The following is a 92,742-nucleotide window of genomic DNA, read 5'->3' on the forward strand; positions in this document are numbered from 1 at the left end:
GGTCATGGACTCGCCACGCAAATGCTTGGCGGACGATTCCCCCATGACCCAGCGAACCGCATCAATAATATTCGATTTGCCACAACCGTTGGGGCCTACCACCCCACACATATTGGAGGGAAAGTGCACCGTTGTGGGATCCACAAACGATTTGAATCCGGCCAGTTTGATGGACTTTAAACGCATCGTTTCCTTTAGCTCTTCACTGTCGGGGCCCGGCTCGGTATACGTATGAGCCTGAATACTGACCAATAGTTCACGCTATGGGGCTTTATGCTCCGGCAAAACCACCATTCATAGCATGTTGCTTTGGGCTCCGGTTCCTTGTCATAGCGAATCGTTTGTTTGAAAGAGTTGATACTTCTTTCAATCCAGATCTTACACATTAACACAGTCAATAGAAAAGTCGCCCTTTCCGAAATGAAAAAGGCGACTTCCAGTATTTTTGATAATTGCAGACTGTTTTGTGGTTCTTTAGTTCAAATGCTTAACCCGCTGGCGTAAATGTCAGCCTGACAGGCTCAGTTGCTGTGGTTTTCACCCCTTTTGCCTGCACCTGATAATCAGGGGACATTACATTGCCAGTGAGGCTGATCCGTGCGGTGATATCAAGACTCTCGATGGATGACAGCAGCTGTCCACCCATCATCATGGCGCTGTTATCATCAAGCAAGACTTCCCTGGGGAGATCTCCAACACTCAGAGGCACAGCCACCAGCGGAGGCTGTTTGGCATCACCGGCTGGCCGGGCAAAGACCACCACCCGCGCATCATCTGGCAACTCACCCAGCTCAGGGGCCAGATCGATCATGACCCGAAGGGCAACCACGGTATCACCGAGCATTGAACGCGCCTGATTAATACCCGCACTCAATGACTGCCGGGCTGCGGGATCCACTTCATGGGTCAACGCCAGCTGCCAGGCGGCAATGGCGTCCTGATAGTTCCCCCTGGTAAAGGCATCAATCCCCTTCAATCCCAGTGCCGTGGTATTCTGGCTATCTTTCAGCAGTGTCTGCAGATAGAGTTCGCGAATTTCAGGTGTTACCACATTATTACTGCTTAAAAACAGCACCTGCGCCAATTCCGCAGTGACCTGGGGATGGCCATTACTGATACTGGCAAGGTGCCGGTAGGTTTTAACTGCTTCCTCCAGCTTGCCTGTTCTCAGGTAATGGCTGCCCAGCATGAACAGCGCCTGATTATTCTCAGGCCGCTTGGCCACCCACTCTTTAAGTACCGTTTCCACCTGCCCACCATTGAGGTTGCCATTGTTCATGGCGTTGACCACAGCAATCTCAGTGGTGGCACCCAGCTTAAAATAGAGGAGCACGGTGGACACAGGTACTATCAGAGCAATCAGCAGTGCAAACCCCGGCTTCTTCAACAGAGAGCATGGGCTTGCTGGCTGCCCATCACCCAACTCATCTGCCAGTTTCTGCCTTAACTCCAGTTTCAACCTTTCCGCTTCTCCCGCTGACACCAGCCCCTGTTGCAGCTGCCAGTCCAGATCGGCCATCTGGTCACGGAAACTGGCAACGTTTACAGACTCTTCAGACTCATCCTCACCGGGTGCTGAAACGACTGGCTTTACCAATGGCCAGACCGAAACCAGTACGGCAATGGCAATCAGCAAGGCGGCTACCAACCAGAACTCCATCATTACTCTTTACCGTCCGTTTTATTATCTTCTGATGAGTGTGTGGTCAAATAGTCTGTCAGAAATCTGTTCAGCTTTTTGTCCAGTAACTCTTTATCTGCGTTATGTTCATCGGGAGCCGCTGATGCCGATTCCGAAGCAGTCGCCTTATGGTTGCGAACCACCACAATAAGTACTTTCAAACCCGCCAATAGCAGAAGCAGAGGCCCAAGCCAGAGCACCAGATTGACACCAGCAAGACGGGGTTTGTAAAGCACAAAGTCTCCGTAGCGGGCCAGCATAAACTCGATAACTGCCTGGTTATCTGCGCCTTCATTTAACAGTCGGTGCACTTCCCGCCGAAGATCCTGGGCAATGGGCGCATTAGAATCGCCTATGGACTGGTTTTGACACTTTGGACAACGCAGCTCATTGGTCAGCTCGAAAAAACGCTGCTCCAGTTCCGGTGTCGAAAACTCATAGGAGTCGATCACACCATAGGCTGCACCCATAAACAGTACGGTCAATAGCAGAACGATCAATCGGGAGGTTATGCGCTGTATCATTTGGCCTCCCCTTCACGGTTATTTGCCTGTGCCAGTAGCATTTGTTTTTGCAAGTGCCTGAACCTGGGCTCAAGGTCATTCTTCCAGACATTGGCATCAACAATGCCGACATGCTTATAACGGATGACGCCCTGATGATCGATCAAATAGGTTTCCGGTGCCCCGTAAACACCCAGATCAATGCCCAGTGAACCACTTTTATCATTGATGCTGAAACGATAAGGGTCGTGCAGCGTCTTCAACCACTTTCTGGCTTCAGGCTGATCATCCTTGTAGTTCACACCGTAAATGGGTACGCCTTTATTGGCCAGATCCACCAGATAGGGGTGCTCGACACGACAGGCAGGACACCAGGTAGCCCAGACATTGATCAGGGCGACGACTTCACCCAGCAGGCTCTCTCTGGTCACAGTCCTGTCTGGATTTTTCACCGTTGGCAGTTCGAATGTTGGCAAAGGCTGATCCAGCAGGGCAGAGGGCAGCTCGCCCGGGTTCTCCCGGAACAGTGCCACATAAAACATCAGGCAAAGACCGAGAAAAATCGCCAGTGGTAAAAACAGTTGCAATCGCCGCTTCATGCGCTGGCTACTCCCTCATTACCCAGTGGTCTCAATGCATTCACTTTCTGACGAACTTTCATTCTGTAGCGCGGGTCTGAGATCGCCAGCACACCACCCAGTCCCATAAACAGGGAACCCAGCCAGATCCAGCGGACAAAGGGCTTGATATGAAGTCGCAATGCCCAGCTGCCGTCATCCCCCAATGGTTCACCCAGGGCAACGTAAATATCGCGGGTTAATCCGGGGTCGATAGAAGCCTCGCTCATAGGCATTTGCTGTGCGGTATAGACTCGCTTCTCAGGATGCAACACCGCTATTTGACGACCATTTTTGTAGACTGTGACAGATCCATAGTTAGAGGTGAAGTTAGGGCCGGGCTGTAAACTGACACCATCAAAACGGAACTGATACCCACCAAGCGTTACCCGGTCACCGGGAGCCATGCGTAAATCACGCTGGCTGCTGTAGCCACTGGTGATGGCCACACCAACAATGGTGACTGCCAGCCCCAGATGCGCCAGATGCATTCCGTAATACGCTGGTTTTAACCGTTTTAGCGCATCAATCAGCCCCGCTTTTGCCCGGGTGTTTCGGGTTTTATTCAGAATATCCCGGACCATGGTCAGCACGATCCACAGCACCAGGGCCATGGCCAGCACTTCACTGATCAGGAAATTTTTGGCCAAAGCGTCACCGTAGAACAGGCTGAACCCTAAACCACCCAGAATGGATACCAGAAAAATCCATCGAGTCTGGCTGATCAGCCATTTGACCGAACCGTTCTTCCAGTTGAGCAGAACCCCAAACCCCAGGGCAAACGCCAGCAACATGGCCATTGGCACAAAGACAAAATTGAAGTAAGGAGGCCCTACCGAAATCATGCCCATATCGAGGGATTCCAGCAGCAGCGGGAATAATGTTCCAAGCAGCACGGTGGCGGCACTGGCGGTCAGCAAAATATTATTGACCAGCAGCAGCGTTTCCCTGGATGCCATGGAAAAACTGATACGACTGCGTACCTCAGGTGCCCTGAGGGCAAACAGCGTCAGTGATGCACCGACGACAATCATCAGATAAAAGAGGATAAAAACGCCTCGCTCCGGATCATTGGCAAAGGCGTGGACCGAGGTAAGCACGCCGGAGCGAACCAGGAACGTGCCCAACAAACTTAATGAGAAGGTAAAAATGGCCAGCAGTAACGTCCAGCTCTTAAACAGACCACGTTTTTCTGTCACTGCCAGGGAGTGCATCAGTGCCGTTCCCACCAGCCAGGGCATCAGAGAAGCATTTTCCACCGGATCCCAGAACCACCAGCCACCCCAGCCAAGCTCATAATAGGCCCACCAGCTTCCCAGAGAAATCCCCAGGGTCAGGAACACCCAGGCCACGGTTGTCCATGGTCTTGCCCATCGGGCCCAGGCGGTATCCAGCTGACCTCCCAGCAGAGCAGCAATGGCAAAGGCAAAGGCAACGGCAAAACCCACGTAACCCATGTACAGCATGGGAGGGTGAACGATAAGGCCAAAGTCCTGAAGCAGAGGGTTCAGGTCAGCACCATCTTCCGGGGGAAAAGGCAGAATCCGGTTAAACGGGTTGGACGTCAGCAAGGTAAACAGCAAAAAGCCAACGGTAATCATCCCCATGACCGAGAGCACCCGGGCGGACAACTCAGGGGGCAGGCGGTCGCTCTTGACAGCCACCATCGCCATCCAGCCAACCAGAATCAGCACCCACATCAGCAGCGACCCTTCGTGTCCGCCCCAGGTGGCACTGACTTTATACTGTACCGGCAACAGGCTGTTTGAATGCCTGGCGACATAATCCACCGAAAAGTCGTCGGTAACAAATGCCCAGACCAGACACAAGAACGAAAAGCCCACAAAGGCAAACAGTCCCCAGGACAGGGAACGAGCCTGATTCATCAACCGGAGATTACCGGTGTAACTGCCCACCAGCGGAAAAATGCTGAGTAACAGACTCAGGCACAGGGCAATAATCAGAGCCAGCAGGCCAGCTTCAGCTACCATCTTGCAGACTCCTCAGCTCACTTTGAGCAGTGGTTTGTACCGTCGGCCTGGTGTAACCGGGATGTGCCTCATCAATGGCTTTCTGAACTTCCGGCGGCATATAGTTTTCATCATGTTTGGCCAGGACTTCCGTTGCCGCGAAAACACCGTCATCGCCAAGCGTTCCCAGGGCAACTACACCAGAGCCTTCAACAAACAGGTCGGGCAGAATACCTTCATAGTGCACCGTTACCTCTCCGGCACCATCCGTGATGCGAAAACTGACTTTCAGGCTTTCGGTATCACGCTCAACGGAACCCGGAACAACCAGGCCACCACCGCGCATCCGCTGACCTAACGGAGCTTCACCGGCAGCCATCTGAGCGGGTGAAAAGTAGTGATTAATGTTCTCGCGCAGCGCAAACAACATCAGAGCCACTGCCACCCCAACGCCTGCCAGCAGCAGTAATACGAGTATTAATCTCTGTTTGCGAACTGCATTCATTGAGCACTCCTCTCTACAGACTCAGAGCCTTCTTCCTGTCGCCCGGGGCGATGTTTTGGTTGTGTGTTTTCAGGGTTGGCAGAGCGATTCTCATTGTTATCACCTCTACCTGTAGTGACCTCATTCACGATCACTTTTCTTTGCACCAATTGCTCTTGTCTTCTCACTTGTGCAGCTAACTGTGCGAGTATCCGCCGCCTTGCCATAAACGGTGCAATCAGATTGTAACCAATCACGGCCAAAGCCATCGCATAGGCACTCCAGACGTAGAGACCGTGCCCCTCCATGACCAGAAAACCGCTCCAACTGTCAAAATACATAGACATCAACTCACCAGCTCTTTAACCCAGCGGGTCTTTCTTTCACGACTGATAATTTCTATACGTAGACGAAGCACCGTGACCATCGTAAAAAACAGATAAAATCCGAGAATGGCCAATAACAGGGGCCATAGCATTTCCGGGGCCATGGAAGGTTTTTCAGTCAGTTTCAATGTGGCACCCTGATGAAGGGTATTCCACCAATCCACCGAAAACTTGATGATCGGGATGTTGACCACCCCCACCAGGCTGAGAATGGCGCAGGCTTTTGCGGCAGCCTCTGTGGTGTGGATGGCACCGCGCAGGGCAATAATACCGATATAGAGAAAGAGCAGAATCAGCATGGAGGTCAGGCGGGCATCCCATACCCACCAGGTCCCCCAGGTCGGTTGCCCCCAGATGGCTCCGGTAATCAGAGAGAGTATGCAGAAGGAAGCCCCGACAGGTGCCATGACTTTCAGCGCCATATCTGCCAGTTTGATTCGCCAGATCAGGGTCACAGCAGCGGCTGTTGCCATCATCATATAGATCGACTGGGCAAGGAACGAAGCAGGCACATGGATAAAGATGATGCGGTAACTGTTGCCCTGCAGGTAATCCGGAGGGGTAAACGCCAGCCCCCAGACCAGCGCCACCAATATCAGCACCAGGGAGGACACCTGAAGCCAGGGCAACCACTTACCGCTGATATCATAAAACCACTTGGGAGAACCCAACTTATGAAAAAACGTCCAGTTCATACTCTTGTTCTACTTACTGAGGCCGCCACCAATGCGGCCTGATTTTGCAGGGATTCTCTGCAGGCAGAGAGTGCTGGAAATCTCTTCACTTTTCAAGAAATTGCCTGAATAAAGGCACGTCTTTTTACCGTATACTGAAATATATTCATTACTCATTAATTACCCTTAATGCCCCTGCAATCGCCAGTGGTGCCAGACATATCCCAAGTATCAGGAACACAGACAACCAGAGAATATGACCTGTATACGGCATGTTTTGCATTGCAGCACTAACGGCCCCTGTGGCAAAAATCAGTACCGGTATGTAAAGCGGTAACGAAAGCAGGGTCAGCAACACGCCTCCGCGTTGTACTTTTACCGTTAAGGCAGCACCGATGGCCCCTGCCAGACTGAGTACTGGTGTTCCCAATAACAGCGTCATCATAAGAGGAGAAAAAGCTTCTGATGGCAGATGCAACATAATGGCCAGCAATGGTGCCATTAGTGTTAAACAAAAACCGCTGGTTAACCAGTGACTGAACACCTTGGCCAATACCAGTAAGGGCAGCGGATGTGGCGACATCAGTAATTGGTCCAACGCCCCGTCCTCCTGGTCACTTTTGAACAATGAGTCCAGCGACAGCAAAACAGCCAGCAGAGCACCAATCCAGATAATGCCTGCTGCCAGTTCTGACAACACCTCCCGATCCGGCGCAATCCCAAGGGGAAACAAAGTAGCCACCATCAGAAAGAACGCCATGGGATTAATGGCCTGACCGGGTGACCGGAACGTGAGCGTCAGGTCCCGGCGAATCAGGGCCAGGCAGGCTGAGAACCCCCGCATGGATGGCTGGTCAACCCTGGACATCTTGCCCCCTCTCACCATCAGCACTCCTTTCTTCGCCAAAGTGCTCCACATTCAACTTACGCAGATTTCCCTGACGATCATTCAATGGTTGATGGCTGGTAACCAGCACCATACCTCCCTGATGGGTGTGCTCATCAAAAAGTCTCTCCAGCCAGGAAACACCTTCAATATCAATCGCGGTGAATGGTTCATCGAGAATCCAGAGCCGTGCCGGGCTGGCAATCAACCCGGCAAACGCCACCCGCCTTAACTGCCCAGCGGATAGATGGCTACAGGGAATATCTTCATAACCGGCAAGCTGGACCCGATCAAGGGCAGCGAGCAATACTTCCCGATTGATGATGGTATTGGCCAGCCTGGCTCGCCAGACAAGGTTTTCAAGAGGCGTCAGATCCAGTTTCAGTCCTGGTTTGTGGCCAAGAAAAAAACAGTCAAGACGAAAATCAGCATACACTGTCGATAAAGGCTGGTCGTTCCAGAAAATATCGCCACTCAAACTGGATGAAAAGCCAGCAATGATGCGAAGCAGCGATGTTTTACCAGCACCGTTTCGCCCCTCAATCTGGAGTATTTCTCCACTACCAAGCTGAAAGGACAGGTTACTGAACAGCAGCCTGTCGTCCCGCTCACAGCTCAACTGAACCACATTAAGCAAAGCGAACTCCTGAATCCAAAAGCGTGTATCGCCGAGACCCTGATTCGCAAAGCAGCACAGCCATGAGCAATGAAAAGCCCTGCTTTCCAAGATGTCCCTATATAGCGTTGGTTGGCGATTATATCAGGAAATTTTACTGACTGCGGAGGTAAATAGTGTTCATTAACAGTATTGAAGAAGCCTTGGAAGGGCTCAGGGCATACCGATCTTCACTCCCAATAGAGAAAGTGAAGATAAAAGGCATTTGGAAACGGGTACAGAAGGAAAGGAAAGTATTTGCAAGGATCAAGGCGTTGTTACTGCGCCATAACCCCTGTGGTGTAGGACTCACCCACAACATCAGACTTCAATGTCACCGGATAATCCAAGGCTAACCAGGAATAGTAACCGTCCCTGAGGAAGAACACCCGTTCATAACCCCATAATGCGGCCAGATAACTGCCAATAGCCCCTCTCATATGGTATGTGCTGTTTCCGTAGATCACGATAGGAGTCTCTTTTTCCAGAACCCCCGGCACCAGCAGCTGACGAAACCCACCCCTTAGATCAAGACTGTGAGATCCGTCTACGTGTCCATATTGCCACTGTTGATAGGGACGCACATCGATAAAGAGTGCGCCAATATCATGAAGGCGTTTTGCCTGGTGGGTATTGATGGTAATCACACCATTAATTTCTTCTGGTGCTTCTTCCTGAGCCGGAAGAGTAAAGGAGAGTGCCGACAACAGAATGGCGGCCGAGATAGAAATCCATTTCATATTATGCAGGTCCGTTATTAAACAACTTAATAAAAGAAGTATATGGAGCTAAGACCCACTCACTTGGAACAATAAGAAACTAAAAATAAAATGTTCAAAGCTATGCAGCATATAACCGGCATATATTTCTGAAAATAGATCAACTCAACTGAACGCTGTCAAAATCAAAAAAGAAAACGCCCCGATTCCCGACGCTTGACCATATTTTGTCACTGCCCTGTAAAAACGGTGTGGCTGAGACGTTAACTCAGCCAGTTTTGCAACCGTGACCTTAAACGCAGTGCAGCCTGAGAATGAATTTGGCTGACTCTTGATTCACTGACCCCTAACACTTTACCGATCTCTTTCAGATTCATCTCTTCATCGTAATAAAGCATCAATACCAGCTTTTCTCTTTCAGGCAGTTTATCAATAGCTTCAATCAGTGCTGTTTTAAATTTTTCTTCCTGAATATCTGCTGAAGGGCCCCTGTCTCCTGAGCGAGCCTGCATTCTTGATTCTTCACTGTCAAATAACTCTTCATAACTAAAAAGACGACACCCTCTTAAATCACTCAGAATGGTGTAATACTCATCAATTTTCACATCAAGTTCTTTGGCGACTTCAGAATCCCGGGCATCTCTTCCCAGTTTCGCTTCAACAACCTGAACCGCTTCAGTAATACGACGACTGTTGCGATATACTGATCTTGGTCCCCAGTCCCCTTTTCGAATTTCATCCAGCATTGCGCCACGAATTCGAATACCGGCAAACGTTTCAAAACTGGCACCTTTGGATGCATCATATTTTGAAGCTGCTTCAAGCAACCCAATCATTCCTGACTGGACCAGATCATCAATCTGAACACTGGCGGGCATTCTTGCGGCGAGATGATTGGCAATTCTTTTTACCAATGAGCGATGTTTTATCACCATCTCTTCCATGTTCAGTGTCGTTTTTTGTGCCGACTTGGTTTGCACGTCCTGTGCTGTCTCTGTCATGATTAGATCCTCTCCTTGATCCTACCAGGCAAAAAGAATTCTATACGACCTTTTGGCTCAGGCACCGGTAATTTTGCTAGCTGATGTCCAATTCTGTGAAACGCTCTTGCAGCCCGACAATCGTTACTGACAGTCAACAGTGCCGACTGCTGTAATACCGCTTCACTTACAGCCTTATCATGTGGAATTGCACCCAGAAAGCTTAAAACTATCTGTTTGTCGTCTTTCAGATACTCCTGTAATTTCTCAAACTGTTTAGCACCGCCTCTTCTGCTGCTCACCTGATTAACAACAATATAAAACTGGTGAACATTGAAAACCCGGTACAGAAGCCTTATCTGTCGAACAGCATCAATAACAGACACGTCTTCCTGACTGACGACAACGACCACCTCTGTTGCCGCCTGAATGAGAGTTACATTATCCGGGGCCAGGCCCGGAGCCGTATCAATAATCAAAGTATCCAGATCTGACGCAAGATCATCCATGTCCTGAATCAACTCTACTGCCTGAATAATTTGAATACTGTCTTTCCAGTCTCCCTGAGCAGCCGGTGTAAATACCCTTACACCCGATGGACCATCCAACAGTCCTTTCTGCTGATGGCCCGAGCTCTCAGTAACGAACCCACCTTCAGCAGGTGATGAAAAAATAAAATCAGACGACAATTGTTCTTTTAAACCTTCTTCATTCATCCCGAGGGTGAACTCAACATCTGGTACAGAAAGATTACCATCCATCAAAACGACACGCTGACCCAGCTTTGCCATCGCCAGGGCAAGGTTTACTGCAACTACGGTTTTACCGACACCTCCTTTACATCCTGAAACCGCAATCACTCTTTTCTTTACTTGCGCCATCGTTCTCACTTTAATTTTTCAATTGCTCAGAAAATGCATATAGAAAAACGACACAATATACATATCAATGAACATGCCAACTTTAATTTGAAAAATAAAAACAGCTACCAAACCCCAAAAAAATACATAAAGAAAAATAAAAAAACACAACCACCTGTTTTTTCACAACTTTCTAAAACAACACCGATTTCATTTCGCTATTTTTTTGACATAGATTAATTTTCGGTTGCTTTGAAAATATCTTGAACACTTTTTTGAACTATCCAAAAAGATAGTTATTTGACAGTGTCACTTTATAGTGACGCAAAAATGGCAGCATTTGACCGACAAAACAGGGAAGAAAAAAACCAGATCGTGACATGATGTCGATTAGCGCATTCATTAAATATGCAAATAAAGGATTACCTGCAAACCAATCAGCAACAATTATCGAACAGTGGATCAGCAAGAAGAAGGGAGTCGAAGCACAACAGAACAATACAGAAACAAAAACCGGAACGCATTGATTAACGCAGTAAATCTGAGAATGAATCTGTTAGCAAAAAAAATGGCTACAAAAATGTAGTCATTTTTTCTGCATCACTGAATATCAGTTTTTCACAGAATCCTCATATCTCTGCAAACCATACTTGCGCATTTTTTCCACCAGGGTCGTTCGCCGTATCTGCAACTTGTCTGCTGCCCTGGCAACAACACTATTGCAGTCACTCAGCGCCTGCTGAATCAAACTCTTTTCCAGTCGGGTCAGATATTCCTTAAGGTTCAACCCTCCTACCGGCAGTACTGCAAGGTCTTCCGAAGTAGCAGCACCGGCAGGCTGGATACTGTCCGGAAATAAATCCGCCACACCATCATCTTCCTGACTGATCAAATCGAAATGACAGAAACTTTCTGGCAGATCCTGAACCCCGATAACCCCATAGGGATACATAATCGCCAGGCGCTCCAGAAGATTGGCCATTTCCCGGACGTTACCCGGCCAGTCATGCCGACAAAGCGATAATATTGCCGCTGAACTGAGTCGAATTGATCCCCTGGCCTGCTTCTCCATATTGTGGGTCAGCTCATTAATCATCAGCGGAATATCTTCAGGCCGCTCTTTCAGCGAGGGCATCTCAATGGGAAATACATTCAAACGGTAATAAAGATCTTCTCTGAAGCTTCCCTCAGTGATCATACTTTCAAGATTCTTATGGGTTGCAGCAATAATTCGAACATCCACCTCAATAGGCTCTGTTCCACCAACCCGTTCGAAGGTCCTCTCCTGCAAAACCCTGAGCAACTTGACCTGCATGTGCAGAGGCATATCGCCTATTTCGTCAAGAAACAGTGTTCCGCCCTGGGCCATCTCAAACCGCCCCTTGCGACTGGTCACAGCACCAGTGAAAGCCCCCTTTTCATGGCCAAAGAGCTCACTTTCTAACAGATCAGTGGGGATAGCACCGCAATTGACCGGAACAAATGGCGCACTTCTGCGATAGGAATGCTCATGAAGATTGCGGGCAACCACTTCTTTGCCGGTGCCGGACTCACCGGTGATCAAAACATTGACGTCCCGATCCGCCACCTGGGCCATGGCGGCCCGAACTTTACGAATACGCTCGCTCTTGCCAACCAGCCCACGGAACAGTTGTACCTGCTGGTTGTAGCCAGTCTGGTGTGCCTGACGCCACTGCTCACGGTAGACCTGACCATAATGCAAACTGGATAAAAGTTGCGGCTTGCTACATGGCCAGTCAACCCGTGCAATGATTTGCCTGGCCAGTGCTAACGACAGATTGTCTGGCAGTGACTCCGCAATCCGGATAACCGGAACGCCACCACACCAGCCCTGGACTCGGGAAAGCATTCCCTGCAGGGAGCTTTCTGCCTGTAAAAAATCACCTAGAAATAAGGCACTGAAGTTTTCCGGGGGATAAGCACTAACAGCATCTTCCCAGTAGGCTGCACCGATAGCCACTGTGTGATAGCCCATAAACTGCAAAATAGTGCTGAAGTCATGCCGACGCTGCTCCGCGTCTTCAATGATGAGTACCTGCTCAGCTGTTTCCATAAGACGACGATCCTTGTCATCCGATTAATTTTTACAGCGTAGATACAAATTTTCGAAATTAAATTACAGCTTATTATTTCAGTAAATAACCAAAAAGTGGATTCGTCAAATTTTTGTTTGTTTTTTATTTCAAAAAATCATAAAAGAAAATTATTTAAACCATATCCTTTATGCATGGGAGCCTCACCTATAGATAGTTAGAAGCTAGATAGTTAGAAGCCCCCAAACCAGCTTAAATCCCGCTGGCTTTCAGATACGCCTCCACATTCTGTCGCAAATGGGCAGGATTGATGGTGCCAACAATAGCTGAAGAAACCGCCGGGTGTGAAAACACCAGTTTCATACTTTCCAGAACGGGGTCCTGTCCTGACAGGCAGGCATGACCACTGGCCAGGGCCTTCTTGATAAAGATGCCTTTGCCATGTTCCAGCGCATAGTCCAACACCGGCTTTTCGCCCTGTTCGTTCAGGTTATAGGTCACCATGGCAACGTCGGAATGTTCCAGCGCCAGGATGCCACCGGCAACCGTTTTGGTGGACATACCCGAAGCGAGGATTTTCCCCTCTTTTTTCAGATCAGCCAGCACTTCCAGGCAACCTGTCTGCTCAATGATATTGACATCATCACCATTGGAATGCACCAGCAGCAATTCAATCACATCGGTATTCAGGCGCTGCAGGCTTCGCTCCACACTGAAGCGGATATGCTGCTCCGAAAAATCAAAACAGGACTCTCCCCGACCATTTTCAACAGTGACAAACTCTTCACCAACCTTACTGCAGATGACCCACTGTTCACGCAGCCCTTTATGTTTGGCAAACAACTGTCCAAGGCGTTCCTCGCTGGTGCCATAGGCCGGAGCCGTATCCAGCAGGTTCATGCCCAGGGTATGGGCCAGGGTAAGCAGATCCAGCATTTCACGGTCATCAGGAATCGTAAACTGTTCCGGGTACTTTACGCCCTGATCCCGGCCAAACTTAACGGTGCCGAAACCCAGCGGCGACACTTCAAGATCAGTACCGGCGATCTGCTTGTTAACAAGACACTGACTCATAATGTCTTCCCTTGCACAAAATGCCCCTGCCAGAAATTTGGACAGATCTCCGGCCGGGAAAATCCTTCCGGCATAACGAAACTGTCATCCGTCGCTGGACGAATATTATCCTCCTGCAGCAAACGAACCACTTCATCAGAGAGATTAGGAGCCAGTGCCAATTTCGTCGGCCAGGTGACAATACCGTTGGCCACCGGCTGACAGAAAGCCGCATCCGGACGAAGCAGGCGGCTCTGTTTTGGCTCGGCACGATTGACCCGCAAGGTGTCCCACTCAGCCAGACTCAGGTCTACCCAGGGCAACAGCACTTTCAGCTCTTTTTTCGCCGTAGCAATCAATTCTTCAGCAGACTGTTTGACACCATCTTCCGCAATGCCTCCGCCGAGATACCAGACCCACTTGCCATCGGCATCCGGATGGCTGGTAATGGTCATTCTCGGCAGTGGTGTTGTGCCAAGACAATGGGCGTAGATAGGTTCAGGATGGGAATGACGAACCATGACCATCTGCAAGGGACGTACCTGCATTTTTGGATGACTGACACCCCAGGTATTCAATAGCGCCTCAGCGCCTTCACCCGCGGCCAGCACAAACCGTTTGGCTTGCAACAGGGTGGTCTGACCATCGCTATCCGCCAAGGCAACAGCATCAATCTCACCGTTGGCATTGGTTAACAACCGGGCATTACCCTGCTCGCTCCAGTCTACTTTCAGCGTTTTATCTTCCAGGCCACTGACCAGGGCCCGGGTAACGGTGGCAATATCCAGAACGATTTCATTGAGCTGATATACCTTTCCGCGAAAACCATCATGTTTGAAAATGGCTGGAAACTGCTCACTGGTCAGTGCATCAACCCGTCCACGAAGCGCTTTGCTGGCAAAGAAAGAGGTCATTCGTGAGCCAATATCACCTGGCGACCAGAGATAGTGGTATTCAGACAATATGCGGGCCGAACGGAGATCCGGATCCACCTCCCCACCCTTGCCAGCCAGGGCATTACGCCAGCGCTCCGGCATACCGGCAATGGCCTGGGAAGCATTGGTTAACTGACCAGTTAACGTGTATTTTGTACCGCCATGAACAATGCCCTGGGATTTTATGGTCTGACCACCGCCCAGAGCATTCTGCTCCAGCAACAGGGTTCGATAGCCCAGGGTATTCAAGGTGCGAAATAACCAGAGACCGGCGATACCACCACCAATCACCACCACATCGGCTTCTACAGTTTGAGACATAAGAGAGTTCAACTATTTGGGATGACCTGAAATGGGCGGCATTATAACACTGCCGGACTCATCCCTGAATGACAGTCTTTGATCGAATGAGGTTGACACCCTGCCTGTGTTAAAGGATAGGGAGGGTGTCTAATGGACCTGAAAAATATAACTTTGAAATAGCCTCCTAGTTTACCCGATCAATATCATGAGCAGCTTTTTCAGCCATCAGGTAAATGGCAAGTATCGGAAAAGTCCCCACATGTCTAGGGAATACTGATGCATCCACAACCCGTAAGTTTTCAATGCCCCGTACACGAAAGTCACTATCCAGCACCGAAAAAGTATCATCAGCTCTGCCGATGGCCACAGTACTGAACGCATGATGAGCCCAGGCACCATCTCTGATTGCCTGTTTGAGTTCCTCATCTGATTGCAACGATCTCCCCGGCCAAACTTCCTGGTATTGCGTTCCATAAGTGGTTTCTGCATTCTGAACAATATCACGCACCAACTTTACGCCCTTGAGAACACCTTCCAGATCAGTCTCACCAGAATTCGGATTTCCACCCAGCTTCAGTGTGTTCTCATTACCATCTTCAAAGTAATGGTAATTAATTGAAGGCCGGTCAAAAGGGCTATCCGTCTTCAGCGTCACAATTCCACCACGATTTTCATTATGGCCCTTCAATACCACCCAGGTGAATCGTTGTGGTTGAAGCCCCACCGCACTGTAGCCATCAAAATAACCAGTAAACTGATTCACCAGGCCAAAGATATGCAGGTCCTCCTCAGGCTTATCCGGTGAAGACTTTGTCAGTATTGACGCAAAGCTCAGATTGGTTGACAACACCGATTTCTCACTCTGTGCATTCAGCGTGGCTGCACCCTTCAAATACGCTACACAGCCTTGACCAAGAAGGTTATTAAAGAAGGACAAACAACGCTCAAACCACCCCAGCCTGGTTGGGGCTTCATATACCATGCCTACTTCATACCGATCCTGAAGATTTCTTCCTACACCCGGTAATGCATGACGCAGGGGAATATTGATATCAGCACGATTAAATACTTCAGGATCACCAATACCGGACAACATCAGCAGTTGCGGTGTATTGTACGCACCGGCTGCCAGAATCACCTCTTTGGCCGCATAGGCTTGATTACGAGTCTGGCCTGAAGCATCCTGATGAGTCTGGTCTGCGGTGTACGCGCCTTCAGCCACTACATACTCAACCCCCGTCGCCTGTTTACTGTCCTGACTATCAAACAGCACCTCTGTCACCAGAGAATTGTACTGAATAACCAGCAACGGACTATCATTGTCATAGTCCCAGAGACCATCATTTTTACACCTGTTTTCGCGCTGACTATCCGACAACCCGTCCGGGTTTAAGGGATCCGCCAAACAGGCGCTTGCCAGGATTCGCTCACGAACACTCGCCCGGAAGCCATCTTTTTGAGCCACAGGCAACACCCACATGCCCTCTTCCTCGTTAGCCAGCGATGCATCTAAAAGGTTATTGTCATTCAGGTTTTCAACAATGGATTTATTACTGTCAAAATTGGGAGGGTTCACAACTGATACTGCAGACTCAACCATCTCTTGAACATATTGACCATGTATATCGTTAACCAGCCAGTCCGCTTCATATTTTTCAATAGAGGCCCAATCATTAAGAATAGGCAGACAGGTACTGTTTATATAGCTGGCCGACCAGGAGTAATCCCCCGTCAATTCAGCTAACGAATCCCAGTCTGAATTTTTTGGCAGCACATTTATCATGGCGTTGTTAGTTGAGGAGCCACCTATCCCGGTGCCTCGAGGATAGAAAATGCCTTCTCGAGAAGTTCCGTCGGGACAATCACAGTTGCCATTGCCTTGAACAATACAGCTGACGCGCCTCTCAGGATTATCATTGATACGACACATCGCATTAGTGTTGCGTGCAGCCTTCGCAGGGTCACTGTAGTGCTCTACATAATAGGACCAACTTTTCCTGGCTTTTCACTGGCAAAAGGATGTGCAGCAGGAATAGTATAGGTTGGATTATTGTCAGCAGGATCGCCACCCACATCGATGAGTAATACTGAATGCCCCAGATGTGCAAGTCGTGATGCCACAGTTCCTCCACCTGAACCCGCACCTACAACAACAAAGTCATACTCTGGCTCTGGCACTTGTTCTGGTAATGGTTCTGGCTCTGATCCACAATAGAAAAATATGCAGTACCATTTGGAAAAAGAAATTGCTTCAGCAGCGCCGGACCAGCTTGAAGTTATAATGGCTAGCAAAAATATACTCAATCTTGTCAGCTTCATCTAAACAGCCCTTTTATTATTTTTATTTTTTTCAATTGTAAGAGCCTGAGCTACTTTTTGACCGAAGAAGGCTGAGCTCAATACTCTGGCTTTGCTCTTCATTCCAATAAGAACAACTCAATCCATGACCGGGTATTATTGAAGAGCAAGTTAAGGATGATACAAAATAATCACAGATAAATCTTCGTCCCGATATGAAAAGACTCTCATCGAAACAAGTGTTTCTCCTTGTAGAAAAAATCGGCATTCGCGTGAACTTTCTATCAACTCCCGGGTCAATATATTCAGTTTCTGCGTTTATCAGGTTGTATCCATGCCCCCTATTCATCCAATGACCTTTACCCCTACAATTCCTCAAATTACATCCGCAGCAGGGGCGCAACCATCCGAATCATCCTCCCAAACTGATCAACCATTGGCAGTAGCCATGGATATACCACAGCCCCCCCATGAGACAACCCCTGATATTGATTATGGTCATATTATTCAGCAAATTATCAGCACATCAAACCTGTCAGGAACCTGGTCACATCAAAGCATTGAACATCTCACTCAATGTTTTGATTTAAAGATCCAGGCCAAAGTTATTACCCTTCTTGAAGACGCATCAGCATTCAGGCAGCTTCAACCATTGCGACAGCAAATTGCCGGGCATCTGGAGTACCTTCGGAATTTTTTCCATGAACATGGCGGGGATGCCAATAGTATTGAAACAGCCATTGCCAACCATGCTGATCAACTGGCGGAGAAAAAAGCTGCCATTGAGAAAAGAAAGCTGATCAGTCACTGGCTTCATTGGGACCAACACGAAGTCGATCAGTTAGCCGCAAGCACTCTGGCAGACACCTATCGGGAGTGCAAAAGTGATAAGCACCTGGGCGATAGCGTCAGGGCCAGGCTCTCTCATCTAATAGAACTTGCTGAAGTACAACCGGAGTTCAGGGAGATGTATACGGTAGACATTGGCTACCAACAGACTCCCTATGAAACCGAGGGGCATTTCCTGATCAAAATCCCCGATGGCAATCATGCACTTGGCTATAGCTTTTTCGACCTGCTCTTCAGCCAGAACCTACTGCATGATATGGAAGCAAATTATGATGGAGAAACCGGATTTTCATTAACTAAAGATCAAATGATCAAACTAAGTGAGCACCTGGAAGAATTAAACAAATGGTATGACGACTTTTTATGTATTGTGGGTGATTTGCTGGGGGTGGATGACAGGATTTCAGAGGATAGCGCTGATCATTTTGTCAGCATCGGAAAAAAATCAATGGCCGAAATTCTCAGAAATCCAATACGTATGACGACAGCGTGTCAACGTTTGATTAGCCCTTTACCACAGGCGCAACCCTGTCTGCTGTTCAATACCCTTTCCATTAATCTTGAGAATCATGATGACAGGGACTTCCTGAAGGACAAGTTTGAATCAATTTACGCAGAACTTGCGATGTATGGTGCTAACGGAGAACCCAAGCAGTTTCTGCGCGGAACCTACAGCACCAATCTGAATGTTGCACAGTTACGTCTCATTTGTCCGCACCTCAATAAATTATTAAAGCTTCAACAATTGCTGAAAGAGGTGACAAGTACCAAAAGCCTGCGCACTGCCATTGACGTATTGAAGGAACTGGGAATAAGCGAACTGGACTCCATAAAAAGTTATAAATCCGCTTTACTCTATGAGATTTACCAACAAATAAAAGGCACCAACAGCCATCCCGCATTACTTTCAATTCAAAACCACTTGACGAATATCCAACACATTTCAGGGATTGAGGAGAAATCGCTGAAACTTTGTCATGACCTTTTACGGCATCACGCAGTGTGCTATTTCAGGAAACCGGCGGATCAACCGGTCATTGACGAGGAGCAACTCTTCGCCATCTATGGCGATAGCGAGAGGGATGTCATGTACGCGGGGAGGCAGCTGCACAGGAATATCCAGGCTCTGTGCCAGACACTCCGGGATTGCCATGCGTATCAGCAATACAAATCCAGCAACCCGGGGGTTGATGGAGCGTTAGCCGCATTGGAAAGAAACTTTATCCAGCGGCTTAATCGCTATTCAGGCATGAGGGATCATGGCTACAGCGGTCGCAGGATGGTTGACGAGTCTGTTGGGTATTTTGAAATGTTTGTCAGCCAGTTATTCTATGCAGAAGTTTATAACCTGACAGACAACTCAATCAGCCATGCCTTGAATAATCTTGTCGCTATAGTTGGCAATGATTTAGAAGGCTGCAACGAAGGTTTTTCAGGCCGGATACAATCGCTGTTACTTCCGTTGATTTCTGGCAGTAACAGCCACATAAAGGATTGTATTCAGCAATTTTTGCAAGACAGCGTTACAGCATCTCTTGCCAGTGCCATCGGACACAGTAGTGAATCCTCCATGGCGGCTCGCTGTCAGGAACAAGTCAATCACTTTACAGGGCTGTCCATCGTCTCCGGGTCGGCTCAGGCTGATGCCTATGAAAACCTCACGCCTGAAAGCCAGCAAACCATTAGCCATCTTTTGCACTCCCACTACACCCCCGTTTCGCTTTACCAACATGTTTATCGTTTTGTATCCGATGAGTTCTGGCGTCTTAATCACGAGAGAAATGATGATGACATTTATCAACTGATGCACTTGCTCGGTTTTGGGGCTGATCAATCATCAGGTGCTGATAATGAGACATTCCGAGAACAGATTGATCGACAATACCGGGTAAGGGGTAATGCACTCAATCGCTGGCAATACGCACTCTTTCAGCAGGATCTGCCCAGGCACATTGTTGGCTATCTGGTTAAAGAGCAATTCATCGACGCTAAAGGTCCGAATGAGAACGATGGCTTATATATCCATCGGGAAGCTTCACAAGGCAGTGATAAAATCATGCAGCCACGCCGCCCACCTGCAACTGTCGACACGCAGGAGACCAGTCAATTGGAAGCTGACCGTCGATTTGGTTTTCAGCCAGAAAGCAGGATGGCTCAGACTGGATACAGAGTGGAAACATCATAGGATAGAAAGATGATAGCGGCCGCAACAGGTACCCCCTATGTTTACACTGCGCTGACAGAGACGGAAAATCGTTCACTCCCCGGCAATAGTGCGTTATCCGAACGGAACTGCTTATCTCTTGTTGATCAGTTTTTTCAGACTGAAATCCAATCCTGCCGGGAAAAAATGGATAGAAGTCCACTCTGGGATACTTTCAAAGCACTGCCAGATACCTTCCTGGCGTATATATACGCCGAAAAAACCCGGTTGGCGATGGCAGAAGAGAGCCGGCACGTTGTTAATGAAAATCAACAGATCGTTGCCGGGTTTCATCATGGGTATGAAGCCAGCGATGATCAATATCACCCTGGCACTTTCCAGCCGTTTATGATGAAAGGCTACTGGATTCCCTGTTCTGAAGGAAAACTGTTTCAGCTCCGCCAAGGCCATTGTTCAATCACGCGCACGGTCGAAGGTCAGGACCAAATCCTGTATCTGGTACATCCAAAATCCGCAACACTGTTTGCCCCCCTGATATCAAAATATCAGCATACACAGGTTGATGTTCCCGCTTTAGCATTGAGCTCATTCAGAACCTTGTTGATCGCCTTGCCCGCTGGCGGCACAACAGAATTTGCCATGGTCAAAGTCAGCCTGAATGAGGAAATAGGGGGGGGTCGCAGGTTGCTTTATCAAAAAGAGTGTGCAGCCAGCGTAGCGAATTCGTCGGTATTAAAAATTAAACAAACAGAGAAGTTTACGTGTCTGGAAGAAAATTTGTCTTTCGTTCCTGATGCCCACCTGATTGACCCGAAAGAAGAAGCCGTACAGCTATCCGGTGCCGGTATGATCCATAGACCTGTTCCGGAATTATTCACGACTCAAGGCCACTACATTATTCCACTATATGCACTGTTTGGCATAAACAACTGGCCTTTGCTCAATGCCCTGATTGAACAAAGTCAAACAACACCTACTCAGTTTATTACCGGTGCATTACTCAGGCCCATTGCGGAAGAAATGGTTGATCACATTTACAGGCAGCGCTTCTATCTTGAGTTCCATGGCCAGAACGTATTGTTGAAGCTGACCATGGATCACAACGATTTACCCGCTATTGATTTTATCTACCGTGACATGGGCGGCGTTAACTGCCGTCTGGGTGACGTCCAGCTACACCAGCTGCCGGAGCATCTCCGTGGTCATGCCCAGTACTGGGAACCAAACTTTATTCCTGATGCCGCCGTCATAATGGAGGGAATCGCTAAAAAAGTACTGTTCAACCTGACGAAAGTCTTTTTTAAATCAGAACCCACCACCAGGGACCCGGAATTTTGTTGTTGGCGTGCAAAAATGACTGTCTATGGCTACCAGGATAACTGGACACTGCCAGGAGCCGACGGGCGCACAGATAACCATCGAACGCGCCACACCCCAAAGACTTTTTACCGCTATGGGTATTTTGAAAAAATATTTGCCCGGGAATTGCTTGAAGTGATGACCCGCCACGGTATTTTCCTGAACATCAAAAGAAGCTGCCCTGACTATGACTACTCATTTTTTATGGATAAAATAGGCAATATCGATTCCTGTAATACACCCTGCGTAGAGTTTGAATGGTTTTCTGAACTGGTGAAAATGACACTTCCTCACTATTTCCAGCATCAGGATGCATACTCCCGAAGAAAGAATATCAGTGTGGTAAGACCATAGGAGGCTCCTGATACTACTATGCCTGTAACCTCTAAAAGCAATTTCTGCACCTCCTGGAGTGGCGGTAAAGATGCCTGTTTTGCGCTCTGGCAATCCACCCAAAAAGGGCTGACCCCAACCTGCCTGCTGACCATGCTCAACGGTGATAAAGACCAGACCAGTTAACAATATCTGTCGCCTGATGTGAAGTCAGCGCAATAAAGCCTGGTACAACTTTTTCGCGGTGACAATCCGGGTCTGCTCTACCGTCTCTCCCAAAAGCAGGATAATGGATGCCCTGGCCTCCTGAAGCGCTGTCATTGCCTCATGCAATGAGGTTTCCGGTGCCAGATTAATGGTTTTTCTCATAAGCTCTCCCACTGAGATATCTGCCTCTTCATTAACCAGACAACGGGCGATATGCCGATAGAGAACAATACCTGTCGGCTTGCCATCGTTCAGGACCACATAACGCTTACAGGGATACGAGCGAATCGTCGTTTCGACAGAAGCGACGGTTGCCTCGGATAACAGACAGACAGCGGGTATTGAGCGCTCAACAAGCTCAGTCAGCTGGCGCTGATGGGAAGTTAGTACAGCATCGGCCAGTTTTCGCTGACGTTTACCAATCACTCCACGCTTATTGTAATGCTTGATAATACTCCGGAGTTCATCACTGCTTCTGTCTTCTTCAACGGGCTTGGGTAAAAGACGGGTCCAGACCAGGGCTAACAGCAAGACAGGTCTGGTCACTGAATACATAAGATGGATAAAGGGTGAATATCTGGCAACGACCCTATCAGCAATCTGCACTGCCAGCAGCTTGGGCAGAACCTTGGCAAATACCAGCATAAAATAAGCGAGCAGTGCCGTAAAAATAACCATCCAGAGATCGTTAAATTCCCTGGCAGCCAGCGCTCCAAGGAAAGTACTGCCAGAAATACTGATCAGCGTGCTTAACAAAACGATCGCTGACAGGTGCTCTCGCTTTTTCTGAAAGACTTGCTGGATAGCCTTTTTATTGTCGGGCCTTTTGTACAGGATCGTGACCAGCCTTAACTCATCCACCGCCACCAATGATGATTCAAGAAGGGATAGAAAAGCAGTAACAGCGACAATCAGGCATGCAAAAAGAACGACCAGGAGCATCCATACCTCCGGAAAAACAGCAATTAGACAGCAGGCAGTTTAATTGGGGGACCAGTAGCTGGGCAAGCCCGCCCGCCTGTAAAAAGCCTGTAATGTATTGTTTTCGACCACGTTTCTTCTTTATTAATGTCAGCTCTATGCTTATTCAGTGCAACTGAAGCACCGGGCAAAGAGCACCTGATTTGCCAGGAGTGTGGATAACGGTGTACTTATTTTATTCAAAACAAAATTCGAATATAATTCGACTTGTATTCATATAACCCTGCTTTTTAACTCCTGCTCTCCACCACGGTGTATTTTCCATGCCAGCAACCGACAAACGGACACAGAGAGAGATAACTATTATTCAGTCCACCCTGACCATTCTTAAGGAAAAGGGCTTTATGGACCTGAAAATGTCTGAAGTTGCCAAACAAGCCCAGTTTTCAATGGGAACCGTATATTCACACTTCTCCAGCAAGGAAGATCTGTTGCTGGGTTGCGCCATCACTATCTCCAGCACGATGGCGACGGTATTCCATAAAGTGCTCAACAGCCCGGTACCCGCCATGGAACGTCTGCTGACGCTTAATATTGCCATCTGGTTGTCTTATGCCAGACAGCCCCATCACTACTTTCTACGACAACTGGCAATGACCCCGGATATCTGGCAACGGGCATCAACAGGACGGGCACAGGCACTGGACGACATCTACCATAAGATGAGCCAGATGGTTAAAGCACAGATTATTGAGTTAATGGCGGACAACCCGGCAATCACTGACCAGAATCGCGAGAGTGCACTGGCTGATATTTTGATGGGCATCTGGAGTCTGGGCGAAGGTCTGTTCCAGATCAGCATGTCCGGGTTTGGCCTGAAACAACCCTCCGTGCAGAAAGACAAAGGCTTCAGCCTGCTTACTTCCAACCTGGCCAAATACCTGCAGGGCTGGGGATGGAGAGCACCGTTTTCACCATCCATGATTGACAACTGCAAGCTTCAGGCTGAGCAGGTTGTTGCTACCTGTATAAGTAGTTAACCAGCCAGAATTTATCGATTCCAGGAACGCGGTACACATCAAGCATGTCTACCAGATACTTCTACCCAACTGTTTTGGAGCTACCTCAGAATGCATCTCACCCCTTCATCCCGATCATCCATCGCCGTGATGGTGTTAATGACGTTCACCCTGCTGACCGGTTGCGATCAGGAGCAAACCGGTCATAAAGAAGTCATCCGCCCAGTAAAACTCTTTCAGGTAAAAGATCCCCAGCAGCAGCAGTTACGTTATTTTCCAGGCAAGGTAACAGCCACCGAAGAAGCCGAAATATCCTTTCGTATACCCGGACAGATCGACAAGATCGAGGTCAAACAGGGCGATGATATTACTGAAGGACAGGTGCTGGCTTATCTGGATGACCGGGATATCCGCAATGAGCTTCAGGATCGTCAGGCGAATTATGAACTTGCCAAGGCCGAGTTTGAACGCGCCAGCTCCCTGTTAGAAAAGAGAGTGATTTCACAATCGAGCTACGATACGGCCAGTGCCAGACTGAAATCTGCAGAAGCAGCGCTGAAATTAAGCCGGGACAAACTGGCGTATACGACACTGACAGCACCTTTCAGTGGCCGGGTTGCCCAGACTCTGGCCGAAGCGCACCAGCAGGTTCAGGCCCAGCAGCCGGTCCTTATCCTGCAAAGCAGTGACCGGCTCGATATCAGCATCCAGGTACCTGAAAGTATCGTTTCCCATGTCAATGCCAATGCGGTCAACAATGGCTATCAGCCCATCGCTACCTTCCCGGGGGCTCCTGGCAAGGAGTTTCCGGTCAACTATAAAGAACATGCGACACGGGTAACTCCGGGTACCCAGAGTTATGAAGTCATTTTCACCCGGATGGCACCCACCAATATGAACATTCTTCCCGGTATGACCGCCACGGTCATTATTGACCTGGCCCGGGTCATCGATACCCGGGGGCAACCAGGATACGTTCTGGTCCCCATTTCAGCCGTATCCAAAACTGACACTGACAATAAGACGGTGGTCTGGCGTTTTGATCAGGATACCAGTCAGGTTGCCCCTGTCGAAGTGACCACAGGACGTATTACCGAAGCGGGAATTCAGGTTCTGTCAGGCCTCAATACCGGTGACCAGATCGTTACCGCAGGTCTCAGTCAGCTATACGATGGCATGACCGTCAAACCGCTGCACAAGGAACGGGGACTATAAGCCATGAATATTGCCGAATATTCCATATCCCACCGGGTGATCAGCTGGATGTTTGTGGTTATCCTGCTGGTGGGTGGTGCAATGTCGTTTTTTGGGCTGGGTCAGCTGGAGTTCCCTGAGTTCACCATCAAACAGGCCATGGTCATTACCCACTATCCGGGAGCTTCCCCGGAACAGGTGGAAGAAGAAGTGACACTGCCATTGGAAGAAGCCATTCAGCAGATGGAGTATGTCAAACATATCGACTCCATCAGCAGCAATGGCCGTTCCCAGATTATGGTGGAGATGAAAGAACAATACGACAAAGATCAACTGCCCCAGATCTGGGATGAAATGCGCCGTAAGGTCAATGACACCCAGAGTAGTCTGCCGCCCGGCGTCTACGCCTCGGTTGTGGTGGACGACTACAGCGATGTCTATGGCATGCTGTTCAACATTACCGGAGAAGGTTATACCTCCAGGGACCTGGAAAACTACGCCGATTACCTGAAACGTGAGCTGGTGCTGGTTGAAGGGGTCAAGAAAGTCTCCATCGCCGGTGCCCGTCAGGAGCAGGTGGTGGTTGAGATGTCCCAGGCCAAACTGGCTAACCTGGGTATCGATCCAGCCTGGATATTCGCCCTGATCCAGAATCAGAATGTGGTCTCCAATGCCGGTAATATGCTGGTTGAAGGGCGTTCCATACGCATTCATCCCACCGGTGAGTTCAATGACATTCATGAACTGGAACAGCTGATCATCAGCCCGCCGGGGAGCACACAGCTGGTTCGACTCGGCGATATCGCCACCGTTCGTCGAGACTTCGATGAAACACCGGACACACTCTATTCCTCCAATGGCCGCCAGGCTCTGTCACTGGGTATTTCCTTCGCTTCCGGTGTTAACGTGGTGGATATAGGCGACGCTATTCGTCAGCGCATTGATGAGCTTCAGTCCGGGCAACCGGTTGGCATTGAGCTCACCAAAGTATACGACCAACCGGCAACGGTTTCGGAATCCGTCAATGGTTTCCTGATCAACCTGCTGGAATCCATTGCCATTGTTATTGTCGTACTGCTGCTGGCCATGGGCGTACGTGCAGGCCTGTTGATGGGCGCTGTTCTGCTGTTGACCATCCTCGGAACGTTCATTGTTATGAAGGTGATCGGCATTGAGCTCCAGCTGATTTCCCTGGGTGCCCTGATCATTGCCCTGGGGATGCTGGTGGATAACGCCATTGTCGTCACAGAAGGGATTCAGGTCGGTATTCAACGGGGACTCACCCGGTTGCAGGCCGCCAAACAGGTTGTCAGCCAGAACCAGTGGCCCTTGCTGGGTGCCACCGTCATTGCCATTATGGCATTCGCACCTATCGGCCTTTCTGATGATGCCACCGGTGAATTCTGTCTGTCGTTGTTCCAGGTGCTGTTGATCTCCCTGCTCCTGAGCTGGATCACAGCCATCACCCTGACCCCTTTCTTCTGCAACATTCTGTTCAAGAAGGACGAGCTGGCTGCCCGACAGGCGGCGGGTGAATCCATAGATCCTTACCAGGGAGCGCTGTTCACCCTGTATAAACAGTTGCTCGGGTTCTCTCTGGTCCACCGCCCCATCACCATCAGCTTGACGGTTCTGGCGCTGGTGCTGGCGATGATGGGGTTTGGTTCGGTGAAAAATGTCTTTTTCCCGCCATCCAACACGCCGATGTTCTTTGTGGATTTCTGGATGCCGGAGGGCAGTGATGTCCGTGCTACCGAAACAAGGGTGGCAGAGCTTGAGCAACTACTGCTGACCCTCCCCGGCGTAAAAAATGTCACAACGGTGATTGGCCAGGGCGCACAGCGTTTTATTCTTCCTTATATGCCGGAAAAGCAATACAGCAGTTTCGGCCAGCTGATTATCGAGACAGATAACCTGGAAGCCATCACACCGCTGATCCCGACATTGGAAATCCGCCTGACCGAAGACTTCGGTGATGTGGAATATCGGATCAAATACTTACAGAATGGCCCTTCCCCCGCCGCAGAAATTGAAGCCCGTTTCTATGGCGAGGACCCGGAAGTATTACGGTCTCTCGCGGTACAGGCCATCAATGTACTGCGTAACGAACCGATGGCCACGCATATACGACACGGATGGCGTAACCAGGTCAGCCTGATTCGCCCTCACCTGGATGAAGCCAGTGCCCGCCGCAGCGGTATCTCCAAACAGGCGTTGGACGACGCTCTGCTGGTGAACTTCAGCGGCCGTCAGGTTGGCGTCTATCGTGAAGGCAGCCAGTTAATGCCGTTGATTGTCCGCTCTCCGGAATCCGAACGCCTGAATGCCGATAGCATTACCGATCTGCAGGTTTGGAGTGCTGACTATAACAGTTATGTGCCCATCACCCAGGCCATTTCCAGTTTTGATACTGAGTGGGAAAACCCGCTGATCATCCGCCGGGACCGTAAACGCATGATGTCCGTGATGGCTGACCCACAGTTGCTGGGTGATGAAACCGCCGACAGCGTGTTGCGCAAGGTGCGTGCAAACATCGAAGCCATTCCACTACCCGATGGTTACCAGCTGGAATGGGGTGGTGCTCATGAACTGTCTTCTAATGCACAGAGTGCGGTGTTTGCCTCAATACCGCTGGGCTATCTGGGGATGTTTCTGATTACTGTATTCCTGTTTAACACCATACGACAGCCTATAGCTATCTGGTGTACGGTTCCCCTGGCACTGATTGGTGTTGTGGCCGGGCTGCTGGCGCTGAATGCACCGTTCAGTTTTATGGCGCTGCTGGGCCTGCTGAGTCTGTCGGGCATGATCATCAAGAACGGTATCGTTCTGGTGGAACAGATCAAACTGGAGCTGGAAGAAGGCCGGGAAGAACATGAGGCCATATTCCACGCCTCGGTCAGCCGCCTGCGGCCCGTCTGTATGGCCGCCCTGACCACCATGCTGGGCATGATTCCACTGTTGTTTGATGCCTTTTTCAAATCCATGGCCGTGACCATTATCTTCGGTCTGGGCTTTGCTACGGTACTGACACTGATCGTGCTACCGGTGATCTATTCCCTGCTGTACAAGGTTAGCTTTAAAGGGTTCAACTACCGGAATATTGCCTACTGATCCATAGCGATGTCGGCTTCTGACGGAAGCCGACTGATGCCACATTTTATTGTTGTTCTTTTCTGGATGGCGGCTTCAGGTTATAGCTCAAACTCTGGTATTCAGGTTCTACAATGCCGAGTCGGCGATTGATCACCACCGTTAAACGGAAGAACAGATTACAGAGCATATTGCCAAACCGATGTAACTCATCCGGCACCTTAATGCCATGGGCGTCTACCTTGACCAGCGCCCTGACTGCCTTTTTGGAGAGCGAACGACAGCTGTGTAGTAATTGCACGGGACGACCGCCCCTGGGAAGGACAAAACCGTGCAGCAGGCCTTCTATCTCTTGCTGGTAGTGATCAAAGTAACCTGCCAGCCACTGTATCTGCTGTTCAAAAATCGCCTGCTTGCCACGGACTGAACCATTCATATGGAAAATTCTGGGTTGCAGTTGATCCAGGAAATCATAGATATCGACAAACCGCTGATCGCCTTCCAGCTCGCTGATAACACCACCGAGCGTTGCACACAGTTCGTCGGTGATAATTTCATAATCACACAGGGGGGAGTCTTCGTAGATAAATGGGTAGCAGAGTTCGCGGATATCGCCGGAGTATTTTAAAGTCATATTAGAGCCTATCGATTGCAGAACCAGCCTTCTGCACCTCCGTGGGAATGCATTCTAGCAGACACTACAGAGCTCATTGATAGTAAAGGTATGATTCCCGCGCAGAGCGCGGGAACGAGAAATAGCGTGGGAACAAGAAGTTTATAGCTCGGGTGACCAGATAAGAGTAGCGAATACACCTCCAGGCTCATCTATATAGCCGTTGGTAGTTGTATAATCCTTATCAAGCAGGTTGACAACTTTAAGCTGTGTTTTCAACTCAGGAGTGACAGCCAGATACGCTCTTAAATCAAACGTACCAAACCCAGGCATTTCAAGCGTATTAGCTGCATTATCCCATGTTTTTCCCTGAGCCCTGAGGGTTCCTCCGATCGCCCATTTGCCAAAATTTCTGTCAACATTCATGGTAAAAAGCTGCTTGGCCCGACGATGCAGCGTTTTGCCAGCATTCGCTCCTGACCGATTTTCCGGATCAACAAAACTCAGGTTGGTATTTAGGTCCCAGTCGAAAATCCGTGAGGTTACCACAAACTCAACTCCACGCATCCTGGCTTTAGCAATATTTTCTGTACGACGCGTATCAGAATTATAATCGAGCATATTATCCATATCATTCTGATACATGCTGACCGACCACTGAGTATTATGACTCCAGACACCCCGTAATTCTAATTCAGTATTTCTGGCTTCTTCTGGCTTCAAATCTGGATTCGGACCATATGGAGAATACAGGTCAACGAATGGAGGAGCTCTGAATGCTGTTCCATAAGAGGCGATCAGACGAGTGTCAGCAGGCAAATCAAAGCCCCAGGACACACTGCCCGTTGTGTTATTGCCATACACTTCATTCTTGTCAAAACGTCCACCTAACTGTAGATCGCTACCAGAAAAAGACGACTGATTAAGAGCAAAAACCCCAACATTATAACGTTCATCAACAGCATAGTTATTACTGGTGGTTACTTTATCGTTTGAATAGTCAACACCCGCAATCAGCAATTGCTCATCAGACCAGGCAATATCATTCTGCCAGCTCAGGGAAAGAATTTCGCCTTCCGCATAGCTCGGGCGAGCTCCTACATCTTTTCGATCATCCTGAACGTAACCCGCATCAATTTTAGTATTCCACAGTTCATTGACCGGCAAGGATGCGTAAACATTGAACGTCGTTTGTTCAAAAAATGAAATTGGATACTCTGGCGCATTGCTACCAAAACTATTATCGTATTCAGCCTTGCCTTCGGAGTGAGAGATATTGACCCCTGCATCAATACCATTTTCAAAGCGATGAGACAAACTGCCCGAAATGGACTTATTACGAAACGCATCATCATCCCAGTCCGAACCAAGCTGATTCGTCGTGCGATCATAGCCTTGAGTTTCAAAAAGACGAGCACCCAAATTGAACTGCGTTCTGCCAACTGAGCCATTAAAATTCAAGCCATATTCACCGGTATTTCGGCTACCACCACCAGCCTTAACCGTCAATTGAGGTTCTTTTCCGCCTTTTCGAGTGATGATATTGATAACACCCCCCACCGCATCAGCACCATACAGTGTTGAACGCGGTCCACGGACAATTTCTATTCTTTCGATTTGATCTGGATCTAAATACTGCAAAGGAGCCTCACCGGCGTAAGCTCCATTCATACGATGACCATCGACGAGAATCAGTGTCTGCTGTGTTTTTGTGCCTCGCAAATAAACTCCCGTCTTACTGCCAACACCACCTGTATAGGCGATTTGAACACCAGGTGCCTGTGTCAAAAGTTCTGTAACGGAAATAGCCTGACTCCGCTCAATCTGCTCCCGATTAATCACCGTCACTGGAGCCAACGTCTCATCAACTGTTTGAGCGGTCCTTGCCGCAGTAACAACAATCTCTCCAAGCTTATAAACCTCTTCTGCAGCCGCAGCAGAACTCATCACAGACATTGCCACAGCAACCGAAAGCCCGGTTCGTGCAAAAACAGAACGATGATTAAACGACATTTTGTTTGCATCCTTAAAGTAAGCGAATTGTCTTAAAAATGGACAGAACTCTGCCTTTTCAGAGCGGACTCTCTTGATGAATTGGTATCTGGGCAGCCACACGCTCTGTGTGGCTTGCCTTTGAGCGCACCGCTTGTAACTGATGGCAGATCATCTCTGCCCCGTCCAGAATCCTGGGCGTTGGTCTGGCAATCAGGTCACTGGGTACCGAAAACAGTTGTTGCTGCTGCACCGCCTGCAGGTTTTGCCACTGGCTCCAGTAGCCCAGCAACTCTTTGCGGGTTTTTGGGGTATCGCCTTGCGGATCAGAACCAATAATGACCTGTGGATCACGGGTAATCAGGGATTCGATACCGATTTTGGGAATACTTTCGGAGACATCACCATAGATATTCCGGCCACCACACAACGAAATAACATCATCAATCACCAGGCCATTACCCACCGTCATCAGTGGGGATCGCCAGATTTCAAAGAACACCGATACCGGCTCACGCCGGGCATACTGACTCTGCAGTGTGTGCAAACGCGCGGTAAAGTCACCAACAACCTGTTCGGCTGTTTTTTCGGTCCCGGCCACCTGCCCGAGACTTCGGAGGGCCTGCTTAATGCCGGTAAAATCCACCACATCGATATGAAAGGTGCTGATGCCCAGGGACTCCAGCTGCTCAATCACCTTTTGGGAATTACCGGCAGTCCAGACCACCACCAGATCGGGCTTCATGGCCACAATGGCTTCCACACTCACATTGGGGTAGCCACCCACATTGGGCAGCTGTTTGACCGCTTCAGGGAAGTCGCTGTGCTGATCAACCGCAATAACACGATCACCGGCACCGGCAGCAAATAACAATTCAGTAGAACCCGGAGACAGACTGATGATTCTGGGCGAACGGGTATCCAGACAGACAGCGCGGTCGCTCATATCGGTCACACAATACTGACTGTCAGACTCGCTGGCCCGGGCAATACTGCAAGCCAACGCAACGGCATTGGCCAATACCATCGCCAGCACCAGCATTAACCGGGGCAGCCTGTTCTTCAGTGTCTTGCAGGGTGCTAAAGGTGTTTTCATGATCTCCCTGAGTCACAATCAATACTCAGGGCGGCACAAGCGGTCACCGGGCTTATCAAAAAAGCCCAGTGTAAAGGAGATGTGTTCCCAGCCGCCAGGTTACCCGCCCGGTTTGCGCCTGCATGTACAGACTTCTTGGGCTTTGCAAAGGCAGGTCTCCTGACTCTGGCATCATCGTTCCCGGCAGCCTTCCCGGTTGAACCAGTGGCATAAATCGCGGAGAACTCTTCCATTACAGTTGCGGGTACAGTCGGGGTTTTTCACCCCGTTCCCTCTTTTGACCGGTTCAGCAATAGCCGACATGCGCGGTCAAAAGTGTCGTGATTCATACCAATCACTGACGAACCCCTTACAAAGTTGCGCAATATTACCCAAACCGTTGACTTAAATCACTAGGGGTTTGTGGATTTTTTGCCGTTTATCTTGCTACTGGTACATCATTTCGATGAGTTTGATGTGTACAATCTCCGTTCACCCTGAGCGAAGTCGAAGGGTGATTGGCACAGTCTTTATTCAGGGTATGGTGTTTACGCCCTTCTTCCGTGCATCCTGAGCCGAGCCGAAGGGCGATCAGGACGAACGAAATTTGGGCATCATTGATAGAAGAAACCCATCAAATACATCGAAACCGTTTACCATCAGCCTGTTTTGCTTTTCTCGGATGCCTGCCAGAGGACCTCCCCCTCATCCTGTCGGGCACAATGACGGCCAAGGACGTACATAAGATCGGACAAACGATTCACAAATTTCAGTAATGGTTCGTTGATCTTTTCACCACTTTCCTGAAGCGCTTCGTTTAACTCGATAATATGCCGCTCCGCCCGGCGGGATACGGTTCGGGCCATATGGCAATGGCAGGCAGACTGACCACCACCGGGCAGGGTGAAGTTTGTCAGAGGCGGCAATGGTTCATTGAGTTCGTCAATCAGAGCCTCAATCGCCCTGGTATGGGCTTCCTGAATCAGCTGATAGCCCGGCATGGCCAGCTCACCCCCCACATCAAACATCCGGTGCTGGATATCCTGAATCTGTTGCAACTGGTTTTCAGTGACTTCATTGCCCTGCTTCAGGGAGTGGATCAACAGGCCAAGCCAGCTGTTGGCTTCATCCACGGAACCAATGGCGTGGAGCCGGGGGTGTGACTTTGGCAGCTGCTGGCCATCGCCAATGCGGGTCATGCCCTGGTCGCCAGTTCGAGTGTAGATACGGGTTAGCCGGTAGCCTTTTTTTTCAGTCATAGCTCAGGTTCTTCCAGTCAATTTTTGCACCACAAAGCATTGTTAGTGTTTTTCTGCACTCAGTGGCTTTGTGGTTCAGCCTCACACAGTGCAAAGATTTTACTCATATCAAGATGCTCTTCGATAGCATCCGCCATTCGGTTAATGCCCTCTTCCCGCAACAGGTGATAATCAATCCTTGAAGCTTCCTGCAAACCGGCCCAGGTCAAAATGGCGGTGCAGGCATCGGGCTGTTCAAACACGCCATGGAGATAGGTGGCAAATATCTGACCATCGTCAGACATCACCCCATCCACCTTCTGATCCAGCTGGATTAACGGTTTTTCCAGGGCCGTGCCGGTGGTCACCCCGGCATGAATTTCATAGCCGGTGACGGGCACAGGTTCCTGGCCCGGCAACTGCATAGTGCCACTGACCCGGGTGAGTGTCTTCTGACGAACCATGGTGGTTTCCAGATCCAGAAGACCCAACGCTTGTGAGCTGCCGGCGGCACCTTCAATGCCTTCCGGATCATACACTGCCTTACCGAGCATCTGGTAACCGCCACAGATCCCCATCAATTTGCCACCGTAGCGCAGGTGCCTGAGGATATCCTGATCCCAGCCGTTGTCTTTGAGAAACGCAAGATCGGTTCGGGTATTTTTGGTCCCCGGAATAATGACCAGATCACACGCCGGAATGGACTGCCCTTTTCCAACAAAGTGAATATCCACTTCAGGGTGCAGGCGCAGAGGGTCGAAGTCGGTGTGATTGCTGGTGCGGGTCAGAATCGGCACAGCTACCTTCAACAGGGTTTTCCGGTCTGCAAGCTGTTGCTGGGCAATCACCGCATCTTCTGCCTCCAGATGTAACCCATGAAGGTAAGGCAAAACGCCCAGTACTGGTTTGCCGGTCTTCTCTTCAAGCCAACGGAGTCCGGGCTCAAGCAGTTTTACGTCACCCCGGAAACGGTTGATCACAAACCCTTTTACCCGCGCCTGTTCGGACTCCGAGAGCAGCGCCAGGGTACCGTACAGATGGGCGAAAACCCCGCCCTTATCGATATCCGCAATGATAATCACCGGACAGTCCGCTTGTTCCGCAAAGCCCATATTGGCGACATCGCCTTCGCGCAGATTAATCTCTGCCGGGCTACCGGCTCCCTCCACCAGCACGGTTTGATATTGGCTCTGCAAACGGTGCCAGGAACGCAAAATGGCGGCCATGACTTCCGGTTTACAGGCATGATACTCAGCCGCATTCATTTCCCCCACGGCTTTTCCATTAACGATCACCTGGGCACCGATATCACTGTTTGGTTTCAGCAAGACCGGGTTCATGTCCGTATGAGGTTCAAGCCCTGCCGCAGCCGCCTGAAGCGCCTGGGCCCGGCCAATCTCACCACCATCCCCGGTGACAGCGCTGTTCAGTGCCATATTCTGGGGCTTGAAAGGTGCTACCAAAATACCATGACGCCGGAATACCCGGCAAAGTCCTGCGACCAGGGCACTTTTCCCAGCGTCACTGGTTGTACCCTGTACCATCAAAGTGTGTATTGGGTTGCTGCCCATAGCGGGAATTCCAGCCTGTCAGAAAGGCATGGATTATAAGGGCAGAAAAACTCAAGGGTAAAAAATATTTAATAGAAGAACTTTTAATAGAATAAAGAGTCTAATCGAGCGTACCTGACGCAACCCCGGGTTAACGATTCTATGGAGACCAGTGCAGCGGCCAAATTGTCAGCTCCACAACAATGTACAGGTTCTGCCATAGATTCTGAACCAGTCAGCACTGAAAAAGATCAGGTTCCGCCAGGCAGGTCCGGCAACTTCCGAGGGAGAGTGTCCCGCACTCTTTCCATGTTACTGCCTAATACAGAAAGGCCTGAAGCAGATACCAGACGGCACAGCGGTTGTTTTTCGTCGGTGTTTAATAGAGCGGTGACCCGAAACAGTCTCGTCCAAACCCGGATGAGTCCCGATAGCCCACCGGGAAATAAATCTGGCAACGAAACAACCGCAACAAATGACATTAACTCCAACTTCATTCAGATATGGTCTCCGGTGAAAAAAACCATGATAACTATTCCATCTTATGATTCTGATCAGAAAGCCTACTCCCTGGCAATGAAAGCGTACATTCTGGATATTAAACAGCTGTATGATCTTTCCAAAGGTAAATCTGTCGAGGGAATTGATACCTCCAGAATTGATCTCAGTGATATTAAGGGTAAAAAGTCATGGGATCTTCAAAGTGCCCAAAGAATGAGAGAAGAATGGGCATTTGAATTGACAGGACATATATCCTCCGAGCATGCGTCATGACTTAAATGCTGTCTTTACCCGGTTTCCCGTCCGTTTCTTCTCCCAACTCTCAGGAAGGCTGGCAGGAATTTTGTTAATATTCAGCCCCAAAAAATTTTCAACCTGTGGTTTCTTATGAGTCGTATTTTTTATTCTCTGCTGTTATATCTGATATCCCCCCTGGCAATGGTCCGCCTCTACTTGCGTTCAAAAAAAGCACCAGAGTACTGGCAGAGAAAGAGAGAACGATTTGGCTTCTTCAGTCTTCCCGCCTCCGATAAACCCATTATCTGGGTACACTCGGTATCCATGGGAGAAACCATTGCCAGCGGCCCGTTGGTAAAGCAATTACAGAAGAATTACCCAACCCATCGAGTGTTAATTACCACCATGACCCCCACTGGCTCGGCCCAGGTTGGCAAAATTCATGGCGACAGCGTGGACCATGTCTATGCCTGCTATGACCTTCCCTGTGCTGTCAGGCGATTTCTGGACAAGGTAAAGCCAGTCATGGCCATCGTCATTGATACCGAGCTATGGCCCAACACCATTGCCGCCTGCCACAAACGTTCGATTCCCGTACTGGTGACCAATGCCCGACTCTCCGAACGCTCGGCAAGAGGGTATGCACGCTTCGGCTTTCTCACCCGTCCCATGCTCAAACAGATCAATATGGTTGCTGCCCAGAACCAGGAGACGGGTCGTCGATTCCTGGAGCTTGGCCTGCCCGGGCAACAGCTCAACGTTACCGGCAGTATCAAGTTTGATCTGGATGTTGCTCAGGAAATCATAACCTCAGGTCAGGCACTTCGGCAGAAGTGGCAGCAGGGTATGGGCAGTGACATTCGTATTCTGGTGGCCGCCAGTACCCATGACGGCGAGGATCAGCAGGTACTTGATGCGTTTAAAATCATTCTGGCAGCATCACCGGAAGTACGACTACTGTTGGTGCCCAGGCACCCTGAGCGGTTTGACCGTGTCCACCAGCTGATCCTGGACAACCAGCTCCCTGTGGTCCGCCATAGCCAGGGAACCCAGCCTTCTGATAAGACCAGGGTTATTCTCGGGGACACCATGGGCGAAATGATGAAGCTGTTCTCCGCCTCTGATATAGCCTTTGTGGGTGGCAGTCTGGTACCAACGGGCGGACATAATCTGCTGGAACCGGCGGCATTAAACCTGCCGGTGTTGTCCGGGCCTCATGTGTTTAATTTTGAAGAGATCAGCGAATCTCTGATTCAGGCGGGAGGTTTGAGCATTGTTAACGATAGCGAAGCGCTCGCCCGGAGCGCCATCAGCCTGGTGCAGGATAAAGAGGAGTATAAAAGCATGAGCCATCATGCCGGAGAGTTTGTCCGTAACAACCGGGGAGCACTGCAAAAGACATTGATGCTGGTTGATCAGCTTATGCCGTCCGGCAAGTAAACATTGTTACAGTCCGGGGCGTAAGTTGGTGCTGGAAGATTTGGTGGCCAGCATTGAATCCACCGCAGGATCAATATTCAAACGACTGCCGTCTACAAAATAGTAATCGTTACCGGATTGCAGCCCCTGGATGGACAATTTGCCAAGAATCCGATTCATAACCCTTTGCTGTTCTTCCAGGTCTTCATAGGCAAAGGTCTTCAGAAAGGCCTCTGCCAGAGAACACCCTTCATCCACATAAGATTTCATACGGGTTTCGCAGTTCCTGATATGCTCATCCATGACATTATCGTCCATAGCCGGGTATCTACTCATTATAGAAGAGTGGATTCAGTATCTGCGGCTATTTGACTCCAAATAAAAATGGCTCCACTTACGAGCCATTTTTACGGAAACGCCATGATGATCAGTAATTAACCACCGCACTGATCCGGAACAGACAGCTCGTCACTGGCATCCGTCATCCACTGGTTCAACTCTTCGAGATCGGTCGGGCTGAGAGTTCCCACAGCCTGTTTGAGCTTCAGTGTATTGACGATAAAGTCATAACGGGTGTTCAGATAGTTACTGATGGAAGAGTAGAGTTGCTGCTGAGCGTCCAGAACATCAGTGATGTTGCGAGTACCCACTTCATAACCACTCTGAGTCGCTTTCAGGGCACTTTCTGACGAGATAATCACCTGACAGCTGGCATGAACCCGGTCCACATCGGAGGTAGCGGTTCTCAGCAGGTTACGGGTATTGGCATTGGTACCCCTGAGCTGCTGATCGTAATTTTTCTGGGCTTCTTCCAGTTGATAGCCTGCCTGACGGGCAGCAGAGCTGGTAGCGCCACCAGCGAAGATCGGTAGATCGAACTGAACGCCAACAATGGTGTCAGTACGATCGCCAGAAAGAGTACCGTTTCCAGAGGCCTGACTGGAATTGTTGGAGCTGTAGTTATAGCTGGCAAACGCATTAACTGTTGGAGCATGACCAGACTTGCTGGCTTTTACTTTGGACTCAGAAGCCGTTAACCCTTCCCGGGCCGCTTTCAACCCCAGGTTATTGGCCAGTGCCATGCTTACCCACTCTTCAGGATTTTTTGGCATTGGCGCAACCACTGGCATTGCCTTCTCCAGCTGGGCAATATCGGTAACATCCTGGTTTACAATGGTCCGCAGCCCTTCGTAGCTTACAGAGACTTGGTTCTCAGCCTGAATGCGGGCTACGCGGGCATTGTCATAAGCTGCACGGGCCACCAGCACGTCTGTTTCTGCAATCAGCCCCACATTGTAACGTTCACGAGCCTGATCCAGTTGCTGCTTTAATGCTCTTTCCTGGGCTTTCGCGGTCATCAGGCTGTCTTCCGACCGGAGCACATTGAAATAGGACTCTGCCACACGCAGGATCAATTGTTGCCGGGCATTGGCAAATACGGCAGTGGCCTGATCCCCGACAGACTTGGCCTGCTCATAATTGAACCAGCTGTTCATATTGAACAGTGGTTGAGTTAATGTCGCGCCCCACCCATGAGAGTTATAGTTTTCATCAGTATCTGAACCATTCGTCAACTCAGAAGATGTCTTGTTATATTGCGTTTTAGCAGACAGCCCCAGGGTGGGCAGCAATGCAGAACGGCCCTGGTTAACCGTCTCCTGAACCGCTTTCATGGAGGCCTCGGCCGCCGCCAGCTGGGCATCATTCTTCAGCGCCATATTGTATACATCGAGCAGATTGTACTGAGTTGGTGCAGCCTGCACGTTTAATACTGCACCCGCCAGGGCGGCAAGCAGAAATCCTCTACGACTATTTCGTGACATAATCTTGTGATCCTTGGAAAGTTCGCCAGTCATTCTTCACCGGTTAACGGTAGCCTGACTGGTTCCTGGTTGGGGATAAAATCGCTGTAGCAAACTCAGATCGAGGAAATCTACACTAATTTGCACAAAAAATGCAGTAGTATGACGAATTCCTCTATGGATATTGCTTCTTCAGGGTGAAGGCAGGAGGACGCTATAATAGGTGCTATGAAAAGACATTCGCTGAAACCCAACTACCGTGTCAACCTGATCCGCCTGCAACAGGTTTGTGAAAGTAACTACCTGCGTCTTATGCGTCTGCTGCCTGAGTTATCAGATCAGGAGCATTTTCGCCTGCCGGTTAAGCACAAAAACAGTTTGGCAAGCGGCGTGGAATGGCTGGTCATTGACGTTTTGGAACGGTCACCATTTACCACTTTGTTAATGTTGCAGATGGAAGCTGACTGGGGACAATTATTCAATATGCCAAAAGCCGAAGTGCGCCTTTATCACGACGTTAAGATGGCCGAAATTGTCTCCCGAAAAACCAGCCAGATAATACAGCCACGGTACGATTATCCCAATAGTAAAATGCATCAGCCTGATGAAAAAGAGCAGCATAATCAGTTTCTGGCTCAATGGCTTGATTACGCTTTACCTGCCTGTCGAACTTATACAGAAAAGACAGGATAACGAAGACACTGATACAAACAACCGATGAATACCGCCAGAATTCGAGTCCTGCAGATTACCGACCCTCACCTCTTTGCTGATTCCGGCTCGACACTGATGGGAGTGAATACCTCGGCGACCCTGGATGAGGTGCTGGCAAAAATACAGAAAGACTACCGGGAACCTGATTGCCTTCTGGTCACCGGAGACCTGAGCCAGGATGACAGTGCCGCCTCCTATCATCACCTGAAAGAAAAACTGTTAAAAATCAATGCGCCCAGCTACTGGTTGCCGGGCAATCATGATCAGCCCCATCTTATGGCGGCGATAAACCCATCGGCGCTGCAAAAGCAGATTATTCTGGGTAACTGGCAAATAGTCCTGCTGAACACTCAGGTCGAAGGCAAAACACACGGCTATCTCAGGGAAACTGAGCTGGAACAGCTGGCTACCTGTTTGCAGCAGGAGCCGGACAAACATACGCTTCTGGCTCTTCATCATCACCCGGCTCCCATCAATAGCCGGTGGATGGATCAGATCATGCTGCAAAACCCGGAGGAGCTGGCCAGGGTCATCACTGGTCACAACACGGTCCGGGGCATCATTCACGGCCATGTGCACCAGGCCAGAACCTATCAATTCTGCGATCTTCCCGTTATGGCAAGCCCTTCGACCTGTGTTCAGTTTGCGCCTGAGTCAGATGATTTTCAGGCGGATACCAGGCAGCCGGGCTTTCGTGTGGTTGATCTGTTGCCAGACGGTCAGATAGAAAGCATCGTTGTAAGAGTGGGTGATAAACCAATGAACGTTGACCTGAGATCAAACGGTTACTGACAGACCATCAACAATCGATGGTCAATTTTCCGCTGAATACTGAAGCACTGCCACTGTCAGCAGTACTAGGAGCCTGTCCGAGAATAGACTACCCTACTGCGGTGGCAGCAAATTGGTCTAAAAAGTCGGAAATTTTTAGCAAATAGAACCACTATTCACTAAAAATTTCCGACTTCTTATCCTCAATTTTCTGCCATCCTCGCTACGGGCGCTATTCTCGGACAGGCTCCTAGCCCGGATATTTCAGAATTAATCGATTAGAATCATATAACCATTTTTTATTAAATAGGTCCGCATCCTTTATCTAAATTTATTGTTAGGAGCAGTAAACATAAGGATGTAGTTATGACCAGGATAAAGTCCATGCATCAGGATGAGTGGGACGATGCTTTGTGGAACAGCAATCACGAACACAAAAAGGCTAAAGCACGCAAAGCAAGGCACAAGGGGCTTAAATCATCAACCATAAGAAAGGGCATTGAAGACTACTTTGAGAAAAGCAAATTGAAAAACAGTATTTCAGAAAGTTTTCAAGAGCTTGATGATTTTGATGACGTCAACCAGCCCAGCTATAAACCCCGCCTCTGAATCATATCACCAGCCCAAAAATGCCACTTATTGAATGTGGCATTTTTTATTTATGGCATCGCCGATAGAAATGGTTCATAAATAAGGCATAACTTCAATAGCATCAGTAGTAACGCTTTTCTGAGCCAGTACATGGTTTCAATGAGTTTGATGGGTTGTCGTGCCTCCGCACTCCGTTCGTCCTGAGCCTGTCGAAGGACGGAAACTCCGGACTCTGATAGATCGTGCCAAGCACCCTTCGTCCGTGCATCCTGAGCGGAGCCGAAGGACGCTCAGGGTGAACGGAGATTGTACACGTCAAACTCATTGAAACCATGCACTAGTTGCCATAAATGTTCTGTACTGATCAGAAATCGACTGTACGATTATGGGGCAATGACGAATGACAACACCTTCCGAACTCCAATACCTCCATGGCTTTGGTAACGAACATGAAACCGAAGCCCTGAAAGGAGCCCTACCCATCGGGCAATTCAATCCGCAACGTGCGCCCATGGGGCTCTATGCAGAGCAGTTCTCCACAACCGCATTCACCGCACCAAGACATCAAAACAGAAGGACCTGGATGTACCGGATTCGCCCGTCAGCAGCCCAGGGCAAGTTCCAGCCAATAGCATCAAACCTGCTTCGCTCTGGCCCGGTTACTGAGGTGCCAACGTCCCCGGACCCGATGCGCTGGGACGCTCTTGACCTCCCGACAGAAGAAACCGATTTTGTTGATGGCCTGGTCACCATGGCGGCCAATGGCGACCTCCACACTCAGACCGGCTCTGCTGTGCACATGTATCTGGCCAACCGGGATATGACCGACCGCTTCTTTTACAACGCCGATGGTGAGCTGCTGTTCGTCCCTCAACAGGGAGCCATCCTGGCACGTACCGAGCTGGGCCACCTGCATGTGCCTCCCGGCGAGATTCTGGTTATCCCCCGGGGCATCAAGTTTCAGATTCAACTTCCGGAAGGCACAGCCAGAGGCTATATCTGCGAAAACTACGGTGCACCATTGACTCTTCCCGAACGTGGGCCGGTAGGAGCCAATGGTTATGCCAATGATCGGGACTTCCATTATCCGGTGGCCTGCTTTGAAGATATCGACGGTGAGTTTGAACTGGTGGCCAAGTTTGCCGGAAACCTGTTCAGCTGCACCCTGGATCACTCTCCCCTGGATGTGGTCGCCTGGGTGGGTACTTCTGCCCCCTATAAATACGACCTGTCCCGCTTCAATGTGATCAACACCGTCAGCTTCGACCACCCAGACCCCTCCATCTTCACCGTATTAACCTCACAGAGTGACACCCCCGGGGTCGCCAATGTGGACTTTGTTATCTTCCCGCCCCGCTGGATGGTGGCTGAAAACACCTTCCGCCCCCCGTGGTATCACCGCAATGTCATGAGTGAATTTATGGGGCTGATTCACGGCACTTATGACGCCAAGGAACAAGGATTTGTGCCCGGCGGAGCCAGCCTCCATAACTGCATGAGCCCCCACGGGCCCGAGGCTGAAGTGTTTGACAAAGCCAGTGCCGCAGAGCTGAAGCCCGTGCGCTACAAAGACACCATGGCCTTTATGTTTGAGTCCCGCTTTATCTATGCGCCAACCCGGTTTGCGCTGGAAAGTAATGCCCGCCAAACCGACTATATTGATTGCTGGAAAGGGCTCAAGAAGCACTTTAGCCGATAAGTAGCTAACCATATGGAATCGAATATTTCTGACTCCTTGTGCTGGCACTCTGCTTCGTTACAACTCCGGTCACATAGCTACGGCTATGCTCCCTCCGTTGTGCCTCGCATAGTACCAGCCCAAGTAGCCAGAAATATTCGATTCCATATGGCCAGCTACTTACGAATAAAAAACTTGCCGTTTTTCTCACATACGCCGGAGACTGAAAGCCCATCATGCTAGCACTCAATGAAACACACGATGTCAACCTGACCAGCTGGGTTACATCAGCCAATAACAAAAACAGTGATTTCCCCATTCAAAACCTGCCCTTTGCCATCTTCCGACGTAAAGGCAGTGGTGAATCTTTTCGGGCAGGTGTCGCCATTGGCAACCAGGTTCTGGATCTTGCCGCCGTTTCCCACACCTCAGCTTTTTCACAGAAAGGTGCATCAGGACTGTCCAGTGAGGCCCTGGCAACGTGCGGTGATGAAACCCTCAACCGATTTATGGGGCTTGGTCTTGAGCACTGGTCATCCCTGAGATCGGCGTTATCCAAAGCCCTGCGCGCCGGAGCCACGGAAGAAGCTGAACTCTCGGGCTGTCTGGTTGCCATGGACGATGTGGAATATCGCCTGCCCTGCCAGATTGGTGATTACACCGACTTTTATACCTCCATCCACCATGCCACCAGCGTAGGTTCACTGTTCAGACCCGATAACCCATTGCTGCCCAACTACAAATGGGTGCCCATTGGCTACCACGGCCGTGCATCGTCTATTGATGTATCAGGCCAGAATTTTCACCGCCCTTGCGGCCAGACCAAAGCGCCGGATGCTGACACTCCCTCTTTTGGTCCCTGTAAACGGCTGGATTATGAACTGGAAATGGGGATCTTCATTGGCCCCGGCAATGCCCCGGGAGAACCGATCACGCTGGATCAGGCTGATCAACACGTATTTGGTCTCTGTCTGTTTAATGACTGGTCCGCCCGGGATATTCAGGCTTGGGAATACCAGCCACTGGGGCCATTTTTATCCAAGAGTTTTGCTTCCACCGTGTCCCCCTGGATTGTCACCCTGGAAGCGCTGGTGCCTTACCTGACCAGCTTTGAACGCCCTGCCAGTGATCCCCAGCCACTGCCTTACCTTGACTCTCGGAAAAACCGCCAGCAGGGCTCCATTGATATTCAGCTCTCTGCTCATCTGCTGAGCAGACAGATGGAACAGGCAGGAGATTCACCTGCGAAACTGTCCCAATCCAGCTTCCGTCATTCCTACTGGACCATCAACCAGATGGTGGCACACCATACCGTAAATGGCTGCAACCTTCGGCCGGGTGATCTGTTTGGCAGCGGCACTCAGTCAGGACCCAACCCGGAAGAAGCGGGTTCCCTGCTGGAGCTGTCCCATGGTGGTAAACAACCTCTGCCTCTGCCCAACGGTGAAACCAGAACATTCCTCGAAGATGGCGACACCGTTATTTTCAACGGCTGGTGTGAAAAAGCCGGACATGCCCGTATCGGCTTCGGTGAAGTGCAGGCGACGATTTTACCGGCTCAAGAGGTTCTGCCTGCCGGGACTGGAGAATAAACACCATGAAACTCTACAGCTACTTCCGCTCCTCGGCTGCCTATCGGGTAAGAATTGCCCTGAACCTGAAAGCGCTTGATTATCAACAATCGCCCATCAATCTTCTGAAAGGCGAGCAGAACTCGGAGGAGTATCAACAGATCAACCCCCAGAGACTGGTACCCACATTCACCACCGACAAAGGAATGCTCACCCAGTCACTGGCCATTATTGAGTGGTTGGAAGAGTCATTCCCGGAACGCTCCATTATCCCCGGAGATCCCTGGCAAAAAGCCCAGCTTCGTAGCCTGGCTTACCAGATCAGCTGCGACATCCACCCGATCAATAACCTCAGAATACTGAAATACCTGCAGCAGGAACTGGCCGTGAGTGACGATGCCAAAACACAGTGGTATCAGCACTGGATTCATTCAGGCTTTACCGCACTGGAAGCACAGCTGGATGACCAGCCCTTCTGCTGCTCGGCACAGCCCTCCATAGCCGACATCTGCCTTGTACCACAAGTGTTTAATGCCCTGCGCTTTAAGATGAATATGTCAGACTTCCCAAAAATCCATAAAATCTACCAGCACTGCAATACGCAGCCTGCCTTTATTGATGCGGCACCGGAAAACCAGCCGGACGCTGTGTAAGGGATTATTGTCGCCACCCGCTGCTTGCAAAAGCTCAGGAGGTTCCGCTTTTCGGGTAGCGGGCAGCGTCTGTAAAAATAGTCATCCGAAAAAGCGCAACAGTGTCCGCGTCACCAACTCTGGTTTCTGGGCATGAACCCAGTGACCCGCTCCCGGTATCACCCGCATGGATGCTGATGGAAAGAGAGCCAGCACCTGCTCACGGTGTTCCGGCAAAATATAGTCAGACTCGCCACCCTTGATAAACAGGGTTTTATTGGCAAAACCCGTATCAGACTCCTGCCCTGCAAGAATTTCCATATAATGCGCCATAATCACAGGCAGATTTACCCGCCAGCGATAGAGCCCCTGCTCATCACGGTAGAGGTTTTTCAGCAGAAACTGACGCACACCTTGTTCTGGTTCATAAGCTTCCAGAAAACGGTCTGCTTCAGTACGGCTTTTCAACGTGTTCAAAGGCATGGACGACAACCCTTCAAGAATACTGTCGTGTCGCCTTTCCTGATAAGTGACCGGCGCAATATCGATCACAGCCAGCCTGGTGACGCGCTCCGGTGCCATCAGGGCAATGGTCATCGCCACCTTACCGCCCATGGAATGCCCCAACAAATGCACTTTCTCAAGCTGGTTATCATCCATATAGGCCAGAACATCTTCCGCCATGACCGGATAATTCATAGCCTCATCATGGGGTGAGCGCCCATGATTGCGCAGATCCAGCCCATGAACACGAAATGATTCAGCAAGACCACGGTTGATCATCCCCAGGTTTTCCCCAGAGCCAAACAGACCATGCAAACTGATCACATCAGCCCCCTGCCCCTGCTGCCTTGCGTACAATTTCATGTTTTCACTGCTTCTCTTATAGCCCGGATATTTCATAAACGTGCTCCCGCTCTCGCTTGTCCTTTGCCCCTCTAAGGGAGTTTTGTTCGGTCGACCGTACTCCCCGGTACGGCGCTCCCTCACAAAATCCCTTAGAGCGACAAAGTCCTGCGCGAGATTCGGGGCAGTTTATGAAATATCCGGGATAGGTTGCTGACAAACGGAAAATACTGATCAGGAATTCTACCTAAACGTCAGTACAACCGCCTCTGCATTTGGTACAAAGATCATAAATTCAGCTTTGCCAGAAAGGCCAGCGGCTTATTTATGATGATCATCACCACTGTCCCGGTAAGCAACCTAACCTCCAAGCAGGAAATATAAAGCCATCATGAGTGATCAACACTTCAACCTGGATCAATATCTGGAAGAACTGAAGCCACTGATTGACGTCGATTGTGGTACCTGGACCCCCGCCGGTGTCAGCAAGGTTGCTGATATCATGACCGAAAAATACCAGGGCATCGGCTGGCAGGTTACCCGTCATACCTTTAATGAAAAAGTAGGCCCCGGCCTGCTGGCGACCAATAAGCCGGACGCCGAAGAGTACGACATCATGCTGATCGGACACCTGGACACTGTTTTCCCGGAAGGTACAGTGGCCGAATGGTCCTTGACCCATGATGGTGAAAAAGCCTACGGTCCGGGCGTGGCTGATATGAAATCCGGCCAGCTCAATATGTTCAAGGCCATCAGCCAGCTGCCAGAAGACGTCGCTGATCGTCTGAGCATCTGCGTCTGTATGAATCCGGATGAAGAAATCGGCTCCATTTACTCCGGCGAGTGGCTCAAGGGCATTGCCAGCAAGAGCCGTTATGTACTGGTGGCTGAAGCTGCCCGTGCTGATGGATCACTGGTTAAAGCGCGTAAAGGAATGGCCTCTTACCAGGTAGAGTTCAAGGGCAAAGCGGCGCACGCGGGTAATGAGCCCGAGAAAGGTATTTCTGCCATTACTGAGCTGGCGCACTGGATCACCACCCTGAACCAGGAAACCAACTTTGCAACTGGCACCACCCTGAACTTCGGTGTTGTCAAGGGCGGTTCCGCCGGTAACGTGGTACCAGACTATGCGTCCACAGTCCTGGATATCCGCTTCTGGGATAACGATGACTACGCCCGTCTGGAAAGTAAGATCCAGCACATGCTGGAAAACCCGTCACTGCCGGGGATTGACATCAAGCTGACCCGCGAAGCCCACAAGCCCGCCTTTACCCCGAATGAAGGCAGTGAAAAACTGATGGCCCTGATTGAAAAAACCGGTCAGGATATGGGACTGAACATTACCTGGCAGGCAGTGGGTGGCGGTTCCGATGCCAACCTGACCGGCTCACTGGGCGTGCCCACAATTGATGGTCTGGGCCCGATTGGCGGTGCCATGCACAGCCGCAACGAATCTCTGGTGCTGGACTCCATCGAGCCCCGCCTGACACTGCTGCGCAATGTGCTGATCAACCTGGCGGAAACCATTGGCCGATAACAACAGAAACCAATAAATCAGGGCTCATCCACCACCGGTGAGCCCACAAAAGTAAAAACAAAAGGAACTAACAGGCATATTTTCGGTCTAGAAGTTCAATTTCATTAAATCATGTTTATTGTAATGGACCCTAAAAAGACCAGTATTCAAAACGGATACCCCACTGCCCATAACTATTTTCTCTCTCTGGGCAAGCAGCCACAATTAGCTCAAAAACTTAATGCCACTCATGAACAGATGGTATATAACCAGTGGCTGGTAGATCACACTCAATTACCGTTATACCACCCGGTGTATCAGGTTGCGCCATCCAGCACATCTACTCCGGTTTTACAAAGACAGATGTCGCTTAGAAGCCAGACAGAAAATCATTTACCCCGTAACAAGCCATCCTGTCTGCATGCTTTTTTAGAGAGCAGAGCAAATGAGCCCCCTGTCACCTGGCTTGATAAGAAACAAGGTATTCTGAAAATAAATGACTGGTACCTGACAGAAGCTCAATGGAAGCAAGATCAACGTCTTAAAGGCGTCGTGAATCCCAGTGAATTACGTAATGCTTTATGCCACTCAGAAGATATAGACACCCTGTCTGGTCAGCAGTATAAACTCTCGTCGTATAAGACCGACCTGGTTACCAAAATGACAACTACCAGAGCATCGCGTCATCAGCATGCGCCCTACAATATACCTGAGCGACGTAAAGGGCCAGAGCGATGCTTATCTACACACTCTTCGGGCACAGGACTGAACATAACCACACAGACTCAACATGAAACAGCAAGGTCACCACAGTTGTATGCCTGTACTTTTTTGGCAAGACAGGCGGATATTGGCCTATCTGTTCAATGGATTAATAAAGACCGGGGAACATTTAAAGTAATAAATACTGAGCAAGTGAAGAAAGAATGGAGTATACTTCAGCGGCAATTTAACGTATCTAATGGCGAAACATTACAAGATGCCTTAATAACAGAGATCGGAAAAAATGATATTGAGTGTGTAGTGCTTACCGATTCACATGAAATCATTTTCCAACTTAAGTTCAAACACTACTCAGCTGATACCATTTCGTCAGCAGAAAATCACCAATCCATTGCATTATCCACTTCAAAGCAAGCTACCCCTTATACAACCCCACCTCCAAACCCGATATCAACACTGGCAAATGCAGGGGGCTCAACGCCTGGTGAGGCCCAGATCAGGAGCACACTCCCTGAGGCTCGAACAGACGCCAGGAAAACGCCATTGAGTGCTCAGTCCGCCAAACCAACTGATTCGATAAAGCCAACTTATAAATCACCAACAACAAAAAGCTGCGAAGACTGCCTGTCTTTTATTTTTTCAAATGCTGATGGACAGCAAAGCTTTGCGACATGGCATGACAGAGCAGCGGGCGAGCTTATAATCGACATGAAAAAATTGACGACCAAATGGCTATCAAGCAATCCATCCGGGTATCGTGAACGGACTGACTTTGATTTTTTTGCCCGGTTTTTTGCAGTACAGAACTACTGGACCTACGATGAAAGCCGGAATATTTTTTCTTTGAATTTACGACACCCTATGGTCCTGAATGCGTTAAAAGTAACGACTCAGGAACCACTCTGCCAATCATCGCCCATCCGGGCATCTGACCCATCAGATCTGGCCAGTAACAACAAGCCGTTATCTGCATCTGAACCAGGAGCCAGTCATCAACCCCCGGGTACGGAAAAAACCAATCTTTTGGCGGCTCGGAAAAACCCGATGCTTGAGTGGATTAAGTAAGATGTGAATGAATGCCGTAAATTCACCGAATGGCATGATGCATCGAGAAATCAGCTCATACTTAATCCGATTGCGCTGCAAAAGTACTGGACTATCAACCTGAAATTTTTCAGTCTGGAAAATATTCCATCCAATGCAGCCCGTCAAAGTATCTCTCAGTTGGTAGAAAAAGGCTTATGCCATTATGACCCTTGCACCAGACTGCTCACCTTAATTTAAATCCGACCTTCACCACCCCTTGGTAACATTTTGATTTTAAACGATTAAATATCGTGCCAACCATATATTCGAATAGAATATATGCTTCAAAATCAAATGATTACGTTATTTTGGTGGTGAAAGTGGGTTAAATCCTTCGCCCCCATTATTGATCGACAATATGATGATTAAAACCTCCGTACTGATAGCCAGTGCAGAATAGCGTTAATACCTTTACACCCCGTTCATCCTGAGCGGAGTCGAAGGGTGATTGGTAAGATCTATCAGAGTCCGGAGTTTCCGCCTTTAGGCCCTATGGGTCCTTCGACAGGACGAACGGAGTGCGGAGGCACAACAACCCGTCAAAGCCATTGAAACCATGTACCAGGGCCTGTTGACGTTTCGTTGCCTGCTCGCAACGAAACGTCAACAGGCCCTGAGTTACTGGCTGTCAGGCTTATTTAATTTATTGTAAATCTCAACAGCCAGAAGATGCATTTCCGGCATGATTTGAAACATTAGCTGTAACTGTTGCAGCAATAAACGGGTTTCAGGCCGCTCGTCGGTTAATTCCGCTTTAGAAAAACGTCCACGACTTTGCACAGAGCCCCCTATCAACTGTTTCTCCAACAATTGCAGATGGTTATCCATGGACTGATATTGTGCCAGCAGCCCTTCGTGAAAAGAGTCTCCAGCCAACAGCATCCGGTGTGCCCCCAGAGTAGAGATATAACTCAGCATGGCATGGGAAAGGGTCAGGAAGCGAAAGCTCTCATCCTTTGCCCGCTGATAGCGGGCCGGTTCAGTCAGCATATTCATAATGGCGGCATTAAGCCGGGCATCCATATTGTGCGCATGACGACGCGCAAGACGATAGGCCAATGTATCCCGTTTACCCGTCTGGTACTGCGTCATAACCTGAGACAGATACTCTCGATGCCTGGCTATGGTCAATGCCATAATCCGATTCAGCCGCCGGGATTCCCAGTCAGGCAGAATAAACACAACCGCAGTGACGGCCAGCAGGCAGCCCAGCAGGGTATCCCCCAAGCGAGGCATAATCACAGCAAAGCCCAATCCCTGCTGGTTAAAACAAAACAACACCAGCAAGGTAATAAACGCTGTTGCCAGATCATAGCGTACGGTACGAAATGCAAAAAACAGAATTCCGCTGATCACCATCAGAACCAGCTGACCTTCCTGCCCCGGAAAAAGGTACAAAAGCGGTATGCCGGTCAGAAGCCCGGCAAGCGTGCCAACGACCCTCTGGGCAAGTTTCTGTCGCGTAGCGCTGTAGCTGGGCTGACAGACAAACAGGATAGTCAGCAGAACCCAGTAACCGGGTTGCAGGTGCAACCCCTGAATCAGCCCGTAACCCAGTGTCAGCGACGTTGCCAGACGAAGGCCATGTCGGAACAGAGGGCTGTCCAGGCGACACTCATGCCAGATACACAGCAGGTGAGCCTTGATTCCCCTGGGGTTGGAATCAGCCAATATGCGCTCGTCGGCGGATATGTCTGAGTCCGGGTGTCCTACAGATGATATTTGTAATTCCACTGTCGTCAGGTTTTTCAGCAGATATTCCAGCTGAACCAGCAGAGATCGCCACTGAGGATTTTCCTGTTGTTGCAGATATTTCAGCGACTGGCGCAGCTCATCAAGAACCGCTGCATTCTCGTTATCATGCAAATACTCCTGTCCCATGGCCAGAGACCGGGCGATGGCCCGGCATGCCTTAGCCTGAACTCGCAACATTTTCTGAAAGCGAAAAAGAATATCGCTGCGGGAAAAGTGCTCTGCCAGATCCTGATAACGATAATGAGAGGAACTCACCCGTTCATGGATATCCTGGGCAAGAAAGTATATGTGCAGGAAAGGCTGCGCGCTCACGTTGTCCTGTCGGCGGACTCTCTGGAGCAAAGAAGCCTTGGCCTGGTTCAGGGCATTGACAACACTGACATTTTTTCTGGCCAGCTCCAGACGCAAAGGCTGAGGGTTCATATTGGCGACGGGATCAAACAGCTGACTTTTACTGTCAAGATAACCCGCCAGCTCTTTGAATATATTGGCCAGGGATTGCTGCACCGGGCGATCAGGCCAGAGAATATGCCAGACCAGAGACAGCACACCATACCATAGCGCGCCACTGAGCAGCAGCTGCGGCTGCTCCCACAGGCTCTGGCTTGCCCCCGCACCCAGCATGGTGTAAACCGCCAGCAACAGCGAGGCAAAGGTCATACTGCTATACCTTGGCCCCATGGCACCGAGCATGGTAAATCCAAACGTCGAACTGCACAGCCCTAGCGCAAAAAGCAATGGATAATCAAACAGCAGCTCAATGGACAGTGATGCCAGCAGAAAACAGGCCAGCATCATGATCAGCGCTTTAATCCTTCCCCAGAGGTTGTCATCCACTTCAGCCAGGGCCGCGGCAATCACACCCAGTACCACAGGCGTGATGTCATCAGGTGATCCCCGATACCAGGCAGGCAAGGTAACGCCAGTCAGGGCAAAAAAGACTTTTACACTGTAATTAATCCGGTCGTTTGCCCAGTAATTGCGGAAAAAGTGGAAGATCTCAGGGAAGAACATGATGGTAAGCTGATTGCCGGACGATTGATCTAAAGTTTGTGAGCATACCCGAAAAACGCGTTGAGACTAAGTGACGATGGCCGTAACCGCAGAGCAACCACTTTTTAGGAGCGGTTTTATGGCGCTTCACTCAGCAACATCTAACAAAAAACCGGGAAAAATCACTCACCACCATTACTAAAAAAACATAAAACACTAAAAATATGCCATCAGAAAGGAAAAATTATAGAAAAACGCCTTATTTTCAGACTAAAAAACAACTAAATCATAAAAAACAGGAATTCATCCTGTTTTACCCTGGCCCTGTTTTTTTTTATTGACTGAACCCCGGTTTTACCAGAAATTAGCGCAGCAACACCAGTTCCTCTCTCTTGTAGACCAGCCTTTGTGAACGATGGTTTGCAGATGAGGAACGGCTGTTTGCTATTTGTCTTGACCGGCATTCAGAGCAGGCAGAGATGGAAGAGTATCCAGACTTCGAAGAAGAGTTTGAAAAAGCGGCCAAAGCTAAAAAGCGTTATCGCACCCGCCAGGCCGACTATGAGAAAAAACGGTCGAAAGCGGAGCTTCACCTTGAACGCAAACGGTTGCGGGAGTTACTCGGAGACGAGCACCTGGTCTTTGACCACTGGTAAACTGCCCCCCGCTACTGATCAGGATCCCTCCTCTACCCAAGGGCTGCAGTTGATCAGCCCGCTTTGATTTATATTGCTGTTGACAAGCGATTACCCGGACCTCTTTTGTGACGATGGAATAAGCGACCATGGCATGGTGACAAAGCATGTTCATAGCAAAAGACGAGTACTACTTTTATAACACCGTTTTACGTATCTGCTGGTCTGCGTATATTCAGTAAAAAGCGCTCTGGTAAGCCATACTTTTTCTCAGCCTTTTAATTTGAATCAGTCATGAACCAGGTTTTCAGCCAGAGCGCAGAATGACCTTTTATCAGGAATTACCCAATGCGAATTGCGCTACTTTCCCGTAACGAGCGGTTATACTCATCCCGCCGCATCATTGAGGCTGCAGAAGCCAGAGGTCATACGATCGATGTTATTGATATTTTGAGTTGCTACATGAATATCAATGACAAACACCCCAGTATTCATATGAAAGGGGTGGAGCTGCCTCATTATGATGCGGTGATTCCACGTATTGGTGCCTCCAACACCTTTTACGGGACTGCGGTTATTCGCCAGTTTGAAATGATGAACTGTTACTCACTGAATGAGTCCCTGGCCATTGCCCGCTCCCGTGACAAGTTACGGTCAATGCAACTGCTGTCGCGTAAAGGCGTGGGCTTGCCGGTTACCGGCTTTGCCAGTGGCCCTGGCGATATCCCCGACCTGATCGATATGGTTGGCGGTGCCCCCCTGGTGATCAAATTGCTGGAAGGCACCCAGGGTATTGGCGTGGTCCTGGCCGAGACCCGGAAAGCGGCAGAAAGTGTCCTGGAAGCATTTATGGGCCTGAAAGCCAATATTATGGTTCAGGAATACATCAAAGAGGCCGGCGGTGCGGATATTCGCTGTTTTGTCATTGGCGACAAAGTCATCGCCGCGATGAAACGTCAGGCACCTGAAGGCGAGTTCCGCTCCAACATTCACCGGGGCGGCAGTGCCAGCCTGGTGAAGCTGACCAAAGACGAGCGGGCGACCGCAGTAAAGGCGGCAAAAGCCATGGGGCTGAGACTGGCAGGTGTGGATATTCTTCGCTCCAATCGCGGCCCCCTGGTGATGGAAGTCAACTCCTCTCCGGGGCTGGAAGGTATTGAGCGGGCAACAGCCAACGATGTAGCCAACTGCATTATTGAATACCTTGAAAATAACTATCGCCGCACGAGTAATACACGAATTACCGGATAAATTCACTTCACCAACCCACCATCACTCTGATTAAAAAAACACCCGAGTGATGCTTTTCAATCCCGGTCTCTTCCTTTCAGGCCTGATGACCGGGGCTGGAGTCTTCCATGGAAAGAGCACAACCCCTAGAGCTATTTGGCCATACCATTTTGCCAGGTACACGACAGCACCTTAATATCCCGGTCGTCAGACTCTACACCGATACGCCCATTGATCTTCGGATTGAGGTTATTCACGGTCGCAAAAAAGGCCCATGCCTGTTAGTGACGGCGGCCATTCATGGTGATGAACTCAATGGCGTGGAAATCTGCCGGCAAATCCTCGGCTATAAAAATCTGGCGAAAATCCATGGCACCCTGATTGTCATTCCCGTGGTTAATCAGCTCGGATTCATCCAGCAAATTCGTTACCTGCCTGATCGCAGAGACCTGAACCGCTGCTTCCCGGGATCCAGCAAAGGGTCTCTGGGCGGAAGGCTCGCCAACCTGATTACTACGGGCATTTTTCCACACGTTGACTACGCCCTGGACCTCCACACCGGAGCCATTCACAGAACCAACCTGCCACAGCTGAGAACCGACCTGACCAACGAGCAATGTCTTGGTCTGGCCAGGGCCTTTGGTGCGCCGGTAATCCTCCACTCATCCCTGAGAGATGGCTCTTTCCGCCATGCAGCCAATGAGTACAACATTCCGGCACTGGTTTATGAAGCCGGTGAAGCACTACGACTGGAACAGGCTTCCATCAAGCTGGGTTTCAAAGGCGTTATGCGTGTTATGCGTCATCTGAATATGCTGCCCGGGAAACCCGCCAAAACACCGGCTATTCAGCCATGGGAGTGCAACCAGAGCCAGTGGCTGAGAAGCTCAAGGGATGGATTGGTGTTACTTCATATCAAACAGGGTCACCTGGTCAAGGAAGGGGACACCATGATGACCATTGTGAATCCGTTTGACGCCAGTGACAGTGAAGGCATCACCGCACCGTTTGATGGTGTTGTTATTGGCCTTAGCCAGCTGCCACTGGCCAATGAGGGCGATGCACTGGTTCATCTTGCCAAAGTCAGCAGTACCCTGGCAGATACCGAGTATGACCAGGAAGTGGTTGAAGAAGTGCTTGACCTGGGTGTTGCCCAGCTGCCGGTACCTGAAAATCACGATTAAACCGTCATTTACCGCCTCAAAATCAGGTGCTTCAACACAGCCCCGGCATATCTCAGAGTGGCAGAATAGGAATCAGCACCCGTCCTGGCCACGTGCAGAGCCCTTGCCTGAATAGAGGGATATGCTGGCGGTTTTATTGGCTGCCTCACTGGTGGCAAAGGCGATGTTGCTTGCAACTGACAATAAGGATTAGCAGTGGATGAACCATAACCAACGGTCGGACCTGTCGGCCAGGTTCGGGCGGCAATACCGAAACCTGCCGGACTACACCTGGGCAAAATATCAAAATTGGCAGGCATGACCAGCTGCAGTTCAGGCTGGAAGGAATCTTCAGTTTGTACCACTGAACGCCAGGCCGGAACCGGCGTTAGCCAGTCATTTTTCTGCAAGCTACTGTAGTTCAGATTAAGCACAGGCTGCCTGCGGGCGACATCAAGCTCCTCAAGGTATTGCCCTTTATCTACCTTCATGTTGCGACAGGACGCTGAGTATATGTCCTCCATCCGCAGGTTAGAATGATCTTTATTCATCATTTCTATCGCAAAGTTGATAAACAATTTACTTTGCCAGATTGAATCCATATCAACACACCATTTGCCCCCGTGAGCCTGAACCTCAGTAAATACATAACCATAACTTGCCATCTGGTCTGCCGAAGGCCATTCCGGAAATTTATCCAGTATGCAAATGCCATCTTTGTTGTAATAAGAGCGCACTCTCAGATGGTGCTCAAAGGCCTGCGCATCCCGGAGTTCAGAGAAACCGTGGAGCACGATAATATCCCGGTCGGACAGTTCCCTGATTTTCTCTGGTTTCAGGAATGATTCATGGGGTAGTTGATGTCTGAAAAGCAGTCGGGTGCCAGAGTTCAGCGCAGCAATTTTTCGTTTTCCTGAATCAAAAGAGACCAGGCAACAGCCAACATGGTCAACGGTTGCCTGTTCCATGAGACTGTTACTGGTACCATCACTGGTAAAGGTCTTATGCCCGGAACCATGACGCCAGAATAAATCAGAAGACGGATGGTCCCGAAAAACATTTCCGTCATCGTCACCGCCCCAGACTTCATGAAACATTGAGAAATGTGAAGAAATTGGTCCCATTAAAAAACTCCTCAATTTTCTTTCTCCAACTGCTCAACTTTAAAAAGTGTCAGACAGTTTGCTGACCATGTCCAGCACTGGATGATGTACATCAAAAAGCAGGAAGGCCGCGCTATGCACTAAGATGCCATTGGAGTGATAACTATGTTCACATACACTGAAGGCAATTTTACTAATGTGCACTTTACCGCCGAAAAATCAGGTGCCGTAACACTTTCTCCAGTAAATTTCAGCGTGGCAGAATCGGAATCAGCAGAAGAGTCGGCCACGTGCGAATCTTCCAACGGAGAAAACGGGTACGAATTGATTAGTTGCCTCACTTGCGAGACAAGCGATATTTCTTTCGATCGGAAAACAGGAATAGTAAAGGATGGATCACAAACAGCAACCGGCCCTGATTGGGCGGCAAAACCTTCAGGATTGCACCTGGGCAGAATATCAAAATCGGCAGGCATGATCAGCTGCAGTTCGGGCAGGGAGGCGTCTTCAGTTTGTACCACTGAGCGCAAGGCCGAAACCGGCGTCAGCATGTTATTATTCTTCAAGCCTTGGTGGTTCAGTTGCAGAACCGGTTGCCTACGGGCGGCATTGAGTTCAGCAAGGTATTGCTGTTTATCAACATTCAGAGTAAATCTACAGGAATCAGAGTATATATCCTCAATTTTCATGTCGTCAGCATCCTGTCTTTTCATATCGTCTATCGCAAAGTTAGTCCACAATTTACTTTGCCAGATTGAATCCATATCCACGCACGCTTTGCCCTCGGGACCGTGAACCTGAATCTCAGAAAAAACGAAACCGTAACTTGCCATCTGGTCAGCCGAAGGCCATTTCGGGAATTCATCCAATATGCAAGTGCCATCGTCGTTATAATAAGAGCGCACTCTCAGATGGTGCTCAAAGGCTTGCGCATCATGAAGTTCAGAGAAACCATGGAGCACAATAATGTTCCTGTCGGACAGTTCCTTGATTTTTTCCGGCTCCAGGAACGATTCATGGGGTAGTTGATGTCTGAAAAGCAGTCGAGTGTCAGGGTTCAGCGGAGCAACTTTTCGTTTTCCTGAATCAAAAGAGACCAGACAACAGCCAACATGGTCAACTGTTGCCTGTTCTATCAGACGGTTACTGGCACCATCAGTAGTAAAGGTCTTGTGCCCGGTACCATGACGCCAGAATAACTTGGAAGATTGGCTATCCCGAACAACATTTTCGTCGTCGCCCCAGAATTCATGAAACATTGAGAAATGTGAAGAAATTGGACTCATTAGAAATATCTCCCCAATTTTCTTTCTATGTTTAACAGGTTTCAGGTAACTTTCTGACCATACGATAATGAAAAAGTTTCATCTTTGACTTCAGAAGTACCTGACTTTCAGTACCAATAGAATGATGCCAACAGCTTCGACAACTGCAGAAACAACTGGAGTTTATCGCCACAATCCAGTTGCGCAGCCCGGGAATAACACCGGAATAATCGCCCGAGTGCCCTGGCGAAAAGTCCGTACCTGTACCATTGCGTTTGTCGGCGCGGGTTTTATCGCTGCTGCGATCGCGTCCGGTACTTTTATACCTTCCGCGGTTTTTGCCACTGCCGGGCTTATTTGCCTGGCAACTGCACTTTGTCAAATCCTTCCCCCATCGTCATTAACTCAAAGTAGCATTGTGCAACTTTCACCAACAGCAGGCTCACTGGCTCAGGCTGAATCACTTCTGCCCGGTTCGCAGGGCCTTGCAGCCAGTAATGACCGCCAGTCCGATACCCAGCCCATCCGGACAGTCATCACCGGGAACAGCACAGAACTGCCTGCCATTGCCGAAACTCTGCAGGGCATCCTGAAGGCCCTTGGATCGGTCGCGCAGACGTTTCCCAATTTCTCCCGGTTCTGCTCCGCAGAGGTCTCCAAACGTTTCCTGGAGCTGCGCAAAAGATCCAGCGATGTTCCCTTTGAGCAAAATCTCAATGGTGGGGCCTGTCCCAGGGCCAGTGCCGCTAACTTTAGAAATTATGCCCTCTCCAAGCACAGCAATATAAGCTGTCACGAGGCATACTGCGCCATGCCTGGTCAGGCATACCATGCCAACTACATCGACATGCATTACGGTCGATTCATTGCGGCACAGGGGTCCGTCAACAGAACCCATGACCGTTTCCTGCAGCTGCTGGCAGTGAACGATACGGCCATCTCCGTTGCCCTGGTCACTGAAAATGAGCTCAAGCGCCCTGATAACACCCGCATTGGACCAACCGACATTGATCAGCCGAAAACCATTCCTGCACTGGAAATCACCACCACAACAGGAACGGAGACATTGCCTTCTGTATCAGTAAGCCTGGTCGGTTCAATGGATCTGCCAGATATGAAGCTGAGGATTGACCAACTGGAAATTAATGGCAAACCGCACTTTCGCATCAATGAAATGGGGTGGGTTGATGGAACAGCCAGCAATCCGGTGAGGCTGGCAGCCATCACGATGATTGCCGAAACCTTGAGAAAACACCCCGCAGTGCTGGAACGGGCAAATAATCCGATGGTGGTTAACTGTAACGCGGGGGTAGGCCGGACCGGTACATTTATTGTCGCCAGCGATATCATTCGCCACTATGGGCAAAATCCACAAGGGGGCCCACTGGATATAGACAGTAAGATTCTTGCCGCCAGACAGCGCAGATCATTGAAGTTTGTGCAAAACTCCCTCCAGTACCAGAACCTGGTCACATTGCAAGAGAACCGAAACGCCATACTGCAGGCTATGTTTGAGGCAGGGGTATGCAATCCTGGCCCCTGAAAGGTTCACACCTGAAGAGTTAACCCGCAGGTTGCCCCACGGATAAACCACCAAGAGGCCAGGAGCCTGTCGGTTAAACGGACACAGCCGCTTTGATATGGGGATGGGCTTGATAATTCACCAGCTCAAAGTCATCAATGGAAAACTCAAACAGATCACGAATGGCCGGGTTTAGCTTCATCCGGGGTCGCTGGTAAGGTGTGCGGCTTAACTGCTCTTCTGCCTGTTCAAGATGATTCGCGTACAGGTGAGCATCACCAAAGGTATGAACAAAATCACCGGGTTCCAGGTCACAGACCTGGGCAATCATCATCGTCAACAGCGCATAGGAAGCAATATTAAAAGGCACTCCCAGAAAGATGTCAGCGCTGCGTTGATACAACTGGCAGGACAACTTGCCATCCAAAACATAAAACTGAAAGAGGCAGTGGCACGGTGGTAGCGCCTGACGCCCCATAGCGGCATTGTCTTTTGGCGAGTAGGCGACATCCGGAAGTACCGATGGATTCCAGGCGCTGATCACCATCCGTCTTGAATCCGGGTTGGTTTTGATTTCATTCAATAGCCACTGAATCTGGTCGACCACTTCACCATTGGCCCCCTCCCAGCTGCGCCACTGTTTGCCATAAACCGGGCCGAGATCACCGTCGTCGGTTGCCCACTCATTCCAGATCCGGACACCGTTTTCCTGCAGGTAGCCGATATTGGTATCCCCTTTGAGGAACCACAATAATTCATGAATGATTGAATTCAGATGACACTTTTTGGTGGTCACCAGTGGCAAGCCCCGGGAAAGATCAAACCGCATCTGATAGCCAAACACACTGTAGGTACCCGTGCCGGTACGATCCGCTTTGAACGTGCCATGGTCTTTTACATGGCGCAGGAGGTCCAGATATTCTTTCATCGTTTTTTCGATCCACTATTTCGTTGCTTAGGCTCTGGGCAGTTTCTGTGCTTTGGGCTGTTATTAGCCCTGGTCTTTGCCTGCCAGGCGGCGTCATCACTATTCATACCATTCACCAGTGAATGGTGACGATAACCCCAGACCATAAACACTATACCCATAACGACCATCGGCAAAGACAACAGCTGCCCCATGGTCAGCCAGTCGAAGGCGATAAAACCAAGCTGGGCATCCGGCTCCCGGACAAACTCAACGGCAAACCTTGCCAGCCCATAGATCAGCAGAAACAGTCCGGAAATGGCCATTCTTGGCCTGGGCTTTGCTGAAAACCACCACAGTATGCCAAACAGCACGAGCCCTTCCAGGAAGAACTGATAAAGCTGGGAAGGGTGTCTTGCCATTTGACCGGGATCGGTAGGAAACACCATGGCCCAGGGCACATCGGAGGCTCTGCCCCAAAGCTCGCCACCAATAAAGTTTCCTATTCGACCAAGGCCCAGCCCCAAAGGTACCAGTGGGGCAATAAAGTCCGTCACCTGAAAAAAGCCTTTACCCTGAGAACGGCCATAGAGCCACATGGCCACAAGCACCCCAAGCAGGCCACCGTGAAAGGACATGCCGCCATCCCACACTTTGAACAGCCAGAGCGGGTCTCTGACAAAATAGTCAAAGTGATAGAAGATGACATACCCGAATCGTCCACCCAGGATAACTCCGACAGCCCCATAGAAAACCAGGTCACTGACCTGTTCCGGACGCCACAGGCCACCGGATCTCCGGGCACGAATACCACCCAGCCAGAGTGCCAGGGCGAAGCCTGCAAGGTACATCAGGCCATACCAGTGCACACTCAGGGGGCCAAGGCTGAACGCCACGGGATCTATCTCAGGATACGCAATCACAAACCATTTCCGATCAGTAAAATACAGTTCAAGTGTACCAAGGTAACTGGCTTCTGAGCCAGCCGGAAACAGTTGAAATAAAAGAAAAGTCGTTGATGTCTTCGCCCATAAACCTGTCTTAACGGATTAGCTTTGAAAATATACTGTCGTCCAGCTGTTTGGCCTGGGTGCCATCCAGTTTATAGCCGGGCAGGCCGGTATTTTTCATCTGAATCATTATATGACCACCGTAGACCATAAACTGCTCCGTAAGACCGGGAGTACCGCAGGTTGACATCGACTGTTGAACTGCCTCAGAGAGCCCGGTTCGATCTTTATTGCTTTTACAACCGGTGAAAAGGTCCATTCCCATAATGGTGGATAGCTCTCTTAATTTTCCGGAGAAATAAAAGGGACCTGCTTGTTCGGCAACCTGTTGCAGGCCGCCAGGTGTGTTGTACAGCGCCCATAAATCATCAGCCAGCTCCTTTGCCCTGTACTGGTTGCTGGCGGATAGTGCTGGCAGCTTTTCTCCCAGTAAGCCGCCGTACTGATGGTTTGAACCGACTAATTGTTGCAGTGCAGCGCCATTGACCTCCATCACCGTTTTCCAGGTATTGGCATTAGCCATCAGGATTTTGCCAGACAATGATTTATGCCGGTCTGCCAGGGCCAGTTTATTGCAGGGTGCAACCAGCATGACAGGCCGTGGCCTGATTTTCACGGCAGCGGACCTGCCATCAGCGTAATGAATGGTTAGCGTGCGCTCCTTATTGGACATTTCCATTAACTTTTCGTGCAGCTTTTCAGTCCATTCTTTCTCATTTTCCAGGCCTGCGGCTCTGGCAATACGGCTATCTCGGATATGATCCGGGCTCAGCAAATTCAGGTACAGGCAATCCAGCTGAATGGGTTGGTGATCGGGGTTTTTCATGGCATTTTGTAACGCCGGTTTATGGTTGTGAAGCAGAAGGGCGGTAAAGATTTCATTGAGGCGCTGGTCGGTTATGCGATCTACATTCTCTCCTTTTTCCTTGTAGGCATAAGGGCAGCCGACCCGAATATGCCTGGCCGTCTCCTGACCATCAACTTGCATGGTGTAGGCCAGCATATTTATTGCATGAGGCGAGTTCCGCTCCATTGAAAGAGCCAATTTGTCATGATAGCCATTTGCAAAAGGGTCTCTGTTTCCAGCATCAGCAGTGTCATCATGGAGACGCATGGACGCTGCCGGAGTGTATTCAAGAGTGACCTGGTGCCATTGATCATGCTGATAAATATGAAGTCGGCTGCTGAACGACTTGCTATCCTCTGCCAGAACCTTCATAAGTTCCTGTTCAAATAGATCGGCATTAAATCGTTTCTTTAGCTGCTTGTGCAGTCCGGTGAGTTCCTGAATGGCGTCAGGAACGCACTGGACCGTCTTGCCGGTACTGGTCTGTGCGATTGCCCTTTTACTATCGATAATTGCAGCGATTTCCCCGTCAGCCTTTTTCTTTCCAGACTGAGTATTGGATAACCGCCTGACCACTTCGGCATAGATATCCACCTGTCCAAGATATTGCTCGCCACCTCTGAAATCGTATTTGGCGGCATCCCGTATATATCTTTTCAAGCCCGCTATATCATCTTCAATAGCGCCAGTCATTGCTATCAGTCTTGCACTGAGATGTTCGCTGCCACTGCCAACCAGCTGCCTTGCCTGTTCCAGTGGGCCGCCCTCAATGTCGGGCCAGTGTGGCGCTATCCACCTCATATCCGGACCATTTTCCAACAATAAGCGTTGCGTCCAGTGGATGAACGATTGCACTTTTTCCCGGTGCGCCGTTAACTGGTCAGCCAGCTTTTCTATTTGTTCCGGGGTATTTATGGTTGTGATGGCAAGCTGTGTGGATCGGCTTTGCACATCAGCAGGAGATGGTTTGCAGCTATCGGTCGTGATGCATACTGGTGTTTTTTTTATTTCGTTAAGTCTCGATATAAACGGTTCAGGGTTATTGACCCTGGGAAGTAGCTGATTGATGTTTTCCAGAATTTCTTTTTTTCTGGAGGGTGGGGGTAGCGCTCTCTGCTGGCTGGTTCTTGAATCTTTTATGTCTTCAGTAAGCTGGATCGCTGTGCTAATCAGTGGTTGCAGGTTATCTATAATCTTTAGTCGGCTGTTGACAGGAATTAAACAGAATATGTCACCTGATGGCATTGTCAGGGTGATTGTCAGATCTTTTGGCAAATTCAGTTGTGTGACTAAATTTTTATAGCTATTAAAAGCTTTTTTGTCGGAGAGATCATTGGTCAGATCACCATTATTTATGGACTCCATTAACGATTTCAGCGCTCTATCAGACTCACTGATATAGTAATTTTCTGAATTTTCCCGATGAATTTTCGCAAGCTCTCCATCCGTTGAGAGCAGCTCTTCCAATTCCTGCTCTGGCACAGGGCTGTTTTTTTCATCCACAAGTGGACTTGCATTAACTGGCTTTATTGTTTCAAAGCTTGTGATCGCTTTTGCCCCCTGCTGCCCATCATCTGCCTGTATGCCGGGATCTTTCAGCCTGACAGGTGCTACATCTTTATGGAATTTTTTTTTGGCTGGTTTACTTTCTGGTGTCGGAAAATCGTGGGTAAAGCTATTGGAGCCAGGCTTGTTGGGTTCAATGGGAGGAGCCATGGGTAAATCCTTTTTAGCTAAAAACCGCAAAGTTCAAAAATTCAATCTCAATACTGAATGTCTGATATATCGCCATTTTTAACACCCGCTAAACTTGTTTCCTATCAGCTTTGTGGGCCTGATCCGCTGACCTCAAAAAACAGCAATTAAGTTTTCACATGTTTGGAGTTTTCGCTCAGTCACAAATTGAAAATTAGCAGAAGCACAATCCGAAAAGCTCACTATAATTGCTCAGCATCTTCTAAAAAAAGCAGAGCCATTGCTATGAATCTTTCCGTCCCTGGCAGCAAACCTGCAATTGATATTCCTGCAATTGATATTGTTGTGGGCTCTGAGTCAAAAATGAAAATTAGTGCCGTAGAGAAAGCTTTTGCTCGCTACCAGGTTAATCTGATTGCAACCAAAGCACGCTCCGGAATAAATAGCCAGCCCGTTGAAAACGAAACCCTTACGGGAGCTGGCAACAGAATAAAAGACGCGAAAGCAAAGTACCAGGCAGCTGATCGTGACGCTGATTTTTTGTTGGTGGCCATTGAAAATGGTATTTTCCATGAGCAGGTCAACGGTCAGAAAGTATGGTTAGATAAAGCCGTCGTTATTATCGAGACATCCGGGGGCATGCAATACATCAAGGAAACATCACCGGTACTATTGCCTGCTGAGTGTGTGACTATCGCCAGACAAAGGGGATTTGAAAATACAACGGTAGGCCAGGTTATGGCCGAAATAGACAGTACGGTTCAGCATGATGACCCCCACTCAAGCTTGCCACCCTTTAAATCCCGTCAGGAATATCTGGCAGAAACACTGGTTGAAATGGTGAGCACCTTAGAGCGGGAAAAACGGATAAATCAAGTGTGAAATGCTACGCCAGAATCAGTATTAAGTAGCTGGCCATATGGAATCGAATATTTCTGGCTACTTGGGCTGGTACTATGCGAGGCACAACGGAGGGAGCATAGCCGTAGCTATGTGACCGGAGTTGTAACGAAGCACGACTGCATGGATGCAGGAGCTAGAGCAACGCAGGAGCAGTTGCCGGGAGTGCCGGCACAAGGAGTCAGAAATATATGATTTCATATGGTTAGCTACTTACAACTGGATAATGAACGGATCAGCCGGTGTTAAGCCAAAAACTGTATTCCAACAATAAACAGAAACAGGGCAAACAATTTCTGTAGCTTGTTTGCGGCAAGTCCATGAGCAATACGGGCACCAATTCGCGCAAATAGAACACTGGTCAAGACAATCCCCAGGAAAGCAGGCCAATAAACATACCCGGTAGACAGAGCAGGCAGGCCTGAACTCTTTTCACCCAGAGCCATGTTGGATAAGGCTCCCATCACGGCAATAGGGAAGCCACAGGCCGCCGAAGTACCCACTGCCTGCTGCATTGTCAGGCTGATTCTGCGCAAAAACGGCACAGACAGAGTCCCACCACCAATACCAAACATACTGGAGACAGTCCCAATGACAACACCGGCACTCACCAGCATTGATTTCCCCGGCGCTCTGCCACCTTCATAAACCTTAAACCCGAACCACATTTTTGCTGACACCAGGATCGCAAATACACCAAGAAGCTTCTGCAACAGATGCCCACTCAGATTCACGGCGGTATACACCCCGAGAAAAGCACCGGCAAGAATACCGACACTTAACGTGGCAAATATCCGCCATCGAACAGCTCCGGCATCCTGGTGCGCTTTAATGGAGCTTACCGATGTGACCACCATGGTAGCCAGAGATGTGCCTACCGCCAAATGGGTCAAAACCTCAGGGGACATACCCTGGACGGTGAAGCTGAAGATCAGTACAGGAACAATAATCAGCCCGCCACCAATACCAAATAAACCGGCCATTACTCCGGCACAAGCCCCCAGGACAAGGTAGAGTAGAAAGAGCATTGTTATCCCTTATAAAAAAACAGATTAACAATTATACGACGATAAACTATTATCAGGTGAGTCTATTTTCAGGGAATACCTATTAACCTGGATATTTCAATGATGATGAGCAAATTAAATAAAATATCTTTTTTGAGATTTTTATGAAAATCAACCAACTCTTACGACCAATATTTATACGACAGAGTATATTCAAATAATCGAAAAACTAATCTAGAATGGCTGGATGCCTATTAAACAGTTGGCTATTTTATCCCCACCCCACTCTTTTCTTTTACAAATAATTCCTGAAAAATCAAAACGTAAAAGGTATAGACATTCTTATCCATTAGTTCTATAACGTTAATGTACGCACACTTTTTTCATTATTGATAATGTGTCGTTCAAAAGGATAGAAAGACTTCTGAAAATCATAACTAAGCAGTACGCCTTATAAAGACTTACAACGATCAGGCGAGGGGGAAACAGATGTCCATATTTGCTCAATACCAGCAGAGATACGAGTCCGTCCAGCAGGAAGAGATGAGTCTCACAGAGTACCTGGAACTCTGCAAAAAAGATCCCTGGGCTTATGCCAACGCCGCTGAACGTATGTTGAAAGCGATTGGTGAGCCTGAGGTGATTGACACTTCCCGGGATCCACGTTCAAGCAGGATCTTTTCCAATAAACTGATTAAGCAGTACCCGGCGTTCAAAGAGTTCTATGGCATGGAAGAAGCCATTGAACAGATCGTCTCTTATTTCAAGCATGCCGCACAGGGCCTGGAAGAGAAGAAACAGATTCTCTACTTACTGGGGCCAGTGGGGGGCGGTAAGTCATCCCTTGCGGAAAAATTAAAGCACCTGATGGAGAGAGTACCGTTCTATGCCATCAAAGGCTCTCCTGTTTTTGAATCTCCCCTGGGCTTATTCAATCCGGATGAAGATGCCGACATTCTCAAGGAAGAGTACGGGATACCAAGCCGGTATCTTAAGTACATCATGTCACCCTGGGCCGTTAAACGGCTGAATGAGTATGGTGGTGACATCTCCAAATTCAGGGTGGTTAAACTCTACCCAAGTCGTTTGAATCAGGTTGGTATCGCCAAAACCGAGCCAGGTGATGAGAACAATCAGGATATTTCCAGCCTGGTGGGTAAAGTCGATATTCGTCAGCTGGAAGAGTACTCTCAGGACGATCCCGATGCCTACAGCTTTTCCGGCGCGCTGTGCCGTGCCAACCAGGGCATCATGGAATTCGTTGAGATGTTCAAGGCACCCATTAAGGTGTTGCACCCATTGCTGACCGCAACCCAGGAAGGTAACTACAACAGCACCGAAGGCCTTGGTGCCATCCCTTATGAAGGTATTCTGCTGGCGCACTCTAACGAGTCTGAGTGGCAGTCTTTCCGCAACAATAAAACCAATGAAGCCTTTATTGACCGGGTTAACATCGTCAAGGTGCCTTACTGCGTAAGAGTCAGTGAGGAGATTCATATCTATGAAAAGCTGCTTGAAAACAGCTCCCTCAGGGAAGCCCCCTGTGCACCGGATACCCTGAAGATGCTGGCACAGTTCACCACACTGTCCCGTATCAAAGATCCGGAGAACTCATCAATCTACTCGAAAATGAAGGTGTACGACGGTGAGAACCTGAAAGATACCGATCCCAATGCCAAGCCTTTGCAGGAATACAAGGACATGGCCGGGGTTGATGAAGGTATGAACGGTCTTTCAACCCGGTTTGCCTTCAAGATTCTGTCCAAGGTTTTCAACTTTGATCCTTCAGAGGTCGCTGCTAACCCGGTACACCTTCTTTATGTTCTGGAACAGCAGATTGAGCAGCACCAGTTCCCGGAAGAGATACATGATCGCTATCTGTCGTTTATCAAAGAGTACCTGACGCCCAAGTATATCGAGTTCCTGGGCAAGGAAATTCAGACCGCTTACCTGGAGTCCTACTCTGAGTATGGTCAGAATATCTTTGATCGCTACATCACCTACGCTGATTTCTGGATTCAGGATCAGGAGTACCGTGATCCGGATACCGGCCATATTCTTGACCGTGCGGCACTCAGCGAAGAGCTGGAGAAAATTGAGAAACCTGCGGGTATTGCCAATCCCAAGGACTTCCGGAACGAAGTGGTGAACTTTGTGCTCAGGGCCCGGGCTAATAATGACGGCAAGAACCCCAGCTGGCTGAGCTATGAGAAGATGCGCACCGTGATTGAGAAGAAAATGTTCTCCAATACGGAAGACCTGCTGCCGGTTATCTCATTTAATGCCAAGGGATCCCAGGAAGATCAGCGCAAGCATGCCGATTTTGTTTCACGAATGGTTGCCCATGGCTATACCGAGAAACAGGTTCGCCTGTTATCCGAATGGTATATCCGGGTTCGCAAGTCTCAATAAAAACGACGTCCGTCTGCCATCACCGGCAGGCGGGCATAACTCTTATGCCCTGTATTAGCCAGGGCAACTCTCTATTAAGCGAACATTAGCAACCATCGGGGGAGCGTCTTTATGAGCATCATAATCGACCGACGCCTCAACGGAAAAAAGAAGAGCACTGTCAACCGACAGCGTTTTCTGAGGCGTTACCGCAGCCTGGTCAAAGAGGCTGTACAGGGTGCTGTTGATCAACGCTCAATCACCGACGTTGAAAGCGGCAGCAATATTTCCATCCCAAAGAAAGACCTGAGTGAACCCTTTTTCCATCATGGTCAGGGGGGGCATCATGGCCATGTGCATCCGGGTAATAAAGAATTTAACCAGAGCGATCGTATTCAGCGACCACCGGGCGGTGGTGGCCAGGGCACAGGCGATGGCAAGGCCAGTGACAGCGGTGAAGGCGCTGATGACTTTGCCTTCCAGATCAATCGTGATGAATTTCTGGAGTATCTGTTTGATGATCTGGAACTGCCAAACCTGGTCAGAAAAGAGCTGAAAGACAGCACAGACTATAAATTAAAGCGGGCAGGTTTTACCACGGCCGGTTCCCCTGACCGCCTCAACGTGGTCCGATCACTGCGCGCTGCCCATGCACGGCGGATAGCACTCTCTGGCAAAGACCGGAAAGTGATCAGAACACTGAAACGAGAGCTGCGGGAAATGGAAGTCAGCCCGGATGAAGTTGACCAGCTTCAAGCCCGCCGACTCCGTGAAGAGATCAATGTACTTAACAAGAAACTGAAGCGCCTGCCATTTATTGATGATTTTGACCTGCGTTTCAATAACATGGCCAAAGTACCCCAGCCTTCCAGCAAGGCCGTAATGTTCTGCCTGATGGATGTTTCCGGCTCCATGACCCGGGAAATAAAGGACATGGCCAAGCGCTTCTTCCTGCTGCTCTATCTGTTCCTGGAGAGAAACTATGAAGCGGTAGAAGTCGTCTTTATCCGGCACCACAGCGAAGCCCGTGAGTGTGATGAGCATGACTTTTTCTACGCCAGGGAAACCGGGGGAACGGTGGTATCCACAGCCTTGCGTCTGGCTGATGAAATCATCACTGACCGATACTCCCCCAACGAATGGAATATCTATATCGCCCAGGCCTCTGATGGCGATAACTGGGAAGCCGACTCCAGTAAATGTCACGATATTATTCTGGAAAAGTTGCTGCCGGTTTGTCAGTACTACTCCTATGTAGAGATCACCGATCGCCATCACCAGAACCTCTGGTATGAGTACAAGGCAATAGAGCAGGCACATCCGGGACATTTTGCCATGCAGCAGATCCGCAGCTATGCGGACATTTACCCAACCTTCCGCCGCTTATTTGAGAAAAAGGAGGGAAGTCATGTTGGAAGTTGAAGCACCGGTAAGAACACCGAAAAAAAGAAAAGAGCCGCTTTCCACCGGTTCCGACTGGACATTCGAGTTGCTGGAGGCCTATGACCGGGAGTTTGCCCGGCTGGCCGACAAGTTCAGGCTGGATACCTATCCCAACCAGATAGAGGTGATCAGCTCTGAACAGATGCTCGACGCCTATTCCTCTGTTGGTATGCCATTGATGTATAACCACTGGAGTTATGGCAAGACATTCCTCAGCAACCAGCAGAACTACCAGCAGGGAAGAATGGGGCTGGCCTATGAGATAGTGATCAACTCCAACCCCTGCATCGCCTATCTCATGGAAGAAAACACCATGCCGATGCAGGCGCTGGTGATTGCCCATGCCTGCTATGGTCATAACTCTTTCTTCAAGGGTAACTATCTGTTCCGGCAGTGGACCGATGCCAGTGCCATTATTGACTACCTGCTGTTTGCCAAAAGCTATCTGGCCAAATGTGAAGAAAAGTACGGCATCAGCGCCGTCGAGGACATTCTGGATGCCTGCCACGCCCTGATGAATCAGGGCGTTAATCGCTATGTTCGGGCAACACCTATGTCTGCGGAGCAGGAAAAGGCACTCTCACAGGAGCGGGAGGAGTATATTCAGCGCAACCTGAATGATCTCTGGCGAACCATCCCTGTCCGCGAGACTGAACAGCAGAAAAAAACCGTACGCTTCCCCAAGGATCCGGAAGAGAACCTGCTGTACTTCATTGAAAAGAATGCGCCGCTATTGGAAACCTGGCAGCGGGAAATTATCCGCATTGTGCGCAAGATTGCCCAATACTTCTACCCGCAAAGACAGACCCAGGTCATGAACGAGGGCTGGGCAACGTTCTGGCACTACCACCTGATGCATGAGATGTACGACGAAGGCCTGATTACCGAAGGCTTTATCATGGAGTTCCTGCACTCTCACTCCAGTGTCGTATTCCAGCCGGATTTTGATGACCCAAGATACAGTGGCATCAACCCCTACACCCTGGGCTTCAATATCTTCCGGGATATACGCCGGATCTGTGAGAATCCGACAGATGAAGACCGACAGTGGTTCCCGGACCTGGCCGACACTGACTGGCTGGATGCGGTGCACTTCGCCATGCAGAACTTCAAGGATGAAGGCTTCATTCTTCAGTACCTGTCGCCTAAGGTCATGCGGGATATGCGGCTGTTCAGCATCGACGACAATGAAATTAACCCTTACCTTGAGGTGGATGCCATCCATGATGACACAGGCTATCGTCAGCTGAGGGAAAACCTGGCCGCACAATACAACCTGGGGAACCGGGAGCCCAATATCCAGGTCTACAACGTCGATGTCCGTGGTGACCGTTCACTGACCCTTCGTCATTACATGCACAAAGGGAGGCCCCTTGATAAGAACAGCACCAGTGAAATCATCAAACACCTTCACCGCCTGTGGGGCTTTGATGTAAAACTGGAGTGTGTGGACGAAGAAAATATTGTTCAATATGAACATAGACTGCCTAAAGAGAAGCAATCTTCAGAGGCTGTCTGAGAATAACGCCCGCCCGGGCGACACTGTATCAAGGATGGCAGAAATTTAAGGATAAAAATTCCATTTTGTTCGGTGAATAGTGGGTTTATTCACCGGACAAACCGGAATTCTTAATTCCAATGGTTCTATGCTGGCCAGTTCTGCGTTGATCATCCGCCTGCTGATCTCCCTTCAATCGCTCAATGTAAGCATTCAAATGCGCTAAATGACTGCAAGCACCTCCAAAAAAATTTCACCAACCAATGGAACCAAACCAGTGAATGAAAGTCAGAGTTAATGAATTTAAGAGATATCTCTACCTGTTTTACAAATCTTCCAGGCAGATGTGTAAAGATGGATAATTTAGTAGCAAATATGCCGTCAAGGGCGATAGCTGGTTCACGTAAGCCATCACCCAGTCAGGGAGATGATAACTCGTTTCCAAAGCCAGTCGCTGCAAAGAGTACAGTAGCCATACAGGAACAGGAAAGTGGTGCCCTGGCTGCTGCTGCGATGCCGAAACAGACGTCTGATTTTAAAATAACGAAAGTAGATAATATAACAAAGTCTGATTGCACCAGTTTTAAAAACAGGTGCTTCAGGAATCTGCTTCCAGTAATCGATCAGAAAACACTGTTAGAGATCATCAGTGAGTTTAGTGACGATGACCTTAAATTTATTCTGACGCTTGGGCGTTATCAAGACAACAACGAGCACTATTTTAATCAGCTCAAACGGTTCGACTTACCCGATGAATATCATACCAGAGGCCATGAAGAGGGACTCAAAAGATTTAATGCGATGCATAACGCAGAGAGCCCTAAGTTATTTGCCTTGTTCAGAGATACATTGTTGGCAGAGGCTAGAGGTAGCAGCCGATTGGAAGATGAATTTGGATTGTACTTTACCCCGTCGTCCGTCTGGTTGAATCCTGTGGCAGAGAAACTGCGATCATTGAACTGCAAGAGAGGTATCGAAGTGATGGGGGGTAAGGGGTATCTCTCTTACTTTCTGAAAAAGTATGGTTTCAGGATGGTGGTAAGTGACAACCACAGCAATTATCAACACCCGGCTGCTGCTTCACCACCGATAGTTGTCCGGAATGAAAACTCACTCGATACAGTGGTGAAATATCAGCATAGATCCGATTTTCTGGTAATCAGCTGGCCCCCCCTACCGACATATTTGCCAAGGCTTGAAGAATATTTTTCACAAGAACATCTCGATGATTATCAAATACTCAAAGCCTGGGGCATAACCAAGCCTGTACTGTTTATCGGCGAAAGGCCAACGCACACCAACAATGCTACAGGGAGTGCAATTTTTCACGAACACCTGCAAATGTATTTTAATGCCTGCAAAATTCCTGAGTACCAGGGACGATCTATCGGCTCTCTTGACGAAGCAATTATCTTCGTACCCAATGGGAAGAAAATGACCACCGTAGAAGATCTTCAACCAATGATGGAAGAGGCATGTAAGCAGCAATAAGATGTTTAATCCATTCCACTGTGATTTCTTTCACCTTGATCTCCGTTCATCCTGAGCGGAGTCGAAGGGTGCCAGGCACAATGCATAAACTTGGAGTTCACGCTTTTGAAACTTCGTCAAGCTCAGCACTCAGAACGAACTGAGTTTGAAACCTCACAAATACGAGAGTTTTTTGATACTACAGGTCATGTTTCTGGCTTTTGAAAGTTCTGTCAATTCTTGAGCATTCAGACGGGTCATTTGAACTATTTCCTGTTTTATTAGTCCAAATTCAGAAAGTAACTAAATCTCAAATTTATATGTTTCAAAGCTTGCAAAGAATCTTGAGTATACCGCCCATGGAATCCTCGATCACATTGTTCAGTTCGCTTTTTGAATATATAACCTCATGCTTTTCTGACTACTGCCATACCGGTTTGACGACAGAAGTGCATAAGTTTTCCAGCCTTCACAGGAAACAGAAATGAATTACATATCTCCAACCAGTACTCTACTTCCAGCCGCCGATGTTCCGCCGTCAAAAGAGTCTGAGCCACTCGCCCGGACTTTTGCGGGTCTCAGGGAGGTTAAACCCAGTGATATTGACAATGAACATTCGGAATGCCAGCCAGAAATCGCAGGTTATTCTCTTCAGAAAAGAACCGTTGCCATGTTTTTTGGGGATCGTTTCACACGGCTCAAGGCGATTGCTGACTCTCCTATCATGGAATTCGCCTTATTAGCTGATACTTATTTCAGCTTACTCGAGCTGATTGAGTCAGGTTGTTTGCACCCAGTGCACGACAGTACATTTAAAACCAGAAATGAGATACAAATACCCGACACTAGTTCACTTTCAATATCAGGCGAAAATAATTCCGAGGCTAGCAGTTCTGCAAAAATGATTAATCATTACTATAGTACACTTGCAACTACCACCCTGCGGGATGAGGTCCTGAAAAGCGCTACTGAAGTACTTTCCTATCCCCCTGACCAAAACTGGTCAAAGCGTGATGCACACCTAATGACTGGCATAGCACTCACTTCACTGGGACATCTCCATCATCTTCACCCAAATTTCCCCAGCGACAGCGAAACAATCGAACAAAAAATCTCCGAGCTGAACCAATACGTTTCCAGGCTGAAAGCAGCGTATGAATTGGATGACCAAGAAAATACGAACGTTATTTTTGATTGGCCATGAAATCTTCGATCACATCGGTCAGTCCGCGGTTAAAGATATAACCTGACGCTGTTCTGACTGCCACCAGCCCCCATGAAGTCTGAGAGAGCAGGAGAGCATAAAGCTTCACCTCGACAGCATCCCAAGCCTTAACTCAGTCAAAGAGGAAAGCAGGAATGATTAACCTACCGCAAACCAGTACTACCGCTCTTGCAGAATATGTTCCACCATCAAGGGATGAACAAGTCGGCCAGGCTGGTGACAAAGAGGTTAAACCCAGTACTATTGGTAATGAATGTTCTAAATGCCCGTCAGAAAGCACAGGCCCTTCCCTTCAGGAAAGAGCCGTCGCTTTGCCTGTTGGGAATCAGGACACGCAATCTGGCAAGAAGGAAAATGTTGCCTATCCGTTGGCGCTTCCCTGGCTTGCAAGTGATACTGATCAGCTCTTGAACAATCTGGAGGAGGTGATGCAAGCAGCTAATAACCTGCTTTCCACCCCCATCGACCAGAACTTGTCAGAATTCAATGCATTATCGATGAGAGGCAGAGCATGCTTGATAATGGGAGATCTCGAGATGATAAACAACACATTCTCTACTCTCTCCGGATCCGCCAGCCATAACAAAAGCGAAACAATTGATCAAAAAATCTCCGAGCTGCAACAATTCGATAAAAAGCTGGAATTCAGTACACAAATAGTTTGACTTAAGTACATGGATAAATGCCTCGTTCCCACGCCCCCAGTGGGAATGCATAACGGAACCCGTTGTAATCTCTAATCGTTCATACCCTTTATCCCTGTCAGGTGATTTCTCGAGCTCGATCCACTACAGATGATTATTTTGTCACATGAAAGTCATATCTGCATCTCGATGCGGTTCTTGTCTGGATATTTTGTACCGGGAGGTGGTAAATGCTGCACTGTCCTCATTAAATAAGGCTTTCCTTTCAAGAACCTCTTCGACTCATAAAGTCCTGTGTAACATAAGAAGTTCCCAGCTCTCCAGCCTGTGTAACATGAGAAGTTCCCAGCTCTCCATCTTGTTGTAGCAGCAGTTTGTTGACTATCACTGACTGAAGTAGTCATCAAAGCTTCAGCTTTGTCCGGGTTTTCGTTAGTTAATGATTTAATATCATTGCAAACCCCAAAACACTTTTTTACTTCGCCCAACTGGTTACTCTGATTTCGACACTCCGTTATCTGACCATCCCCCCACTGCCCCCCCAACAATTGTTCCATGTGACCACTCAAATACGCTAACTTTGTTTCGGTCTGAGGCGAAAGGGCATCATAAGAGGACGGTGAAGCTACCGGCGTTGCCGCTGGATCAGCCGTCGCAAAAGACGATGACGGCAGTGTAGCAAACTGATAAGCCGAATCGGGTTGACCGACAGGGAGCCCACTGAATCCTGGCCAGCTATCGTCTTCTGGCACAATATTATTGCCATCACCTGCCTGGAATGCCTCTTTAGTCCCGGTGAACGCCTCTTCGGCAAAATGGCCGTTGACTTCATCAAGCAACTGGTGCACTCCTGACTGGAGCCTGAGGATCAAGCCAGTAACGTTCTTGACCTTTTGCTCCTGGCTGCATCCCTGGCTGTCATCCACCGGTAAAGCGCAGGCACCAGAATCTTTTTCCAGGTTACTCAAGCCAAAGGATTTCGTACCTTGCTGGTGCTCCGCCCTTGTGTACATTCGCTCTGCGATACTCTCAACCGCCTCATGGTCCTTGCCCCGCAGGAAACTGTCAATATCGCTTAAACTGATCACCCAGCGATCAAATTTTACCGGGGCGGCGCTGGCGCTTTCTCCCTATTGATCGCCATGAAATTGAGGCTGGGTCACAGTTGTGCTTTGGGCAGAAATCGATGGCATATTCATAGCCAGTTATGCCCTAGACTCTATGGTTCAACATTAGAGTTCAGAGTTTTGCCACAAGATAAAGTTCAAACATTGGGTTAGACGGTTTAATTATTTACAAACGGTGGTGACAGCCGCTCTTTAAACGACATTTATTATGTAATAAATAACTCCCGTATCTTCTCCAATAGCAAATTCACAGCCTTATCATGCCGGTTTATGGCAGCGATTCTGAGTGGGGTTATCGCCATCAGGGTTCCATCCTCTTCTTTAACCTCGCAAGCAGAGTACAGTACTTCCCTGGCTTCTTTGCGCTTTCCATCAGCCAGGAGCGTAGTCACGGCATCCAACAACAGCTTCATTATCTCGATATTTCCCTCTCTGGCTGCAATATACAACGGTGTTGCGCCATCTTCTTTCCGGGGTTTCTTTAGTGTCGCCATAATGGCAGCCCCCCTTTGCTCTCTCGGTAACGCTGTCAACGCTTGCATTAACTGCTTCACGCTTTGGTTATGCCCGCCCAGAACAGCACTCAAGAGCGGGAAGGCCTTAATCAGCTGATCCACGATGACCCAGTGGAAGTTATCAACAGCTGCGGTCAGTTGCGTCCTTTTGAATGTGACGACCGCACCTATCATTGCTTCGAAAGCAACAATTTGTTGTTCTGATTCCTGGTAGTTATTCGCAGTACTCAGGAATTGCTCCACAACCTTCTGTTGACCACTTTGAGCAGCGACGTGTAGCGCTGTTTCCCCGTCTTTTTTGGAGAGAGTCATTACCATCGAGACTGCCTGACAACGTTCAGATTCAGGCCAGGTCTCCAGAATTTTCAGCATCCGGGCGACAATGGTTGTTTGCCCGTTCCGGGCAGCACTCAAGATGGGGAAAGCCTTCAGAAGATCTGCTACCTGCTCCTGCCCTTTGCTGGCCACACAGGTATAGGAAAACGCGGTTTCAACGTCCTCAGCCAACAACTGGGTAACGATCTTATAGTGGCCAAGATGAGCAGCTATATAAAGCGGTGTTCTGCCGAAACTGTCTGCCGCACTCAGCACCGCCTTGGTAGCCTCCGGCTTTTTCTCCTTCGATAGACCATTCAGGGCATTCAGGAACAAGGCTACCACTTCTTCGTGCCCGGCTTGTGCAGCCCGGCAGAGCAGAGTTCTACCGTCCCGGTCCGACACATTCAGCACCAGCATGATGGTCTCAGACTTTGCGGGTTCCTTCAGTGTATTCAGGTTTTTTAGTATCTCCTCCAGAACCTTGGTTTGCCCCTCCCGGGCAGCGTGGAGAAGTGTGATTTTCATATTCTTGCTGGTAATTAACAGCCGCAGGCACGCCTCATGGCCGCTTTTGGCTGCGTAATGCAGGGGCGCAAAGCCATCATTATTCTTTTCATTGACCAGAACGCCAGCAAAGGGCAGTAACGCCTTAACGCACTCAATGTTGCCCTCTTTCGCAGCCTGGCTCAGACAAGAAAGCGGTGGTGCAGTATATACTGCTGCGGGTTCCATCGTATCAACAGGCAATGCCGGTTGTGCCAAAACCTCAGAAGTCTTATTCGATGCACCTGGTTGAGCTGCCGGAAGCTTGCTTGAACCCGGTTGCTCAAAGGCCTCTGTAATGATGGAATCAAGCCTTGCTGTTTGTGCCGGTTTTTTCAGAGCATCCCGCAGCAAAACCGCGACTGCCTGGTGGTTTTGTTGCCTGGCAAACTGGAGCGGGGTCTGCCCGCCATCGTCAGTGGCGCTCAGAAGCCTTTGAACGGCTGCCGGCCTTTCGGTTTCCGGCAGTCTATCCACAGCTTTCAGCAACTGCTCCACCACCTTGATATGACCTCCCAAGGCAGCCAGGTGAAGCGGAGTTCTCCCCGATCGGTCAGCCGTATTGATAACGGCCATGATGGAACCACCACCGGGCCTTTTTCCCTCAGGCAGTCTATCCAGAGCAGTCAGCATCGGCTCCACGGCTTTCTCATGCCCTTCCTGGGCAGCGACACCGAGGGGGTATAGGTATACCCGATCCTTGTCCGTTATATCTGATGGTGCTGCCCGGTAAGCCAACGCAGGTTCTGCCGCCAGAAAATCCTGTAACAAGTCAATCTGGTTGTTGCGACAGGCAGCCAGTATCGGGGCTTCATTCAGAGGCTTTGACTGGTCTACATATTTGTATTAATACTCAAGGATGAAAGTTATCGCTGGGTACTGATTATTACCACAAAGATAGCGCTGCATACCCTTTCGACTGAAGCTTTTTTCTTGACAAATGACGCCTACAGAGATGGTTTTTTTACTACGATAAAATAAGACATCGGACGCATGGAACCGAACTGGATTTTCAGCCCGGATTTTACTCTACCCACACAGTTAACCCGTTAGCAATTTTTGTACCACAAACTGATGCTCACACCGGAACCTCATCAAGAGCTGAATTCAGGATTGCATACAACCAGATCGTTTTTCCCGGTTCTCTTCCTGCTCATGTTGATAGATCTGTTTGTTCAGAACTTCGATCTGCGTAAGCATATGTTCAATATGCCTGTTAAGCATCAGATGCTCCTTTTCATAGGCTGGTATACCAACGAATTTTATGATCAGTACTTTTGCTGCTTCTGATGACTGAAGATAGAAATCCCTAAGCTCCATCATTTTACCCAAGTGTTGCTCTCTAAGGAGGTCTAAGTGGGAGCATTGCAGAAACTGTTCCTCCAGATATTTAGACTTGCGAACATATTCTTTCCAGTAATCACCAAACTCTTTTTCAAGAGGATCTATCTTATTCTTAACTTCACTGTTTGTAGCTGTTTGTTGACTATCACTGATATGACCCTTGTATGGTTGTAGTTTTTCTTTCAATTCATTGAATTGAGAACGAAGCTCTGCCAGCTCTAATTTAACTTGCTCAAACCGAGCCCCCATTGCTTCCAATACTCCTTTTTCCATATTTTCGCGTTCAATCGACTGTATAGCCTTGCTGTTCCCTATGTTGACGACCTCTTCCAGCTTATCCAAACGGTGATGAAAATCCTTTACCTGTAGCTCCTCAAATTGCTTCCTGACCTCCCTGAATTTTCCAGATAAATGTTTAAGCCCCAACGTTTCTAAACTGTTCAGCTCTCCCTTGATCCACTGCATCTGATTTCGACACTCTGTTATCTGACCATCCCCCCACTGATCCCCCATCAATCGTTCCATGTGAGCACTCAAATACGCTAACTTTGTTTCAGCCTCATGCGAAAGGGCATCATAAGAGGTCGTTGAAGCTACCGGCGTTGCCGCTGGATCAGCCGTCGCAAAAGACGATGAAGGCAGTGTAGCAGACTGATAAGCCGAATCTGGCTGACCGGCAGGGAGCCCACTGAAGCCCATTGAGCCATCGTCTTCTGCCACAATATTGCCATCATCTGCATGGGATGCCTCTTTAGTCCCGGTGAATGGCTCTTCGGCAAAATGGCCGTTGACTTCATCAAGCAACTGGTGCACTCCTGACTGGAGCCTGAGGATCAAGCCAGTAACGTTCTTGACCTTTTGCTCCTGGCTGCATCCCTGGCTGTCATCCACCGGTAGAGCGCAGGCACCAGAATCTTTTTCCGGGTTACTCAAATTGAAGGATTTCGTACCTTGCTGGTGCTCCGACCTTGTGCACATACGCTCTGCGATACGCTCAACCGCCTCATGGTCCTTGCCCCGCAGGAAACTGTCAATCTCGCTTAAACTGATCATCCAGCGATCAAACTTTACCGGGGCTGCGCTGGCGCTTTCTCTCTCTTGATCGCCATGGCATTGAGGCTGGAACACAGCTGTGCTTTTGGCAGAAATTGATGGCACATTCATAGCCAGTTATCCCCTAGACTCTATGGTTCAACATTAGAGTTAAGAGTTTTGCCACAAGATAAAGTTCAAACATTGGATTAGACCATTTAATTATTTCGTGACAATTTATCACCAAAGGCCATGGTTTTGATGTTAGATACGACGGCTGTTTTTTGTTTCCAGAGTCGTATGATTAATACAGAACTGGTGCCGTAATGCCACCCGGATTTTTCGTTTAATCGTTTCAGGCTCCGCGCCATTCAAAAGGATACGGCCTTCAAAGAAGATCTTTTTATCATCCAGCTGCCAGACGTGCATGCGCCCTACTCTTTTAACCCCCTCAATGCTTTCCAGGGCCGCCCTGATCTGTTCAATATCGATGCCGCCCGGAACCCCCTGCATAAGAATAATAATGCAGCGTCTCAACAGAATTGCGCCATTAAAGATCACGTAGACTGATATCCCGATGGTGGCTATCACATCAAAAATATAGAGCTGGTAGTTGATGATCAGCACACCCGCTACGATGACTACCAGGGAAGCAACCGCATCGGAAGCACTGTGAATAAAGACCGCATTGATATTGATATCGCTTCTGGCTCCAGCCTTGAAAGTCAGCAGCGATGTGGTGATGTTAACCAGAAGGGCAACACCGGCAACCGACAGCACAATCCAGCCATCAACTTCCCTGGGGTAAAAAAACTTACCTGTGGCCTCACAGATCAGATACCCCCCAACCACCAGTAAAAATACACTGTTTATTAAAGCCCCGAGAATATCTGCCCTTTTGTATCCGTAGGTCATGTGTTTATCTGCTGACTTGCAACCTATTCGCCTGGCAATGACAGCAACCAGAATTGCACCGGCATCACCCAGGTTATGCAGCGAGTCTGCGATCAGGGAGAGGCTTCCGGCAACGCTTCCCCCAACGACCTGAACACCACTCAGGAAAAGCTTGATAAGCAGGGCAAGGATCAGCTTTCCATCACCAACGGAATCATAATCATTATGCTGGTCCATGGAGGTTTACTCACCATATCCAGAGGCTTTAATTGTAGCCTTTTGTGCTGATACAGCTGAAAATAACCACAGCCTCCTCTCTATAAAAAGTCACCTGTCGTACCTTATTGACCAGCGTGTGCGAGCACAGACGTTGCTCCATGCACAACACCCCACCAATAAAAAACTGAAAAAGCCCGATATATCAGCAGATAAAGCCTGAACAGGGCTATTAAAAGCACAATTTATGATGTTATATTGTAAGTTCCCTTTTCTGGAAATCTGTGGTTCAGTTCCATTTATCGAGATGGATTTCAACATAGGTAAAGGGAACAAAGTGGCAAGGACGACACTTTTTATGAATAACCATAAAAAAATGCCAAAAAATAAAACAACAAGGGTTGCAGTTTCCCAGCAGTTCCTTCAATGTAATATTTAAGGATTCAAGCTGTATGGAAGCGACCAAGAAGGAAATGGAAGCTATGCTGGTAGGTACAGTCAAGTGGTTTAATAACCCCAAAGGGTATGGATTTATCCAGGCGCAGGAAGCGACAGAGAATCAGGATGTTCTCATTCATTACTCTGTCATTGATATGGACGGCTTTAAAACACTGAAAGCAGGCCAGGTTGTCAGCTTTGAGATTGGCCATGGTCCCAAAGGTCTTATCGCCACGAAAGTCGTACCCGACAACGGTAATGGCACTGAAAGCACTCAGAGTGCTACTCAGGAAGAGTCATTCCCGGTTTAAACTGGTGCCAGGCCACCCGAATACTCTTTTGCCAGATAGCCTTGTGTCACTCTCCACAGTGCTACACATTGTGGAGAAACACCTATTATGACAAAAGAATATTTGTTGCTATTATTTCCAGTCACTCTTTTATAAAAAGAATGTCTGGATGATCAGGACTGCTCTTTTCCGGTTACCCATGCCGGTTAAAAACCACAAGTGCACTTTCTGCATCGCCAATGATTAGTCATACAGGTCTTCTCGTTCTCCAATACGTTTTCATGGGGTGGCCATTGTTGACGCTTTTGAAAGAGCCACGTTTTTATCAATCATTGACTCATAAATTCAAGACAAGGTAGTGCAGTGCTGCTGGACAGTTTTTCCCTCGTTGTTTCAGGCTCTTTGGTAGTATTTATTGCAGCGATTGCCTGGTTTCTATGGCTGACTTTCAGCCCTTTCAAAGCCAAACCCAACACCCCTCTTTTCGACCAGGATAAGCGTGCTTTTTTCGGTCAGCTGGATATTGCCGTTCGCAGTCACTTAATGGTTTTGCCTTCTTTGCCCGTTGGTGACGTTCTTGCAGCTGGCAGGTTCAGCCGGACCGCCATGGCACTGAATATCAAAAAAAACCGTCGATTTGACTTTGTGCTCTATAACCGCAAAAAGATGGAAATCTGTTGTGTGATCAACCTGATCCCCTACAACACAAAGTCCAACTCAAAAGAGTTCAAGATATTACGCCAGCTCTGTGAAGCGGCAGAACTGCCGTTACTGGAATATGATATGAAGCCCTGGCGGGATGTTACCGAATTGCGACGTACCGTTCTCGCCACCTGCGGATTTACCGAGGAAGGAACACCTGATTACGAACTCCCGACCCCAAGAGAAGCTATTGCCGAAGTCGAGACCATCGTTGATCCGCAATGCCCCAAATGCCATAGCCCCATGCAACTGCGAACGCTTAAAAAAGGTCATCAGGCAGGCTTGGAGTGCTGGGTATGCAGCACCTACCCAAGCTGCAAAGGTGCCAGAATGGTTCACTCGTGATCAACAGAACTGGCTACCAGATGTAGCCAGTTCCTTGAATCCAGATCAGGAGCACTTAAGGATCACGGTGGCCAAAGGCGGCAATGTCAGAGAAAGACTGTATGGCAAATGATGCATCGGGATTTCCTCAGTTTCAAGCAGCTCGCCGACTGAAACACCGCTGCCGCCAAAGCAGGTATTATCGGTGTTCAAAATTTCACAATAGCGACCAACCTCTGGAACACCAACGCGATAGCTGTCACGAACAACCGGCGTCAGGTTACAGATAACCTGTACTGAGTTCCCTTCATTATCATAGCGACGAAACACCAGCACACTCTGGCTCCTGTCATCCCCGGTGGTCCAGGCAAAACCTTCTGCCTTGAGATCCTGCTCAAACATCGCAGGCTCTGAGCCATGCAGCTGGTTAAGGGTTTTAACCAGCTTCTGAACCCCCACACTGAAACCCTCTGGATTGTCCAGCAAGCCCCAGTCCAGCTCAGCATTCTGATTCCACTCGTTATGGGTGCCCAGTTCAGTGCCCATAAAGAGCAGCTTTTTACCGGGATGCGCATACATAAATGCCAGGTAAGCCCTCAGGTTGGCAAAACGCTGCCAATCATCACCAGGCATACGGGTCAGAATAGTGCCCTTCCCATGAACGACTTCATCGTGGGACAGGGGTAGAACAAAATTTTCACTCCAGGCATAAACCGTACTGAACGTCATCTGCCCATGATGGTGCTGGCGATAGACAGGATCGAGTTTCATATACTCAAGCGTGTCATTCATCCATCCCATGTTCCATTTGAAGTCAAACCCAAGCCCACCGTCTGCAACCGCTTTGGAAACACCTGGCCAGCTGGTTGATTCCTCCGCAATAGTCATCACATCCGGGAATGCAGCGTGTACCTTCTCATTAAACTTCTTCAGGAAAGCCACGGCTTCAAGATTCTCATTACCACCATGAATATTGACCTCCCACTCACCTTGACCTCGTGAGTAATCCAGGTAGAGCATGGAGGCAACCGCGTCGACACGAAGGCCATCAATATGAAATTCATCCAGCCAGTAAAGGGCATTACTGATCAGAAAGTCCTGAACCCAGGGCTTGCCAAAATCATAAATACAGGTTTGCCAGTCAGGGTGCCAGCCACGACGAGGATCCGGATGCTCATAAAGTGAAGAGCCGTCAAACCTGGCCAGCCCATGCTCATCATTGGGAAAGTGCGCAGGCACCCAATCCAGAATGACACCAAGACCTTTCTGGTGACACTGATCAACAAAATAGCGGAAATCATCCGGCGAACCATAACGGCTACTGGACGCATAAAGACCAACCGGCTGATAACCCCAGGAATCAAACAGCGGATGCTCCGACACAGGCAGCAACTCAACATGCGTAAAGCCCATATCCATCACATAGGGAATCAGCTCATCGGCCAGTTCACGAAAGTTCAGGAAGTCACCGTTCTCTTTTCTTTTCCATGAGCCCGCATGGACTTCGTAGATAGAGAAGGGCTGCTCTTTATCTGCCTTGTCTTTTCTTTTACCCATCCACAGCTGGTCTTGCCAGGCATAGCTATCGACGCCCTGTACGACAGAAGCCAGTCCGGGCCACTGCTCAATATGGCGGGCGAACGGATCGGTTTTCTGTGGCAGCGAATTGCCGTGATAATCACGGATAGCGTATTTATACTGATCGCCAGCCTGAACGCCGGGCACAAACAGTCGCCAGATGCCATCATCCGCACTGGCCATTGGATGGAGCCGGTCATCCCAGCCATTAAAGCTTCCCACAATACTCACTGACCGGGCATAAGGCGCGTAAACCTTAAACAACACACCCTGTATATTCAGTTTGCTGTTGATCTTATGGGAGACCACCTGTGCCCCGAGGTGTCGATAAAGGCCATCCGACTCAATATCTGACTGGGCAAGAATATATTCCCCAAAACAGTATGGGTCATAAACCACAAAGCGGTGGCCATTTGCCCAATGGATCGCCAACTGATAAAGAAACGGCTTTTTTCTTCTGGACAGATGCAGCTCAAAGACACCAGCCTCATTGCGGCTCATTTCGCCAAGCAGCTTGCCGGTGTGGTGATCAAACACCTCGACCATGGTTGCATCCGGACGCCATACGCGAATGACCAGACCTTTTCCTTGCGGATGAGGATGCAACCCCAGCTGATCAAAAGGAGTTGCACACTGACTGTTAGCCAGATCCGCCACCACAGGCTTTATGGCAGCCTTTGGCGTTGATGATGTTTTGGAAGATACAGCGATATTCATAGTGTTGCTTTATTTCAGTGCAAAAATTGCCTGTCGACAAAACCAGACGGACTCCCGGGAAGACAGGGAAAACTTGTGTCTGGAAGACTGAGCACCTCAGCCTTCCGCCTTTCCTTCAAGATAAGCCACTCCGGGGCTTGTCGCTAGGAGGCTGACCGAGAATAGCGCCCATCTAGGCGACCCCGTAGCGAGGATGGCAGAAAATTGAGGATAAAAATTCGGTTTTGTGAGGTGAATAGCGGGGCTATTTGCCGAACAAAAGCGAATTTTTAGACCAATTTGCTGCCACCGTACGACTGCATGGATGCAGGAGCTAGAGCAACGCAGGAGCAGTTGCCGTGTAGGGCAGTCTATTTTCGGTCAGCCTCCTAGCCAACTGCAGCCCGATAAACCTCAAGGTAATCCAGGGCAGACTGCTCCCAGGTAAATGACTCATTCATGGCATTAACCACCAATCGACTCATCAGTTGCCCATCCTGATAAACGACATTGGTCTGATTAAGACAATGCAACAGGGCATCACTGTCAGCCGAATCAAACATAAACCCGGTTGCCTCCCCGCCAGCTGAATTATAGCCTTTAACGGTGTCCACCAGCCCACCAACCGCCCGAACAATGGGCAGGGTACCGTACTTCATGCTGTACATCTGGTTAAGGCCGCAGGGCTCAAACAATGAAGGCATCAGGAAGAAATCAGAGCCTGCTTCAATCAGATGCGCCAGACGGTTGTCATAAGCCTTAACAAAGCGACACTTGTCGGGGAAGGCACTGACCAACCGGCTCAGCTCAGCGGCAATAGTCCGCTCACCTGCCCCCTGGAGTACAACCTGAACATCATCCTGCAAAAACTGCCACAGGGCTGGTATCAGATAAGCAAAACCTTTCTGCCCGGCAAGGCGACTGACCAGCCCATACAGAGGTTTATCGGTGCTCACCGGTAACTGCAGTTGTTCCTGCAAAGCCTGCTTACAGACCGCCTTGCCAGAAAGATCATGCAGGGAGTAATTGGCTGGCAGCAAAGCGTCTGTTCCAGGGTTCCACTGTTGATAATCACAGCCATTAAGAATACCGGAAAAATCCTGCTTTCTTCGCCCGATGATATAGGCAAGGCCATGAGATCCAAGATCTGTCTGCAGCTCTTCAGCATACCTTGGACTCACGGTAGTGATTTTATCAGCAAAGGCAATACCGCCCTTGAGCAGATTAATATGCCCATGGTCTTCAAAGAAATCCGGGGTATACCAGTGGTGATCGATCCCCAACACGTCCAGTAAAGCACGGTCAGTATGCTGTTGATAGGCACCATTGTGAATGGTCAGGACAGTCCGTGTATCAGCAAAGAAAGCATTGCCAGACTCATGGGTTTTCAGGTAGTAAGGCAGAAGTGCTGACTGCCAGTCATGGCCATGAATAATATCCGGCTTAAAGCTTAAAATCCGGCAGACCTGAAGTGCCGCTTTACAAAAAAAAGCAAATCGCTCAGTGTTATCACCAAAACCTTCACCCTCATGGGTGTAGAGACCACTGCGGTCAAAGTAATGGTTATGCTCAATCAGGTAAACAGGGACACCTTCAAACGTTCCCTGTCTTATGGCAAAACCCATTTTTCCCTGTGAGCCGAGACAAACTTCTCCAGCTCCGGCAACATCCGTTGTCAACGCTTCCAGAGCCTGACGGTAGGCGGGCATAATCACCCGGACATCATTTCCGAGCTTGCGCATCCAGGGCCCGAGAGCGCCGGCCACATCGGCCAGCCCTCCGGTTTTGACAATACCTGCCAGCTCTGATACCGCAAAAAGTATGTTTAAATCAGAACCCAACTTTTGCTCCTCTGGGAATAACCACCAGACCAGAATCAGTGACCTTGAAGCGTTTAAGATCCTCTTCACGATCAACACCGATGCGGGTTCCCGGTGCAATTTCTACACGCTTATCCACAATAACCCGGTTCAATACGACATCTTCACCGATGGTGACATTGGGAAGAATAACCGATTCAGATATGTGAGTATTGTCGCCAATTTTGACGTTGTAACCCACCACACTGCGATGCATATAAATGTCATAGAATACGCAACCCACACCCACCATGGAGTTGTTGATCTGACCTTTACGCTCTTCACGATCAAAAGCAATCAGGGCCGGTGGATAGGGTGGAATATAGGTACGAATCGGCCAGCCCTGATTATGCAGGTCGATGGGCGGTTCACTGGTCAGCAGATCCATATTCGCTTCCCAGAATGAATCAATGGTACCTACATCGCGCCAGTAGCCGTTATTTTTGCCCCCAGGAACTGTATTTCCGGAGAAGTCATACACCATGACTTTTGCCCGTGGGTAAAGGGATGGAATGATGTTTTTGCCAAAATCGTGGTCAGACCCTTCATTGGCGTGATCATCCAGCAGCTCTTGCACCAGACACTCTTTGGTGAATACATAATTCCCCATTGAAGCCAGCACAAAGTCCGGATTGCCGGGAATGGTCTTCACATCATCCTTTGGCTTTTCGGCAAAACCGATCATACGACCATCTTCATCAACCTCGATTATACCGAAGTGATGGGCCTGATTAACCGGTACGGGAATCGCCGCAACGGTCAAGTCAGCACTGTGTTGCTGGTGATACTGAACCATATCCCGCACATCCATGGTGTAGATATGATCACCACCAAAGACACAAACCAGATCGGGGTTGTGCGACTCAATGTGATTCAGGTTTTGATACACCGCATCCGCGGTGCCCTGATACCAGTCACTGCCGGTATTCATCTGGGCTGGCAGCGTATCAATAAACTTATCCGCCAGACCGGCAATACGCCAGCAACGTTGCAGGTGTTTGCTCAGTGAGTGCGACTTGAACTGAGTAATCAGATAAATCTTGTGAAGATCGGAATTCACAAAATTACTCAGCACAAAGTCGATGATTCGATATTGTCCGCCAAAAGGAACCGCTGGCTTTGCTCTTATGCTCGTGAGTGGAGCAAGCCTGGACCCTACCCCTCCGGCCAGGATCATGGAAAGGACTGAAGCCATGGTCGATTTTCCTGTTTTATGCATTACGATCTGAAAGTATTAAGGTCAATCCCTGACCCATTCCGGGCCATTGCAAGCAATACCCCGAAAGAATCCCCCTCCTGCCGAAAGCCAGCCCCCCCCTATTGCCAGCCTCAGACAAAGCATTCTGATGTCAGGCTCATTCAGCTCACCTCAAACACCATTTGCCTTAAAGACTTCGGCGATAATCTCCTGAGCTTCACTCTGCAGATGGGAAAGGTGCTCTTTCCCTTCAAAGCTTTCAGCATAAATCTTATAAACGGCTTCGGTTCCGGAAGGTCTGGCTGCAAACCAGCCCCGCTCGGTAACCACTTTCAGACCGCTAATGGCGGCACCATTGCCAGGTGCGTGGGTTAAACGGGCAATGATAGGATCACCCGCCAGTTTTTCTGCTTTAACCTGTTCTGGACTCAATGCAGCAAGCACTTTCTTCTGGGCATCATTGGCTACAGCATCGAGCCGCTGATAAACCGGAGCACCGTATTTCCGGGTAAGCTCCTGATAATGTTCGCCAGGGTCACGCCCGGTAACGGCGGTAATTTCTGCCGCCAGCAGCGCCATGATGAAACCATCCTTATCGGTACACCAGGTATTACTATCCCGGCGCAGGAAACAGGCTCCGGCACTCTCTTCGCCGCCAAATGCCATAGTGCCTGCTGAGAGACCATCAACAAACCACTTAAACCCGACCGGAACTTCAGTCACGGTACGACCCAGACCATTGGCGACACGATCAATCATGGCACTGGAAACCAGCGTCTTACCGATAGTCGCCTCTGGTGACCATTGCGGACGGTGGGTATAGAGATACTGGATGGCGACAGCCAGATAGTGGTTTGGATTCAGCAATCCATGACCACGGGTCACAATACCGTGGCGATCAAAGTCCGGGTCATTCCCGAAAGCAATAGCAAAGTCATCTTTGAGGTTGATCAGTCCGGCCATGGCGGAGGAGGATGAACAGTCCATACGGATCCGGCCATCCTTATCAAGGTGCATAAACGAAAAGGTCGGATCAATTTTCTTGCTGACCAGCGTCAGATCAAGACCATAACGATCCGCAACAGGTGCCCAATAGTGCAAACCTGAACCGCCCAGAGGATCAACACCAATGCTCAGTTTAGCGTTGGCAATGGCCGCCATATCCAGCACATTTTCCAGGTCATTCACATAAGGCCTAACGAAGTCATACTTGTGAACCTTGCCGGATCTTAGCGCCTGTTCAAAAGAGATTCTTTTAACGCCAGACAGGTTTTCACCGATCAGCTCATTGGCCCGTTTTTCCACCCAGCCGGTAATATCACTACCTGCCGGGCCACCATGGGGCGGGTTATATTTAAAACCGCCATCTTCCGGTGGATTGTGGGAAGGGGTGATGACCACCCCGTCCGCCAGCTTGCTGTGACAGCGATTATAGGAAACGATGGCATGGGAGATAACAGGCGTTGGCGTATAGCCACGCTCCTGATCGATCATGACATCCAGGCCATTGGCAACAAACACTTCCACAGCACTGATTAACGCCGGCTCAGAAAGCGCATGGGTATCCATGCCAACAAAAACAGGGCCTTCTATTCCCTGCGCACGACGATATTCACAGATTGCCTGACTGATCGCCAGAATATGGGCTTCATTGAACGAACCATTGGCAGACGTGCCACGATGACCCGATGTGCCAAAAGCGACACGCTGACTGCTTTCTGCCTGATCGGGCCGTATCGTGTAATAGTCACTGACCAGCCGGGGAATATTAACCAGAAGATCATCGGTTGCGGGTTGGCCTGCGAGGGGGTGCATGGCGGTTCCTCATTAGTAAAAATGGCAGAGAATGCCCTGGCTGGCCGACAGCAAATACAACCAATATTTGCTAACCATGAAAATACAAGGCAACTGCCTTATTTACTTTCAGAAGCTAACAGAGAAAACCGCCCGCCAACACAAAAATAAAGTAGAGCATCAGTCTGTGAGTAAGTGATTATGCTCACGATACCGACTATTCTACAGGGATGCATTGCCGTTAATCACTAACTTACCCCAACCCCGTTATTATGAAATAATGAAAGGTTTTCAGACCAATTCTTTCACCACCACAACACTGTGCCCCGGCACCTCGTACCACCCCTGATTCAAAATCACCTCTTCCCGGAAAGCTTCTCCATTATCCAGATCCGTGGATAAAACTCTTTGCCAGCGAACGGCATTGCCAGTATCAGGCAAGTTAAAGCGCCGGGTTTCAGCCTCATTATTGACCAATAGCACCAGGCTGGACTGGCTATCCACAGGGCAGCGATAGCGCATCTCCAGTGCACGACCACGCTCATCAGGCAGCATTGCTGCGGTCAGAGGTACGCCTTCAGTATTAAACCATTCAAGCTCAGCGCTGTGCCACTGCCTGTCATCTGTCTGATAACGAATGCCCAGCAATGGCTCTGACTTGCGTAGATGAATAAGCATTGAGGTGAACTGTTGCAGCTCGGCACCATCAGGGTTCTCATCACTATTGCCGTTTCCAGCCAACCACGACCAGTCAACCCAGCCAATGGGATTATCCTGACAGTAAACATTATTATTGCCATGCTGACTGTTACCAAACTCATCACCCGCCATCAGCATAGGGATACTGCGGGAAAACATCAGCGTCGCCAGCAGGTTTTTTCGTACACGCAGCCGCAGCTGTTGAATAGCAGGGTCACTGGACGCCCCTTCAACGCCATAATTCCAGGAGAGATTATGTTGGTCACCGTCCCGGTTACCCTCACCATTAGCGAGGTTGTGCCGGTGCTCAAACGACACCAGGTCGCGCAGGGTAAAACCATCATGACTGCAGATATAGTTAACACTTCCAGCCGGTCTGCCTGGCCCGAAAATATCTCTGGAGCCGGTCAGACGCCAGGCGATATCCACCACCTGGTCTTTGTCACCACGCCAGAATGATCGTATACCACCGCGATAACGGTCATTCCACTCATGCCAGTCCCTTGGGAAACCTCTCAGGCGATAACCTTCAGGCCCCAGGTCCCAGGGTTCTGCAATCATCTGCCGGGTCGAAAGAATCGGATCCTGAAATACGGCCTGAAAGAATGCGCTGTGAGCATCAAACTTCCGATGTCGTCTGGCCATGGTCGGTGCCAGATCAAAACGGAAACCATCGATCTGATAGTGCTCAGCCCAATACCTGAGGCTATCCATCACCAGCTTGATGGTTTGTGGGCTGTCAAAATTCAACGTATTCCCACAACCACTGTAGTTGGTAGACACCAGATGACCACCATGGTGATCCAGCAAATAGTAATCTTTCTCAGCCAACCCTCGCAGGCTCAGGCATGGACCATCCGATCCCGCTTCACAGGTATGGTTGTAAACAACATCCATCACTACCCGGATACCGGCACGATGCAATTCACGAACCATTGTCTTCAGTTCATCCACCGGATCATCCATAGCATAGGACGGCTCAGGTGCCATAAAGCAGAGCGGGTTATAGCCCCAGTAGTTTTTCAGCCCCAGCTTCCGCAATCTTGGCTCACTGAGAAAACTGGTCACCGGCAACAGCTCAACCGTATTGATGCCCAGCCCCTTCAGATAATCAATAACGACAGGATGACACATCCCCAGATAAGTCCCCCGCAGAGCTTCGGGAATATTGGGGTGCTGACGGGTAAAGCCCCTGACATGGCTCTCATAAATAATACTGTCTTCATAGGGGAGTTCAGGCCTGGTAACAGATTGCCAGTCAAACTGATCGGTCCGAACTACCGATTTGGGCAGCAAATGGCCGTTGTCCTGATCATTGAACGACCACTGACTTCTTTCCTTGCCGGAGTAATCATAGACGGCAGGCTGCCAGTTAATCCCCCCTTTAACTTCACGGGCATAAGGATCCAGCAGCAGTTGATGAATATTGAAGCGCAACCCCTCATCAGGTGCCCAGCGGCCATCGGCGCGATAGCCATAGACCTGACCTTCCTGCACCCCTTTAACCAATACATGCCAGATGCCCTTTTCAGGGCCATACATGGGAATGCGCTGCTCCACCCCGGCGCTGTCAAACAGACACAGCATCATGGCTGACGCTTCTGGTGCATACACCGCAAAGTTCACCCCCACCGCTGAGTCAGGAAACTCCGGGTGCAGCTGCTGATTCAGAAAGTTAGCCCCCAGATGGTGACAACTTCCCGGGCCAAGTGATTCTAAGGTTATTTGTGGCTGATTCATGTATCCGAGACACCAACTTATTGGAATGGGTTGAATTTTAATTTGATTCACCAGCAATAACTACTGCTGTTGAAAATACCCCGACAGCTAAGGAATTGTCTTTTAATAAGTTCCCGATTTCCGTTCACCCTGAGCTTGTCGAAGGGTCGTGCCACCGAACTTCGACAAGCTCAGTCCGAACGGAGTCAGGCAATGAAAATAGGGAAGTTATTTCCAGACAACTCCTAAATAGCTTCCAGCGCTTCCGATAATTTTTTCACGGCAATCACTGTCAAACCGGGAATCGGTTTTCTGGGCTGATTGGCGGCAGGAACAATAGCACGGCTGAAGCCATGCTTGGCAGCCTCAACCAGACGCTCCTGACCATTGGCCACCGGACGGATTTCCCCGGCCAGCCCCACCTCACCAAAGGCCACCAGGTCCTGAGGCAGCGGTGTATCCCGCAGGCTGGAAACCACAGTCAGCAGGCTGGCCAGGTCAGCGCTGGTTTCTGTGATCTTTACGCCACCCACTACGTTAAGAAACACATCCTGGTCACTGGTGAAAATGCCACCGTGCCGGGTAAGAATGGCCAGCAGCATGGCCAGACGGTTTTGCTCCACGCCGACAGTTACACGACGAGGGTTTCCCAGTTGGGATTCCACCACAAGCCCCTGTATCTCAACCAGCAGAGGCCGGGTACCTTCCCACAATACAGAAATAATGCTGCCCGAAGTCGCCTCCTGGGTGCGGGACAGGAAAATGGCCGATGGGTTTTTCACTTCCTTCATGCCGGTTTCGGTCATGGCAAAAATACCCAGCTCGTTCACCTGACCAAACCGGTTTTTGGTGGCCCGCATCATACGGAAGCGGGAATCATCGGTATTGCCCAGCATGATCTGGGTATCAATGATATGGGACAGAGTCATGGGGCCGGCCAGAGAGTTGTCTTTGGTGACGTGGCCGACAATCAGCAATACCGTACCACTCTGTTTGGCATAACGGGTCAGGAAAGCGGCAGACTCTTTGACCTGGCCAACACCACCGGGCACGGAGTCCACTCCGTTCATATACATCACCTGGATGGAGTCGATAACGATAATGCCGGGCTTTTCCTGCTCGGCCACCGCGACAATATTTTCTGCGGAGGTTTCCGCCAGCATTTTCAGGTTATTGGTGGGCAGTCCTAATCGCTGGGCCCGGGCAGCAATCTGCTGCAGTGACTCTTCGCCAGAGACATAAAGGGCATTCATGGACTGGGCAACGTGACAGAGCACCTGCAGCAGGATGGTACTTTTACCGGCCCCCGGGTGACCACCAATCAGCACCGCACTGCCTTTGACAAAACCGCCACCGAGCACCCGGTCAAACTCCGTCATGCCGCTGGAGAAGCGGGGTGCTTCTTCCACATCCACTTCGCTGAGGGTTTTCAGCTCAGAGAGAGCACCGGCAAAACCGGCTTTGTTACTGGCAGCAATGGAGGGAGAGGCGGCCGGTCCGAGATTGACTTCTTTATAAGTGTTCCAGGCTTTACAGTCCGGACACTGCCCCTGCCATTTGGCGGCCTCGCTGCCACACTCGGTACAAACGTATGCTTTTCGGGATTTTGCTTTTGCCATGAAGAGTCTTTGCGTAAATAGATTGAGTCTAACTGCTCAGTATGATCCGTAACAAACATTCCGTATAGAACCACAAAGACACGAAGGCAGCCTTTTTTGCTGGTTTACCGCAGCTCAGACAAGCTCAAATAAACCTTTGTGTCATTGTGGTTTCTTTTTTTTCAGTTACTACCAAATACAACAAAGTCAGACTAAATTAACGCTGACAGAACTTTGCACTAAAGGTGATTCATACAGCAGAATCATGCAGGGTTTATGATGTATAAGCCACAACCTTCACTCCTCACTTTCTTGCCTCGTCAGTAAAATCTGTGGGTCATTTCCGGTTCAGGTAACTTGCCAAGCGCATGATATAACGCGATTTCCGCACATCTGTAGGTCC

General features: G+C 49.3%; 74 protein-coding genes and 1 riboswitch (1 of these 75 cut by a window edge). Of the genes, 30 read left to right on the plus strand and 44 right to left on the minus strand.

Features of this window, described 5'->3' with window-relative positions; all coding sequences use genetic code 11:
• The 18 genes from smc to ACO6VE_RS04995 all read right to left on the minus strand — a co-directional run.
• Positions 1-186, minus strand: the 5' portion of a protein-coding gene (gene smc, locus ACO6VE_RS04910; protein ID WP_422460037.1) for a chromosome segregation protein SMC. Its footprint begins 3,324 nt before the window's first position; the window shows 186 of its 3,510 coding nt (coding positions 1-186); its start codon is at positions 184-186; its stop codon lies beyond the left edge, outside the window.
• A 301-nt stretch (positions 187-487) separates the two neighbouring features.
• On the minus strand, positions 488-1,663 hold the full coding sequence (gene ccmI, locus ACO6VE_RS04915) for a c-type cytochrome biogenesis protein CcmI (protein ID WP_422450489.1): 1,176 nt from the start codon (positions 1,661-1,663) through the stop codon (positions 488-490).
• Complete coding sequence (locus ACO6VE_RS04920; RefSeq protein WP_422460039.1) at positions 1,663-2,205, minus strand: cytochrome c-type biogenesis protein; 543 nt, start codon at positions 2,203-2,205, stop codon at positions 1,663-1,665. The genes ccmI and ACO6VE_RS04920 overlap by 1 nt, the downstream gene beginning before the upstream one ends.
• Positions 2,202-2,783, minus strand: a complete 582-nt coding sequence (locus tag ACO6VE_RS04925) for a DsbE family thiol:disulfide interchange protein (RefSeq protein ID WP_422460041.1) — start codon at positions 2,781-2,783, stop codon at positions 2,202-2,204. Before ACO6VE_RS04925 ends, ACO6VE_RS04920 begins: the two co-directional genes overlap by 4 nt.
• Positions 2,780-4,792 (minus strand): heme lyase CcmF/NrfE family subunit, encoded by a 2,013-nt coding sequence (locus ACO6VE_RS04930; RefSeq protein ID WP_422450486.1) that lies wholly within the window; start codon positions 4,790-4,792, stop codon positions 2,780-2,782. Before ACO6VE_RS04930 ends, ACO6VE_RS04925 begins: the two co-directional genes overlap by 4 nt.
• A complete protein-coding gene (gene ccmE, locus ACO6VE_RS04935) occupies positions 4,782-5,276 on the minus strand; it encodes a cytochrome c maturation protein CcmE (RefSeq protein WP_422450485.1) in 495 nt (164 codons plus the stop codon). The genes ACO6VE_RS04930 and ccmE overlap by 11 nt, the downstream gene beginning before the upstream one ends.
• Positions 5,273-5,602 carry a heme exporter protein CcmD gene (gene ccmD, locus ACO6VE_RS04940; RefSeq protein ID WP_422450484.1) on the minus strand — a complete coding sequence of 110 codons (330 nt, stop codon included), beginning with the start codon at positions 5,600-5,602 and terminating at the stop codon, positions 5,273-5,275. Before ccmD ends, ccmE begins: the two co-directional genes overlap by 4 nt.
• Positions 5,602-6,336 (minus strand): heme ABC transporter permease, encoded by a 735-nt coding sequence (locus tag ACO6VE_RS04945; RefSeq protein ID WP_422450483.1) that lies wholly within the window; start codon positions 6,334-6,336, stop codon positions 5,602-5,604. The genes ccmD and ACO6VE_RS04945 overlap by 1 nt, the downstream gene beginning before the upstream one ends.
• Positions 6,337-6,484: 148 nt before the next feature.
• A complete protein-coding gene (ccmB, locus tag ACO6VE_RS04950; protein WP_422460043.1) occupies positions 6,485-7,201 on the minus strand; it encodes a heme exporter protein CcmB in 717 nt (238 codons plus the stop codon).
• Positions 7,170-7,829: a cytochrome c biogenesis heme-transporting ATPase CcmA gene (gene ccmA / locus ACO6VE_RS04955; RefSeq protein WP_422450566.1), complete on the minus strand. Its 660-nt coding sequence runs from the start codon at positions 7,827-7,829 to the stop codon at positions 7,170-7,172. The genes ccmB and ccmA overlap by 32 nt, the downstream gene beginning before the upstream one ends.
• A gap of 305 nt (positions 7,830-8,134) precedes the next feature.
• Complete coding sequence (locus tag ACO6VE_RS04960; RefSeq protein ID WP_422450481.1) at positions 8,135-8,596, minus strand: rhodanese-like domain-containing protein; 462 nt, start codon at positions 8,594-8,596, stop codon at positions 8,135-8,137.
• Positions 8,597-8,838: 242 nt separating this feature from the next.
• Complete coding sequence (locus ACO6VE_RS04965; RefSeq protein WP_420810348.1) at positions 8,839-9,519, minus strand: RNA polymerase sigma factor FliA; 681 nt, start codon at positions 9,517-9,519, stop codon at positions 8,839-8,841.
• 59 nt (positions 9,520-9,578) lie between these two features.
• A complete protein-coding gene (locus tag ACO6VE_RS04970) occupies positions 9,579-10,436 on the minus strand; it encodes a P-loop NTPase (protein ID WP_422450480.1) in 858 nt (285 codons plus the stop codon).
• A gap of 589 nt (positions 10,437-11,025) precedes the next feature.
• A complete protein-coding gene (locus tag ACO6VE_RS04975) occupies positions 11,026-12,489 on the minus strand; it encodes a sigma-54 dependent transcriptional regulator (RefSeq protein ID WP_422450479.1) in 1,464 nt (487 codons plus the stop codon).
• Between the two features lie 232 nt (positions 12,490-12,721).
• A complete protein-coding gene (locus ACO6VE_RS04980; protein WP_422460045.1) occupies positions 12,722-13,543 on the minus strand; it encodes an aldo/keto reductase in 822 nt (273 codons plus the stop codon).
• Positions 13,540-14,778, minus strand: a complete 1,239-nt coding sequence (locus tag ACO6VE_RS04985) for an NAD(P)/FAD-dependent oxidoreductase (RefSeq protein WP_422450477.1) — start codon at positions 14,776-14,778, stop codon at positions 13,540-13,542. The genes ACO6VE_RS04980 and ACO6VE_RS04985 overlap by 4 nt, the downstream gene beginning before the upstream one ends.
• A gap of 166 nt (positions 14,779-14,944) precedes the next feature.
• Positions 14,945-16,534: a GMC family oxidoreductase gene (locus ACO6VE_RS04990; protein ID WP_422460047.1), complete on the minus strand. Its 1,590-nt coding sequence runs from the start codon at positions 16,532-16,534 to the stop codon at positions 14,945-14,947.
• A 200-nt stretch (positions 16,535-16,734) separates the two neighbouring features.
• The gene (locus ACO6VE_RS04995) at positions 16,735-17,079 is read right to left on the minus strand and encodes a hypothetical protein (protein WP_422460049.1); all 345 of its coding nucleotides are present in this window, start codon (positions 17,077-17,079) and stop codon (positions 16,735-16,737) included.
• Between the two features lie 313 nt (positions 17,080-17,392).
• On the opposite strand from ACO6VE_RS04995, the gene ACO6VE_RS05000 reads away from it, so the two are divergent.
• From ACO6VE_RS05000 to ACO6VE_RS05010, 3 genes are all read left to right on the plus strand, one after another.
• Complete coding sequence (locus tag ACO6VE_RS05000; RefSeq protein WP_422460051.1) at positions 17,393-20,092, plus strand: hypothetical protein; 2,700 nt, start codon at positions 17,393-17,395, stop codon at positions 20,090-20,092.
• Between the two features lie 165 nt (positions 20,093-20,257).
• Positions 20,258-21,784: a hypothetical protein gene (locus ACO6VE_RS05005; RefSeq protein ID WP_422460053.1), complete on the plus strand. Its 1,527-nt coding sequence runs from the start codon at positions 20,258-20,260 to the stop codon at positions 21,782-21,784.
• Positions 21,785-21,802: 18 nt separating this feature from the next.
• A complete protein-coding gene (locus ACO6VE_RS05010) occupies positions 21,803-21,949 on the plus strand; it encodes a hypothetical protein (RefSeq protein ID WP_422450474.1) in 147 nt (48 codons plus the stop codon).
• A 24-nt stretch (positions 21,950-21,973) separates the two neighbouring features.
• Here the strand turns inward: ACO6VE_RS05010 and ACO6VE_RS05015 are convergent, their stop codons facing one another.
• On the minus strand, positions 21,974-22,912 hold the full coding sequence (locus tag ACO6VE_RS05015) for a CNNM domain-containing protein (RefSeq protein ID WP_422450473.1): 939 nt from the start codon (positions 22,910-22,912) through the stop codon (positions 21,974-21,976).
• Positions 22,913-23,214: 302 nt separating this feature from the next.
• Between ACO6VE_RS05015 and ACO6VE_RS05020 the strand changes: the two genes are divergently transcribed.
• The 3 genes from ACO6VE_RS05020 to ACO6VE_RS05030 all read left to right on the plus strand — a co-directional run bounded on the left by ACO6VE_RS05020 (position 23,215) and on the right by ACO6VE_RS05030 (position 28,218).
• On the plus strand, positions 23,215-23,931 hold the full coding sequence (locus ACO6VE_RS05020) for a TetR/AcrR family transcriptional regulator (protein WP_422450472.1): 717 nt from the start codon (positions 23,215-23,217) through the stop codon (positions 23,929-23,931).
• A gap of 90 nt (positions 23,932-24,021) precedes the next feature.
• Entirely contained in the window at positions 24,022-25,125 is a 1,104-nt protein-coding gene (locus ACO6VE_RS05025) for an efflux RND transporter periplasmic adaptor subunit (protein WP_422450471.1), read from the plus strand.
• Between the two features lie 3 nt (positions 25,126-25,128).
• Positions 25,129-28,218, plus strand: a complete 3,090-nt coding sequence (locus ACO6VE_RS05030) for an efflux RND transporter permease subunit (RefSeq protein WP_422450470.1) — start codon at positions 25,129-25,131, stop codon at positions 28,216-28,218.
• Positions 28,219-28,264: 46 nt separating this feature from the next.
• Here the strand turns inward: ACO6VE_RS05030 and ACO6VE_RS05035 are convergent, their stop codons facing one another.
• The 5 genes from ACO6VE_RS05035 to ACO6VE_RS05055 all read right to left on the minus strand — a co-directional run bounded on the left by ACO6VE_RS05035 (position 28,265) and on the right by ACO6VE_RS05055 (position 34,686).
• The gene (locus tag ACO6VE_RS05035) at positions 28,265-28,831 is read right to left on the minus strand and encodes a cobalamin adenosyltransferase (RefSeq protein ID WP_422450469.1); all 567 of its coding nucleotides are present in this window, start codon (positions 28,829-28,831) and stop codon (positions 28,265-28,267) included.
• Between the two features lie 141 nt (positions 28,832-28,972).
• Positions 28,973-30,823, minus strand: a complete 1,851-nt coding sequence (locus ACO6VE_RS05040; RefSeq protein WP_422450468.1) for a TonB-dependent receptor domain-containing protein — start codon at positions 30,821-30,823, stop codon at positions 28,973-28,975.
• A gap of 58 nt (positions 30,824-30,881) precedes the next feature.
• Entirely contained in the window at positions 30,882-31,898 is a 1,017-nt protein-coding gene (locus ACO6VE_RS05045) for a cobalamin-binding protein (RefSeq protein ID WP_422450467.1), read from the minus strand.
• A 132-nt stretch (positions 31,899-32,030) separates the two neighbouring features.
• A riboswitch (cobalamin riboswitch) is annotated at positions 32,031-32,218 on the minus strand.
• A gap of 318 nt (positions 32,219-32,536) precedes the next feature.
• The gene (locus ACO6VE_RS05050) at positions 32,537-33,136 is read right to left on the minus strand and encodes a cob(I)yrinic acid a,c-diamide adenosyltransferase (protein WP_422450466.1); all 600 of its coding nucleotides are present in this window, start codon (positions 33,134-33,136) and stop codon (positions 32,537-32,539) included.
• Between the two features lie 59 nt (positions 33,137-33,195).
• Positions 33,196-34,686, minus strand: a complete 1,491-nt coding sequence (locus ACO6VE_RS05055) for a cobyric acid synthase (RefSeq protein ID WP_422450465.1) — start codon at positions 34,684-34,686, stop codon at positions 33,196-33,198.
• Between the two features lie 504 nt (positions 34,687-35,190).
• Between ACO6VE_RS05055 and ACO6VE_RS05060 the strand changes: the two genes are divergently transcribed.
• Positions 35,191-35,439 (plus strand): hypothetical protein, encoded by a 249-nt coding sequence (locus tag ACO6VE_RS05060; RefSeq protein WP_422450464.1) that lies wholly within the window; start codon positions 35,191-35,193, stop codon positions 35,437-35,439.
• A 114-nt stretch (positions 35,440-35,553) separates the two neighbouring features.
• Positions 35,554-36,843 (plus strand): lipid IV(A) 3-deoxy-D-manno-octulosonic acid transferase, encoded by a 1,290-nt coding sequence (gene waaA / locus ACO6VE_RS05065; RefSeq protein ID WP_422450463.1) that lies wholly within the window; start codon positions 35,554-35,556, stop codon positions 36,841-36,843.
• Positions 36,844-36,849: 6 nt separating this feature from the next.
• Here the strand turns inward: waaA and ACO6VE_RS05070 are convergent, their stop codons facing one another.
• Complete coding sequence (locus ACO6VE_RS05070; protein ID WP_422450462.1) at positions 36,850-37,140, minus strand: hypothetical protein; 291 nt, start codon at positions 37,138-37,140, stop codon at positions 36,850-36,852.
• A 116-nt stretch (positions 37,141-37,256) separates the two neighbouring features.
• Positions 37,257-38,645 carry a TolC family outer membrane protein gene (locus tag ACO6VE_RS05075; RefSeq protein ID WP_422450461.1) on the minus strand — a complete coding sequence of 463 codons (1,389 nt, stop codon included), beginning with the start codon at positions 38,643-38,645 and terminating at the stop codon, positions 37,257-37,259.
• 207 nt (positions 38,646-38,852) lie between these two features.
• On the opposite strand from ACO6VE_RS05075, the gene ACO6VE_RS05080 reads away from it, so the two are divergent.
• The 6 genes from ACO6VE_RS05080 (at position 38,853) to maiA (ending at position 44,602) form a co-directional block, all read left to right on the plus strand.
• On the plus strand, positions 38,853-39,317 hold the full coding sequence (locus tag ACO6VE_RS05080) for a DUF1249 domain-containing protein (protein ID WP_422450460.1): 465 nt from the start codon (positions 38,853-38,855) through the stop codon (positions 39,315-39,317).
• 24 nt (positions 39,318-39,341) lie between these two features.
• On the plus strand, positions 39,342-40,130 hold the full coding sequence (cpdA, locus tag ACO6VE_RS05085) for a 3',5'-cyclic-AMP phosphodiesterase (RefSeq protein ID WP_422450459.1): 789 nt from the start codon (positions 39,342-39,344) through the stop codon (positions 40,128-40,130).
• A gap of 363 nt (positions 40,131-40,493) precedes the next feature.
• The gene (locus ACO6VE_RS05090; RefSeq protein WP_422450458.1) at positions 40,494-40,718 is read left to right on the plus strand and encodes a hypothetical protein; all 225 of its coding nucleotides are present in this window, start codon (positions 40,494-40,496) and stop codon (positions 40,716-40,718) included.
• Between the two features lie 382 nt (positions 40,719-41,100).
• A complete protein-coding gene (gene hmgA, locus ACO6VE_RS05095) occupies positions 41,101-42,399 on the plus strand; it encodes a homogentisate 1,2-dioxygenase (protein ID WP_422460055.1) in 1,299 nt (432 codons plus the stop codon).
• A gap of 215 nt (positions 42,400-42,614) precedes the next feature.
• On the plus strand, positions 42,615-43,970 hold the full coding sequence (gene fahA / locus ACO6VE_RS05100; protein WP_422450456.1) for a fumarylacetoacetase: 1,356 nt from the start codon (positions 42,615-42,617) through the stop codon (positions 43,968-43,970).
• 5 nt (positions 43,971-43,975) lie between these two features.
• Positions 43,976-44,602: a maleylacetoacetate isomerase gene (gene maiA, locus ACO6VE_RS05105; protein WP_422450455.1), complete on the plus strand. Its 627-nt coding sequence runs from the start codon at positions 43,976-43,978 to the stop codon at positions 44,600-44,602.
• Positions 44,603-44,683: 81 nt separating this feature from the next.
• Here maiA and ACO6VE_RS05110 read toward each other — a convergent pair whose 3' ends face one another.
• Positions 44,684-45,448, minus strand: coding sequence for an alpha/beta fold hydrolase (locus ACO6VE_RS05110; RefSeq protein WP_422450454.1), 765 nt, complete (start codon positions 45,446-45,448; stop codon positions 44,684-44,686).
• Positions 45,449-45,818: 370 nt separating this feature from the next.
• Between ACO6VE_RS05110 and ACO6VE_RS05115 the strand changes: the two genes are divergently transcribed.
• Positions 45,819-46,964, plus strand: a complete 1,146-nt coding sequence (locus ACO6VE_RS05115; RefSeq protein WP_422460057.1) for a M20 family metallopeptidase — start codon at positions 45,819-45,821, stop codon at positions 46,962-46,964.
• Between the two features lie 111 nt (positions 46,965-47,075).
• On the plus strand, positions 47,076-48,731 hold the full coding sequence (locus ACO6VE_RS05120; protein WP_422460059.1) for a hypothetical protein: 1,656 nt from the start codon (positions 47,076-47,078) through the stop codon (positions 48,729-48,731).
• A 639-nt stretch (positions 48,732-49,370) separates the two neighbouring features.
• Here the strand turns inward: ACO6VE_RS05120 and yccS are convergent.
• Positions 49,371-51,521, minus strand: a complete 2,151-nt coding sequence (yccS, locus tag ACO6VE_RS05125; RefSeq protein WP_422460061.1) for a YccS family putative transporter — start codon at positions 51,519-51,521, stop codon at positions 49,371-49,373.
• A gap of 458 nt (positions 51,522-51,979) precedes the next feature.
• On the opposite strand from yccS, the gene ACO6VE_RS05130 reads away from it, so the two are divergent.
• The 3 genes from ACO6VE_RS05130 to ACO6VE_RS05140 all read left to right on the plus strand — a co-directional run bounded on the left by ACO6VE_RS05130 (position 51,980) and on the right by ACO6VE_RS05140 (position 54,549).
• Complete coding sequence (locus tag ACO6VE_RS05130; RefSeq protein WP_269675211.1) at positions 51,980-52,156, plus strand: hypothetical protein; 177 nt, start codon at positions 51,980-51,982, stop codon at positions 52,154-52,156.
• 327 nt (positions 52,157-52,483) lie between these two features.
• Positions 52,484-53,386 (plus strand): 30S ribosomal protein S6--L-glutamate ligase, encoded by a 903-nt coding sequence (gene rimK / locus ACO6VE_RS05135; RefSeq protein WP_101747669.1) that lies wholly within the window; start codon positions 52,484-52,486, stop codon positions 53,384-53,386.
• Between the two features lie 107 nt (positions 53,387-53,493).
• Complete coding sequence (locus tag ACO6VE_RS05140; protein WP_422450433.1) at positions 53,494-54,549, plus strand: succinylglutamate desuccinylase/aspartoacylase family protein; 1,056 nt, start codon at positions 53,494-53,496, stop codon at positions 54,547-54,549.
• 8 nt (positions 54,550-54,557) lie between these two features.
• Here the strand turns inward: ACO6VE_RS05140 and ACO6VE_RS05145 are convergent, their stop codons facing one another.
• Positions 54,558-55,652, minus strand: coding sequence for a hypothetical protein (locus ACO6VE_RS05145; RefSeq protein ID WP_422460063.1), 1,095 nt, complete (start codon positions 55,650-55,652; stop codon positions 54,558-54,560).
• 119 nt (positions 55,653-55,771) lie between these two features.
• Entirely contained in the window at positions 55,772-56,593 is an 822-nt protein-coding gene (locus ACO6VE_RS05150; RefSeq protein ID WP_422460065.1) for a hypothetical protein, read from the minus strand.
• A 721-nt stretch (positions 56,594-57,314) separates the two neighbouring features.
• Here ACO6VE_RS05150 and ACO6VE_RS05155 point away from each other — a divergent pair.
• Positions 57,315-58,439 (plus strand): protein-tyrosine phosphatase family protein, encoded by a 1,125-nt coding sequence (locus ACO6VE_RS05155; protein ID WP_422450430.1) that lies wholly within the window; start codon positions 57,315-57,317, stop codon positions 58,437-58,439.
• A gap of 73 nt (positions 58,440-58,512) precedes the next feature.
• On the opposite strand, the gene ACO6VE_RS05160 is transcribed toward ACO6VE_RS05155, so the two are convergent.
• From ACO6VE_RS05160 to ACO6VE_RS05170, 3 genes are all read right to left on the minus strand, one after another.
• Positions 58,513-59,346 (minus strand): thymidylate synthase, encoded by an 834-nt coding sequence (locus ACO6VE_RS05160; RefSeq protein ID WP_422450429.1) that lies wholly within the window; start codon positions 59,344-59,346, stop codon positions 58,513-58,515.
• Positions 59,343-60,248 (minus strand): prolipoprotein diacylglyceryl transferase, encoded by a 906-nt coding sequence (gene lgt, locus ACO6VE_RS05165; protein WP_422450428.1) that lies wholly within the window; start codon positions 60,246-60,248, stop codon positions 59,343-59,345. The genes ACO6VE_RS05160 and lgt overlap by 4 nt, the downstream gene beginning before the upstream one ends.
• Positions 60,249-60,366: 118 nt before the next feature.
• Entirely contained in the window at positions 60,367-62,898 is a 2,532-nt protein-coding gene (locus ACO6VE_RS05170) for an inositol phosphate phosphatase SopB (RefSeq protein ID WP_422460067.1), read from the minus strand.
• Positions 62,899-63,162: 264 nt separating this feature from the next.
• Here ACO6VE_RS05170 and ACO6VE_RS05175 point away from each other — a divergent pair, with 264 nt between their 5' ends.
• A complete protein-coding gene (locus ACO6VE_RS05175) occupies positions 63,163-63,759 on the plus strand; it encodes a DUF84 family protein (protein WP_422460069.1) in 597 nt (198 codons plus the stop codon).
• Positions 63,760-64,022: 263 nt separating this feature from the next.
• On the opposite strand, the gene ACO6VE_RS05180 is transcribed toward ACO6VE_RS05175, so the two are convergent.
• Positions 64,023-64,805 carry a sulfite exporter TauE/SafE family protein gene (locus tag ACO6VE_RS05180; RefSeq protein ID WP_422460071.1) on the minus strand — a complete coding sequence of 261 codons (783 nt, stop codon included), beginning with the start codon at positions 64,803-64,805 and terminating at the stop codon, positions 64,023-64,025.
• 468 nt (positions 64,806-65,273) lie between these two features.
• Here ACO6VE_RS05180 and ACO6VE_RS05185 point away from each other — a divergent pair, with 468 nt between their 5' ends.
• The 6 genes from ACO6VE_RS05185 (at position 65,274) to ACO6VE_RS05210 (ending at position 73,476) form a co-directional block, all read left to right on the plus strand.
• Positions 65,274-67,196 (plus strand): PrkA family serine protein kinase, encoded by a 1,923-nt coding sequence (locus ACO6VE_RS05185; RefSeq protein WP_422460073.1) that lies wholly within the window; start codon positions 65,274-65,276, stop codon positions 67,194-67,196.
• 111 nt (positions 67,197-67,307) lie between these two features.
• Entirely contained in the window at positions 67,308-68,597 is a 1,290-nt protein-coding gene (locus tag ACO6VE_RS05190) for a YeaH/YhbH family protein (protein WP_422460075.1), read from the plus strand.
• The gene (locus tag ACO6VE_RS05195; RefSeq protein ID WP_422460077.1) at positions 68,584-70,137 is read left to right on the plus strand and encodes a SpoVR family protein; all 1,554 of its coding nucleotides are present in this window, start codon (positions 68,584-68,586) and stop codon (positions 70,135-70,137) included. Before ACO6VE_RS05190 ends, ACO6VE_RS05195 begins: the two co-directional genes overlap by 14 nt.
• 276 nt (positions 70,138-70,413) lie before the next feature.
• Positions 70,414-71,607: a hypothetical protein gene (locus tag ACO6VE_RS05200; protein ID WP_422460079.1), complete on the plus strand. Its 1,194-nt coding sequence runs from the start codon at positions 70,414-70,416 to the stop codon at positions 71,605-71,607.
• 463 nt (positions 71,608-72,070) lie between these two features.
• A complete protein-coding gene (locus tag ACO6VE_RS05205) occupies positions 72,071-72,790 on the plus strand; it encodes a hypothetical protein (protein ID WP_422460081.1) in 720 nt (239 codons plus the stop codon).
• A 155-nt stretch (positions 72,791-72,945) separates the two neighbouring features.
• A complete protein-coding gene (locus tag ACO6VE_RS05210) occupies positions 72,946-73,476 on the plus strand; it encodes a hypothetical protein (RefSeq protein WP_422450419.1) in 531 nt (176 codons plus the stop codon).
• 152 nt (positions 73,477-73,628) lie between these two features.
• Here ACO6VE_RS05210 and ACO6VE_RS05215 read toward each other — a convergent pair whose 3' ends face one another.
• From ACO6VE_RS05215 to ACO6VE_RS05225, 3 genes are all read right to left on the minus strand, one after another.
• On the minus strand, positions 73,629-74,423 hold the full coding sequence (locus ACO6VE_RS05215; RefSeq protein WP_422460083.1) for a hypothetical protein: 795 nt from the start codon (positions 74,421-74,423) through the stop codon (positions 73,629-73,631).
• A 365-nt stretch (positions 74,424-74,788) separates the two neighbouring features.
• Complete coding sequence (locus ACO6VE_RS05220) at positions 74,789-76,777, minus strand: ankyrin repeat domain-containing protein (RefSeq protein WP_422460094.1); 1,989 nt, start codon at positions 76,775-76,777, stop codon at positions 74,789-74,791.
• Positions 76,778-77,065: 288 nt separating this feature from the next.
• Entirely contained in the window at positions 77,066-78,235 is a 1,170-nt protein-coding gene (locus tag ACO6VE_RS05225; RefSeq protein ID WP_422460084.1) for a hypothetical protein, read from the minus strand.
• Positions 78,236-78,272: 37 nt separating this feature from the next.
• Between ACO6VE_RS05225 and ACO6VE_RS05230 the strand changes: the two genes are divergently transcribed.
• Entirely contained in the window at positions 78,273-78,404 is a 132-nt protein-coding gene (locus tag ACO6VE_RS05230; RefSeq protein WP_422460086.1) for a hypothetical protein, read from the plus strand.
• Positions 78,405-78,598: 194 nt separating this feature from the next.
• Here ACO6VE_RS05230 and ACO6VE_RS05235 read toward each other — a convergent pair whose 3' ends face one another.
• Positions 78,599-79,465, minus strand: a complete 867-nt coding sequence (locus ACO6VE_RS05235; protein ID WP_422460088.1) for a cation diffusion facilitator family transporter — start codon at positions 79,463-79,465, stop codon at positions 78,599-78,601.
• A 431-nt stretch (positions 79,466-79,896) separates the two neighbouring features.
• Here ACO6VE_RS05235 and ACO6VE_RS05240 point away from each other — a divergent pair, with 431 nt between their 5' ends.
• Both ACO6VE_RS05240 and ACO6VE_RS05245 read left to right on the plus strand, forming a co-directional pair.
• Positions 79,897-80,193 carry a cold shock domain-containing protein gene (locus ACO6VE_RS05240; RefSeq protein WP_269675240.1) on the plus strand — a complete coding sequence of 99 codons (297 nt, stop codon included), beginning with the start codon at positions 79,897-79,899 and terminating at the stop codon, positions 80,191-80,193.
• A 342-nt stretch (positions 80,194-80,535) separates the two neighbouring features.
• On the plus strand, positions 80,536-81,219 hold the full coding sequence (locus tag ACO6VE_RS05245; protein WP_422460090.1) for a DUF2726 domain-containing protein: 684 nt from the start codon (positions 80,536-80,538) through the stop codon (positions 81,217-81,219).
• A gap of 45 nt (positions 81,220-81,264) precedes the next feature.
• Here ACO6VE_RS05245 and glgB read toward each other — a convergent pair whose 3' ends face one another.
• The 6 genes from glgB to radA form a co-directional block, all read right to left on the minus strand.
• The gene (glgB, locus tag ACO6VE_RS05250; RefSeq protein WP_422450414.1) at positions 81,265-83,493 is read right to left on the minus strand and encodes a 1,4-alpha-glucan branching protein GlgB; all 2,229 of its coding nucleotides are present in this window, start codon (positions 83,491-83,493) and stop codon (positions 81,265-81,267) included.
• A 368-nt stretch (positions 83,494-83,861) separates the two neighbouring features.
• Positions 83,862-85,313 (minus strand): glycogen synthase, encoded by a 1,452-nt coding sequence (locus ACO6VE_RS05255; protein ID WP_422450413.1) that lies wholly within the window; start codon positions 85,311-85,313, stop codon positions 83,862-83,864.
• A complete protein-coding gene (gene glgC / locus ACO6VE_RS05260; RefSeq protein WP_422450412.1) occupies positions 85,303-86,526 on the minus strand; it encodes a glucose-1-phosphate adenylyltransferase in 1,224 nt (407 codons plus the stop codon). The genes ACO6VE_RS05255 and glgC overlap by 11 nt, the downstream gene beginning before the upstream one ends.
• 174 nt (positions 86,527-86,700) lie before the next feature.
• Positions 86,701-88,344: a phosphoglucomutase (alpha-D-glucose-1,6-bisphosphate-dependent) gene (gene pgm / locus ACO6VE_RS05265; RefSeq protein WP_422450411.1), complete on the minus strand. Its 1,644-nt coding sequence runs from the start codon at positions 88,342-88,344 to the stop codon at positions 86,701-86,703.
• A gap of 270 nt (positions 88,345-88,614) precedes the next feature.
• Complete coding sequence (gene glgX / locus ACO6VE_RS05270; RefSeq protein ID WP_422450410.1) at positions 88,615-90,762, minus strand: glycogen debranching protein GlgX; 2,148 nt, start codon at positions 90,760-90,762, stop codon at positions 88,615-88,617.
• A gap of 224 nt (positions 90,763-90,986) precedes the next feature.
• Positions 90,987-92,360, minus strand: coding sequence for a DNA repair protein RadA (gene radA / locus ACO6VE_RS05275; protein ID WP_422450409.1), 1,374 nt, complete (start codon positions 92,358-92,360; stop codon positions 90,987-90,989).
• Positions 92,361-92,742 lie beyond the last annotated feature (382 nt).

Source organism: Endozoicomonas sp. ALB115, from assembly GCF_049310245.1.
Lineage (GTDB): Bacteria > Pseudomonadota > Gammaproteobacteria > Pseudomonadales > Endozoicomonadaceae > Endozoicomonas.

Excerpts from the sequence above, each read along its gene's own strand:
- fahA (WP_422450456.1), top strand. The coding sequence starts at position 42,615 with ATGCTAGCACTCAATGAAACACACGATGTCAACCTGACCAGCTGGGTT.
- ACO6VE_RS05005 (WP_422460053.1), top strand. The coding sequence starts at position 20,258 with ATGGATAGAAGTCCACTCTGGGATACTTTCAAAGCACTGCCAGATACC.
- ACO6VE_RS05130 (WP_269675211.1), top strand. The coding sequence starts at position 51,980 with ATGGAAGAGTATCCAGACTTCGAAGAAGAGTTTGAAAAAGCGGCCAAA.
- ccmB (WP_422460043.1), bottom strand. The coding sequence starts at position 7,201 with ATGGTGAGAGGGGGCAAGATGTCCAGGGTTGACCAGCCATCCATGCGG.
- ACO6VE_RS05185 (WP_422460073.1), top strand. The coding sequence starts at position 65,274 with ATGTCCATATTTGCTCAATACCAGCAGAGATACGAGTCCGTCCAGCAG.
- ACO6VE_RS04965 (WP_420810348.1), bottom strand. The coding sequence starts at position 9,519 with ATGGAAGAGATGGTGATAAAACATCGCTCATTGGTAAAAAGAATTGCC.
- ACO6VE_RS04960 (WP_422450481.1), bottom strand. The coding sequence starts at position 8,596 with ATGAAATGGATTTCTATCTCGGCCGCCATTCTGTTGTCGGCACTCTCC.
- ACO6VE_RS05235 (WP_422460088.1), bottom strand. The coding sequence starts at position 79,465 with ATGGACCAGCATAATGATTATGATTCCGTTGGTGATGGAAAGCTGATC.
- ACO6VE_RS05140 (WP_422450433.1), top strand. The coding sequence starts at position 53,494 with ATGGAAAGAGCACAACCCCTAGAGCTATTTGGCCATACCATTTTGCCA.
- ACO6VE_RS05110 (WP_422450454.1), bottom strand. The coding sequence starts at position 45,448 with ATGAAATTGTACGCAAGGCAGCAGGGGCAGGGGGCTGATGTGATCAGT.
- ACO6VE_RS05015 (WP_422450473.1), bottom strand. The coding sequence starts at position 22,912 with ATGCTCCTGGTCGTTCTTTTTGCATGCCTGATTGTCGCTGTTACTGCT.
- ACO6VE_RS05020 (WP_422450472.1), top strand. The coding sequence starts at position 23,215 with ATGCCAGCAACCGACAAACGGACACAGAGAGAGATAACTATTATTCAG.
- ACO6VE_RS05210 (WP_422450419.1), top strand. The coding sequence starts at position 72,946 with ATGATTAACCTACCGCAAACCAGTACTACCGCTCTTGCAGAATATGTT.
- glgC (WP_422450412.1), bottom strand. The coding sequence starts at position 86,526 with ATGGCTTCAGTCCTTTCCATGATCCTGGCCGGAGGGGTAGGGTCCAGG.
- ACO6VE_RS05160 (WP_422450429.1), bottom strand. The coding sequence starts at position 59,346 with ATGAAAGAATATCTGGACCTCCTGCGCCATGTAAAAGACCATGGCACG.
- ACO6VE_RS05075 (WP_422450461.1), bottom strand. The coding sequence starts at position 38,645 with ATGTCACGAAATAGTCGTAGAGGATTTCTGCTTGCCGCCCTGGCGGGT.
- ACO6VE_RS04970 (WP_422450480.1), bottom strand. The coding sequence starts at position 10,436 with ATGGCGCAAGTAAAGAAAAGAGTGATTGCGGTTTCAGGATGTAAAGGA.
- glgX (WP_422450410.1), bottom strand. The coding sequence starts at position 90,762 with ATGAATCAGCCACAAATAACCTTAGAATCACTTGGCCCGGGAAGTTGT.
- ccmE (WP_422450485.1), bottom strand. The coding sequence starts at position 5,276 with ATGAATGCAGTTCGCAAACAGAGATTAATACTCGTATTACTGCTGCTG.
- ACO6VE_RS05040 (WP_422450468.1), bottom strand. The coding sequence starts at position 30,823 with ATGTCGTTTAATCATCGTTCTGTTTTTGCACGAACCGGGCTTTCGGTT.
- ACO6VE_RS05050 (WP_422450466.1), bottom strand. The coding sequence starts at position 33,136 with ATGACTGAAAAAAAAGGCTACCGGCTAACCCGTATCTACACTCGAACT.
- maiA (WP_422450455.1), top strand. The coding sequence starts at position 43,976 with ATGAAACTCTACAGCTACTTCCGCTCCTCGGCTGCCTATCGGGTAAGA.
- ACO6VE_RS04930 (WP_422450486.1), bottom strand. The coding sequence starts at position 4,792 with ATGGTAGCTGAAGCTGGCCTGCTGGCTCTGATTATTGCCCTGTGCCTG.
- ACO6VE_RS05145 (WP_422460063.1), bottom strand. The coding sequence starts at position 55,652 with ATGGGACCAATTTCTTCACATTTCTCAATGTTTCATGAAGTCTGGGGC.
- waaA (WP_422450463.1), top strand. The coding sequence starts at position 35,554 with ATGAGTCGTATTTTTTATTCTCTGCTGTTATATCTGATATCCCCCCTG.
- ACO6VE_RS05195 (WP_422460077.1), top strand. The coding sequence starts at position 68,584 with ATGTTGGAAGTTGAAGCACCGGTAAGAACACCGAAAAAAAGAAAAGAG.
- ACO6VE_RS05180 (WP_422460071.1), bottom strand. The coding sequence starts at position 64,805 with ATGCTCTTTCTACTCTACCTTGTCCTGGGGGCTTGTGCCGGAGTAATG.
- ACO6VE_RS05120 (WP_422460059.1), top strand. The coding sequence starts at position 47,076 with ATGTTTATTGTAATGGACCCTAAAAAGACCAGTATTCAAAACGGATAC.
- ACO6VE_RS04980 (WP_422460045.1), bottom strand. The coding sequence starts at position 13,543 with ATGAGTCAGTGTCTTGTTAACAAGCAGATCGCCGGTACTGATCTTGAA.
- ACO6VE_RS05205 (WP_422460081.1), top strand. The coding sequence starts at position 72,071 with ATGAATTACATATCTCCAACCAGTACTCTACTTCCAGCCGCCGATGTT.
- ACO6VE_RS05175 (WP_422460069.1), top strand. The coding sequence starts at position 63,163 with ATGAATCTTTCCGTCCCTGGCAGCAAACCTGCAATTGATATTCCTGCA.
- ACO6VE_RS05000 (WP_422460051.1), top strand. The coding sequence starts at position 17,393 with ATGCCCCCTATTCATCCAATGACCTTTACCCCTACAATTCCTCAAATT.
- ACO6VE_RS04985 (WP_422450477.1), bottom strand. The coding sequence starts at position 14,778 with ATGTCTCAAACTGTAGAAGCCGATGTGGTGGTGATTGGTGGTGGTATC.
- ACO6VE_RS04920 (WP_422460039.1), bottom strand. The coding sequence starts at position 2,205 with ATGATACAGCGCATAACCTCCCGATTGATCGTTCTGCTATTGACCGTA.
- ACO6VE_RS05240 (WP_269675240.1), top strand. The coding sequence starts at position 79,897 with ATGGAAGCGACCAAGAAGGAAATGGAAGCTATGCTGGTAGGTACAGTC.
- glgB (WP_422450414.1), bottom strand. The coding sequence starts at position 83,493 with ATGAATATCGCTGTATCTTCCAAAACATCATCAACGCCAAAGGCTGCC.
- ACO6VE_RS05035 (WP_422450469.1), bottom strand. The coding sequence starts at position 28,831 with ATGACTTTAAAATACTCCGGCGATATCCGCGAACTCTGCTACCCATTT.
- ACO6VE_RS05025 (WP_422450471.1), top strand. The coding sequence starts at position 24,022 with ATGCATCTCACCCCTTCATCCCGATCATCCATCGCCGTGATGGTGTTA.
- ACO6VE_RS04925 (WP_422460041.1), bottom strand. The coding sequence starts at position 2,783 with ATGAAGCGGCGATTGCAACTGTTTTTACCACTGGCGATTTTTCTCGGT.
- radA (WP_422450409.1), bottom strand. The coding sequence starts at position 92,360 with ATGGCAAAAGCAAAATCCCGAAAAGCATACGTTTGTACCGAGTGTGGC.
- ACO6VE_RS05170 (WP_422460067.1), bottom strand. The coding sequence starts at position 62,898 with ATGGCTCCTCCCATTGAACCCAACAAGCCTGGCTCCAATAGCTTTACC.
- rimK (WP_101747669.1), top strand. The coding sequence starts at position 52,484 with ATGCGAATTGCGCTACTTTCCCGTAACGAGCGGTTATACTCATCCCGC.
- ACO6VE_RS04995 (WP_422460049.1), bottom strand. The coding sequence starts at position 17,079 with ATGAAGCTGACAAGATTGAGTATATTTTTGCTAGCCATTATAACTTCA.
- ACO6VE_RS05010 (WP_422450474.1), top strand. The coding sequence starts at position 21,803 with ATGCCTGTAACCTCTAAAAGCAATTTCTGCACCTCCTGGAGTGGCGGT.
- ccmD (WP_422450484.1), bottom strand. The coding sequence starts at position 5,602 with ATGTCTATGTATTTTGACAGTTGGAGCGGTTTTCTGGTCATGGAGGGG.
- yccS (WP_422460061.1), bottom strand. The coding sequence starts at position 51,521 with ATGTTCTTCCCTGAGATCTTCCACTTTTTCCGCAATTACTGGGCAAAC.
- ACO6VE_RS05080 (WP_422450460.1), top strand. The coding sequence starts at position 38,853 with ATGAAAAGACATTCGCTGAAACCCAACTACCGTGTCAACCTGATCCGC.
- hmgA (WP_422460055.1), top strand. The coding sequence starts at position 41,101 with ATGACAACACCTTCCGAACTCCAATACCTCCATGGCTTTGGTAACGAA.
- ACO6VE_RS05090 (WP_422450458.1), top strand. The coding sequence starts at position 40,494 with ATGCATCAGGATGAGTGGGACGATGCTTTGTGGAACAGCAATCACGAA.
- ACO6VE_RS05060 (WP_422450464.1), top strand. The coding sequence starts at position 35,191 with ATGATAACTATTCCATCTTATGATTCTGATCAGAAAGCCTACTCCCTG.
- ACO6VE_RS05045 (WP_422450467.1), bottom strand. The coding sequence starts at position 31,898 with ATGAAAACACCTTTAGCACCCTGCAAGACACTGAAGAACAGGCTGCCC.
- ACO6VE_RS05200 (WP_422460079.1), top strand. The coding sequence starts at position 70,414 with ATGAATTTAAGAGATATCTCTACCTGTTTTACAAATCTTCCAGGCAGA.
- ACO6VE_RS04945 (WP_422450483.1), bottom strand. The coding sequence starts at position 6,336 with ATGAACTGGACGTTTTTTCATAAGTTGGGTTCTCCCAAGTGGTTTTAT.
- ACO6VE_RS05070 (WP_422450462.1), bottom strand. The coding sequence starts at position 37,140 with ATGGACGATAATGTCATGGATGAGCATATCAGGAACTGCGAAACCCGT.
- ACO6VE_RS05055 (WP_422450465.1), bottom strand. The coding sequence starts at position 34,686 with ATGGGCAGCAACCCAATACACACTTTGATGGTACAGGGTACAACCAGT.
- cpdA (WP_422450459.1), top strand. The coding sequence starts at position 39,342 with ATGAATACCGCCAGAATTCGAGTCCTGCAGATTACCGACCCTCACCTC.
- ACO6VE_RS05115 (WP_422460057.1), top strand. The coding sequence starts at position 45,819 with ATGAGTGATCAACACTTCAACCTGGATCAATATCTGGAAGAACTGAAG.
- ccmI (WP_422450489.1), bottom strand. The coding sequence starts at position 1,663 with ATGATGGAGTTCTGGTTGGTAGCCGCCTTGCTGATTGCCATTGCCGTA.
- pgm (WP_422450411.1), bottom strand. The coding sequence starts at position 88,344 with ATGCACCCCCTCGCAGGCCAACCCGCAACCGATGATCTTCTGGTTAAT.
- ACO6VE_RS05030 (WP_422450470.1), top strand. The coding sequence starts at position 25,129 with ATGAATATTGCCGAATATTCCATATCCCACCGGGTGATCAGCTGGATG.
- ACO6VE_RS05190 (WP_422460075.1), top strand. The coding sequence starts at position 67,308 with ATGAGCATCATAATCGACCGACGCCTCAACGGAAAAAAGAAGAGCACT.
- ACO6VE_RS04975 (WP_422450479.1), bottom strand. The coding sequence starts at position 12,489 with ATGGAAACAGCTGAGCAGGTACTCATCATTGAAGACGCGGAGCAGCGT.